The sequence below is a fragment of the Streptomyces capitiformicae genome (assembly GCF_002214185.1).
GTDB classification, from domain to species: Bacteria; Actinomycetota; Actinomycetes; order Streptomycetales; family Streptomycetaceae; genus Streptomyces; species Streptomyces capitiformicae.
In genome coordinates this window covers 4721386-4836728 of record NZ_CP022161.1, presented here as the reverse complement: position 1 = coordinate 4836728, position 115343 = coordinate 4721386, and the positions used below count along the sequence as shown (strand labels likewise).

The 115343-nt window shown below is 69.1% G+C and carries 92 protein-coding genes and 9 pseudogenes (2 of these 101 only partly in view); 50 read left to right on the top strand and 51 right to left on the bottom strand.

Translation table 11 applies throughout. The features are described 5' to 3' along the window. Both CES90_RS21545 and CES90_RS21540 read left to right on the top strand, forming a co-directional pair. Positions 1-942, top strand: partial view of a TIGR01777 family oxidoreductase gene (locus tag CES90_RS21545; RefSeq protein ID WP_189781607.1) — the 3' portion only. 24 nt of this gene lie to the left of the window's left edge; only the last 942 of its 966 coding nucleotides appear in the window; the start codon falls outside the window, past its left edge; it ends in the stop codon at positions 940-942. A gap of 287 nt (positions 943-1229) precedes the next feature. Further along, positions 1230-2591, top strand: a complete 1362-nt coding sequence (locus CES90_RS21540; protein ID WP_189781606.1) for an NAD(P)/FAD-dependent oxidoreductase — start codon at positions 1230-1232, stop codon at positions 2589-2591. Positions 2592-2644: 53 nt separating this feature from the next. Here CES90_RS21540 and CES90_RS21535 read toward each other — a convergent pair whose 3' ends face one another. Beyond that, on the bottom strand, positions 2645-4084 hold the full coding sequence (locus CES90_RS21535; RefSeq protein WP_189781605.1) for a regulator: 1440 nt from the start codon (positions 4082-4084) through the stop codon (positions 2645-2647). Positions 4085-4448: 364 nt separating this feature from the next. Between CES90_RS21535 and lipB the strand changes: the two genes are divergently transcribed. From lipB to CES90_RS21515, 4 genes are all read left to right on the top strand, one after another. Then, positions 4449-5240 (top strand): lipoyl(octanoyl) transferase LipB, encoded by a 792-nt coding sequence (gene lipB, locus CES90_RS21530; RefSeq protein WP_189781604.1) that lies wholly within the window; start codon positions 4449-4451, stop codon positions 5238-5240. Between the two features lie 292 nt (positions 5241-5532). Continuing rightward, on the top strand, positions 5533-6498 hold the full coding sequence (gene lipA, locus CES90_RS21525; RefSeq protein WP_189781603.1) for a lipoyl synthase: 966 nt from the start codon (positions 5533-5535) through the stop codon (positions 6496-6498). Between the two features lie 269 nt (positions 6499-6767). Next, positions 6768-6971: an SCO2195 family GlnR-regulated protein gene (locus CES90_RS21520; protein ID WP_189781602.1), complete on the top strand. Its 204-nt coding sequence runs from the start codon at positions 6768-6770 to the stop codon at positions 6969-6971. 159 nt (positions 6972-7130) lie between these two features. Then, on the top strand, positions 7131-7832 hold the full coding sequence (locus tag CES90_RS21515; protein ID WP_189781601.1) for a DUF4191 domain-containing protein: 702 nt from the start codon (positions 7131-7133) through the stop codon (positions 7830-7832). A 73-nt stretch (positions 7833-7905) separates the two neighbouring features. Here CES90_RS21515 and CES90_RS21510 read toward each other — a convergent pair whose 3' ends face one another. Further along, a complete protein-coding gene (locus tag CES90_RS21510) occupies positions 7906-8373 on the bottom strand; it encodes an RDD family protein (protein ID WP_189781600.1) in 468 nt (155 codons plus the stop codon). A gap of 197 nt (positions 8374-8570) precedes the next feature. On the opposite strand from CES90_RS21510, the gene glnA reads away from it, so the two are divergent. From glnA to CES90_RS21480, 6 genes and pseudogenes are all read left to right on the top strand, one after another. Then, entirely contained in the window at positions 8571-9980 is a 1410-nt protein-coding gene (gene glnA / locus CES90_RS21505; protein ID WP_189781599.1) for a type I glutamate--ammonia ligase, read from the top strand. A 135-nt stretch (positions 9981-10115) separates the two neighbouring features. Next, complete coding sequence (locus tag CES90_RS21500; RefSeq protein ID WP_189781598.1) at positions 10116-10373, top strand: SCO2583/SCO2584 N-terminal domain-containing protein; 258 nt, start codon at positions 10116-10118, stop codon at positions 10371-10373. 8 nt (positions 10374-10381) lie between these two features. Beyond that, a complete protein-coding gene (locus CES90_RS21495) occupies positions 10382-11815 on the top strand; it encodes a hypothetical protein (protein ID WP_189781597.1) in 1434 nt (477 codons plus the stop codon). A gap of 84 nt (positions 11816-11899) precedes the next feature. Then, positions 11900-12823: a zinc metalloprotease HtpX gene (gene htpX, locus CES90_RS21490; RefSeq protein WP_189781596.1), complete on the top strand. Its 924-nt coding sequence runs from the start codon at positions 11900-11902 to the stop codon at positions 12821-12823. A 6-nt stretch (positions 12824-12829) separates the two neighbouring features. Then, a pseudogene (gene pspAB / locus CES90_RS21485) lies at positions 12830-13006 on the top strand (PspA-associated protein PspAB); the annotation flags it as partial. Between the two features lie 137 nt (positions 13007-13143). Further along, entirely contained in the window at positions 13144-13386 is a 243-nt protein-coding gene (locus tag CES90_RS21480; protein WP_189781595.1) for a hypothetical protein, read from the top strand. Between the two features lie 766 nt (positions 13387-14152). Here CES90_RS21480 and CES90_RS21475 read toward each other — a convergent pair. Continuing rightward, the gene (locus CES90_RS21475) at positions 14153-14449 is read right to left on the bottom strand and encodes a hypothetical protein (RefSeq protein WP_189781594.1); all 297 of its coding nucleotides are present in this window, start codon (positions 14447-14449) and stop codon (positions 14153-14155) included. 189 nt (positions 14450-14638) lie between these two features. Here CES90_RS21475 and CES90_RS21470 point away from each other — a divergent pair, with 189 nt between their 5' ends. Continuing rightward, entirely contained in the window at positions 14639-15424 is a 786-nt protein-coding gene (locus CES90_RS21470; RefSeq protein ID WP_229913674.1) for a class I SAM-dependent methyltransferase, read from the top strand. A gap of 6 nt (positions 15425-15430) precedes the next feature. Here the strand turns inward: CES90_RS21470 and CES90_RS21465 are convergent. Beyond that, a pseudogene (locus CES90_RS21465) lies at positions 15431-16181 on the bottom strand (transposase family protein). 139 nt (positions 16182-16320) lie between these two features. Then, on the bottom strand, positions 16321-16815 hold the full coding sequence (locus tag CES90_RS21460; protein WP_189781593.1) for a TrmH family RNA methyltransferase: 495 nt from the start codon (positions 16813-16815) through the stop codon (positions 16321-16323). A 67-nt stretch (positions 16816-16882) separates the two neighbouring features. On the opposite strand from CES90_RS21460, the gene CES90_RS21455 reads away from it, so the two are divergent. Continuing rightward, positions 16883-18067, top strand: a complete 1185-nt coding sequence (locus CES90_RS21455; RefSeq protein WP_308437839.1) for a DUF371 domain-containing protein — start codon at positions 16883-16885, stop codon at positions 18065-18067. A 23-nt stretch (positions 18068-18090) separates the two neighbouring features. On the opposite strand, the gene CES90_RS21450 is transcribed toward CES90_RS21455, so the two are convergent. The 6 genes from CES90_RS21450 to CES90_RS21425 all read right to left on the bottom strand — a co-directional run bounded on the left by CES90_RS21450 (position 18091) and on the right by CES90_RS21425 (position 26873). Beyond that, positions 18091-19602: a GMC oxidoreductase gene (locus tag CES90_RS21450; RefSeq protein WP_189781591.1), complete on the bottom strand. Its 1512-nt coding sequence runs from the start codon at positions 19600-19602 to the stop codon at positions 18091-18093. Between the two features lie 15 nt (positions 19603-19617). Then, positions 19618-20430, bottom strand: a complete 813-nt coding sequence (locus CES90_RS21445) for a PIG-L deacetylase family protein (protein WP_189781590.1) — start codon at positions 20428-20430, stop codon at positions 19618-19620. Then, positions 20427-21857, bottom strand: a complete 1431-nt coding sequence (locus CES90_RS21440; protein WP_189781589.1) for a glycosyltransferase family 4 protein — start codon at positions 21855-21857, stop codon at positions 20427-20429. Before CES90_RS21440 ends, CES90_RS21445 begins: the two co-directional genes overlap by 4 nt. Then, positions 21850-23139, bottom strand: coding sequence for a DegT/DnrJ/EryC1/StrS family aminotransferase (locus tag CES90_RS21435; RefSeq protein ID WP_189781588.1), 1290 nt, complete (start codon positions 23137-23139; stop codon positions 21850-21852). The genes CES90_RS21440 and CES90_RS21435 overlap by 8 nt, the downstream gene beginning before the upstream one ends. A gap of 105 nt (positions 23140-23244) precedes the next feature. After that, positions 23245-25047, bottom strand: coding sequence for an ABC transporter ATP-binding protein (locus CES90_RS21430; protein ID WP_189781587.1), 1803 nt, complete (start codon positions 25045-25047; stop codon positions 23245-23247). Next, complete coding sequence (locus CES90_RS21425; protein WP_189781586.1) at positions 25044-26873, bottom strand: ABC transporter ATP-binding protein; 1830 nt, start codon at positions 26871-26873, stop codon at positions 25044-25046. Before CES90_RS21425 ends, CES90_RS21430 begins: the two co-directional genes overlap by 4 nt. Positions 26874-27666: 793 nt before the next feature. Here CES90_RS21425 and CES90_RS21420 point away from each other — a divergent pair. The 6 genes from CES90_RS21420 to CES90_RS21395 all read left to right on the top strand — a co-directional run bounded on the left by CES90_RS21420 (position 27667) and on the right by CES90_RS21395 (position 38178). Beyond that, positions 27667-28653, top strand: a complete 987-nt coding sequence (locus tag CES90_RS21420; RefSeq protein ID WP_189781585.1) for a phosphotransferase enzyme family protein — start codon at positions 27667-27669, stop codon at positions 28651-28653. Between the two features lie 15 nt (positions 28654-28668). Beyond that, complete coding sequence (locus tag CES90_RS21415; RefSeq protein ID WP_189781584.1) at positions 28669-30000, top strand: aminotransferase class III-fold pyridoxal phosphate-dependent enzyme; 1332 nt, start codon at positions 28669-28671, stop codon at positions 29998-30000. A gap of 83 nt (positions 30001-30083) precedes the next feature. Next, positions 30084-32969: a glycoside hydrolase family 3 protein gene (locus tag CES90_RS21410; protein ID WP_208921433.1), complete on the top strand. Its 2886-nt coding sequence runs from the start codon at positions 30084-30086 to the stop codon at positions 32967-32969. 190 nt (positions 32970-33159) lie between these two features. Continuing rightward, positions 33160-34218, top strand: a complete 1059-nt coding sequence (locus CES90_RS21405; protein WP_189781582.1) for an aminotransferase class III-fold pyridoxal phosphate-dependent enzyme — start codon at positions 33160-33162, stop codon at positions 34216-34218. A 247-nt stretch (positions 34219-34465) separates the two neighbouring features. After that, positions 34466-35176, top strand: a complete 711-nt coding sequence (locus CES90_RS21400; protein WP_229913672.1) for a methyltransferase domain-containing protein — start codon at positions 34466-34468, stop codon at positions 35174-35176. Between the two features lie 119 nt (positions 35177-35295). Continuing rightward, positions 35296-38178 (top strand): glycoside hydrolase family 3 protein, encoded by a 2883-nt coding sequence (locus CES90_RS21395; RefSeq protein ID WP_189781580.1) that lies wholly within the window; start codon positions 35296-35298, stop codon positions 38176-38178. A gap of 462 nt (positions 38179-38640) precedes the next feature. Here the strand turns inward: CES90_RS21395 and rsgA are convergent, their stop codons facing one another. Together rsgA and aroA are read right to left on the bottom strand one after the other, a co-directional pair. Further along, complete coding sequence (rsgA, locus tag CES90_RS21390) at positions 38641-39645, bottom strand: ribosome small subunit-dependent GTPase A (protein ID WP_189781579.1); 1005 nt, start codon at positions 39643-39645, stop codon at positions 38641-38643. A 12-nt stretch (positions 39646-39657) separates the two neighbouring features. Continuing rightward, a complete protein-coding gene (aroA, locus tag CES90_RS21385; RefSeq protein ID WP_189781578.1) occupies positions 39658-40947 on the bottom strand; it encodes a 3-phosphoshikimate 1-carboxyvinyltransferase in 1290 nt (429 codons plus the stop codon). A 206-nt stretch (positions 40948-41153) separates the two neighbouring features. Here aroA and CES90_RS21380 point away from each other — a divergent pair, with 206 nt between their 5' ends. After that, positions 41154-41879, top strand: coding sequence for an NAD-dependent epimerase/dehydratase family protein (locus CES90_RS21380; RefSeq protein WP_229913671.1), 726 nt, complete (start codon positions 41154-41156; stop codon positions 41877-41879). Between the two features lie 23 nt (positions 41880-41902). Then, positions 41903-42643 carry a DDE-type integrase/transposase/recombinase gene (locus tag CES90_RS21375; protein WP_189781577.1) on the top strand — a complete coding sequence of 247 codons (741 nt, stop codon included), beginning with the start codon at positions 41903-41905 and terminating at the stop codon, positions 42641-42643. Here the strand turns inward: CES90_RS21375 and CES90_RS21370 are convergent. Both CES90_RS21370 and CES90_RS21365 read right to left on the bottom strand, forming a co-directional pair. Beyond that, positions 42591-42782: pseudogene (locus tag CES90_RS21370) on the bottom strand (transposase); the annotation flags it as partial. The gene CES90_RS21375 and the pseudogene CES90_RS21370 overlap by 53 nt on opposite strands. Positions 42783-43156: 374 nt before the next feature. Beyond that, entirely contained in the window at positions 43157-43435 is a 279-nt protein-coding gene (locus CES90_RS21365; RefSeq protein WP_189781576.1) for a DUF5372 family protein, read from the bottom strand. 71 nt (positions 43436-43506) lie between these two features. On the opposite strand from CES90_RS21365, the gene CES90_RS21360 reads away from it, so the two are divergent. Continuing rightward, complete coding sequence (locus tag CES90_RS21360; protein WP_189781575.1) at positions 43507-43728, top strand: IS3 family transposase; 222 nt, start codon at positions 43507-43509, stop codon at positions 43726-43728. Positions 43729-43981: 253 nt separating this feature from the next. Here CES90_RS21360 and CES90_RS52005 read toward each other — a convergent pair whose 3' ends face one another. Continuing rightward, positions 43982-44218 carry an alpha/beta fold hydrolase gene (locus tag CES90_RS52005; RefSeq protein ID WP_373313298.1) on the bottom strand — a complete coding sequence of 79 codons (237 nt, stop codon included), beginning with the start codon at positions 44216-44218 and terminating at the stop codon, positions 43982-43984. A 313-nt stretch (positions 44219-44531) separates the two neighbouring features. On the opposite strand from CES90_RS52005, the gene CES90_RS21350 reads away from it, so the two are divergent. Further along, complete coding sequence (locus tag CES90_RS21350) at positions 44532-44738, top strand: TetR family transcriptional regulator C-terminal domain-containing protein (RefSeq protein ID WP_189781877.1); 207 nt, start codon at positions 44532-44534, stop codon at positions 44736-44738. Positions 44739-44830: 92 nt separating this feature from the next. On the opposite strand, the gene CES90_RS21345 is transcribed toward CES90_RS21350, so the two are convergent. After that, positions 44831-45532, bottom strand: a complete 702-nt coding sequence (locus CES90_RS21345) for a hypothetical protein (protein ID WP_189781574.1) — start codon at positions 45530-45532, stop codon at positions 44831-44833. Positions 45533-45609: 77 nt separating this feature from the next. Between CES90_RS21345 and CES90_RS21340 the strand changes: the two genes are divergently transcribed. Both CES90_RS21340 and CES90_RS21335 read left to right on the top strand, forming a co-directional pair. Then, positions 45610-47247: an alpha/beta fold hydrolase gene (locus CES90_RS21340; RefSeq protein ID WP_189781573.1), complete on the top strand. Its 1638-nt coding sequence runs from the start codon at positions 45610-45612 to the stop codon at positions 47245-47247. Between the two features lie 278 nt (positions 47248-47525). Next, complete coding sequence (locus tag CES90_RS21335) at positions 47526-48707, top strand: winged helix DNA-binding domain-containing protein (protein ID WP_189781572.1); 1182 nt, start codon at positions 47526-47528, stop codon at positions 48705-48707. A gap of 134 nt (positions 48708-48841) precedes the next feature. Here CES90_RS21335 and CES90_RS21330 read toward each other — a convergent pair whose 3' ends face one another. Then, complete coding sequence (locus CES90_RS21330) at positions 48842-49498, bottom strand: DUF4360 domain-containing protein (RefSeq protein WP_189781571.1); 657 nt, start codon at positions 49496-49498, stop codon at positions 48842-48844. Between the two features lie 229 nt (positions 49499-49727). Beyond that, complete coding sequence (locus tag CES90_RS21325; RefSeq protein ID WP_189781570.1) at positions 49728-50042, bottom strand: hypothetical protein; 315 nt, start codon at positions 50040-50042, stop codon at positions 49728-49730. Positions 50043-50226: 184 nt separating this feature from the next. On the opposite strand from CES90_RS21325, the gene CES90_RS21320 reads away from it, so the two are divergent. Beyond that, positions 50227-50586, top strand: coding sequence for an arsenate reductase family protein (locus CES90_RS21320; RefSeq protein WP_189781569.1), 360 nt, complete (start codon positions 50227-50229; stop codon positions 50584-50586). Between the two features lie 134 nt (positions 50587-50720). After that, positions 50721-51398: an RlpA-like double-psi beta-barrel domain-containing protein gene (locus tag CES90_RS21315; protein WP_189781568.1), complete on the top strand. Its 678-nt coding sequence runs from the start codon at positions 50721-50723 to the stop codon at positions 51396-51398. Between the two features lie 2 nt (positions 51399-51400). Here CES90_RS21315 and CES90_RS21310 read toward each other — a convergent pair whose 3' ends face one another. Then, complete coding sequence (locus tag CES90_RS21310) at positions 51401-52255, bottom strand: alpha/beta fold hydrolase (RefSeq protein WP_373313283.1); 855 nt, start codon at positions 52253-52255, stop codon at positions 51401-51403. A gap of 195 nt (positions 52256-52450) precedes the next feature. On the opposite strand from CES90_RS21310, the gene CES90_RS21305 reads away from it, so the two are divergent. The 6 genes and pseudogenes from CES90_RS21305 to CES90_RS21280 all read left to right on the top strand — a co-directional run bounded on the left by CES90_RS21305 (position 52451) and on the right by CES90_RS21280 (position 59217). After that, positions 52451-52900, top strand: a complete 450-nt coding sequence (locus tag CES90_RS21305) for a MarR family transcriptional regulator (RefSeq protein WP_373313297.1) — start codon at positions 52451-52453, stop codon at positions 52898-52900. Between the two features lie 296 nt (positions 52901-53196). Continuing rightward, positions 53197-54228, top strand: a complete 1032-nt coding sequence (gene glnII, locus CES90_RS21300; RefSeq protein ID WP_189781567.1) for a glutamine synthetase — start codon at positions 53197-53199, stop codon at positions 54226-54228. 84 nt (positions 54229-54312) lie between these two features. Further along, on the top strand, positions 54313-55281 hold the full coding sequence (locus tag CES90_RS21295; protein ID WP_189781566.1) for a DUF6891 domain-containing protein: 969 nt from the start codon (positions 54313-54315) through the stop codon (positions 55279-55281). A gap of 353 nt (positions 55282-55634) precedes the next feature. Next, positions 55635-56211: pseudogene (locus tag CES90_RS21290) on the top strand (winged helix-turn-helix domain-containing protein). Positions 56212-56316: 105 nt separating this feature from the next. Next, the gene (locus CES90_RS21285; protein WP_189781565.1) at positions 56317-57321 is read left to right on the top strand and encodes an NAD-dependent epimerase/dehydratase family protein; all 1005 of its coding nucleotides are present in this window, start codon (positions 56317-56319) and stop codon (positions 57319-57321) included. 315 nt (positions 57322-57636) lie between these two features. After that, positions 57637-59217 carry a DUF1996 domain-containing protein gene (locus CES90_RS21280; RefSeq protein ID WP_189781564.1) on the top strand — a complete coding sequence of 527 codons (1581 nt, stop codon included), beginning with the start codon at positions 57637-57639 and terminating at the stop codon, positions 59215-59217. A 76-nt stretch (positions 59218-59293) separates the two neighbouring features. Here the strand turns inward: CES90_RS21280 and CES90_RS21275 are convergent, their stop codons facing one another. After that, the gene (locus CES90_RS21275) at positions 59294-59758 is read right to left on the bottom strand and encodes a hypothetical protein (protein WP_189781563.1); all 465 of its coding nucleotides are present in this window, start codon (positions 59756-59758) and stop codon (positions 59294-59296) included. A gap of 117 nt (positions 59759-59875) precedes the next feature. On the opposite strand from CES90_RS21275, the gene CES90_RS21270 reads away from it, so the two are divergent. The 3 genes from CES90_RS21270 to CES90_RS21260 all read left to right on the top strand — a co-directional run bounded on the left by CES90_RS21270 (position 59876) and on the right by CES90_RS21260 (position 65941). Next, a complete protein-coding gene (locus tag CES90_RS21270; RefSeq protein ID WP_189781562.1) occupies positions 59876-63007 on the top strand; it encodes an alpha-N-acetylglucosaminidase in 3132 nt (1043 codons plus the stop codon). Positions 63008-63241: 234 nt separating this feature from the next. After that, a complete protein-coding gene (locus tag CES90_RS21265) occupies positions 63242-65164 on the top strand; it encodes a hypothetical protein (protein WP_189781561.1) in 1923 nt (640 codons plus the stop codon). Between the two features lie 102 nt (positions 65165-65266). After that, a complete protein-coding gene (locus tag CES90_RS21260) occupies positions 65267-65941 on the top strand; it encodes a TetR/AcrR family transcriptional regulator (protein WP_189781560.1) in 675 nt (224 codons plus the stop codon). Here the strand turns inward: CES90_RS21260 and CES90_RS21255 are convergent. Beyond that, positions 65920-66276 carry a 5-carboxymethyl-2-hydroxymuconate Delta-isomerase gene (locus CES90_RS21255; protein WP_189781559.1) on the bottom strand — a complete coding sequence of 119 codons (357 nt, stop codon included), beginning with the start codon at positions 66274-66276 and terminating at the stop codon, positions 65920-65922. The genes CES90_RS21260 and CES90_RS21255 overlap by 22 nt on opposite strands. A gap of 586 nt (positions 66277-66862) precedes the next feature. On the opposite strand from CES90_RS21255, the pseudogene CES90_RS21250 reads away from it, so the two are divergent. Together CES90_RS21250 and CES90_RS49740 are read left to right on the top strand one after the other, a co-directional pair. Next, positions 66863-67063: pseudogene (locus CES90_RS21250) on the top strand (IS110 family transposase); the annotation flags it as partial. A 691-nt stretch (positions 67064-67754) separates the two neighbouring features. Beyond that, positions 67755-68003: pseudogene (locus tag CES90_RS49740) on the top strand (SAM-dependent methyltransferase); the annotation flags it as partial. 28 nt (positions 68004-68031) lie between these two features. On the opposite strand, the gene CES90_RS21245 reads toward CES90_RS49740, so the two are convergent. The 7 genes and pseudogenes from CES90_RS21245 to CES90_RS21215 form a co-directional block, all read right to left on the bottom strand. Then, positions 68032-69651: a fused response regulator/phosphatase gene (locus tag CES90_RS21245; RefSeq protein ID WP_189781558.1), complete on the bottom strand. Its 1620-nt coding sequence runs from the start codon at positions 69649-69651 to the stop codon at positions 68032-68034. 150 nt (positions 69652-69801) lie between these two features. After that, a pseudogene (locus CES90_RS21240) lies at positions 69802-73050 on the bottom strand (alpha-amylase family glycosyl hydrolase); the annotation flags it as partial. A gap of 121 nt (positions 73051-73171) precedes the next feature. Next, positions 73172-74554, bottom strand: coding sequence for an alpha-amylase (locus CES90_RS21235; RefSeq protein WP_189781557.1), 1383 nt, complete (start codon positions 74552-74554; stop codon positions 73172-73174). A 291-nt stretch (positions 74555-74845) separates the two neighbouring features. Then, complete coding sequence (tgmC, locus tag CES90_RS21230) at positions 74846-75970, bottom strand: ATP-grasp peptide maturase system methyltransferase (protein ID WP_189781556.1); 1125 nt, start codon at positions 75968-75970, stop codon at positions 74846-74848. After that, entirely contained in the window at positions 75967-76908 is a 942-nt protein-coding gene (gene tgmB, locus CES90_RS21225) for an ATP-grasp ribosomal peptide maturase (RefSeq protein ID WP_373313296.1), read from the bottom strand. The genes tgmC and tgmB overlap by 4 nt, the downstream gene beginning before the upstream one ends. A gap of 5 nt (positions 76909-76913) precedes the next feature. Continuing rightward, entirely contained in the window at positions 76914-77225 is a 312-nt protein-coding gene (gene tgmA / locus CES90_RS21220; protein ID WP_189781554.1) for a putative ATP-grasp-modified RiPP, read from the bottom strand. A 22-nt stretch (positions 77226-77247) separates the two neighbouring features. After that, positions 77248-77748 carry an ATP-binding protein gene (locus tag CES90_RS21215; RefSeq protein ID WP_189781553.1) on the bottom strand — a complete coding sequence of 167 codons (501 nt, stop codon included), beginning with the start codon at positions 77746-77748 and terminating at the stop codon, positions 77248-77250. 346 nt (positions 77749-78094) lie between these two features. On the opposite strand from CES90_RS21215, the gene CES90_RS21210 reads away from it, so the two are divergent. Together CES90_RS21210 and CES90_RS21205 are read left to right on the top strand one after the other, a co-directional pair. After that, positions 78095-79246 carry a helix-turn-helix domain-containing protein gene (locus CES90_RS21210; RefSeq protein ID WP_229913669.1) on the top strand — a complete coding sequence of 384 codons (1152 nt, stop codon included), beginning with the start codon at positions 78095-78097 and terminating at the stop codon, positions 79244-79246. A gap of 12 nt (positions 79247-79258) precedes the next feature. Further along, positions 79259-79735 (top strand): hypothetical protein, encoded by a 477-nt coding sequence (locus tag CES90_RS21205; RefSeq protein ID WP_189781551.1) that lies wholly within the window; start codon positions 79259-79261, stop codon positions 79733-79735. 625 nt (positions 79736-80360) lie between these two features. On the opposite strand, the gene CES90_RS21200 is transcribed toward CES90_RS21205, so the two are convergent. The 6 genes from CES90_RS21200 to CES90_RS21175 all read right to left on the bottom strand — a co-directional run bounded on the left by CES90_RS21200 (position 80361) and on the right by CES90_RS21175 (position 88170). After that, positions 80361-80507, bottom strand: a complete 147-nt coding sequence (locus CES90_RS21200; RefSeq protein ID WP_189781550.1) for a transposase — start codon at positions 80505-80507, stop codon at positions 80361-80363. A 164-nt stretch (positions 80508-80671) separates the two neighbouring features. Beyond that, the gene (locus tag CES90_RS21195; RefSeq protein WP_189781549.1) at positions 80672-82723 is read right to left on the bottom strand and encodes a restriction endonuclease; all 2052 of its coding nucleotides are present in this window, start codon (positions 82721-82723) and stop codon (positions 80672-80674) included. A 228-nt stretch (positions 82724-82951) separates the two neighbouring features. Beyond that, positions 82952-84670 carry a glycoside hydrolase family 13 protein gene (locus CES90_RS21190; protein ID WP_189781548.1) on the bottom strand — a complete coding sequence of 573 codons (1719 nt, stop codon included), beginning with the start codon at positions 84668-84670 and terminating at the stop codon, positions 82952-82954. 165 nt (positions 84671-84835) lie between these two features. Next, positions 84836-85765: a sugar ABC transporter permease gene (locus tag CES90_RS21185; protein WP_189781547.1), complete on the bottom strand. Its 930-nt coding sequence runs from the start codon at positions 85763-85765 to the stop codon at positions 84836-84838. Positions 85766-85778: 13 nt separating this feature from the next. Then, on the bottom strand, positions 85779-86783 hold the full coding sequence (locus CES90_RS21180; protein ID WP_189781546.1) for a carbohydrate ABC transporter permease: 1005 nt from the start codon (positions 86781-86783) through the stop codon (positions 85779-85781). A gap of 115 nt (positions 86784-86898) precedes the next feature. Then, positions 86899-88170 carry an extracellular solute-binding protein gene (locus tag CES90_RS21175; RefSeq protein ID WP_189781545.1) on the bottom strand — a complete coding sequence of 424 codons (1272 nt, stop codon included), beginning with the start codon at positions 88168-88170 and terminating at the stop codon, positions 86899-86901. A gap of 590 nt (positions 88171-88760) precedes the next feature. Between CES90_RS21175 and CES90_RS21170 the strand changes: the two genes are divergently transcribed. Beyond that, entirely contained in the window at positions 88761-89813 is a 1053-nt protein-coding gene (locus CES90_RS21170) for a LacI family DNA-binding transcriptional regulator (protein WP_268257011.1), read from the top strand. A 144-nt stretch (positions 89814-89957) separates the two neighbouring features. Further along, complete coding sequence (locus CES90_RS21165; RefSeq protein WP_189781543.1) at positions 89958-90866, top strand: phosphatase PAP2 family protein; 909 nt, start codon at positions 89958-89960, stop codon at positions 90864-90866. A 12-nt stretch (positions 90867-90878) separates the two neighbouring features. Here CES90_RS21165 and CES90_RS21160 read toward each other — a convergent pair. From CES90_RS21160 to CES90_RS21140, 5 genes and pseudogenes are all read right to left on the bottom strand, one after another. Continuing rightward, a pseudogene (locus CES90_RS21160) lies at positions 90879-91079 on the bottom strand (MBL fold metallo-hydrolase); the annotation flags it as partial. Positions 91080-91145: 66 nt separating this feature from the next. Beyond that, positions 91146-94193 carry a bifunctional [glutamine synthetase] adenylyltransferase/[glutamine synthetase]-adenylyl-L-tyrosine phosphorylase gene (locus CES90_RS21155; RefSeq protein ID WP_189781542.1) on the bottom strand — a complete coding sequence of 1016 codons (3048 nt, stop codon included), beginning with the start codon at positions 94191-94193 and terminating at the stop codon, positions 91146-91148. A gap of 110 nt (positions 94194-94303) precedes the next feature. Next, positions 94304-95029 (bottom strand): HAD family hydrolase, encoded by a 726-nt coding sequence (locus tag CES90_RS21150; RefSeq protein WP_189781541.1) that lies wholly within the window; start codon positions 95027-95029, stop codon positions 94304-94306. After that, positions 94971-95681, bottom strand: a complete 711-nt coding sequence (locus tag CES90_RS21145) for a DUF305 domain-containing protein (protein WP_229913668.1) — start codon at positions 95679-95681, stop codon at positions 94971-94973. Before CES90_RS21145 ends, CES90_RS21150 begins: the two co-directional genes overlap by 59 nt. Before the next feature lie 149 nt (positions 95682-95830). Further along, positions 95831-96493 carry a DUF3105 domain-containing protein gene (locus CES90_RS21140; protein WP_189781540.1) on the bottom strand — a complete coding sequence of 221 codons (663 nt, stop codon included), beginning with the start codon at positions 96491-96493 and terminating at the stop codon, positions 95831-95833. Positions 96494-96886: 393 nt separating this feature from the next. Here CES90_RS21140 and CES90_RS21135 point away from each other — a divergent pair, with 393 nt between their 5' ends. Both CES90_RS21135 and CES90_RS21130 read left to right on the top strand, forming a co-directional pair. Next, on the top strand, positions 96887-98248 hold the full coding sequence (locus CES90_RS21135; RefSeq protein WP_189781539.1) for a glutamine synthetase family protein: 1362 nt from the start codon (positions 96887-96889) through the stop codon (positions 98246-98248). A gap of 139 nt (positions 98249-98387) precedes the next feature. Continuing rightward, positions 98388-98888, top strand: a complete 501-nt coding sequence (locus CES90_RS21130; protein WP_189781538.1) for a hypothetical protein — start codon at positions 98388-98390, stop codon at positions 98886-98888. A 12-nt stretch (positions 98889-98900) separates the two neighbouring features. Here CES90_RS21130 and CES90_RS21125 read toward each other — a convergent pair whose 3' ends face one another. Together CES90_RS21125 and CES90_RS21120 are read right to left on the bottom strand one after the other, a co-directional pair. Further along, positions 98901-99347, bottom strand: a complete 447-nt coding sequence (locus CES90_RS21125; protein ID WP_189781537.1) for a VOC family protein — start codon at positions 99345-99347, stop codon at positions 98901-98903. Between the two features lie 39 nt (positions 99348-99386). Next, positions 99387-99896: a pyridoxamine 5'-phosphate oxidase family protein gene (locus CES90_RS21120; protein ID WP_189781536.1), complete on the bottom strand. Its 510-nt coding sequence runs from the start codon at positions 99894-99896 to the stop codon at positions 99387-99389. A gap of 71 nt (positions 99897-99967) precedes the next feature. On the opposite strand from CES90_RS21120, the gene CES90_RS21115 reads away from it, so the two are divergent. Together CES90_RS21115 and CES90_RS21110 are read left to right on the top strand one after the other, a co-directional pair. Further along, positions 99968-100837: a maleylpyruvate isomerase family mycothiol-dependent enzyme gene (locus CES90_RS21115; protein WP_189781535.1), complete on the top strand. Its 870-nt coding sequence runs from the start codon at positions 99968-99970 to the stop codon at positions 100835-100837. A gap of 103 nt (positions 100838-100940) precedes the next feature. Continuing rightward, complete coding sequence (locus CES90_RS21110) at positions 100941-101495, top strand: HAD domain-containing protein (protein WP_189781534.1); 555 nt, start codon at positions 100941-100943, stop codon at positions 101493-101495. Positions 101496-101729: 234 nt separating this feature from the next. Here the strand turns inward: CES90_RS21110 and CES90_RS21105 are convergent, their stop codons facing one another. From CES90_RS21105 to CES90_RS21095, 3 genes are all read right to left on the bottom strand, one after another. Then, a complete protein-coding gene (locus CES90_RS21105; protein WP_189781533.1) occupies positions 101730-102791 on the bottom strand; it encodes an endonuclease/exonuclease/phosphatase family protein in 1062 nt (353 codons plus the stop codon). 372 nt (positions 102792-103163) lie between these two features. Further along, positions 103164-103802, bottom strand: a complete 639-nt coding sequence (locus tag CES90_RS21100) for a TetR/AcrR family transcriptional regulator (RefSeq protein WP_189781532.1) — start codon at positions 103800-103802, stop codon at positions 103164-103166. A 149-nt stretch (positions 103803-103951) separates the two neighbouring features. Then, on the bottom strand, positions 103952-105529 hold the full coding sequence (locus tag CES90_RS21095; RefSeq protein WP_189781531.1) for an MFS transporter: 1578 nt from the start codon (positions 105527-105529) through the stop codon (positions 103952-103954). A gap of 208 nt (positions 105530-105737) precedes the next feature. Here CES90_RS21095 and panB point away from each other — a divergent pair, with 208 nt between their 5' ends. Further along, the gene (panB, locus tag CES90_RS21090) at positions 105738-106604 is read left to right on the top strand and encodes a 3-methyl-2-oxobutanoate hydroxymethyltransferase (protein ID WP_189781530.1); all 867 of its coding nucleotides are present in this window, start codon (positions 105738-105740) and stop codon (positions 106602-106604) included. A 396-nt stretch (positions 106605-107000) separates the two neighbouring features. On the opposite strand, the gene CES90_RS21085 is transcribed toward panB, so the two are convergent. Continuing rightward, complete coding sequence (locus tag CES90_RS21085; protein ID WP_232791327.1) at positions 107001-107507, bottom strand: ISAs1 family transposase; 507 nt, start codon at positions 107505-107507, stop codon at positions 107001-107003. A gap of 686 nt (positions 107508-108193) precedes the next feature. Between CES90_RS21085 and trpS the strand changes: the two genes are divergently transcribed. Next, positions 108194-109189 carry a tryptophan--tRNA ligase gene (gene trpS / locus CES90_RS21080; RefSeq protein WP_189785618.1) on the top strand — a complete coding sequence of 332 codons (996 nt, stop codon included), beginning with the start codon at positions 108194-108196 and terminating at the stop codon, positions 109187-109189. A 39-nt stretch (positions 109190-109228) separates the two neighbouring features. On the opposite strand, the gene proC is transcribed toward trpS, so the two are convergent. The 3 genes from proC to CES90_RS21065 form a co-directional block, all read right to left on the bottom strand. Beyond that, positions 109229-110041, bottom strand: coding sequence for a pyrroline-5-carboxylate reductase (gene proC / locus CES90_RS21075; protein WP_189785617.1), 813 nt, complete (start codon positions 110039-110041; stop codon positions 109229-109231). Positions 110042-110255: 214 nt separating this feature from the next. Then, positions 110256-111053 carry an ABC transporter permease gene (locus CES90_RS21070; RefSeq protein ID WP_189785616.1) on the bottom strand — a complete coding sequence of 266 codons (798 nt, stop codon included), beginning with the start codon at positions 111051-111053 and terminating at the stop codon, positions 110256-110258. Then, on the bottom strand, positions 111050-111850 hold the full coding sequence (locus tag CES90_RS21065; protein WP_408646659.1) for an ABC transporter ATP-binding protein: 801 nt from the start codon (positions 111848-111850) through the stop codon (positions 111050-111052). The genes CES90_RS21070 and CES90_RS21065 overlap by 4 nt, the downstream gene beginning before the upstream one ends. A gap of 392 nt (positions 111851-112242) precedes the next feature. Here CES90_RS21065 and CES90_RS21060 point away from each other — a divergent pair, with 392 nt between their 5' ends. After that, a complete protein-coding gene (locus tag CES90_RS21060; RefSeq protein ID WP_189785614.1) occupies positions 112243-113847 on the top strand; it encodes a SulP family inorganic anion transporter in 1605 nt (534 codons plus the stop codon). Here CES90_RS21060 and CES90_RS49735 read toward each other — a convergent pair. Together CES90_RS49735 and CES90_RS21055 are read right to left on the bottom strand one after the other, a co-directional pair. Next, positions 113811-114154 (bottom strand): annotated as a pseudogene (locus CES90_RS49735) (hypothetical protein); the annotation flags it as partial. The gene CES90_RS21060 and the pseudogene CES90_RS49735 sit on opposite strands and share 37 nt — an antisense overlap. A gap of 495 nt (positions 114155-114649) precedes the next feature. Further along, on the bottom strand, positions 114650-115343 hold the 3' portion of the coding sequence (locus CES90_RS21055; protein WP_189785613.1) for an erythromycin esterase family protein. Its footprint extends 506 nt past the window's final position; the window shows 694 of its 1200 coding nt (coding positions 507-1200); the start codon falls outside the window, past its right edge; its stop codon occupies positions 114650-114652.

The following is a 115343-nucleotide window of genomic DNA, read 5'->3' as shown; positions in this document are numbered from 1 at the left end:
CCCGTGCCGCCCGTGCCGCCCGTGCCCTCCGTGCCGCCCGGTTCCCGTGTCGTGATCACCGGGGCGTCCGGTCTGATCGGTTCGGCGCTGACCCGTTCCCTCATGGCGGACGGGTACGAGGTGGTGCGGCTCGTACGGCGGGAGCCGCGGGCGCGGGACGAGGCGCGCTGGGATCCGGAGGCCGGGCGGGTCGACGCGGCGGCGCTGGAGGGGTGCGCGGCCGTGGTGAACCTCGCCGGCGCGGGGGTCGCGTCCCGTCGCTGGACGAAGGCGTACAAGGCGACGATCCGCCGCAGCCGGGTGCTCGGCACCTCGACGCTCGCCAAGGCCGTGGCGTCCCTGGACGCGCCGCCCGGAGTGTTCGTCAACGGCAGCGCGATCGGGTTCTACGGCTCCACGGGCGACCGGGTGGTGGACGAGTCGGCGCCGGCCGGGGAGGGGTTCCTGCCGTCGCTGTGTGTGGAGTGGGAGGGGGCGACGGAGGCCGCGTCGGCTGCCGGGATCCGGACGGTGTTCGCCCGTACGGGGCTGGTGGTGGCCCGGGATGGGGGCGCGTGGGGGCCGTTGTTCCCGCTGTTCAAGGCCGGGCTCGGGGGGCGGATGGGGGACGGGCGGCAGTACTGGAGCTTCATCGCGCTGCGGGACGAGGTCGCGGCGTTGCGTCATCTCATCGACTCGCCGTCGCTGTCCGGGCCGTTCAACCTGACGGCGCCGGAGCCGCTGACCAACCGTGAGATCACCGCGGCCATGGGCCGGGTCCTACGCCGGCCCACCCTCTTCACCGTGCCGGCGCCCGTGCTGCGCCTCGTCCTCGGCGAGGTGTCCGGGGATGTGCTCGGCAGTACGCGCGCGGTGCCTGCGCGGCTGCTGGAGTCGGGGTTCGAGTTCGCGCATCCGGGGATCGAGGAAGCGATTCGCTCCGCGGAGAGCCGGTCCGCCTAAGAACTCGGGGGCGCGGTTTCGTTGGCGGGTGCGGGTTGTTCGTGGCTTGTCGCGCAGTTCCCCGCGCCCCTTCAGGGGCGCGGGGCTGTGTCGATGTGCACGGCGGGGGCGAAACCCTCCGGGCCGGACGCCGGGCGCACGGCCGACGCGCCCATGCCCCCGTGCGAGGTCACACGCTACTTCCCCGGCCCGCCCCCGCCCCTTCATCCTCGTCGCGAACTCAGGTATTCCAGAAGGGCGTGGGGGGCATGACCTCCCCAGCAGCCGCGCGACCTCGGGAGGGGCACGTGCTTGAGCCGGTGTACCAATCGACGTACTCAGCCGACACGGAACCCGTGGACGTCATCGTCGTGGGAGCCGGCGTGGCCGGCCTCGCGGCGGCCGGCCATCTGACCAGGGCCGGTCTGACGACCACCGTCCTGGAGGCCACGCCGGCCATCGGCGGCCGGATGACCACGGAGAAAATCGACGGCTTCCGCCTCGACCGCACCGCCCCCCTGCTCTCCACGTCCTACCCCGAACTGCGTCGAACACCGGGCCTGGACACCCTGCCGCTGCGCCCGTTCGCCCCCGGCGTCCTGCTGCACGCCGACGGCCATCATCACCGCGCCGGCGCCACCCCGACCCTCCGAAGCGCAAGGGGCGCACTTACAGCCGCGCGCGCCCTCGCAAGCGCCCCCCGGCTGCCCCGCAACCAGGGCCGTCTGGGCTCCCCCGCCGACCAGTCCCGACTGGCCATGGCCCTGGGCCGGCTCGCCGCGACCGCGCCGGAGCGGCTCGCCAACCGGGCGGAGGTACCGATCGCCGAAGCGCTGGCGACCCGGGGGTTCCCGCCCCGGACGATCGACGGTTTCGTACGGCCGCTGCTGGCCGCCCTCCTCGCGGACCCGGCGCTCCAGACCTCCAGCCGCTGCGCCGACCTGGCCCTGCACGCCTTCGCGACGGGCCGGCTGTGCATACCCGAGGGCGGCGCCGACACCCTGCCGGAGCTCCTCGCGGCCGCCCTTCCGCCGGGCACCGTCCGCACGGGGGTCCGGGCCACCGCGGTCAGCACGACCTCGGTGACGACGGCGGACCACGGCGAACTCCCCTGCCGGTCCGTGGTGCTGGCCACGGACGCCCGGTCCGCAGCGGAACTGCTCCCCGGGCTGCGTGTACCGGAGTTCCACCCGGTGACGGTCCTGCACCATGCGACGGACGAGGCCCCGCTCGGCGAACCGGCGCTGCTCCTCGACGCGGACCGCGGCGGGCCCGTCTCGCACACGGCGGTCATCAGCCAGGTCGACCCGGCCCGGGCTCCGGCGGGCCGTGCGCTGATCACGTCCACTGTGCTGGGAACTCCCCCGGACCCCGCGCACCTCGACGCCACGGTCCGCGTCCAACTGGCCCGTCTCTACCGGACGTCCACGACCCGCTGGGAGCTCCTCGCGGTCCACCACACCCCCGAGGCCGTTCCCGCGATGCCCGCACCGCACGACCCGCGCCGCCCGGTACGCCTCCTCGCCGGCCTCTACGTCTGCGGCGACCACCGCGACACCAGCACCGTCCAGGGCGCCCTCCACTCGGCCCGCCGAGCCGCCCACGCCATCCTCACCGACCTCGACGCCCACCCGACGCCACAGGAAGAGCCCCTGGAAACGGCCGCCTGAACGAGGGAAGGGGCGCCCGACCTGCCGTCGGGCGCCCCTTCCGCATCGTCCCGCTACCCCAACGCCGCCACCTTGTCCCGATACCCCCGGACCGGCGCCGCGTCCCGGTACGGCTCCAACCTGCGCTCGAAGTCCCGTACGTACTCCACCGCCCGTACCGACCGCATCTCGGCGGCCTGCCCGGCGGCCTCCGCGCCCAGCTGACAGGCCTGGTCGAGCTCACCGAGGCCCAGGCGGGCGGAGGCGAGGACGACGCGGCAGAAGAGGCGGCTACGGGCGTAGGCGGGCGCCCTCAGTTGCAGGGAGCGCTCGGCGTGCTGGGCGGCCGCGCGGTACTGCTGGAGGTCGCGGTGGCAGTGCCCGAACTCGTCGGCGAGCTGGGCCTCGTCGAAGAACCGCGCCCAGTAGGGGACTTCGTCCCCGGGCCGGGCCGTCTCCAGGGCCCGCTCGGCCCGGACCAGCGCGGCCGTGGAGGCCCGCACCTCCCCGAGCACCGCGTGCCCGCGCGCCTCGACGGCGTGCAGCAGCGACTGCACGACCGGCGGTACGGCCGACCCGACGCCCTGCTGGGCGACGCGCGCGAGCTGCACGGCCTCCCGTCCGTGCCCCAGATAGACCGCCTGACGGCTCATCGTGACCAGCACGTACGCCCCGTACGCCCGGTCCCCCGCCGCCTGCGCCAGCCGCAGCGCCTGCACGAAGTACCGCTGGGCGAGCCCGTGGGCACCGATGTCGTACGAGGTCCAGCCGGCCAGCCGGGTGAGGTCGGCGGCGGCGGCGAACAGCCGCCGGCCGGTCTGTTCGCCGTACGCGCCGCGCAGCATCGGCTCGGCCTCGTGCTCCAGGTAGCGCACCAGGGCCTGGCGGGCGTGGCCGCCGCCGTAGGCGTCGTCGAGGGCGCGGAAGAGTTCACCGACCGAGCGGAGAGCGGCGATGTCCCCGCCGGTGACCTTCTGGCCGGGGCCGCGCTCGCTCTGGCCGCGCTGCCGGGGCAGGGCCGGGCGGCCCTGCGGGGGGACGCGGGTGGCGCCCGGATCACCCCGGCCCACCCGGTCGTCGGCGCGGCCGATCAGCCAGTCCCGGCTCGGCACGACGAGCCCGGCGGGGGTGAAGGCGATCTTCCGCAGCTCGGCATGGCTGCCGGAGTCCTTGCGCCACAGCCCGCTGACGATGTCGATGGCCTCCTCGGGGGTCGCGGCGAACTCCAGCCCCGCGTACACGGGGGCGCAGGCGTCCAGGCCGAGGTCCTGGGCGGTGAGCCTGCGGCCGAGGCGGCGGGTGAACACCTCGGCGATGAGCGCGGGGGTCGTACCCCTGGGCTGCTGACCGCGCAGCCATCGGGTGACCGACGTCTTGTCATATCTGAGATCGAGGCCGTGTTCGAGACCGAGCTGGTCCACACGGCGCGCTAGTCCCGCGTTCGAGAACCCCGCTTCTGCGATGAGGGCGGCGAGCTGGCGGTTGGGGGTGCGCTGCGCGGGTCGTTCCGTCATCTGCGGTGCGGTCTCCTGCCTTCCGGGTGTCGGCGGGGTTTCCCGGATTGCCTGGTGAGAAGCCTTTTGCGGCCTTGTGAACGGCGCGAATGTAGCGGAGAGTAAGCGTCCGATCGCACACTTCCGCGTCCATTCATCCGATCGTGTGAGGATTCGCTGCACGGCTGACGAGAAGGGCCTCCGTCACGCGCCGGTGCTTCCCGTCGTACGCCGGGCGGTCACGGACTACGCCGGGCGGGCACGGGTACGACACCCGGTCGTACGGTCGTACAGTGGCGTGGGCGCGTATGTGCCTGACGCAGCTTGGCTGACACAGTTATCGCGGTACCGCCGCACGGCCGTACCGCCGAGGGAGGCGCTTGCCGTGAGTGGGTTGCGGTTCGTCCGCATGGGGTTCGGCACGGAGGCCGTCGAGTACCGGGAGGCGTGGGACGAGCAGCGCCGGGTGCACGCGGCGCGCTTCGCCGACGACATCGACGACACCGTGCTGCTCCTGGAGCACCCCCCGGTCTACACGGCGGGCCGGCGCACGGCCGACAACGAGCGCCCCCTCGACGGTACGCCCGTCGTGGACGTCGACCGCGGCGGCAAGATCACCTGGCACGGGCCGGGGCAGCTGGTGGGCTATCCGATCCAGAAGCTGCCCCGCCCGGTGGACGTCGTCGCCCACGTACGGCGCCTCGAAGAGGCTCTGATCCGTACGTGCGCGGAGTTCGGCCTGGAAACCACCCGGGTCGAGGGCCGCAGCGGGGTGTGGGTGCTCGGCGACCCGGTCGAGCAGCGGTTGGGCGGGCTCTCTCTGGACCTGGACCCCCGGATGACCGACGAGGAGTTCGACCCCCGGATGAACGGGCCGGAGTACGCGCCCTCCAACGCCGGGCAGCGGCGCGAGGACCGCAAGGTCGCGGCGATCGGTATCCGCGTCGCCAAGGGCGTCACGATGCATGGCTTCGCACTGAACGTGAACCCGGACAACGTGTGGTTCGACCGCATCATCCCCTGCGGCATCCGTGACGCCGGCGTCACGTCCTTGGCGAACGAACTCGGGCGCGACATCACGATCGCCGAGGTCCTCCCGGTGGCCGAGAAGCACTTGCGGGACGTACTGGAGAACGCGGACCTGAAGCCGCGCGAGGTGGAACGGGCGTCGGCGTAGCGGCGGACCTGGTACTGCCCGCGCCCCTGAAAGCAGGGGACGCGCCCGGGTTTTCAGGGGCGCGGGGAACTGCGCGATCAACCACGTACAACCCGCACCCGCCAACCAACCCCCATCCAGCCGAGCTCTGATGCGGGGGCCGAAGGGGCGGCAGCCCCTGGGACGGGACGGGTAGGGGCGGCGGGGGCGAAGGGAATGCCACCCCGATGGTGAAGGTTGCCCACCCAGGGGACCGAGAACCGTACGGGCGTACCCTGGTGTACGCCGAAGAATCGAAGCACAGGGAGCCGATGTGTCCGCAGTCTCACCCGACGGACGCAAGATGCTGCGCCTGGAGGTCCGCAACAGCCAGACCCCCATCGAGCGCAAGCCCGAGTGGATCAAGACCCGGGCGAAAATGGGCCCCGAGTACACGAAGATGCAGAGCCTCGTGAAGAGCGAGGGCCTGCACACGGTCTGCCAGGAGGCGGGCTGTCCGAACATCTACGAGTGCTGGGAAGACCGCGAGGCGACGTTCCTCATCGGCGGCGACCAGTGCACCCGCCGCTGCGACTTCTGCCAGATCGACACCGGCAAGCCCGAGGCGCTGGACCGCGACGAGCCCCGCCGCGTCGGCGAGTCCGTGGTCACCATGGACCTGAACTACGCCACCATCACCGGCGTCGCCCGCGACGACCTCCCCGACGGCGGCGCCTGGCTGTACGCCGAGACCGTACGGCAGATCCACGAGCAGACCGCCGACCGCGAGGCCGGCCAGACCAAGGTCGAGCTCCTCGCCCCCGACTTCAACGCCGTCCCGGAGCTGCTGGAGGAGGTCTTCGCCTCCCGCCCCGAGGTCTTCGCGCACAACGTCGAGACGGTTCCCCGCATCTTCAAGCGCATCCGTCCCGGCTTCCGCTACGAGCGCTCCCTGAAGGTCATCACCGAAGCCCGTGACTACGGCCTGGTCACCAAGTCGAACCTGATCCTCGGCATGGGCGAGACCCGCGAGGAGGTCAGCGAGACACTCCGGCAGCTGCACGACGCCGGCTGCGAGCTGGTCACCATCACCCAGTACCTGCGCCCGAGCGTCCGCCACCACCCAGTGGAGCGCTGGGTCAAGCCGCAGGAGTTCGTCGAACTGAAGCAGGAGGCCGACGAGATCGGCTTCTCCGGCGTGATGTCCGGCCCGCTCGTCCGCTCCTCTTACCGCGCCGGCCGCCTGTACCAGATGGCCGTCGAGAAGCGTGGCACGTACATCGCTTCGCAGGCCGTCTGACCCCTACGCCAAATGGCACGCAGTGCCAGCCAATCGTGTGAACCTGCACACAAGTGGCTACCCGCCAGTAATGGCCGATTGACCGCGGTCCCGACCGTCCTCGCAGATGAGGGCCCTGTCGGGGCCGCGTCGGGGTTTAAGGGGCGCCCATCAAGGTTTCATTGGTGTTTGACCGGTCGGTCACGCCCTGGTAACACCAATCAGTGACCCTGGTTTTACACCCGGTACAGCTCTCACCAGAGCACCACTCCCGAGGGGGGACCTACATCATGCAGGCCGCGCCCGTACGCGCCACCGCCATCCCGTCGTTCACCGATGCACTCCGTGCCGTCGAGTCGCTGCTCATGAGCGGCGGCCAGCGCACCGCCCGTCGCAACGCCTGGACCTCCGTCCTGGAGGACCGCCGCCGCGCCAAGGACCGTGTCGAGGCCGAGCGCGTCCTCGAAGAGGCCGTCTCCGCACGCCTGTCGTAACCCACCGCCTCACCGCTCCACCGCTCCACCGCTCGCGTCACCGCCCGCTCCACCCCGGTACCGCCGCCGCCCGGCGCCGCTCCCCAGCGTTTCGCCGGTCACCGGTCCCCACCGGCACCGCCGTCGTCCTCGCTTTGCCTGGCACGTAGACTTCGTGCCATGGCGAGGAAGGAAACCGCAGCGGACGCTGCGAACCCCGGGCGACTCAAGCAGATCGCCCTCACGTACAAGATGACCCGCAGGGCCGACAAGAAGATCGGTCTTGTACTCGCGGCTATCGGAATCATCACCTTCGGTGTCTTCCTCGCGATCGGTTTCTTGATCGGTCACCCCATCTATCTCGGTATCTTCGGCCTCCTGATCGCGTTCCTCGCGACGGCGATCGTCTTCGGACGCCGGGCCGAGCGTGCCGCGTTCGGGCAGATGGAGGGCCAGCCGGGTGCCGCCGCGGCGGTACTGGACAACGTGGGCCGCGGCTGGACCACCACTCCGGCGGTGGCGATGAACCGCAGCCAGGACGTGGTGCACCGGGCCGTCGGCAAGGCCGGCATCGTCCTGGTCGCCGAGGGCAACCCGAACCGGGTCAAGGGCCTGCTGGCCGCCGAGAAGAAGAAGATGGCCCGGATCGTGGCGGACGTGCCGGTGCACGACCTCGTCGTGGGCACCGGCGAGGGCCAGGTCGAGCTGAAGAAGCTCCGCACGACCATGCTGAAGCTGCCCCGCGTCCTCTCCGGCCCCCAGGTGACCGCCACCAACGACCGGCTGCGTGCCATGGGGGATCTCATGAGCAACATGCCATTGCCAAAGGGTCCTATGCCTAAGGGCATGCGCATGCCGAAGGGCGGCCCGAAGGCCCGCTGATTCCTCCCCTGCTACGACGAAGGGGCGCCCGGAGTGATCCGGGCGCCCCTTCGTCGCACTCCCGAAATCCGCCTCAGATCCTGACCTCGACCGTCCGCGCCAGCCGGTCGTGCAGCCCCCGCCCGTCGCGGTCCCAGACCAGGGCGGGGATCGCGAGGCAGAGGAGGACCGTACGGATGAGGGCGCGCAGGGGGTTCACGGCGCCGGTGTCCTGGGCGACCACGCGGAGGCCGAAGAGGCGCTTACCCGGAGTGAAGCCGACCGTGCCCAGCGTCAGGGCGTGGAGCAGGAAGAAGATGAGCAGGGCCCAGTTACTGGTCGCCTGATCGTAGCCGTCGGTGATCAAACCGTATGCGATCAAGAGGCACAGCCCCCAGTCGACGGCCAGTGCGCCGAGGCGCCGGCCGGGGCGGGCGATGGAGCCCGGCCCCTCCTCCGGCAGACCGAGCTGTTCACCCCGGTATCCGAAGTCGACACCCGCCTCTTCCGCGGCCGCGCGGGGGCCGGAGAGCCACGAACCGATTGCTTGCCTCTTGTCCACCCGACCACGGTACTGCGACCGTTTTGACATATGGACAGGTGGGGGGCGGGGCAGGATGTCCGATTAACTTGAGCGAAACAAATGGGTCACGTACGAGAAACCACGCGTCCCTAGTGTCGAAGGCAGCGTGTGCCACCGCACTGGCCGCACGAACGAACTACCACCCCGGCGGGACGGTCGGGAGTAGGAGGAGCTGGATGTTCCAGAACGCCGACGAGGCCAAGAAGTTCATCGCGGACAAGGACGTCAAGTTCATCGACGTCCGCTTCTGCGACCTGCCGGGTGTGATGCAGCACTTCACAGTGCCGGCTGAGGCCTTCGACCCGGCCGAGGAGCTGGCCTTCGACGGCTCCTCGATCCGCGGCTTCCAGGCCATCCACGAGTCCGACATGGCGCTGCGCGCCGACCTGTCCACCGCGCGTGTCGACCCGTTCCGCAAGGACAAGACGGTCAACATCAACTTCTTCATCCACGACCCGATCACGGGCGAGCAGTACTCCCGTGACCCGCGGAACGTGGCGAAGAAGGCCGAGGCGTACCTGGCCTCCACCGGTATCGCCGACACCGCGTACTTCGGTCCCGAGGCCGAGTTCTACGTCTTCGACAGCGTGCGCTTCGCCACCTCGTCGAACGAGTCCTTCTACCACATCGACTCCGAGGCGGGCGCCTGGAACACCGGTGCGCTGGAGGACAACCGCGGTTACAAGGTCCGCTACAAGGGCGGTTACTTCCCGGTCCCGCCGGTCGACCACTTCGCCGACCTGCGTGCCGAGATCTCCCTGGAGCTGGAGAAGTCCGGCCTGAAGGTCGAGCGTCAGCACCACGAGGTGGGCACCGCCGGCCAGGCCGAGATCAACTACAAGTTCAACACGCTGCTCGCCGCCGCCGACGACCTCCAGCTCTTCAAGTACATCGTGAAGAACGTGGCCTGGCGCAACGGCAAGACCGCGACCTTCATGCCGAAGCCGATCTTCGGTGACAACGGCTCGGGCATGCACGTCCACCAGTCGCTGTGGAGCAACGGCGACCCGCTGTTCTACGACGAGGCCGGTTACGCGGGCCTGTCGGACACCGCCCGCTACTACATCGGCGGCATCCTCAAGCACGCCCCGTCGCTGCTGGCGTTCACCAACCCGACGGTGAACTCGTACCACCGTCTGGTGCCGGGCTTCGAGGCCCCGGTCAACCTGGTGTACTCGCAGCGCAACCGCTCTGCGGCCATGCGTATCCCGATCACGGGTTCGAACCCGAAGGCCAAGCGCGTCGAGTTCCGCGCACCCGACTCCTCCGGCAACCCGTACCTCGCCTTCTCGGCTCTGCTCCTCGCGGGCCTGGACGGCATCAAGAACAAGATCGAGCCGGCCGAGCCGATCGACAAGGACCTCTACGAGCTCGCCCCCGAGGAGCACGCGGGCGTTCCGCAGGTCCCGACCTCCCTCCCGGCCGTCCTCGACTCCCTCGAGCGCGACCACGAGTTCCTGCTCGCCGGTGACGTCTTCACGTCCGACCTGATCGAGACGTGGATCGAGTACAAGCGCGCCAACGAGATCGCTCCGCTCCAGCTGCGTCCGCACCCGCACGAGTTCGAGCTGTACTTCGACGTGTGATCGACGCCTAGGCCGGTAAGCGGTCGCTCTTCCGTCGGCGCCCCCGTTCCTGTTTCTCAGGGCGGGGGCGCCGTCGTATGGTTCCGTGGACTGCTGTTCGAGCAGTGCCATGAATCGCTACGGGGAGATACGGAGATGTCCGAACAGGACGACAGCGAGCGGGAGTTCGACCTCAGGTGGGCCGACAACGCCGAGCACAAGGAGCCCTCCGCGCGGGCCCGGATGCTGGCCGCGCGCTGGAAGGAGAACCCGCCCGCGCCGCAGCCGTTCCGGGCCGATCCCGATCCGGTGGGGCCGCGGCGGTCGTCGTGGGTGTCGACGGTGATCGTGTTCGGGTGCGTGGCGGGCCTGATCGCGCTGATCGGGTACATCAACTATCGGTCGTCGTACTGAGGCCGGACGTGCGGGAAGACGTTCGGAGCGGGGGCGAAGCGGCGCGGAAACTCGCGCAGGGCGTGCCGCTGCGGGACGCGGTCGAGGTCACCGCGCCCGGCGCCTGGCTCGACCTGGACGCGGGTGTCCGTTGCCGGCTCGGTCGGGAGCTGCTGCCCACGCGGGACGAGGTCGAGGGGCGACGCGGGCGGCTCGGCGTCCTTTCGCGTCGTAAGGAGCTCGGCGAGGGTCGGCTCGCGCTCGCCCTGTGCCATCGCGACGGACGGGTCCGCGAGGCGGCGCTGCGGCCGGCCATGGCGTACCCGGATTTGTTGCCGCTGGTGGTCGTCCGTGCCGCCGACTGGGCCGAGCCGGTGCGTGAGCGTGCCCGCACCCTGTTGCGCGAGGCGCTCGACGTGGGCGCCGTCCTCGCCCTGGCGCCGCTGATCCTGCTCGTCGGCCGCCGCGGGCGGGGGGCTTTCGCCGTCGCGCTGCTCGACGAGCTCCTGCGCCGGGCCCCACTGGACCGGCTCGCACCCCTCCTCGCCGACCCCGACCGTGCCGTACGCCGCTTCGGGTACCGGCTCGTCGTCGAGGAGCGGCTCCTCTCCCCCGCCGAGCTGGCCCGCGCCGCCGCCCGCGACGAGGACGCCGTCGTCCAGAACCTGTGCGCGGACGCCGCGCTGGCCGCCGGCGTACCGGAGGGGCCGTACGACGGCGTGCTCGAACCGCTGCTCAGCGCCCGCAATCCCCGCGCCCGCTCCGCCGGGGTCACCGCGCTGCGGCGGGCGCGGCGGCCCGAGCGGGCGGTGGAGTTCCTGGCCGATCGGTCGGCGCTGGTGCGGGCCTGTGCGCGGTATGTCGTACGGCAGTACGGGACCGATCCGCTGCCCGTGCATCGGGCCTGGTGCTCGGCGCCGGACGATCCGGCGCTGCGGCCCGGGGCCGTCGTCGGGCTCGCCGAGTGCGGGGAGCGGGCGGACGCCGAGCTGCTGTGGCCGCTGCTCGCCCACCCGGCGCCCGCGGTGCGCGCCCGGGCGGTGGCGGCCCTGCGGCTGCTGGACGTGTCCGACGTACGGCGGCTGCGACCCCTGCTCGACGATCCCGCGCCCGGGGTCGTACGCGAGGCGACCACCGCCCTGCTGCCGTCGGCGGGCCGGCTGCCCGCCGAGTGGCTGATGGAGCGGCTCGGGGCCGGGCGGGCCCGGCACACGCGCGTGGCCGCCTTCCGGCTGCTGGACGCCTGTGGCGGGGTGGTGCGGCTGCGGGCGGCCGTGGCCGTACTGGACGACCCGGACGACAAGCTGCGGGCGTGGGCCGGGCAGTCCGTGCAGGGCTGGTTCCCGTCGGCGGACGTACGCCACGGGGACCCGGAGGTGGGTGAGCTGCTCGATCGCGGCCGGCATCTGTTCAGCGACTACGTGCTGCGGCAGCGGAAGCGGCTGGCGGGACTCGGCGGCTGATCGGGAGAGGCGCCTGAGCAGGGCGAAGGCAGGCGCACAATGGAAGTCGGGGACCAGCGGCTGCCTGAGTGCGGGGTGGTGCGGATGTCCAACCGGTTCCGCAGTGATCCGCGGCTGACCGTTCGGATGACGGTCACGATGTTTCTGCTCGGGTTGCTGTACGTGCTGTTCGTGGCCGCGCTGGTGGCGCTGCTGAAGTCGTGGGTGCTGGTCGTGGTGATCGCGGCGGGGTTCCTGGCCGCGCAGTTCTGGTTCTCCGATCGGATCGCGCTGTACGCGATGCGCGGGCGGATCGTGGAGCGGGAGGAGTATCCACGGCTGCACGGGGTGGTGGACCGGCTGTGTGCGGTGGCGGATGTGCCGAAGCCTCAGGTCGCGGTGGCGGACATGGAGATGCCGAACGCGTTCGCGACCGGGCGGAACGCCGATCACGCGGTGCTGTGCGTGACGACCGGGCTGCTCGCGCGGCTGGAGCCGGACGAGTTGGAGGGCGTGCTCGCGCACGAGCTGTCGCATGTGGCGCACCGGGATGTCGCCGTGATGACGATCGCCTCGTTCCTCGGGGTGATCGCCGGGCTCGTCGTACGGTTCGCGTTCTACTCGCACATGTTCGGCGGCCGGCGGGACCAGAACACCGCCGTCGTGTTCAGCGCGGTCCTGGGGATCTCGGCGGCCGTGTACGCGCTGAGCTTCCTGCTCATCCGGGTGCTGTCCCGCTACCGCGAGCTGGCCGCCGACCGGGCGGGCGCCCTGCTCACCGGGCGGCCCTCGGCACTCGCCTCCGCGCTGACCAAGGTCACCGGGGACATCGCGCGCATCCCGACCCGGGACCTGCGGACGCAGCAGGCCTTCAACGCGTTCTACTTCACCCCCGCGCTGGGCAGCCGTCCACAGCTGTCGCGGTTCTTCGCCACCCATCCGCCACTGGAGCAGCGGCTGGCACAACTGGGCCGGATCTCCGTGGAGTTGGGCCAGTCGGCCCCGCCCGGATCCGGGAAGGCGGGCTGAGCGGGCATGGGACTCCTGGACGTCATCCTCGGCCGTACGAAGCCCGTCCCGCCCGACCTCGACCGGCTCTTCGCCCTGCCGTCGGCCGCGGTCACCCTGGCGGCGGCCTCCCTCACCCCGACCGGAACGGGCGCCGTGTGCTTCGCCTCTGTCGAGGGCGCAGCCTTCGAGGACGTACGACGGTTCCCGCGCACCGCCACCTCAAATCCCAGCTCCTCGCCCACCGCCCTGACCTGACCGGGCCGTCCGCGGCCCGTACGATCGCCAGGGATCTGGCGGTAATCGCCGGGCAGTGCGCCCTCGTCGGCCGCGTCGCTGCGGTGCGGAATGAGCAGGACCGCCCGCCCGGCCACCTGCGCCTTTGCCGGAACGACAGACTCGGCGTCGGCTTGGACCTGCTCGGCCAGGCAGTTCAACACCCGCTCCGCGATCGCCAGTTCGTCCCGCTCGACCTGGACTTCCTGAAGCTGCTTGGTCAACTGCTCGGCGAGAGCGTCCAGCTCGCTCCGGCGAGCGGTGATCCACTGCCGCTCCTGCATCCCGCAGCCCCCGCGATCTCATAGCGTGCCGACCTGCTGACGGATCGTAGGCGGGGGTCGGTCGCGGGCGCAGCCAAACCCGGCATCCCACCGGAACCAGAACCGCCCGATGATCTACACCATGGTCATCGGCCACCGACCAGCGCGAGTACCCGAGCCGTCACTCACACCAGATCCGTGACCTGCGAATTCACGATGCACACCACTCATAGGGGCATCAACGGCTTCTAATCCTGCTCTCCGAGGGTGCGCTCACAGCTGACGCCCTTGGCCGACCCAGTGAGCTTGGTGAAGCCCCAGGTGAAGACCTGGGACGGCGCGGTGGTGACCAGTTCGGGCACGGTCTTGGCGGGGTGGGTGGCCTCGCCCGACTGCCCGGCCTCGATACATGGTGCGGATCGAGCAGTGGTAGCGGCCCTCGTCCAGCTCGCGGGCTCAGATCTGCGCGGGCGCCGGCTTCGCGTAGCGCGGGCCGTTCACCAGCGTGAGCAGGCTGTACCACTCATCGTCCGACAGCGCGGAGGCGAGCGGCCCGCGGCGTCTTCGGTTTCAGCCAGCGGTGGTGGGTTGCGCGCGATCGGCCGGTGGGCCGACAGCCTGTCACGATACCGACCAGCTCATTCAACTCCTTGAGTAGATCGACGAGGTGGGATTCCAGGAGGTACGACAGTCCGCGCCCTCGGAGAACGGTTCCAAGAGCTTTACCCCATTTCCCAGCACATCCAGCGCGGCGTCCCGCTTCTCCACCTCCTTCTGCAGACGCTCGATCCGCCGCCGCAGCTTCTCGTTTTCAGCCTCGGCCGCCGACCGCTTCGGCCGAGGCCGTCGGCCGCCGGCCGAGGCCGAGGCCGTCGGCCGGCGGTCGGCCGCCGGCCGAGGCCGTCGGCCGCTTCGGCCGGACGCCCGCAGTGCAGCGGTCGGCCAGGGCGCCCAGTCCGCCAGCATCCTGGGCGACCCGCCACTCCTTGACATGGGAGTCGTACAGGCGCTCACGGCGCCCTTCTCGCCCTTGAGCGCAGCGTCGTACTCGGCAAACGACGCCGCGGCTTTGCGGCGGGTCTATACCGGCGGTGTTCTTGCTGGTCATGCGGAACGGCTCTCCTGTCGTGCCACCCTCTCAGGCCAACAAGAAAAAAACCGGGGCACTTAACACTACAATGCCACACCAGGAGAGCAGCGAACCATCGCTCGGATTGACGTCGCTGAGCACGTGCTACGGGCGGCGTCGGTGCCCCGGCCCCGGCGGCGGGAGGCCGGTTGGCCAAGCTCCTCAGAGATGAGGGAGCATGCTCAGCGGACACCGCATGGGCTGGCCACGGGGCATGGAATCCGCACCGAACAGACGCCGACGCCCAAGGGAGCCGTCCACGGAGCCACCAAAAAGAAAGTACTGGCCGTTATGCAGATCGTACAGGGTAAGAAGCTCGGCACCATGTCCGAAGATGAATTCCGGCAGCTGGTACTGGACAGTTCGCGAGTCATCATTGACGTCGGGACGGGCGACGCCCGGACTGCTTACCGAACTGCCAGAGAGAACCCTGGATGGCTCGTCGTGGGCCTGGACCCCGCCTGGCAACGAATGTCGCAGACGAGTGTCCGCAGCCGGCGGAAGGCGGTGAAAGGGGGTGCGTCAAACCTGATCCTTGTGAACGCCTCGATCGAAATGCCTCCCCAGGAACTGATCTCGGTCGCCGACGAACTGCTGGTACTGATGCCCTGGGGGAAACTGCTCCACGGTCTGGTGAGGGGGGACCACGACATCTGGAGCGGACTGCGGGCCGTTGCCAAATCGAACGCGACCCTGACAGCGACGGTCGGCACCAGTATCTGGCGCGAACCAGTGCCCCGCGACATCCAGGGACTTCCGGAGCTGACCCGGCCGTACGTCGAAGAGGTACTCGCCGGCAGAACCTCGCAGTGCGGATGGAAGATCACCCGATTCCAGCTCGTCAAGGGCGAGGAAGGGGCGGCTGTCTCGTCCTCGTGGGCCCGCAGGCTGGAGTCGTCCAGTTCCGAGGTCCTCGCGCACCTCGCGGCCGTCGTGACCGAGCCGGAACAGTGAGCTTCTTCAGCGTTGCCGCTCCAGGGTGAGGGTGGCCTTGGCGATTGACGTCACGCGGTTTGGACTGCATCGGGATCTGTGGAAGATCCGCCAGGACTTCAGGCGCGCGACGCCGCGCTCGACCGGCGCCCGTGCCGCGGCCAGAGCCCGGTTGACGGTCTTCTCGGTGAGGGTGAGTTCCGGCAGGTGCCTGCGTTGATGCCGGTACTCACCCAGGGGCCGCCGCTCTGGTAGGCGAGATCGGCCAGGATGGGGACGCCCTGGCGCTCCCAGATGCGGATGATCCGGTGGGTGCGGGCAGCGGTCAGGTCGTGAGCACGGCCCGGCAGCGCGGGTGAGAGCCGCAGCAACCGGCCGCCCGAATCAGTGACCACCTGCACGTTCGCCCCGTGCCGACGGTGCTTGAGTGGGAGTAGTCGGCCCCGACCGTCGCCGACCCGGTCGCACTCGGCGAGAGTGCCGTCCAGCAGGACGAAGTCCACATCGCCATCGCGCAGGACCTTCAGCAGACCCGGCGCACGTTCGGCGAGCAGGTGGATGACCGCGCTGGTGCAGGCGGGGCGGTGGACTCTCTGATCCCGAACCCGGCAGCGATCTTCGCCAGAGTCGTGTATTCGCGCAGGTACACCAGTGCCACCATCCCGCGCTGAGACGGGCGGAGCTTGCAGCGCCGGTCGCCCTCACGGGTGACGACGAGCATGGTGACCCACTCCACGAGCGCATGGGGCAGGTCGAGTGCGGCAGGGTAGATGACCAACGAAGCTCCCGAGCAGCGTGGTTGAGACGTCAGACATCTCGATCAACAGCCCGGGGGCCTCGTCCGTTGCGCTTCGTGGACCGTCACCTGATCGGTGGCCGGCTCGAAGAAGCTCAGCGATCCGGCGGATGGCCCGGAATCATCCTGTCGGGTACTGTCGGCAGTACTCGTACATCGCCATCGCGCCGGCCGTCGCGACGTTGTAGCTGTGCGGAAATCCCCACACGGGAATCTCAACGCACTCATCCACGCATTCGAGCTCTTCTTCCTTCAGCCCGGTCCGCTCATTTCCCAGGACAATGACTGACTTGCGCGGGAAGCTGAATTCATGCAGGCTTTTCGAATTAGTGGCCTGCTCCAGCGCGACCACCATGTATCCTTCTTCCCGAAATTTCCTCAGCACCGGAGGAAGGGTTCTGCGCAGCTCGATGTCGACGCGCTCGCCACCATCTCGTGCGATCTTCTGATCGACTTTCGCACTGCCGCACGCGATGATCTTCTCCACTCCGCAACACCCGGCTGTACGCACAATGCTCGACAGATTGACGCGACTACGGAACGGTGCGCATGCAATCACGAGCTCACGCTTGCGGAGCAATGAGGACCCCGGTTTGTGGCGAAGGTGTTCGAACATGTCGGACAGTCTACTCGGAGCACCCTTACCCCAACGCCGACTACTGGCCCGCTTGTTAGCATGACCTGTGGAAACAACCTACCCAGCCACGAGCAGGCAAGTGAAGATCCACGCCAGGGGTCACGGGAACGTGCGGGCGATTCACGCCAAGACGCTGGAGATCACCAGCGAGCCGGACATCACGCCACGGGCGACATGTGTCATCGGCGTCGGCGCCGCCTTCGACGACGGGGAGCTGACACTCCTGCGTGGTCCGGTCGCCGTCAGACTGTCGGCTGGCGGGCACACGGTGACCGGATCCGCGGTGGTCAACCCTCAGCACTCGGTGACCGACCGGCTGGTCCTGCGGCGCAGCGACCACGCCACCTCGGACACCTTCGCGGTGCGAAGCACTGTGGTGGCAAGCACGCTCGACCGGGACCTCGTCGCCGCCATGAGTGACCCGGCGAGCCGGCTGACCTTGACGCTCACCGAGACGGGGCCACGTCAGCCGCTCATCCTGGTGGGCTACCGCGACCAGCCCGAACCGTCAGGCCGGCTGGGGCATCTGTGGCGGAACGCGGACGCTTCGGTGGCTCTCGACACCGGTCGCATACCGGACGAGGCGGGAGCGGCCCTGGACCAGGGCGGGATGGTCAAGGTCGTCACCTCCGCCTCGCTGGAACGGATCCCATCAGCGGCCAGCGCCTGGCTGGCCGCGGCGGCCGGGCGCGGAGCCCGGTTCGAGGTGGTCAACGACGCGACCGGGACCACAGCGGTCCTGCTGGCGGCGGGCCTGCCGGCCGCGCCGGTGATCCAGCTCGGCCAGGTCGACCGGCGCATGCTCTCCTCCTCACCGTTCGCCGCGCTGTTGCGGTCGGCGCCGGTCCCCGCCGTGTTCAGGGCCCCCGCCGCCGACCTCGACGTGCTCGCTGGGCTCCTGGGCTCCTCCTCCGACGAGCGTCGGATCGCCGTTCCGTCCGGTCCACCGGACGTCGGCCATGGGGTCACATGGATATCGCTCTCCCAGGCGGTCCGGTCCAGCGGGCGCGACAGCTTGGCCGAGGAGGTGTTCGTGCTGGCGCCCCAACGACTGGCTGCCTGGCACGTCGACCTCCGGCCCCTGCTTCCCCTGCTGGTCGAACAGGGTGTCACCGCCCGGACCCTGAGCACGGTGCTTCGTCCGTTCGGGATCAGCCGGCGTGACGTCTACGACGCCCTCAGCGAATCTCCCGGCAGAGGGGACGCGGAGGCGGGCTCCGCGACCACCTGACCACCAGGACGGGGAGGACTGGCTCAGAGCGAGAGCAGCCGCCCGGCCAGGCGGTGGGCCAGCGCCTGGATGGTCAGGGTCGGATTGATCCCACTCGGGAACGGCATCACGGCGCCGTCGCCGATGTAGACGTTCTCGGCTCCGCGCAGAGCTCCATCGGGGGTACAAACGGAGACCGCCGGGTCCGTCCCCATGCGACAGGTGCCGTGCAGATGAGCGCTGCCGAGGGTGAAATCGAGCGGCTCGTTGTGGATTTCGGTGGCGCCGGCTGCCTTGAGGATCTCCGTCGCTCTTGTCCGCACGTACCGCAGCCGATCGAGATCCACCGGATGAGGGCGGTAGTCCATGACGAGCCGGGGCAGGCCGTGGCGATCGAGCGCGGCCCAGTTCAGGGTCACCCTGTTCGACCATATGGGTTGGTCCGCCAGCAGACACTCGAGTCGCAGCACCCGGCTGTCCGCGGCTCGCACCGGATCGCTGTGGTTGGCCTCGAGAACGAGTCCCCCGAGGCCGGTCGGGCACTCCGGGTCCAGGTAGAAATCGGTGAGCACGACACTGGAGTAGCGCTCTACTCGTCCGTCCGGGTTCCCGGGTGGAGCGGCGTCCAGGTGGCCGGTCACGTTCTGGCTGACCTTGAAACAGAGGCCTCGCCCGACCATGTCCCCACTGTTGCCCAGGCCGTCGGGGGAGTACCGAGAGCGGGAACGTAGCAGCAGAGCCGCAGTCTGCACGGCGTTCCCCGCGACGACGAAGGTCCGGGCGTGGAAGGTGCGCCGAGTGCCGTTGCCGAGGTCCAGGCACTCGACCGCTGTCACCTTGCCCGGTGACGACTCGACGAGCCTGACAGCTTTGCAGCCGACGTGCAGGCGCAGGTTCGGTCGCGTCAGGTTCGGAGCGAGGATGCGCTGGTAGACGTCCCCTTTGGCGCCGATCGGGCAGGAGAAGTCCGTACAGGGTGTGAGGCTCTCGCAAGCCGGCGCTCCGGCGTACGGAACACTGTGGGCGGTGACCGGTGTGGGGAAGGGACACAGGCCGAGGCTACTGGCCGCTGCCTCGAGCAGACGGCCTCGTGGCCCCGGTTGATGCGGCGGCAACGGCCCCGGCGACAGCGGCGGCAGGGCGGGGTCGTCACAGGACCGGGAGACGCCGATCCACCGCTCGACCTGCTCATAGTGCGGCATCAGCTCGGAGTACTCGAAAGGCCACCGGGCCGGCAGGGCGTCCGGCACCAGATGAGGATCGGCGCGGAAGTCGACCGGCCGGAAGCGCATGGAGATCCCCGCGTAGAACCTGGTTCCACCGCCCACCACGCAAGCCGTCCACGGGTAGCCGTGCTCGACCCACGCGCCCTCAACGGTCCTCGCCCGTGCGGTCTCGAAGCCCGGGATCAACTCGTGCAGGTATGTCCCCGGCGCGACGTGGCCGCCTTGTTCGATGACAACGACGTCGGAGCCGGCCGCCGCGAGCCGGCCGGCTACCACCGCGCCCGAGGCGCCACTGCCGATGACGCACACATCGTGGATCCGAGGTGCCACTGACCGGCCTCGCTTTCATTGAACTGACGGATCATCGGGAACGGGCGCCGAACCGCAGGCACCGGCCTCTGCCGACCAGTACCTCTCGACCTTCTGGTCTGCCGGGCTCAGGCTCCGGGCGTACCGGCCGAGCTCTTCCGCCCAGTCCTCCTCCGGCCGGAACAGCATCCGCAGCTGGGAGGCGTAGGCCTCCGTGGCGGCAATTCTCCGGGACCACGCGGTCTCGCCGATGGCCACGTCGACTCCCCCGGGCGCAAGGATCCTGTGCTGACGCAATGCGTAGGGCTGGTCCTCCCACTGCAGGACCGGAATTCCCTGCTCGTGGCCGACCGACACAGCGGCTTCGCGTACCAGGACGTGGTCGACGTGATCGCCGATGGCGCGCGGAGCCAGAATGAGGTCCGGCGACGTCTCGCGCACCGTCTTGGCGACCAGCGCGCGCACATCGGACATCACGTCGTCCTCCGCGGCACGGGGCGCGAACGTCTTGCCCTCGCCGTCGTACAGCCAGTTGCCCCTCGCTTCGCGCCGGTAGATCGCGTCGAGAATGTCACCGTGCACCAGCCGCGCTCGGAGCACCGTGGCCGCGGCCCGGTCCTCGGTCACGCGTACCTGGACTTCGTCGTCTCCAAGGCCGCACGCACGATGGAAAGAACGCGCGAACTCCGAGAACGGCGGCTCCGGGACCTTGGCGAACACCGTGAGCAAGGTGTTGGCGAGGTCTGCGTCGGCTCGGCCGGCGAGCAGCCCGCCCGCAGAGAGCACCGCGTCGTCCCAGTGCGGCGAGACGAACAGGGCCGAGCGCGCCAGCAGCGGAGAGATCATCATGCGGACTCCTGGGAACCGCGTCGGGGGTCCGCGGAACCGGCCGGTTCCACCCGCGCCGGAGCAGGCTCGCCGATCTCCGCGTAAAGCGCACCGAGCTGCCGCGCGACCGCGGTTGCGTCGAACCTGCTGAGAACGTAGTCACGGCCAGCCTTCCCGAATCGTGCCCGGGATTGCGGATCACGTGCCAGCCGGAGTACGGCATCGGCGATGAGCTCGGGCTCCCGTGGCGAGACCAGAAGGCCCGTCTCGCCGTCCCGGATGACCTCCGGCAGTCCGCCCACCCTGGTCGCCACAACGGCCCGGCTCGCGGCGAGCGCTTCCAGGACCGTGCCGCCGAGTTCCTCGTGGCGCGAGGGTATGACGACCACCTGGACCGTCTGCATCAGCGCCGCGACCTCCGGGCGGTCCAGATGGCCCAGGAGCCGGACGCGGTCGCTCAGCCCGCGCCGGGTCAGCTCGGTGCGACAGTGCGGAAGTTCGTTGCCGTCCCCGCACATCACGAACAAGCCCGTGAACGCGCGCCGATTCGACAGCTCGTCGGCGGCGGCGACGAAGTCGTACCATCCTTTCTCGGGAGCGAACCGTCCGCAGTAGAGAACGATCGGGGTATCCGCTTCCCCTGGGGCGCCGGGCGGCTCGTCCGCCTCGGCCGGGGCGGACGGCGGCACGAATTGGCCCAGCCGCACACCGTCCGGCACGACCCGTACCCGAGAGGGGCTGACCAGGCCGCGAGCCACGTACTCCCGGCGGATCCGGTCGGTGAGAACGACCACCACGGTGGCCTTGGCCAGAGCGTACCGCTCCGCGATGCGGGCTGGCCCGATGAGCAGGTGCCCCGCGAACGTCTCCGGATGGAAGGTGACGATCGCGCTGCAGTGGACGGTCAGCATCACGGGCCGTCGGAGAATCCAGCCGGCTGCGAGGGCGACCAGGAACGTCCACGGCAGCTCACTGCAGTGCACGTGGATCAGACTCCACGCCCGGTCCCGCCGTCGCACTCGCTGCACCAGGCACCATGCGACGACCGCCAGGCCCCAGGAGATGAGCAGCCCCATATATCCCTTCGACCTCGTGCGGATCGGTGCGATGGGCAGCCGCAGGAGTCTGGCCTCCGAGTGTCGGCCGAGCCGCAGCCGGCGCGGCTGGCCGGGTCGGCGGGGCAGCAGCACGGTCTGCGGTACTCCCAGGGAGTCCACATCCTCGGTCGTCTGGGTGATCTGGACCTGCATTCCGCCGATCGGCTCGTACTGCAGCTCGCGACGAGTGAGCTCCCGATCGGTGAAGTAGTAGTAGGGCGAGAGCCGCAGGACTCCGGCGGCGGGCCGGAGCTCGTCGCCTGACGCCGGGGCAGCGGCCGCGCCGACGGCGTCCTCGGGCCACGGTACGGGCTCCGGCTCGGGCCGGTCCTGGAAGTTCTGCTCAGCCACTGACTGTTTCCAGTTGGTCGGTGAGCCGCTGGACCTTGGCGAAGGCCTCGGCGATGTCGTCCATGGCACCCTGATCGGCGAGCAGCGCGGAGTGGTGGAACAGCAGGGTCGTCGCGTGGTAAGTCTCGGCCCCGGGGTACGGCCGCTCGACGGCTTGCCGACGCCCGCTCTCGGTCCAGATGCCGGAGAAGCGGGCCTTAGTCTCCGGCCGGAAGAGCACATTGCGGTAGAGCGGATCGTCCGCCGGATAGACAGCTCTGTCGAGCTCCGCCGAGAGCGCCTGCGCGACCTCGGCGACGGAAGCCGACCCGAAGGTCCCCGGCCGGAACCGGACGCCGAACTTGTAGACGGACCGCCGGTCGCACTCGGGGGGTACGGGTATACCGGTGAAGTCACCCAGCTTCGCGAGGCTCGCGAGGAGTCGTTCGGCCATCGCCGCCCGGTGCTCGTGTTGTGCGTCGAGCCGCGGCAGCTGGTCGATGAGGATCGCGGAGTGCAGGTCGGACAAGCAGTAGTTCGCACCGATGACAGTGCCGGACTGGACGATCTCCATCTCTCCCGGTGCCACGTGCACAGGCGCGTAGGTGCGTGAATCGGCGCGCAGTTCCTGAGCCCGGCGGTAGAGCTTCTCGTCCGAGGTGATCACAGCGCCCCCCTCCCCGCCGCTGAGCACCTTGCCCTGCTGGAAGCTGAACGTGCCCAGCGCTCCGAAGGTCCCGACGGGGCGGCCGCGCCACAGAGCGCCGTGTGCCTGCGCGCAGTCCTCGATCAGCCCGATTCCCCGCGCCTCAGTCAGCTGCAGCAGTCCGTCGATGTCGGCGACGGTGCAGGCTAGATGCACGGCGATCACCGCCCTGGTTCGGGGGGAGAGCGCGGCCCGCACGGTGTCCGGCGACAGGCATCCGGTCTCGGGGTCCACGTCGGCGATGACCGGGAGAGCTCCGACTCGCAGTACGGCACTGGCGGTCGCAACCCAGGTGACCGCGGGGACGACGACCTCGTCACCCGGGCCGATGTCCAGCGCCTCCAGAGCGACGACCAGGGCGCTGGACCCGTGATCCACCGCCACGCAGTGGGGCACGCCGTGATAGCGCGCGAACTGCTCGGCGAACGTGCGTTCCAGGGCCGGTCTACCGAGGCGGCTCGGCCAGCTCACCGTCCACCGCGACGACTCGACGGCGTCCAACAGCGCTGCCCTTGTCCCCTCGTCGAACTGTGGCCAGACCGGCCATGCGCCCTGGGCCCGGACGGGCTGGCCGCCCCTTATTGCCAGACGTTCCATCGCATTCCTCTCTCATCGGCTGATGCCACTCAGGGACAGGGGACTGACACGCCCCGTTGTCCTCGCGACACACGGGTGCGCAGCAGAACCGCTCGGCCGGCCCGGTCAGCTCTGCGGCAGCGAATACGCCTTTTCCTGGATCGAATACAGCTCCGCGTAGCTGCCGCCGAGCGCCATCAATTCTTCGTGCGAGCCGTGCTCTACCAGTCGGCCGCGGCGCATCACGAGGATCAGGTCGGCGCCGGCCACGGTGGAGAACCTGTGGGACACGACCACGGTGACCGCACCCGTTTTCTGCGCCAGGTCACGGGCGTTCCGCATGTAGGTCTCGAAGACGGTCTGCTCACTGGGCGCGTCGAGTGATGCGGTCGGCTCGTCGAGCACCACCATGACGGGTGCTTCCCGCATGGAGGCGCGGGCGAGCGCGGTCTTCTGCCATTGCCCCTCGGACAGGTCGGTGCCGCCGAATTCCTTGCCGAGCTGGGTCCGCAGGCCGTTCACGAGCCGCGACGGCAGGTGCTCGGCATCGGCGGCCCGCAAGGCGGCGAGGATCCGGTCAGAGTCGTCCTTGTTCGGCAGGTCGCCCAGGCCCACGGCTTCGCCGAAGGTCGTGCGGTACCGTCCGAAGTCCTGGAAGGCGACGCTGAGCCGTTCCCACCAGTCGGCCGCGTTCAGGCTCGTCAGGTCATTGCCGTCGACCGTTATCTTTCCTTCGTCCGGCCGGTAATACTTGCACAGCAGCTTGACCAGGGTCGTCTTCCCGGAGCCATACTCACCGACCACCGCCACGACCGACCCGGCCGGCAGGTCGATGGTGACTTCATCGACCGCCGGGTGCTTCGTACCGGGGTACATATAGCTCACCCGGTCGAATGCGATGCCCTTCTCTATCCGCCGGGGAACGGGTACGCCGGTGACGGGCCGGGCTGCCTTCTCGCGCGCCACGTAATCGCGCAGCCACAGGAAGGGATCGAGCAGCCGCTTGTACGAGGCCACCTCGGCGGACCTGGACACGGTCTGCTGGACGGCCGACCGGAGGGTCGTCGCGACGGTGACGGTCAAAACGATGTCGCCCGCGGAGCCTCCGGCGGTCAGGGCCTGTCGCACGACGAACGCGAGTGCCGCCGCGTACCCGAGCATGAAGATCACCCAACCGCAGAGCTTCCAGCCCGCGGAGGCGAGCTGGGCCCGAAACCGCGCCTCGACAGCCTCGTCCCAGGCCGCTGTCTGACGCCGCGCCAGCTCTCCCCCGGCGCTTGTGATGCGCAGCTCCTTGCCCGGGCCGGCGGTCGTCAGCAATGTGAAGAGGTGCTTCTGCAAGCGCATCGCTTCCGCCGTGGCGACTTCGGCCTTCGCCACCGCGCCCTGGCCCCGCTTGTCCAACCACAGGGGCACCGCGGCGAAGGGCAGCAGCGTGAGCAGCCATGGATCGACGGTGTTGAGCAGGAGCAGCAGGACCGCCAGCCTGACGGTGGAGAGAACGGCCTCGACCACACCCCAGGTGGAGTCCATGACCCCCCACCCGGCTCCCCGCAGCACCGTGATCCGATCGAGGAACTGTGGGCGCTCCAGATGTTCGATTCCCTCGACGCCGACGATGTACCGCATGATCAGGGTGTCGAGCTCGGCGACGCCGATCCGCTCGATGGCCTGCAGACGTAGCGTCTGGGCCACCCCTCGCAGCACACTTGTGGCGGCGTAGCAGACGGCGGCGGTGGTCGCGGCGATGATGCTCGACGCGAGAACGCCCCGTTGCGCCGCGTCGATCGCGTCACGGAGCGCCAGCCCCGTGAAGGCGAGGGCAGCGATGTCAAGCACCTGACAAAACAGGAACAGCGTCAGAAAACCAGGCCGTTGCTTCCAGCTGAGTTTCAGCAGGCTCGCCCAGAGAACCAGGTAGCGGTTCACACCAGCTCACCTGCCTCGGCACGGTCGTCGAATCCGCGGACGAAGCGCTCAGCCTGAATGGTGTACATCTCGGCGTAGGTGCCGCCCAGGGCCATGAGTTCGTCGTGTGAACCGGACTCGGTGACCCTCCCCCCGTCGAGCACGACGATCCGGTCGGCCCGGCGGACTGTCGCGAGACGATGGCTGATCAGCACCACCGTGACATGCCGCGCGGCGTCCATCAGCCGGTTGAACAGGCCCTGTTCGGTGCGCACGTCGAGGTGCGCCGTCGGTTCGTCGAGTACGAGGATTTTCGCGCCGACCCCTACCGAGTAGAGCGCACGGGCGAGGGCGACCTGCTGCCATTGCCCCCCGGAGAGGTCGACACCGTCACTCCTCGACCGGGACAGCGGAGTCTGCCAGCCCGCGGGCAGACGCTCCACGACATCTCCGAGACCGGCTTCGGCAGCCGCCGCGTCGATCGCGGCGTCGTCCCGGCGCACCGCACCGTCTCCCAGCGCCACGTTCTCCCGCGCGGTCAGCTGGTACCTGACAAAATCCTGGAACACCACGGAGATCTGCCTGCGGAACGCCTCGATGCCGTCGTGGTCGATCGGCCCCCCATCGGCGGTGATACGTCCGCTCGTCGGTTCGTACAGGCCCGCCAGCAGCTTTGCCAGCGTCGATTTGCCCGCCCCGTTCACGCCCACGATCGCGAGTGTTTCTCCCGGCCGTATCCGCAGGTCGAAACCTTCCAGGACGAACCGCTCGCTGCCCGGGTACCGGAAGGACACCCCGTCGAACTCGATGAGCGGCGCCTGACCGCCCGGGCGGTCGGACCCAGGAGAAGCACCGCTCTCGTCGCCGCTGCTCACAGGACCGTCCTCGGATGTCCCGGCATCGGTCGAAGCCGCACGACCCACGATCGCCCGCAGCTCCCTGTACGCCCTCAGAACGGGGATCGATCCTTCGATGTCGGACGCCTCGTACACGCTGCCGATGCTCAGGATGACGGCGTATCCCGCGGACATCACCGCAGCGGCTGTTCCCACTGTCTGGTCCCCGCCGACGGTTCCGGCGATAACGGCCACGTACACCACGATGAGCGGGGCGGCATGGAGGAGGAAACTGATCCACTGGGCCCTCGCGGCCGCCAGTTGAAGACGCCAGGCGGGTGCGAGCATGGCCGTCAGGTGCCCGAGCCTTCGCTCAAGGGCCCACTCGCCGTAGCCGAACACCCGGACTTCCTTGCTGTCGGCCGCATTGGTGAGGACGTCCTGCCAGTAGCCCGCGCGACGCCCCTCCCCCAGACCGGCGGCCCACACCTTATTGATGCGGACGAGCTGCCGCCGACGTACCGCGCGGCCGGCCAGGACCGGCAGGACCATCACGGGAACCGTCCACCACGCGTAGGTCGCGAGCACCGCGGCGGAGGCCGCGACGCCGAGGTACCGGGCGATCAGGGTCAGCTGGGCGACAGCCCCACCGCCCGGGGTCTCCTCCGTCCAGTTGCTCGGCTCAGCGGCTGACAGCCGTACCAGGTCCTGGACGTGGGGGTCCTCCAGAGCGGCGATGGTCGGGGTGGAAACCATCAGCCGGCTGACCCTCGCCCTGTGCGCACCGTCGATCCTGGACTTGGCCAGAAAGGTCAACGGGGGCAGGAACGCGTCGAGCGCGTGACCGATCAGCACCGTTAGCACGAAGAAGGCCAGCGGAGCCACCAGCCAGGTCTGCGGTCCCGAGGCGTCGGAGACGCCTTGCGAGGCGCTGATGAGTTCGGCAGTCGCCACGGCCGTCACCGCAGGCACGGCATTCTGGACGAGCAGAATGCCGGCGATCGCCAGCATCAGAGGCGTACCCGCGCCAGGGAGAGCGCCGAGCAGGGCCACGCGGTCAGCGACGCTCTCTCTCCAATGTAAAAGCACTCAGTCCCCCGTTCCGCGGCAAGAACTCGCCGCACCGTTGGTCGAACGGCGGCAATCGATGTCAACTCATCGAGCCGATTGAATACCGTACCTATACCCCGAATAGCCTGGCAAGCCATCGGAATACATAATCATCGACTGCTCGATTTCCACGGGAACATCCGGGGCTCGTCCTTCCGCAGCCACTGCGGGACGCTCGCCTCCGACCTCCGCGCATCAAGACGACTCAGGCATCGAAGCGCTTCGACGTCGCAGGATGCTAGGTCACAGTCAGGACCGAGTCAAGGACTTTGAAAGGGCGGGCATGATTTCACCGGATCAGTGGCGGCGCACCGATCCGTGAACAGGGGCCTTCCTGCACAGACCAGCTCTTTACACACCGATTCTTTACACTTCGAGTCGGCACCCTTTTTGCCCCGACACACAAGCTTGCGCTCACTATGCCCGCAGGTGCGGGCGGCCCTTCGATGCCAGACGACACGAGATTCGGACGGCGCCCGGCCACACAAGAGTAAAGGGGTTGACATGAAACTGACCCCGAGTTACGCTTTCGAAGCGCTTCGATTAATGTTTCATTATATTTGCGAAGCGCTTCCACCAAGTCATCCTTTTTCTTTGTGCGTGAGACGCAGTGGAACAACGAAACGGGGACGAGAAATTGAGCGACGTGGTGAGTACGGGGCGCCGGTCGGCGCTCTCACCCGCAGATCACCGAATGGCCGCGTCCGTTGCCGAGCAGTACGAATTATCCGGGGCCGAGGTTATCGACGATCTCGGCCTCTGGGGACAGACGTTGCGTCTGCACTGCCGCACAGCCACCGGTTACCACTTCCTCATCAAGGAGAAGGCTCATTACCTTTCTTCGGAGGACTGGCCGGTACATCTCGCGGTCCATCGCTGGTCGCAGCGGGCGGGCGGTCCCGTCTCCCCACTGCTCAGCACCCAGGCGGGGGACGACGGGGTCATCCACCAGGGAAGGTATTTCGAGGTACAGGGGTGGGTCGAGGGCCGCCTGCCGACCGACGGTGACGCCGAGGAGTTCGGCCGTACCCTGGCGCTCTTCCACCTGAGCGTCGCCGGGATGCCCCCAGGCTCCCGGGACCGCCCTCGGTGCCGGTACCGGTGGACCCCCGACGACCCGGCGGGCCTGGGGGACTACATCGACCGGTACTGCCGGCCCCGGGCCGCCCACGGGTCACCGGCCGCCGCCCGGCTCGCCGAGTTGCGCCGGAAAGTGCGCGACCTTCCGCAGGACGGCCCGGCCGGGGGGCTCGTGGGGTCCTACCTGCACGGCGACACCGCACTGGCGAACACCGTCCGCACCGGCGAGGGCTTCCTCAGGCTCATCGACTTCGATGACGCCCGGTGGGGACACCGCATCTTCGACCTCGTCCACGCGATGGCGATCACCGCCGGGTTCGATCCGGACCTCACGGGTCAGCATGCCATCCGGACCGAGTGGGCACTTCAGCGGGCACAGGCGCTTTTCGACGGATACCGCTCGCTCATCGAGCTGACTCCAGCGGAGCGCGAGGATTTCCCCCGCCAGATGACCGTCGCGGTGATCGCGACCGGTCTTTCCTGTCTCGACATCGACGACCCCGAATTCGAGTTGCCTTCCGACCTCGCGGACCAGCTGGGTCACCTGTCGGCACTCGTCGAGGACGTCCCCTCTCTGTCATCAGCCGTGACCCGACCATGAGAAAGGCAGGCCCTCGTGTTCTCCAGCTGGCCGAAGTCCGAGAGCTTGATGGAGCGCTCCCGCAAGGTCGTCTCGTCCACTCGCCCAGACCTTGACGGAACGTTTCCCTTCGTCGTCGCGAGCGGTCTCGGCGGCTACGTCACCGACCTCGAGGGCAACCGCTACCTGGATCTGACGGCTTCCACCGGCGCCGTGCTGCTGGGGCACCGCCACCCGGAGGTGTCTGCGGCGACCATTGCGGCGATAAACGACGTGGGCTCCATGTTCCCCACCACCACCTCTCCGCTCCTCTTCGAGGTGGCGGAACGGCTGACGAACATGTTCCCGTCGGCCGAGAGGGCACTGTTCTTCCGCACCGGGTCGGAGGCGACAACAGCGGCCATACGGCTCGCACGCATGGCCACCGGTCGGCGGACCGTCCTCACCAGCGGATACCACGGCTGGCACGACTGGCACCTGCAGATGTTCCCCCAGTTCCGCATGGAAGACCCGACGCACATCGACTTCGCCTACAACCTCAATCTCCTCGAACTGCTTCTGGACCGGTACGCCGGCGACGTCGCCTGTGTCATCGTCACCCCCGACCTCAACTTCTTCCCCCACGAGTACTTCGCCGAGCTGCGGGAACTGACCAGCCGAAAAGGCGTGATTCTCATCTTCGACGAGGTCGTGACCGGGTTCCGGTACGGCATGGGAGGATTCCAGTCCTCGTCCGGCATAACCCCGGAGATGACCACGCTCAGCAAGGGACTCGCGAACGGCCACGCGATCAGCGCTGTCGTGGGCCGGGCCGAGCTGATCGAGCAGCGCGACAAGACCCATATGTGGGGCACCTTCAACAGTGAGGTCACCCCCCTGGCGGCGGCCGTGGCGACACTCGACGTCTTCGTCCGGGACAACGTGCCCGCGGTGCTGGACCACGTCGGTACGGCTCTGATGGAAGGGCTCGGGGCTCTGTTCAGGTCCGCGGGTGTCCGGGCTGACGCCTTCCGCGTCGGCAGCGACTTCCACATCGTCTTCGAGGACGAAGATCTCGGACAGGCCTTCTACTGGTCGTGCCTGTGCCGCGGCGTGCTGTTCCATCGCTTCGACCGGCAGATCGTGACGGCCGCCCACACCCTGGAGGACGTGCAGTTCGCTCTTGACGTGGCCGGGGAGGCGCTGGCGGAACTGGAAGCCTCCACACCAGCGGCGTTCCAGGGCTGGTCCGAGCCGAGCCCCGAGGCACGTGACCTCCGGTGCCTGAACGAGACGGGCGGCCTGATGGATTACCGCCGCGCGGTGGATGAGATCCCGGACATGTGGACGCTGGTGAACCAGATCAAGGAGCTTCCGCCCTCGCCATGACGGCACCGGGAAGCCCGGAAGGGGTCCCGGAGGATCGCGGTCCATCCATCGTGGCGGGTGCGTCCCGGAAACGGAGTCGAACTGTGAGCAGTCATTCGGACAAGGCGTTCAGAGATCCCTCGCGGCCGCTGAACGAACGGGTGGCGGACCTGTTGGCGCAACTCACGCTCGAAGAGAAACTCGGGCTGCTGCACCAGTATCAGGCGCCGGTTCCCCGGCTCGGGATGGGGCGGTTCGTCACCGGCACTGAGGTGCTCCACGGCCTGGCATGGCTCGGAGAAGCCACGGTGTTCCCTCAGGCCATCGGTTTGGCGAGCAGTTGGAACACCGACCTCGTCCGCTCTGTCGGGGCGGCAGTCGGTGACGAGGTCCGAGGACTGCACAACCGGGAGCCGGACAGGGTGGGGCTGAACGTGTGGGGCCCCGTGGTGAACCCACTGCGCGATCCGCGCTGGGGCCGTAACGAGGAGGGGTACTCCGAAGATCCGTATCTGACCGCCGAGATGGGCGCCGCGTACGCGTGGGGGCTGCGCGGTGACCACCCCACGCATCTGCGCACGGCGCCGGTCCTCAAGCACTTCCTCGCGTACAACAACGAGACCGACTGCGAGTCGACGTCGAGCAACCTGCCGCCCCGGGTGCTCCATGAGTACGAGCTGCCGGCCTACCGAACGGCCATCGCGCAGGGCGCGGCCGAGGGCATCATGTGCTCGTACAATGCGGTCAACGGGCGCCCGACGCATCTGTCGCCCCTCATCAACGAGGTGGTCCGGAAGTGGACGGACGACGAACTGTTCATCGTGAGCGATGCGACGGCTCCATCCCATGTCGTGACCCAGCAGCACTACTACCCGGACCACGTGACGGGCCACGCGGCGCTGCTCAAGGCGGGCATCGACAGTTTCACCGACAACCGTGACCTGGCGGACCCTACGATCGAGCGGCTTGCCGAAGCGCTCCGCCTCGGCCTCATCGACGTGGCCGACGTGGACAACGCGGTCCGGCGGGCCCTGAGGGTCCGGTTCCGGCTCGGCGAGTTCGATCCGCCCGGCTGGTGCCCGTACGAGGACACCCCGACCGACGTGATCAACAGCCCGGAGCACCAGGCCCTGGCCCGGGAAGCGGCCAGGCAGGCCACGGTGCTGTTGCGGAACGACGACGGGGTACTGCCGCTCGATCCCGGTCGCATCCGCCGTATCGCTGTGATCGGCCCGACGGCGGATCAGGTCCACACGGACTGGTACAGCGGAACACTGCCCTACTCCGTTTCGATCGTGCGGGGCATCGCGGAGCATCTTCCGGACGCTGAGGTGACGTTCGCAGAGGGCATCGACCGGGTCGTCATCCGCTGCGCGCCCACAGGTGACTGCCTGACCACCGCCGGCGGTCCGGACGGCACAGGGTTGACAGTCGGGCGGGACAGCGGCGAGGCCGCCGCCCGGTTCGATCTCGCGGACTGGGGCAACGGCATCGTCACCCTGCGTTCGGTGGCCCACGGCCGGTACCTGGCCCCCAACGAGTCCGGGGCGCTCGTCAGCGCGTCCGCGCAGCCCGGAGGGTGGCGCGTCCAGGAGACCTTCGTCCCGGAGGCACGAGGCGACGTCACCGTGCTCCGCCACTGCGCGACAGGTCGCTATGTCCGTGTCGACGACGACGGGGTCGCGCGCCTGGGCGCGGACAGCGCCCGGCACGCCACCGGATTCGTCATCGACAGGGTCAGCAGCGGAGTCGAGGCGGCTGTGGCGGCCGCCCGTGAGGCGGACATGACCGTGGTGGTCATGGGCAACCACCCGCTCATCAACGGACGGGAGGACGACGACCGGTCCGACTTGCGGCTGTCCCCCGCGCAGGAAGCGCTGCTGCGTGCGGTTCACGCCGTCGACCCCCGTACGGTGCTGATCCTCGTCACCGGATATCCATGCGCTGTCAACTGGGCCGACGCGCACGTCCCGGCGATCCTCTGGTCCTGCCATGGCGGCCAGGAAGCGGGAAGGGCCATGGCCGACGTGCTCTTCGGCGACGCCGCTCCTGCGGGTCGGCTCACCCAGACCTGGTACGCCGACGTCGCCGATCTGCCGGACCTGCTGGAGTACGACGTCATCACCGCGGAGAGCACCTACCAGTACTTCCGCGGCACCCCGCTCTACCCGTTCGGGCACGGGCTGACGTACTCTTCTTTCACCTATGCGGACCTGCGGATGTCAGCCGACCAGATCCCCTCGGACGGCACCGTCACCATCAGCTTCGAGATAGCCAACACCGGCGGCCTGGACAGCGACGAGGTCGTGCAGGTCTACACGCGGCAGTCCCGGTCGCGGGTCAAGCAGCCACTGCGCCGTCTGCGGGCCTTCCGGCGCGTGCCCGTACCGGCCGGGGAACGCCGCCGTGTGAGCTTCGACATCCCGGCGACGGACCTCGCCTTCTGGGACGCCACACGGGGTCGTCCGGTCGTCGAGGCGGCCTGTCACGATGTCCTCGTCGGGCGCTCCAGCTCGGACATCAGACTGACCGCCCGGCTGGAGGTCGAGGGGGAGCACATACCGCCGTGGGACGCGTCGCAGCCGATGCCCGCCTTCTCAGCGGACGATCGCGGCGCCGTACGGCCGGTGGACGCGACCAAGGAGACGGGCGACGCGGTGTTGGCGACCGTCGAGAGCGACTGGGTCGCCTTCCGCGGTGTCGATTTCGGTACCGGTGTGCACGGTTGCGTCATGCGGCTGTCCAGCACGCACGACCAGGAAGCGGACGTGTCGCTGGTGCTTGACGACCGGTTGAGCGGTGAGGTCCTCGCGACGGTCACCGTCAAGGGTGCGGCTGACCGGTACGCCTGGAACGAGGTGACGGTGCGGACCGTTCCGGTCGCCGGAGTGCACGACCTGTATGTGGTGTTCGGCGCTTCCGGTCTGTGCCTGCGGGACCTGAGGTTCCTGCGCGACGACTCCCCACAGGCGCCCCGGCTCGACATGTGAGCACCGATCCATCCACTTGGCACGCTGGACACAAGGTGTGGGAGTAACCACTGTGACGACCCATGTTGACGGCATCGGCTTCACCGATGATGACGCTGCCCGTTGGCCGCGCTCGATCCGGCACATCGAAGAGGCGCACACCATCACGACGTCGCACCGGACCGATCTCGAGGGCCGGTACCCGTGTGTAATGACACATGGCAGCGGGGCCGTGATCACGGACCTGGACGACCACGACTACCTTGATCTGACGAGCGCCTTCGGTGCTGTGCTCGTCGGGCACGCGGAGCCCGCGGTCGTGGAAGCCGTCACGGCCGCCGCTGCGTCCGGCAACCTCTTCTACACCAGCGCCAGTCCTCGCCGCCTCGAACTGGCACAGGCCCTGCTGCACTGGTTCCCCTGGGGAAGTCGGGTCCTGTGCTTCAAGACGGGTTCCTGCGCCGTAACCGCAGCCGTGCGCCTCGCCCAGCACGCCACCGGCAGGCAGGGCGTCCTCACTTACGGGTACCACGGATGGCACGACTGGCACCTGGAGGCAGTGCCGGAGTACCGCTTGTTCCCGTCGTACGCCACCGGGCTGGACGGCGGCCCGGAAGAACTGCGGGAGGTCCTGCGGCGCAGGGCCGACCAGATCGGTGCAGTCGTGGTCACACCGCTCCCGCACCGGTACCCGCCCGAGCATTACCAAGACCTGAACCGCATCGCGCACGAGCACGGCTGCGCTTTCGTACTCGACGAGGTCAAGACGGGGATCCGGGCCGGCGCCGGCGGTTACACCGCCCGCGCCGGCCTCAACCCCGACGCTGTCACCGTCTCCAAGGGACTGGGCAACGGTTTTCCGATCTCCGCGGTGGTCTGCCGGGGCGAGATGGCCCTGGCCCACCACCGTTCGCACGTCTGGAACACCTACCAGCACGAGCAGACCGCTCTCGCCGCCGCCCTCACGACACTCGATCTCACCCAGCGCTGGGACGTGCCCGGAACAGTGGCCGCGGCGGGCGAGTGGGTGGTCGACCAGCTGCGCGGCCTCTTCACGGAACACGGCATTCCGCTGGAGCTGGTCGGCTGGGGGCCAAGCTTCGAGCTGGACGAAACCGACGACAGCGGGGTCCGGGAGCGGTTGCAGCAGACACTCCTGCGTCACGGCGTCTTCTGTGACGTGGAAGACGACTTCAACATCAGCTACCGGCTGGCCGAACAGACCGAGGTGCTGATGGAGCGTTTCACGGCCGCGGTACGGAAGCTGTAGTCGCCCTTCGGCCTCGGCCGCGCCATCCCGCCGCCCACCACCGGTCACGAGTCATTTGGAGCAGAACGTGGCGAACACCCTTCCGCAGGAGAGTACGACGGACTCCTTGAGACAGTGGTGGGACGGGCCGCTACCGGAGCGGCTGCGAGAGCGGACCGTCGTGGCCGAATCGCAGAACACCGTCCTTCGAGACTTCATGAGTCAGTTCGACGTTCGAGGGGCGAACGTCCTTGAGGTCGGCGGGAGCATGGCCTCGACCGTTGCCGGGCTTCCGGACCACCGACGCTGGGTTTCGGTCGATCCGCTCGCCCAGGACTCCAGCGAGGACCGGCACGAAGTGATCGGGAAGCCGGTCGAGAAGGCCGGACTCGAGCGGGGCGCCTTCGACCTGGTCTTCTCATGCAACGCTTTCGAGCACATGACCGATCTGACGGAGTCCATGCTCGCCATCCGGGACGCCCTGGCACCCGGCGGCTACGTGTACGCGCACTACGGCCCCATCTGGTCCGGGCCGGACGGACACCATCTGGAGAACGTCTCCTGGGAGGGCCGCGACCTGATCTTCTGGGCAGACAATCCGATACCGCACTGGACGCACCTCATGCTGGAGCCCGAGCAAATGGGCGAGATGCTGGAGGAGTACTTCGCCCCCGGCCTGGTGCAGAAGATCGTCCACAGCGTCTACCACGACGACTGGATCAACCGCCGCTTCTTCGAGGACTACCTCGAGGCCTTCCGCGAGGCGGGCCTGACGCTGGTGTCACTCGAGGGCCAGCACGTGGTGGACTACGAGTCGAAGTACCCCGACGGACCGTACCGCCACCCGGCGTTCACCAGGCTGCTCAGCCAGGATCCCGAACTGGGACTGAACCGCCGGTTCGGACCGAAGTACCGCAACTTCCGGTGCCGGGACATGCGAGTGGTCCTTCGGCGGCCGAAGACATCCGCCGCGTCCTGAGGTCCCATGGCACCGGCATCCACCACACCCAGGCGGCCCCGGGCCCGTCCCACCGCCCCGGGCACCCGCCCGTCGCCTTTCGCGTCACCGGCTTCGGCCACCCCATGAGGAGCGAATCAGTGAACAACCTGTCCCCATCGACGGCAGACGACGCACCGGAGGTCCAGCCCTTCCGCGACCGCGCTCTCCCCCTGGACGCACGGGTGGACTCGCTGCTCGCGCAGCTGACGCTGGACGAGAAGATCTCGATGCTGCACCAGTGGGCGCCTGCGGTTCCCCGGCTGGGTCTCGCCGCGTTCCACACCGGCACAGAGGTACTGCACGGTGCCGTCGTCGAGACCAGCCCACTGCCGACCACCGTCTTCCCCCAGGGCGTCGGGCTCGGCGCGACATGGAACGCAGAGCTGCTCGAACAGGTCGGAAGGGCCGTGGCCACCGAGGTGCGCGCCCACCACGAGCGCGATCCGCAGTGCAGCCTCAACGTCTGGGGGCCGGTTGTCAACCTGCTGCGGGACCCCCGGTGGGGCCGCAACGAAGAGGGGTACTCCGAAGACCCGCGGCACACCGTGGCCATGGCCACGGCCTACTGCCGCGGTCTGCGCGGAGGCGACACCGGGGAGGCGACGCTGCCTCTGGCGACCGCCCCGACACTCAAGCACTTCATGGCCTACAACAAGGAGTCCGGCAACGTCACCACCTCCTCGCAGGTGCGGCCACGGGTGCTGCGGGAATACGACATCCTTCCATTCCAGCGCACGGTCGAATCCGGTGTGGTCAGCGGTGTCATGCCGTCCTACAGTGCCCTCAACGGCCGTCCCAACTCGCTCAGCCCGTACCTCGCCGAGCTGCGTCGACAGCAGCCCGACCTGGTGGTCGTCACGGACGCCTACGCACCCAGCAACCTCGTGCACGAACACAGGTACTACGAGGACCGGCCGCACGCGTACGCCGCGGCCCTCCTGGCGGGTGTCGACAACTTCACTGACCACGACGACGATTCGAGTGTCACCCTCGACGCCCTCCGCACGGCCCTGTCCGACGGCCTGCTGGACGTGGCGGACATCGACCGCGCGGCCCGCAGACTCCTGCGCATGCGTATGTCCTTGGGCGAGTTCGACCGGCCGGCCCGCCCGGCAGAACGGTCCGCGGAGCCGGCGCCCCCGGAGCACCTGGCACTGGCCCGTGAGGCGGCCCGCCAGGCGATGGTGCTGCTGAAGAACTCCCCCGAAGTTCTGCCGCTACGCCCGGGCAGCCGGGTGGCCGTCATCGGCCCCCTCGCCGACCAGGTCTTTCTCGACTGGTACGCCGGGAAGGCAGGGTACGAGGTCAGTCCGCTCTCGGGCCTGCGTGAAGCGCTCGGAGCCGATCTCGTCGGCTACTCGGAGGGAGTGGACCGCATCGCGCTGCGCCCGGTGGAAGGCGGTCGGCTGGCGTGCGGCGAGGACGCACCGGCCAGGATCGACACCGGCCCCCTGGGGCCCGAGCACTCCTTCGATCTGTTCGATTGGGGCGAGGGCCAGTACAGTCTCCGCTCGGCAGCCACCCGCATGTTCCTGCGGCTGCGCCGGGACGACGGCGCACTCGTCGGTGACCAGGAGAAGCCAGGTCTCGGCTGGGACGTCTATGAGACGTTCCACTTCGTCCCCGTTGACGACGGCGTGGTGTTGCGCAACGTCTACACCGAGCGATACGCGGCGGTGGGTGAGGACGGGAGCGTCGGGTTCTCCGCCACCACCCCCGAGGAAGCCGTCCGCTTCCGGCAGGAGACGCTCGTCGACGGGGTGGCCGAGGCGGCACGCACGGCGGCGGAGGCCGACGTCGCGGTCGTGGTGGTCGGATCGCATCCCCGCATTCCTGGGCGCGAGTGCCACGACCGGGCCGACATCGGCCTGGCGCGACGGCAGGAGGAACTGCTGCAGGCGGTCCACGAGGTGACACCACGGACCGCGGCCGTGCTGATCAGCGGGTTTCCCCTTGCGGTGAACTGGGCGGCCGAACACGTGCCGACGCTTCTGTGGTCCTCGCACGCTGGTCCGGAGCTCGGCAACGGGCTCGCCGATACGCTGACCGGCCGGAGCGCCCCGGCCGGCCGCCTGCCGCAGACCTGGTACCGGTCACTGGAACAAGTAGGGGACATCTCCGACTACGACATCGTGAAGAGCGCCAAGACGTACCTGTACCTGCGCACCGAGCCGCTCTTCCCGTTCGGGCACGGGGTGGGGTACACCACGTTCCACTACAGCCCGCTCCGCCTGAGTGCCACATCATGCGAGAGCGGCGACACCGTGTCGGTGAGCGTCGACATCACCAATCTGGGCGATGTCGACAGCGATGAGATTCCCCAGCTCTACGTCAGGGCGCCTGGACGCGTCGTCCCACGGCCTCTCCGTGAACTGCACGGTTTCGAGCGCGTCCGTATCTCGGCCGGCACCACCAGAACCGTGGAGTTCGCCCTGCCGGTCGCCGAGCTCGCGTTCTGGGACGTCGAGAGCGGTACGTACCGGGTGGAACCCGGAGAGCACCAGATCATGGTCGGCCCATCCGCCGGGGACGTGCGGCAGTCCTCAGCCCTCACCGTGAGGGCCGAGGAGCTGCCGCCCCGCGACCTCAGCGGGCGGATCGTCCGCGCGATCGACTTCGACGACTGCCATGGCGTTCGCCTGGTCGACGAGACGCGTCGGAGCGGGGAGGCGGTCGAGGCCGTCGGCGCCGGATCCTGGCTGTTGTTCCGTGATGTCGCCTTGCGTGACGTGACAGGCGTCGTCGCCCAGGCGTACCGAACGCAGGCGGGCCCGGTCGGCATCGAGGTGTGTCTCGACGCTCCGTCCAGCGGTACCTCCATCACGACGCTCGAGGTCCCGGAGCGCGAAGGCCGTTGGCCGTGGACCACCGTGGCCGCGGCCGCGAAGGCGGAGGACGGACGCCACGATGTGTATCTGCTGTTCACCGGCCCGGCCTTGCTGGCTTCCTTCTCCCTGACCCGTGACCCGGAAACGGCCTGACGAGGCAGGCTGGGATTCCCGCGGCGCCCCCTTCACCGGCCAACGCGGCGGTCCACGTCCGGGCGCCGCGTTGCTGTGGCTCGGGTACGTGGGCGTCGGCGAGCCCGTTTTCCTCGTGTTCACTCCCCGTCGATCATGCCCGGGAGCTTCTCCGTCTCCTGTGCGGAGACCGTGTCGTCGAGCGGAGACCAGCAGTCGTCCTCCGGGAAGAGCCTCCACATGTATGTGGGCACCACCGGCCTACGATGCATCGAACGCGAGTCGCAGCGAGTGCAGCGCGGTACGGCCTCCGGTCGCGCCCGCCTGCATTCGAACAGCGGGTCGCCCACGATCTGGTGTCCGATCCATCCCAGACAGACTCGGATCTGGTGGCGCCTCCCCGTGAATCGTCGCCACGGACAGGTCTGGTTCGTCGACGCCCTCTACCGCGATCACGCCGGAGTCTCACCACCTGAGCACGCATCACGCCTGGCGCTCCCGCGTGGCCAGCAGGCGGCGCAGCGAGTACAGCCGGGCCGGGTCCGCGTGGCCCCCCTCCACCCAGGCGTCCAGGGCGCAGTCCGGCTCGTCGTGGCTGCACGCGCGCGGGCAGTCGACCGTGCCGGGCTCCAGGTCCGGGAAAGCGTGGATGACGCGCGACGGGTCGACATGGTGCAGGCCGAACGAGCGTACGCCCGGGGTGTCGATCACCCAGCCCGCGTCGTCCGAGAGCGGCAGCGCCAGCGCCGACGTCGTCGTGTGGCGGCCGCGCCCCGTGACCGCGTTGACGTGTCCTGTCGTACGCCGCCTGTCCGCCGGGACCAGTGCGTTCACCAAGGTCGTCTTGCCGACGCCCGAGTGCCCGACGAACGCCGTGACCTTTCCGTCGAGCTGCTCGCGTACGCGCTGGACGGCCGTGCCGTCCTCCAGTTCCTCGCGGCTGGTCACAACGTAGGGGATGTCGAGGTCCCCGTACAGGTCGAGGATCTTACTCGGCGCGGCCAGGTCCGACTTGGTCAGCACCAGCAGCGGGTCGAGGCCGCCGTCGTACGCCGCCACAAGGCAGCGGTCGATCATGCGCGGGCGCGGCTCGGGGTCGGCGAGGGCGGTGACGATGGCGAGCTGGTCGGCGTTGGCGACGACGACCCGCTCGTACGGGTCGTCGTCGTCCGCTGTGCGGCGCAGGACCGAGGTGCGCTCCTCGATGCGGACGATGCGCGCGAGGGTGCCCTTCTTGCCGGACAGATCACCGACGACGGCGACGCGGTCGCCGACCACCGCCGCCTTGCGGCCCAGTTCGCGGGCCTTCATCGCGGTGACCGCGGTGTCGTCGATCAGGACGGTCAGCCGCCCCCGGTCGACGGTGAGGACCATGCCCTCCGCCGCGTCCTCGTGCTTGGGCCGGATGTTGCTCCGCGGCCGGTTCCCCTTGCGGTTGGGGCGCTGGCGGATGTCGTCCTCGTCGGTGTGCTTGCCGTAGCGGCGCATCGCGTTACGTCCCTACGCCCCGAGCCTTTCGGCCCACAGCTCGGGGAAGTCCGGCAGCGTCTTGGCGGTGGTCGCCACGTTTTCGATCTGTACGCCCTCCACGGCCAGGCCGATGATCGCGTCCACGGCCGCCATGCGGTGGTCATCGTACGTGTGGAAGATCCCGCCGTGCAGACGGCGCGGGCGGATGTGGAGGCCGTCGGCGGTCTCGGTCACGTCACCGCCCAGCTCGTTGATCTCCTTGGTGAGCACGGCAAGGCGGTCCGTCTCGTGCAGACGCAGGTGCGCGACGCCGCGCAGGGTGGACGGGGAGTCCGCGAAGGCGGCCACGGCGGCGATGCCGGGGGTCAGCTCGTCGACCTCGCCCAGGTCGACGTCGATGCCGTGGATCGAGCCGGAACCGGTGAACTCAAGCCTCTTCTCGGTGAGTTCATAGCTGCCGCCCATCTGCGTGAAGATGTCCCGCAGTGCGTCGCCGGGCTGCGTGGTGTGCGCCAGCCAGTCCGGGATGACGACCTTGCCGCCGGTGACCAGGGCCGCGGCCAGGAACAGCTGGGCGTTGGAGAGGTCCGGCTCGATGGTGATGTCGCGGCCGAGCAGGGCGCCCGGCGTGACCCGCCACACGTTCGGCTCGCCGCCCGACTCCGGGGTGTCCACCTGGGCGCCGACCGCGCGCAGCATGTCGACCGTCATGCGGATGTGCGGCATGGAGGGCGGCAACGAGCCCGTGTGTTGGACCTCGAGGCCCTGGTTGAAGCGCGGGCCGGAGATCAGGAGCACGCTCACGAACTGGGAGGACGACGAGGCGTCGATCTCGACCGGGCCGCCGTCCAGGGCGCCGCCGCCGTGAAGCGTCAGCGGCAGCGCGTCGATGACACCGTGCAGCGGACGCTCGTACGAACGGGGGTTGCCGTCGAACCGGATCGGCCCATCGGCGAGCGTGGCGACCGGCGGCAGGAAGCGCATCACCGTGCCGGCGTTGCCGACGTCGACCGTGGCCGGGCCCTGCAGGCCCGACGAGATGACGCGCCAGGCCTCACCGGAACCGTCCGGGCCCACGCCCTCCTCGATGCCCACGCCCATCGCGCGCAGCGCGCCCGTCATCAGCAGACTGTCGCGGGAGCGCAGCGGGCGGCGCAGCCAGCCCGGCTCCGAGGCGAGGGCGGCCAGGACGAGGGCACGGTTGGTGACGGATTTGGACCCCGACACTTGGACCGTCGCGTCGACGGCTCCCGTCGGACCGGCGCCTCCCCCCGCGAGAGGCGCGGGCCAGAGGGCGGTGTGCGTGGGGTTCGCGGTCATGTCTTTACTTTATTCGGTTCGCTTCACGAGGTCGGCCCCAGCCGAGGGCGGCGCCGTGCCCGGCCGGGGGTACGGGGGAGGGTGTCCCCCGTAATGGTCTTCGTGGTCCTGCAAGAGGGCCGCTGGCCTCCGGGCCCGGCATGACTGGTACCCCCTGTCGAACCCATGGCAATGCCGTTGCCGTTGCTTTTGGGGCTCCTGGCCGGTTGAGCGGCAATGTGCTGGGCAGCATCAACCTGATCAACGCCTCGCTGGCCGCCAAGGTCAGGTTCTTCGGCTTCGCCTCGTCGGTCGCCGTGTACGGCCACGGACACGTCCCCATGCGCGAGGACGAGCGGCCCGTCCCCGCCGACAGCTACGGCAACGCGAAACTCGCCGTGGAGCGCGAACTCGCCGTCACCATGCAGCTGCAGGGCCTTCCGTACTTCGCCCTGCGCATGCACAACGTCTACGGCGAGCGGCAGAACATGGGCGACCCGTACCGCAACGCCGTCGCCATCTTCCTCAACCAGATCATGCGCGGCGAGCCGATCAGCGTGTACGGAGACGGCAGCCAGATCCACGCCTTCACCTACGCCCCGGACATCGTCGGCACGTTCCTTACCGCGTCCGACCAGCCGGCCGCCTGGGGCCAGGTCTTCAACGTCGGTTCCTCGCAGACCACCACTGTGCTGGACATGGCGCACACCGTGCGCACCGCCATGGGCGTACCCGACCACCCGATCATGCACCTGGCCACCCGCGACGAGGTCCACGCCGCGTACACCGACAACAGCCTCGCCCGTAAAACGCTCGGCGACTGGGTCGACACCCCGCTCGCCGAAGGTCTGCAACGCACCGCGACCTGGGCCCGTGAACACGGCCCCGTGGAGCCCGCGACCTCCCTCAGCATCGAGAACGACACCGCGGACAAGCCCGAGTGGTTCACCTGAGCCGCCGGACGGGCGGTCACATCATGACGGGCCGCACCCTGGCCGTCGACGTCGGCGGCGTCCTCTACTACGAACCCTTCGACCTCGCCTGGCTCCAAGGCATCTGGGAACTCACGCGCGCGGACGATGCCACCCTCACCATGGACGCCTTCCTCCAGGCCATGCGCGACTTCTACCAGCGCCGCGCACCCGGATCGCCTCCGCCCAGCCTCTTCCCGCCCAACGGCACGAAGAGCTGGCAGAGCGTCCGCGAACGCTGGACCTCGTTAGTCCAGCCCATTCCTGGAGCCGTCGACGCGCTCAGCTACCTCGCCGAGGAGTACGAGGTGTGCATCGTCGCCAACCAGCCCCCGGAATGCCTCGCCGCCCTGCGTGAGGCCGGCCTGGCCGGGATCAGCCTCCGCAGGAGCAAGGGCTTCACCCGCCGCGACCCGGACGCCGACCTCGCCCCTGACCTGGTGCAACGCGACTTCACGGCACCCGCGCCGAACCGGCTGTGGGTCACCGACCTGACCATGATCCCCACCCTGGAGGGGCCACTGTGGCTGTCGGCGATCCGTGATGCCTTCTCCCGCAGAGTCGTGGCCTGGGAGACCTCCGCCCGCGCGGACGCCGACCTGGTCCTCACCTCCCTCGAGTACGCGCTGGCCAGCCGCGAGGTCGCCCCCGGCGAACTCGTCCACCACGCCGACCACGACACGCAGCCCGGACTCAACGGGTCGACGCAACACCGGCTTCCTGGACCGATAGGAGATGTTCGTTGAGGGCTTCGGCAGGTGTCTTCCAACCGAGGGTCTTGCGGGGCCTGTTGTTGAGTGCGGGTGCGACGGCTTCGAGCTCACCGGCTTCCCATCGCGACAGGTCTGTGCCCTTTGGAAAGTACTGGCGCAGGAGTCCGTTGGTGACCCGAAGGCCGCCGCCGCACGGGCCACGGGCACCTTGTCCACCCTCACCCGGCGCACCATCTCGTACTTGACCTGCACCACATCGGCCGGATCCAGGAACGGACAAGCAGCGAAGCCCTCGTCGGTCACCGCCTCGGGCCGCGGGTTGAGCGCCGGGAACTCCTCCAGCGCCGCCTTCTTGCCCGTCTGCCAGCTCATCGCGCCTCCCCGTCGATCCTGATGTCACCAGGATCAGACCGGCCACCGCACAGGCCAAGAGCGCAAAAACCGGCCAGAGAAGCAGAAGGCGCAGGTCACAGAGACTCCCGAGCCCTCGCACGCCCCCAGCAGCGCCCGCGAGCGCCCCCGGCAGCGGCCTCAATCCCACGACGATCACGGCGCCATCCCCCCGACACCGCCCCGGCCACCGGGCACCCGGGCGGCAACCAGATCCGCCAACTCGACCAGATCCCCGGTCCGATACGGACAGCCCCCGCCGGCCGCCGCGACGAACGCGTCCACGGGCGCCATATCGGTCCACTCCAGCGGGAACGAACACCTGTGGCCCTGCCCGTCGAGGACCAGTACCACATCCCCGCGCCACGAGTTGAGCCGCTCCAGGAACTCGAAATCCTCACCGCACCGGGGATGGAACGGACGGATCAACTGCACACGTCCATCGTCATCGCGGGAAACGAGCGCATTCGACGGCGAATGCCAATGCCCTGGCGGAGAACCTGTGGATGCTGATCAACACCGAGTGCATCCGCGGCCGCGTCTTCACGACCAGGGCCGAGGCGAATCTCGCGCTCTTCGAGTACATCGACGGCTTCTATAACCCCCGCCGTATCCAGAAGCGGCTCGGCTACCTCAGCCCCATCGAGTACGAAGAGAAGCACTACGCCGACCAGGCAGCGACCGAACCAGTGAACCTGAAACCACGTCAACCCGCCCTGACCAGCTAGTCAGCCACTCCCGCGCAGCGGGGGAACCTCAGGTTGTCGGCCTCCCACAGACCCTCCTGTCGGCGTCGCCGAGACAGCATCATCGTCGCGCGAGGGCAGCGATAGCCGCAAGGAAAACCCCCGCTTCAAGCAGGGCGCCGGTGTCATCCGGTCTCCTCACTCCATTCCAGGAACCTGTCTCCCTCCCCCACGCACATCATGGGGTCGAGTTCGAACGGTTCGCGTGCGCGGCTGATCCCCGGTCCGGAGATGTTCACGGTGATACCTCCGAACTCGGAAGGGAAGGAACGGGCTGCCGCGTGCGCCCCAGTGGCTGGGACGACAGCCTCGTCAGTGTCAGCACCCGCTCGGGATCGGTGACGGCGATCCGCTGCGCGATGATCCCGCCCAGCGAGACCCCGACCAGATGCGCCCGTTCCGCCCCGAACGAGTCCAGCACGGCGAGCGCGTCCGAGGCCAGGTCGGCGACTGTACAGCCGGGCGGCGAAATCGACGACGGAGGAGCGCCTGGTGTCGCGGTGGTCGTAGCGGATCACCCGCACGCCCCCGTCCACCAGCCGCCGCACGATCCCGTCTTTCCACTGGATGCCCTGCGCTTGGGCGCCCATGACAGCAGCACGACTGAATGCCCGGGGCTACCGAACTCCTCAGCCCACAGCTCGACGCCGCCGAGGGGGACGAACCGCTCGCGGCGCACACGGCAGCCACCGAACGCGAACTGACGGCCTTCCACACCCCTTGACGGCCGAGAACCTGACCCCGGCACAGCCCTCCACACCTGGTTCCGCCACCGAGGCCGAGCCATCCGCACCCACCTGACGTCCCTCTTCACCCGCGCGGCGACCGACGGCTCGGCCCGCCCGGACGTGGACCCGGCGACGCTGGCCACAGAGGTGGCAGCCTTCCTCGAAGGAGCCCACCTGCTCAGGCCCCTGGACCCCGACCAGGTGGACCTGCCCGCCGTACACCGCGGCTGCTTCGAGGGGCTGACCGCCCACCTCCGCCCCTGACCGGATTCCCACGGCCGAGACCCAAGGGTCACTCGTCCTCCTCGACACGACGATGGGCCCCTGCCGTTCGCAAGGGGCCCACCGTCTTTGACTCAGTGGAAGGGAGACTCCTCAGGAGCTGCGACCGAGCCGTTTTGGGGCCTCACCAGGAGATCAGCCCCTGCCTTCGCCGCCTCTTCGAGCGCTCGCTTCACGCGTCGATCGGCTTCCGAACCGGACGTCAGTACGTGAACCCGAGAGGAGCCTTCCGGGAGGTAGGTGAGATGCGGCTCGACATGGACCGCGATGTCGTCGCCCCGCCACCAGGCCGTCTCACGCGACGAACCGCACTCCTCCGGATGCAGACCCCGCAGCACAGCCAGGGCATCGTCAGGCTTCCCGTCGCACAGGGCTGACGTTCGCCATCCGACGAGACCGGCCCACATGGCACTCGATTCGATCAGGCGGCGCGCATCAGCGTGCCACGGCAGGAACTCCTCCGACCACGACACACCGAAGTATCCGTCCACCCTGCAGACCAGCCCGCACTGGACGAACTGCGGCTCGGCGAAGTTGAAGATCAGTTCACCGGCGCTGGAGGTCCGGATCCTGCTTGTCCTGGTGCCGAGTCGGATCCATCCGGACAACTCGCCGCCCAGCACGGGAAACAAGAGTCCGCCGAATTCCTCTTCATGGGCGAGGACCACCTGCCTCGCCCACTCCGGCGAGCCGGAGGCGACGACGGGGGCGATGCGTGGTGACCTCCTCCCCCAGGTATCCAGGAACGCGCGGGCCCTGGGTGTCAGTCCGCTCACCACTTGCCCCACTCACCTCTTCCCGTCCAGAAAGTCGCGGCACAGCGGGGAGTGCGTCACGTGAGTGAATGGGGCGCATGAGCGGAGTCACTGTCTTCACACACGAGTGCGACGGCGAGCTGCTGAGGGGGGTGTACGGGGACGGGGATGATCCGGCCGCGGCCACCGTGGTGCTGCTGCACGGCGCGGGCAAGGGCAGCAAGGAGCGGCTGGTCCCGCTGCTCGGGGAGTTCGTGGCGCGGGGCTGCCGGGCGGTCGCCTTCGACTTCTCGGGGCATGGTGAGAGCACGGGCACGCTGGCGGAGTTGAGTCTGCGTCGGCGTTTCGAACAGGCGGTCGCCGTGATCGGGGCGCGTGTTCCAGCGGGCGCGCCCCTGATCGTCGTCGGGTTCAGCATGAGCGGCCAGACGGTGGCCGATCTCGCCGCGCACTACGGCGAGCGCGTGGCGGCGATCGGGCTGTGTGCGCCCGCGGTGTACGGGGCGGAGGCGTGGCTGGTGCCGTTCGGGGAGGGGAACGGCCGGTTCAGCGACATCATTCGTACGCCGGGCAGTTGGCGCCGGTCGCCGGCGCTGGAGGCGTTCCGGGCGTACACCGGGCGGGCCGTTCTCGTCGTACCGGGCACGGATCATGTCATCCCGACCGACGTGACCGACGCCGTCACGGACGCGCTGGCCGCCCGGGCCCAGTTCACCCGGGTCGGCATCCCCGCCGCCGACCACTACGTGGGCCTGTGGTTCCGGGACCACGACGACGACCGCCGACGGTTCGTCGACGCCGTACTGGCGGGGCTGGGCGACCGGGGCTGGACGGCGACCCGCGCCTGGGTGGACAAGCGGCTCCCGGAGGGGCGGAGCGTGCGCGAGTGGGAGTCGCTGCGCGGTGGCTGGAGTTCGCAGATGCGGCGGCTGACGCTGGACGACGGGTCGGCCGCTGTACTGCGGTCGTTCGTGAAGCCGTTCTTCCGGCGGCACGCTCCCGGACTGCTGACCCGTGAGGCGGCGGTGCTCACCCTCCTCGCGTCGTACGACGACATCCCGACGCCCCGACTGTACGCCGCCGACCCGACCGCCGAACTCGCCGATCACCCCTCGCTGTTGATGTCCCTGCTGCCGGGGTCGGTACGGGTGGAGGACGACGGGGACCTGGACGGGCGGCTGGACCTGCTGGCCGGCCAACTCGCCCGTATCCACGCGGTCGTACCGGCGGAACGGCCGCGTACGTATCAGGCGTGGACGTCGCCCGAGCGGGTCCGCACGCCCGGCGGCCCGCTGTGGGAGCGGGCCGCGGACGTGATCCGCCGCGAGGCACCCGCGTACGAGGGGTGTTTTCTGCACCGGGACTTCCATCCGGGGAACGTGCTGTTCACCGGCGAGGGCGAGGAGTTGCGGATCAGCGGGGTCGTGGACTGGGTGGAGACCTCGTGGGGGCCGGCGGACCTCGATGTCGCCCACTGCTCGACCGCGCTGGCGCTGCTGCACGGGGCGGAGTACGGGCTCGGCTTCCGTGAGCGGTACGAGGCGCGTGGTGGGCGTCAACTGGCAGGGGGCCAGGACCACTTGTACTGGCGGCTGCTGGACGCGCTCGCCTACGCGCCCGACGCGGAGAAGCTGGCGGTGCCGTGGCGGGAGCTGGGGCGGTCGGATCTGACGCCGGAGGTGTTGGGGGCGCGGTTGGAGGCCTATGTGGGCGGGCTGTTGGAGCGGTACGTGTAGTCGGGCGGGTGTGGTCGTGGGCGCGGTTATCGGGCATTCGGTCGATGACGTTCGCCCAGCCGCCGCGTCGACTGCCACGTGCGGGCGGCGGCGCATGCCGTACGGCTCCATCCCGCCTCCCTGGTTCTCGTTCGATCTCCCGGTTCTTCCGTCTCCTGATCTCGGGTGCCGGGGCCGGACGCCGACGGGAGCCGGGGTGGGAGCCGATTGTCAGTGGTGTCCGGGAGGATGTCCTCTGCGACGGGTGTGACGGACGTACGGGCGGAGGGGCGGAGGGTATGGGGGACTTGCGGCGGTACATCGGCACGGCCGAGCGGCGGGACCGGCTCGCGGCGCGGCAGCGGTTGGCCGGATCCAGGCGGGCGGCGGGCCCGGAGGAGGTCGCGGACTCGCTGGTCGCGTTGCACGGCACGGATCCCGCGACGGTGTACTTGGCGGTGGGCGCGCGGCTCGCCGATCCGGGGCGGACGGTGGCCGAAACCGAACGGTCGCTGTACGCGGACCGGACGCTGGTGCGGATGCACGGCATGCGGCACACCGTCTTCGTGTTCCCCACCGGCCTGACCGCCGTGGTGCACGCGTCGACCGGCATCGCGGTCGCCGCGAAGGAAAGAGCCTCGCTGCTGAAGCAGATGGCGGCGGCCGGGGCGCCCGACGCGGCCTGGCTGAAGGAGGTCGAGGAGTCGACGCTGGCCGCGCTGGCCCGACGCGGCCAGGCGACGGCGGCCGAACTCGCCGAGGACGAACCGCGGTTGCGGCAGCAGTTCGTGTACGCCGCCGGCAAGAGCTACGAGGGCATGCACACCGTCTCGACCCGGCTGCTCAAGGTACTGGGCGTGGAGGGCAGAGTCGTACGGGGCCGCCCGCTCGGCTCCTGGACATCCAGCCAGTTCCGCTGGGCCGTCGCGCCCCCACACGCCGAGTTGGACGTGGCCGAGGCCCAGGCGTCGCTGCTCGGCCGCTGGCTGGCCGCGTGCGGTCCGGCGACCGAGGCCGACCTGAAGTGGTGGACGGGGTGGCGGGTGACGGAGGTCCGCCGGGCGCTCACGGCGATAGGCGCGCGGGCCGTGACGCTGGACGAGGGCACGGGGTACGTGGTGGCCGGGGACGAGGAGCCGCCCGCGGGCCCCGCCGAACCCTGGGCCGCCCTGCTGCCCGCCCTCGACCCCACTGCGATGGGCTGGCAGCAGCGCGACTGGTTCCTCTCCCCCGGCCTTCGCCCCGCGTTGTTCGACCGCAGCGGCAACATCGGCCCGACCGTGTGGTGGAACGGCCGCGTGGTGGGCGGCTGGGCGCAGCGGCCGGACGGGGAGATCGTCTGGCGGTTGCTGGAGGCGGAGGGGGTGGGCGGGGAGGCCGAGGCCGCGATCGCGTTGGAGGCCGAGCGGTTGCGGGGATGGCTGGACGGGACCCGGGTCACACCGCGCATCCGGACGCCTCTGGAACGGGAGTTGGGGTAGTTCCCCGCGCCCTTGAAAGCCTGGGGGCGCCCCCGTGAGCAACCCCCCACTCACCCGCAGACATACAACCGGCCCTCAAAGAACCGCCGGGGTGCCGGGCGCCCAGGAAACAGAGGGCGCCCGGCACCATCGGCTCACTTGGGGGGACACTCCTTCCACGCCAAGTGGTACACCGTGCTGATGTCACCGTCCGTCGAGTCCATGGTCATGAAGCTCGTGCTGTTGGCCGGTGACGAACCCCGGTTGACGCGCAGTTCCGTGTTGATGTTGAAGTTGCGCTCGACACCGCAGGGCGCCCAGACCAGCTGGGCCCAGTCGGTCTCGTCGGTGGCCTGCCAGTTGTCCTCGTAGGGGCCGTTGAACGTGTGCGTTCTCGCGGCCGTGTCCGGGGAGCCCTGGAAGTAGTACGAGGCCTTCTCGACACCGCTGGCACCGCGCTGGAGCGAGGCGAAGCCGCGGTAGTCGACGCTGGCGATGGCGTAGGTGAAGCCGCCCGGCACGTGGACGATCAGGTTGAGCTGGCAGTTCTTGCGGAACGCGTTGGACGGGGCGCCGCCTCCGACCTGGGCGAGGTAGTCGCTGTAGGTCACGGTGAACGCAGTGTTGTCCGGTGAGACGGCGACCGCGGCCGTGCCCCGGGGACAGCCGGAGCCGTTCACCGTGGCGACCTTGATGACGATCTTGTCCGGGGGCGGGTTGTCGAAGGGCGAGTCCGCCGACGCCGTCTGCGCGGGAAGCGCGGTGGCGAACAGAGCGGCTGCGGCGCCGCCCAGCAGGAGACCACGAGCCATGGGGGGTTCTCCAATCAGAGTCATGCGCATGTCAAGGGACATGCGCGATACCCCCCTCGGCCCGCGAATGACCGCCCCAGGAAAGGGCGGCCTGTGAAAGAGCTGTGAAGACCGAGGGGCGACCGCATCGTATGGACCCCGGGCGGGCAGGGCTAGGGCGATCTCCGGCCAACCCTGGCGGCCGGAGATCGCCCTTTTTCTCAGCGGAGCGTCGGCGTCGACGTCAGCGTCAGCGGCTGTACCGCATCAGCGCCCGCACCATGTGGCACGTGGTGTCCGACGGCGGGTGCACGCCGATCACCTCGGCGGTGCTCCGAATCGTCTCGTTGCGCGCCTGGTTCGGCATGTAGACGCCGGAGTCGAGCAGGGCGATCGCGAGGCGCATGGCCTTCAGTCGCCGGTTGTGCGTGATGTACCACTCCCGCGGACGGCCCGGCGGCAGGGTGTGCTTCACCACGGGCGCGTACGGCAGGTCGAGCAGGACGGGATGTTGGGCGGTGGACTGGGTGGGCAGCGGCTTCGACTTCAGTGCGGCAGCGGGCACGGACATCCTCCTGTCGCGGTCTGGGCGCCGCCGGAAATCCCCCGTCGGCAACCCTCGAACACTGCTTCTATTTTACTACCCCCCACTGACAATCGCCCCTGGCCAGAAGGGCTTTGGGGGTCCTGTGACAGAGGTGGAACACGGGTTTTCCTGGACCGCCCGACCGCCCGCTACCGTGGGCGCCATGGAGATCTGGATCAATCCGGCCTGCTCGAAGTGCCGCAGCGCGATCAACCTGCTCGACGCCGAGGGCGCCGACTACACCGTCCGCCGCTATCTCGAGGACGTGCCGAGCGAGGACGAGATCCGCGAGGTACTGGAGCGGCTCGGGCTCGAACCGTGGGAGATCACCCGCACCCAGGAGGCCGCCGCCAAGGAGCTCGGGCTCAAGGAGTGGGCGCGGGACGCCGGTTCGCGCGAGCAGTGGATCAAGGCGCTCGCCGAGCATCCGAAGCTGATCCAGCGGCCGATCATCACCGCGGACGACGGTACGGCGGTGGTGGGGCGCACGGACGAGGCCGTACGGGACGCTCTGTCGCGGTAGCGAGCCACGGGGGTTCGGAGTCGAAGTTCCGGAGTCGAAGTTCCGGAGTCGAAGTTTTCGTATGACCGTTGAGTAACTTCGTTCGGCATCTCGTACATAGCGGCGTACGCTCCCCTACCTCTCAGGAGGCGCGAATGTCGCGTAGGAGAACTCTCGGCACGAAGAAGAAGGTCGCCCTGTTCGTCAGTGCCGCGGCGGTGGCGGGAGGCGGGGCCTTCGCCATGGCGGCCACATCGAACGCGGCCCAGACCGCCGCGGACTCGAACGTCTGCCAGGGGCTCGCCACCGCGCTCGGCAACAACCAGCGGTTCATCGACGGTCAACGAGCCAACCCGGACGCGCAGTCCGAGGCCCGCATCGCCAACCGCGAGGCGGTCATCGCGCAGATCAAGGTCCAGCAGGAGGCGTCGGATTGCGTCGTCGGGGAGTCGGCTCAGGGCTCCCAGGCAGCACAGCCCGCGCAGCCGGAACAGCCCGCGCAACCCGCACAGCCGTCGTCACCTGCCACGGAGAACGCCGGTGACACCGGGGACACCGGGGACACCGGGGACACCGGGGCGGCGGGTGAGCAGGTCTGCAACGGCTCCACCGTCACCCTTTCCGGTGAGGCCGGCGCTCCGGCCGCGTCCAGCAACCAGTTCCCGGCCGGTACGAAGCTGAAGGTGACCAACCTGGACAACAACAAGTCCACGACCGTGGAGGTCACCTCGACCTCCGGCAGCTGTGTCCTGCTGAACAACGCGGCCTTCGAACAGGTGCGGGAACCGGGCAAGTTCCTGATCCGCCGGGCCCTGATCGAGAAGGTCGGCTGAGGTCAGCCGTCGAAGAAGGCCGTCAGACGGCTGTTGAGCTCCGCCGGGTTCGTGTGCGGCAGGGCGTGGTGGGAGACGTCCGCGAGGACGGCGACCTCGACGCGCGGCAGTGACCCGGCGGCGCGGGCCGCCACCTGACGGACGTCGTGCGCCCTGCTGTTCTCCGCGAGAAGCAGCAGGGTCGGCACGTCGAACGCGGCCATCGCCGCACGGTCGGGCTTCGGCCCCGTGACCGGCCGGGTGAAAGGGAACCGGGCGGCCGCCTCCTGGAGCAGGAGCCAGTCCGGGTCCACCCGCGCCCCACCCGTCTCCCACTCCAGGAACGCCCTGGTGCGCCGGGCGGAGCGGCCCAGCATCATCCGGGCGGCCCGCAGGATGTACGCCGTCCCGAACCCCGCGAAGCACTGCGTCGGGTCCAGCAGGGCCAGGCGACGGACCCGGTGGGGCGCGTACAGGGCGTAGTGGAGAGCGATCCAGGCACCGTACGAGTGACCGCACAGCGCGGTCGCGTCGATCTCGAGGCCGTGCAGGATCCCGTCGAGCCAGGCCGCGAGGTCGGCCGCCTTACGGAGGGGGTGGCCGGCCTCGCGTCTGCTGTGCCCCGGCTCGCCGATCAGGTCGACGGCGTACACGCGGTGTGTGAGCGCGAGCTCGCCGGCGTTGGCGAACCACGAGGCGGAGGTCGCGCCGCCACCGCCCGGCAGGAGGAGGAGCGGCGGTGCGCCGACAGGGCCGCACACACTCCCCCGGGTCGTGCCGAACTCGCCGGAGACGGCGAACGTCTCGCGGTCCGCGGGCCACTTGGCCATGACCTTGTCGTACGCCTCGTCGAACGCGTGGATGTCGAAGGAGCCCACGAGCCGTCACCCCCCACTAGTATCTCGCTGAGCGAGATACTAGTTCAGCAAGAGAAAAGGCGGGGCGGCATGGCGGACGACGCGCATGAGATGGAGGGCGACGCGCGTGAGATGGAGGGCGACGCGCGTGAGATGGAGGGCGACGCGCGTGAGATGGAGGGCGACGCGCGTGAGATGGAGGGCGACGCGCGTGAGATGGAGGGCGACGCGCGTGAGATGGAGATCGTGCACCTCCTGCGCGAGGTCGCCGTCGAACTCGGCCTGCACAGCGCCCGGTTCGCGAACCGGAACGGGATGCACCCCACCGACGTGCGCGCCCTGATCGCCCTGATGGAGGCCAGGAGGGCCGGTACGGAGATGACGTCCGGGCGGCTCGGCACCCTGCTCGGGCTGAACTCGGCCGGGGCCACCGCGCTCACCGACCGGCTGGAGCGGCTCGGGCTCGTACGACGGGTGCGGGACACACGGGACCGGCGCAGGGTGCTCGTCGAGGTCGACGAGCGGGCGGTCGAGCTGGGGTGGGATGCCTTCGGGCCGTTGATCGGGCGGGCGGTGGAGCTGTTGCGGGGTTACGACGAGCGGGAACTGGCGGCGGTGCGCGGCTTCCTGAACGGGGTGCGGGACGCGGCGACCGAGGCCCACTAGGTCGACCGAGGCCGTCACTCCCGGCCAACCCCATCGCATACGAGCCGCGCCGCCCGGACGTCCTCCCACCCGTTCACAGCCAGGACATAGCGGGTGCGAACGCCCTCCGGCCGTCCTCACGGAGTGAGTCGCGCCACAGCGACACCCGGTAACACGGGGTTCACATTCGAGCAATGATCGGGAAATCGCACGTTGGCAGGCTGCCGGGCATCAGCGCGGCGTTTCAGTGCCGCAGCGCCGCAGCACCCGTAGCACCCGCAATTGCGCCTAGTGACCCACCCCGAAGGATGTGTCCCGTGACCTTCAAGGCTGAGTACATCTGGATCGACGGCACCGAGCCGACGGCCAAGCTCCGTTCCAAGACCAAGATCATCGCGGGAGAGCCGGCCGGTCTGGACGCGCTGCCGATCTGGGGCTTCGACGGGTCCTCCACGAACCAGGCCGAGGGCCACTCCTCGGACCGCGTGCTCAAGCCGGTCTTCACCTGCCCCGACCCGATCCGCGGCGGCGACGACGTCCTCGTGCTCTGCGAGGTCCTCAACATCGACTTCACCCCGCACGAGTCCAACACCCGTGCCGCGCTGCGTGAGGTCGCCGAGAAGTTCGCCGCCCAGGAGCCGATCTTCGGCATCGAGCAGGAGTACACCTTCTTCCAGGACGGCACCCCGCTCGGCTTCCCCAAGGGCGGCTTCCCGGCCCCCCAGGGCGGCTACTACTGCGGTGTCGGCGCCGACGAGATCTTCGGCCGTGACATCGTCGAGGCCCACCTGGAGAACTGCCTCGCCGCCGGCCTCGGCATCTCCGGCATCAACGCCGAGGTCATGCCCGGTCAGTGGGAGTTCCAGGTCGGCCCGCTGGCCCCGCTGGATGTCTCGGACCAGCTGTGGGTGGCCCGCTGGCTGCTCTACCGCACCGCCGAGGACTTCGACGTCGCCGCCACCCTCGACCCCAAGCCGGCCAAGGGTGACTGGAACGGCGCCGGTGCGCACACCAACTTCTCCACGAAGGCGATGCGCGAGGGCTACGACGCGATCATCACCGCGTGCGAGTCGCTGGGCGAGGGCTCGAAGCCGCTCGACCACGTCAAGAACTACGGCGCCGGCATCGACGACCGTCTGACCGGTCTGCACGAGACCGCCCCGTGGAACGAGTACAGCTACGGCGTCTCCAACCGCGGTGCCTCGGTCCGTATCCCGTGGCAGGTCGAGAAGGACGGCAAGGGCTACATCGAGGACCGCCGTCCCAACGCCAACGTCGACCCGTACGTCGTGACGCGTCTGATCGTCGACACCTGCTGCTCCGCGCTGGAGAAGGCCGGCCAGGTCTGATCCACCCAGCTTTTCAGGAGGGCGTCCGCCGATTCAGGTGGGCGCCCTCCGGCGTTGTCAGTGGGGCATGTCATGGTGGGGGGCATGAAGATCTACGGGGGCGACCCGACCGGTACATCTGATACATCCGATGCGTCCGAGCTGGCCGTCAAGATCGAGACGGAGAACTGGCAGAAGCACGCCCGGGTTTCGGCGGAGCGGCTGCGGGAGCTGGTGTGCCGGATCGGCGGTGACGGCGACCGGTTCCTGGTCGCGCAGCGGATACCGGACGTGCCGGATGTCTTCATCCAGGTCTGGCACGAGGAGGGCAGCGGGGAGTACCAGCTGGAGCACCGGGAGGGACGCGACCGGTTCTTCGGAGCGGTCCTCTCCGACCGGGAGCGGGTCGCCGAGGCCATGACCGGCTGGGCACGACGGACGGAGGACTGGGACAGCGGCATCGAGTGGACCCCCGTCGAGCACGACGCCCCCGAGGACGTACCGGAACTCCCAAAGGACGTGCGGGAAGAGGTCGAGGAGCGGGTACGGGAGCTGCTGGCCTGCGGGTACGGCGACCGCACCCAGCTGAGCGAGGCCGCCGAGGAGTATCTGGTCGACGGTGACCACCGGCCCGTCTCCCGCGCGCAGGCCCGGGAGCTCGTCGACCGGCTGTGGGTCGAGCGGCTCACCGAGCAGGAGACCTGGGAGGGGATCACCGACCCCGAGCGGATCACCCGCGCCTTCGAGACGCTCCAGACCGAACACGGCATCACCGCCCGGGAGAACTTCACCTGCTGCCGCAACTGCGGTACGAGCGAGATAGGCGCCGAAAGCGCCGACGGTGCGCGGGGGTTCGTGTTCTTCCACTCGCAGTGCACCGAGGGCGCCGCCGCCGGACACGGACTGATGCTGCTGTACGGCGGATTCGACGGGTCCGCCGACACCACGACGACCGTCGGACACGAGGTCGTGGCGGCCCTCGCCGCGGAAGGACTGTCCACGGAGTGGGACGGCGACCCCACGAGGGCCATCACCGTCACCCCGCTGGACTGGCGCAAGCGCCTGGTCGGCTGAGGACACGACACATCCGCACATCTGCGTCCCGGGCCGGCGGCGTCCAAGTGGTGGGAGGAGGGCTCCTGTCGGGCATCCGGGTCTCTTCAATGGGGCCATGGCCGGAACCCGGGAGTACCGCGCGACGGGTCGCCATGACCTCGAACCGTTCTGGCCTTCCCGTCAGCACCACGACTTCGACCGGGTGTGTTGTCGCGCGATGAACGCGCCGGCCCTCTAAAGCCGTACAGCCGCACACCCCGGCCCGGCCTTCGGTCGGCGCGAACGACGTACGTCCCCTCGGTGGGTCCGACCACGAACTCGGCCGCCGAGGCCTCCCAGACGGACCTCTCGCGCGAAAGAGCTGACCTCTCATGGCGACCTCTCGTTTCCTCTCGACCACCGCCCAGCTGACCGCTGCCCAGGGCTCCGCGTCGGCCGCCGCCCTCTCGTCCACGGACTCCCCCCGGCATCGACTCCGTGCCGTGGGGCGGGAGGAGGTGGTCGACATGGCGGACTTCCTGCCCCCGGGTGCCACCTGGCTGCCCGCTCCCCAGCACACCCTGCCCACGCTGCCGGGCCGGCCGCCGATGATCGGCTACCTGGTCCTCGTACCGGCCGACGGGTCTGTCGGCGTCAGGGACAGCGACGCCGGGGACGAGCTGGTCCGCGTCGACACCGTGCGGAGCACCGCCGAGGTCGACGGGCGACCGCTCGATCTCACCTACCTGGAGTTCGAGTTGCTCGCGCATCTCGTCACCCACCCCCACCGGGTGCACACCCGCGACCAGTTGGTCACCACCGTGTGGGGCTACGGGCATGTGGGCGAACGGGCGGACGGTCGACGTCCACGTCGCGCGGCTGCGCCGCAAGCTGGGGGCCGAGTTCCGGCAGGCGATCCAGACGGTGCGGCGGGTGGGGTACAAGTACGCGCCGCCGGTGGGCCGTTGATCCTCTGCTGATTCGTGCTCTGCTGATTCGTCCTCTGCTGATTCGTCCTCTGCTGACGGCAGAGCGCCGTTTCGTTCCCTGGTCCGGCCGTGCACAGTCACCGGTATGAGGCTTCTGGTGCTGGGTGGTACGGAGTTCGTGGGACGAGCCGTCGTCGAGGCGGCGGTGGGGCGCGGCTGGGAGGTGACGGTCCTCAACCGGGGCCGGCACTCCGCGCCCTCCGGGGCGCGGTCGGTGCGCGGCGATCGCACCGCGCCCGGCGGGCTCGCCGCCCTGGACGGCGACGACGTGTGCGACGCGTGGGACGCCGTGGTCGACACCTGGTCCGCGGCGCCCCGAGCGGTGCACGAGGCGGCGCGGCTGCTGCGGGGGCGCGCCAAGCGGTATGTGTACGTGTCGAGTTGCTCCGTGTACGCCTGGCCGCCGGCCGCCGGGTACGACGAGGGGGCGCCGCTGGTGGAGGGCGCGTCGGCGGACGTGGGGCAGACGGACTACGCCCGTGACAAGCGGGGCGCGGAGCTCGCCGTGCTCGGGGCGTTCGGCGCCGAGCGTTCGCTCCTTGTACGGGCGGGGCTGATCCTCGGGCCGTACGAGAACGTGGGGCGGTTGCCGTGGTGGCTCGGCCGGGTCGCCCGGGGCGGGCCGGTGTTGGCGCCGGGGCCGCGGGAGCTTCCGCTTCAGTACGTGGATGTCCGGGACCTCGCGTCCTGGGTGCTCGGAGCGGTCGAGCGGGAGTTGAGCGGGGCATACAACGTCGTCGGGCCTGCGGGGCTCACGACCATGGGGGCGCTGCTGGAGGCATGTGTCCGGGTGACGGGTGGGGCGGCGGAACTGCGGTGGGTCGAGCCCGAGTCGGTGCTCGAAGCGGGGATCGAGCCGTGGACGCAGTTGCCGGTGTGGGTGCCGCCGGGGAGCGAACTGCACGACGCGCTGCACTCGGCGAATGTGTCCCGGGCCGTGCGGGACGGGCTTCGGTGTCGGACGGTTGAGGAGACCGTGCGGGATACGTGGGAGTGGTTGAAGGGGTTGGGCGGGGTTGCCCCACAGCGGGCGGATCGGCCTGCGGTGGGGGTGGATCCGGTGCTGGAGGCGAAGGTGTTGGGACGGTAACCGGCGCCGGGGCTGAGCACGGGCGGGGTTTCGCTCACCGGCGCCGGCCTGGTGCCGCTGCGCCCGCCCGTGCCGCCCCCAGCGGCACGACTGCCCGCAGCCACGCACGCCACGCATGCGCCCCCGAAACGCGCACACGCGGTAGGGGATCACCAACTCGCCGTGTTTTGTGGTGCGTTGAAACCGGTTTGTTCCGCGAATCTCTCACCAATTTCTGAGTCGTCTGAACACTCCTGGGACTCCCTGCGTATGGAATGGCGCCGCTTCACTCCTGTCGGGCGCCTCGATGCCCCGCAAGGAAGTCAGAGGAGTTCCATGGGACGCAACACACGCAAACGACGTTCGCCGCTGGCCGTTCGGGCCATTGCCGCATCCGCGGCGCTCGCGGTCGCGGGCGGCGGGCTGGTCTGGGCGAACTTCTACGCCTCAGCGGGCGAGTCGAAGTCCAACCAGAACAGCACGCTGGCCTCCTCGCAGGTGGCCACCATCGACTGCCCGGACGTCGGCCAGAAGCTGACGAGCGTGCCCGAGGGCGCGCGCCAGGGCGTCGCCAAGGAGCTGGCACTGCTGGACCAGCAGATCACCGAGGCCTACATGCGCCTCGCGGACACCCGCCAGGCCCAGGCCGGCGACGCCGGCTTCGTCAACAACGCCATCCTCGGCCCCCTGAAGTCCAAGCGGACGGCCACCATCGACCGGATCGGCATCAACATCCGGCGCGCGGGCGGCCAGGCTCCGCAGGGCATGGACCAGCTTGCCGCCTGCCAGGGCGTCGCCGACCAGAACCAGATCAACAACGGTGGCGGCCAGGGCGGCGACGGCCAGGGCCAGGACAACGGCCAGGACCAGGGCCAGGACCAGGGCCAGGACAACGGCCAGGACCAGGGCCAGGACAACGGCCAGGACCAGGGCCAGGACAACGGCAACGGCAACGGCAACGGCAACGGCAACGGCCAGGTCGTCAACGGGCCGGTGGCGGACGACTTCGTCGACATCACCACCGTCCAGCCCAACGGCGGCCCGAAGGGTGTGAACGGAAACGGGCTCGCCGCGAACGGGAACTCCGGTTCGACGGGCACCTTCACCACGAGCTGCGGCACCAACGGGAACGACAACCACAACTCGGACAACATCATCGTCGCTCCGGGTGTCGACAACGGCGCGCAGCACACGCACGACTACGTCGGCAACCAGAACAACAACGCCTTCACCAGCGACCAGCAGTTCCTCCAGGCCAACACCAGCTGCCAGAACCAGGGCGACAAGTCGTCGTACTACTGGCCGGTGCTGCGTCTGCAGGACGGTACGCAGGAGTTCGACGCGAACGACCTCGGTGGCGGTGCGGAAGGCAACATCGGCAGGATCCTCGAAGCCAGCCAGGCCGAGCTGAAGTTCGTCGGCAACAAGAAGAGCGATGTCGTCGCGATGCCGCAGGCCCTGCGCATCATCACCGGTGACGCCAAGGCCTTCAACAACGGCCTCGCCAACGCCAACACCAACTGGAGTTGCACCGGCTTCGAGGACCGGCAGCTGACGGACAAGTACCCGATCTGCCCCGAGGGCAGCTCCGTGGTACGGACGTCCTTCTTCCAGAGCTGCTGGGACGGCCAGAACATCGACAGCGCCAACCACCGCACCCACGTGGACTTCGTCGAGGCGGACGGCAGCTGTGCCAACGGTTTCCAGGCCATCCCCCAGCTCCAGGCCCGTCTGGTCTACGACGTTCCGGCCCCGCAGATCCAGAACGGACAGGTCGTGAACCCGTTCGCGGTGGACGGCTTCCCGACCGAGCTGCACAAGCCGATCACCGACCACAACGACTTCATCAACTTCTTCGACGAGAACACGATGAACCAGATGGTCGACTGCATCAACAGCGGCCAGGACTGCCAGTAGTCCTGAAGCAGTAACCAGGAAGCCGGCGGTGGGAGATCTCCCACCGCCGGCTTCCGCTTGTTCCCGAACCGCCCGGTCAACCCTTGTGGCTGTTGTGGCTGCCACCGGGGTTCATGTGCTCGGACCCCTCCTGCATTTCCCCGCCGAGCGTGCCCTGCAGCCCGGCGACCGTCTTCTCCTTGCCGATGGCGACCCATTTGCGGCCGACGAGGTAGTAGCCGCCGTAGTCCTTGGCACTGGCGAGCCACTCCGCCTGACCGCGGTCGGTGGCGAAGGTCGCGAGGACGAACTTGCCGTCGAAGTCGCCGTCGGTGTTCGTGCAGAGGGCCTGACGGATCGTGTCCTCGTCCGTCTGCACCTCCGGCTTGCAGCCGACCTCGCCCGCGATGGACTCCAGGGTGCCGGTGGCCGTCTTGGGGATCGCCTCCCCCTCGTCGGCCGAGCCCGACCCGCAGCCCGTCAGCACCAGCAGGGCGGCGGCCGCACCGGCCGCGCTCAGGGCGAGCCGGCGCACCGCAGGCCTCTCGTGGGTCATCTTCATCTGTCGTACCTCCGGTCCATTCCGGCGACATGAACTCGCCAGCTCCGTACGCACCGTTGAGCACAGGCGTCGGTCCGGTTAGCGTGCCGCATCTGTCGACACAGGGAGCACACAGTCATGAACTCTCCGTCGCGACGCTCGGTGCTGGGCTCGGCCGGTGCCATCGGCCTCGGGACCACGCTGGGACTGACGGTCCCGGTCCACGCCGCTGAGAGCCCCGGCCAGGGCCCTGCCTTCGATACGGCTCCCGCGCGCGCAGCGCTCAATCGGCTGCTGCCCGCCCACGCCGACCAGTTCCGGCTCACTCTCGTCAAGAGGCAGGGTACGACCGACCGTTTCCGGGTCACCGGCGGCACCGGGCGCATCGAGGTGCGGGCCACGACACCGGCCACGCTGCTCATGGGCGTGCACTGGTACCTGAAGTACGTCTGCGGCGCCCATCTCGCCTGGAACGGCAGCCAACTGGACCTCCCGCGCCGGCTCCCCGCGCCCGCCCGGCCCCTGGAGAGATCGACGGCCCTCCCCCACCGCTTCGCCCTCAACGACACCAACGACGGCTACACCGCCCCGTACGCGGACTGGCCGTACTGGGAACACCAGATCGACCTCCTGGCCGCGCACGGCTGCAACGAGGTCCTCGTCATCGCGGGCATGGAGGCCGTGTACCACCGGCTGCTGAAGGACTTCGGCTACTCCGACGAGGAGTCCCGCGCCTGGCTCCCCGCCCCCTCGCACCAGCCGTGGTGGCTGCTGCAGAACCTCTCCGGCTACGGCGGCCCGCTCTCCCCCGAGCTGATCGCACGCCGGGCCGCGCTGGGCCGCCGTATCGCCGACCGGCTGCGCGAGCTGGGCATGTCCCCCGTCCTGCCCGGCTACTACGGCCACGTCCCCAAGGAGTTCGTGGAGCGCAACGGCGGTGACGCGCACGTCGTCCCGCAGGGCATCTGGCACGGATTCGAACGCCCCGACTGGCTGGATCCGCGCTCCGACTCCTTCGCGAAGGTCGCCACCTCGTTCTACGCCCACACGGAGGACGTGTTCGGGGAGGCGGCCCACTTCAAGATGGACCTGCTCCACGAGGGCGGCACGGCGGGTGACGTACCCGTCCCGGAGGCGGCGCGGGGCGTGGAACGGGCCTTGCAGAAGGCTCACCCCGGCGCCACCTGGGTGATCCTCGGCTGGCAGGAGAACCCGCTGCCCGAACTCCTCGACGCCATCGACAAGTCCAGGATGCTGATCGTCGACGGCGTCTCCGACCGCTACACGAGCGTCACCGACCGCGAACGCGACTGGGGCGGCACCCCGTACTGCTTCGGCACGATCCCCAACTTCGGCGGCCGGACGACGATCGGGGCCCGTGCGCACCTCTGGAACGAGAAGTTCTTCGCCTGGCGGGACAAGGCGGACAGCGCGCTGGCCGGTACGGCGTTCATGCCGGAGGCCACGGACCGGGACCCGGCCGCCTTCGAGCTCTTCTCCGAACTGGCGTGGAGCCCGGCGAAGCTCGACCGGGCGGCCTGGTTCTCGTCGTACGCGGACTTCCGTTACGGCGGCCGCGACGACTCGGCGCGCAAGGCGTGGCGGGCGCTGCACGACACCGCGTACCAGCAGCAGGCCGTCGAACGCAGCGACCCCCACGACTCCCTCTTCTGCGCCCGCCCCCACCTCGCCGCCAACCGCGCCGCCGAGTACGCGCCGCGCACGCTGACGTACGACCCCGGGCGCTTCGACGCGGCCCTCGCCGGGCTGCTGGGGGTGGCCGGCGGGCTGCGGGGCAACGCGGCCTACCGGTACGACGTGGTGGATGTGGCGCGGCAGGCGCTCGCGCATCGCAGCCGCCAGTACCTGCCGCAGCTGCGGGCGGCGTACCAGCGGGGGGACCTGGAGACCTTCCGCGCCCTGTCCACCCTCTGGCTGCGGCTGATGCGGCTGTCGGACGAGGTCACGGGCGCGAACGCCGCGTTCCTGCTGGGCCCGTGGCTGAACGACGCGCGGCTGCTCGCCACGAACGACGCCGAGCGGGCGGAGTTCGAACGCACGGCGAAGGTCCTGATCACGGTGTGGGGCGGGCGGGCCACGTCCGACACCGGCGACCTCCACGAGTACGGCAACCGGGAGTGGAACGGCCTCATGGCCGACTTCTACGTCCCGCGCTGGCAGAAGTGGCTCGACAGCCTGGAGGACGCGCTCGCCACCGGGACCGCTCCGGCGGCCGTGGACTGGTTCGCGTTCGAGGAGCCGTGGACCCGGGAGCGGAAGGACTATCCGCTGCGGCCGGTGGGGGACGCGTACGGGTCGGCGGTGCGAGTGCGGGATGTGCTGGCGCGGGCGCCGTACCAGGGGAACCTGACCGTCACGGCCGAACCGCCGGTGATGCCGCCCGGCGGAAGCGCGCGGGTGTCGGCGGAGTTCCGGAATGTGAACGGGCTGCGGGCGACAGGGCGGGTGGATTTCGCCCTCACCGGTTTCGACGGTACGGCCGAACCGGACGGCCCGACGTCGATCGCGACCGTCCCGGCCGCCGGCTCGGGCACGGTCCGCTGGCGCGCCGATGCCCCCGGGGCCCCGCTGGACCGCCCTCTGCGCCCGCTCCCCTACACGATCACCGTCCAGTACGGGCCGCGCGGCGAGGACCGGGTGAACGGCCGCTTCGACGGGACGCTGTTCGAGGCGGGGCCGTTGGACGCAAAGTGGCGTACGTACACGAACAACGGTGCCGTCTTCGGTCAGTTGGGCGATCGTCTCGCGATCGACGGGGCAGGGGCGGACCTCTGGCGGGGCACGACGGAGTTCGGCACCGCGTACCGGGCGGGGGCCCTGGCCGACGGGGTCTCGGCGACCCTCCGCGTCGACGCGCAGGCCGCGACGGGGAACTGGGCGCGGGCCGGGATCATCGTGCGCAACAGGCTCGGCACGGCCGGTTCGCCGGGCTTCCTGAATCTCGCCGTCACTCCGGCGAACGGGGTGGTCCTGTCCTACGACAGCACGGGGGACGGGACGCTGGACACGTACCGCCGGATCACGGGGATCAAGGCGCCGGTGATGCTGCGGCTGACGCGGACGGGGGCCGGGGCGTACACGGGTGAGTGCTCCACGGACGAGGGCGCGAGCTGGCGGGTGGTGGCGTCCGTGAGCGTGCCGGGGGCGGCTGCCGGGGCGCAGGACGTGGGGCTGTTCATGAGTGCGACGAATGGGGGCAGCGGGGCGCGGGGGACGGTCGAGTTCAGTAGGTGGATGGTCGCCCAGTAGCTCGGGGGTGCCTGAACGTCGGCGGGTGCACCGCGCCCCTTCAGGGGCGCGGGGAACTGCGCGACAAGCCCCCACCCACCCACCCGCACCCGCACCCGCACCCGCACCCGCACCCGCACCCGCACCCGCACCCGCACCCGCCATACAAACCGCACCCCCGAGCTACTGGGCGCCCCGCCCCACCCGAGCGGAGCGGCAAGGTGACCATCGGACCATTCGCTCGTTCTGCTGAACGTGCAGTCACAGGATGTCGCCCCGCGCCCCGCACCTTCCCGCGTCCAGGAGTCGGCGGTGGACGTCGAGCAGGCCGAGGCCGCGCTCGTCGAGCACTACCCTCGCCTGGTCCGCCTCGCGTACCTCACGCTGCCCCCGACGCTGGGCCGCAACCGCCGCGTGCTGACGGCTCACTCGCTCACGCAGCGCGCACTGCCGAGGGGCCGCACGACGACGTCCCTGATCCCGGCGCAGGCGACGGGCCGGGAGCGCAACCCGGGTTACGCCTACATCCGCCTCCAGGTCGTGCGCACCGCGCTGGAGGCGGGCCTCCCCCCGCGCCGCAAGTCCTGGCCGAAGCGGTCGCAGTTGCCGCCCCTGCTGCCGCAGGTGTGGGGGCTGCGCCTGTTCCCCCGCTCGGGCGGCGCCGACGAACTCGCCCTGGACCAGCGCCTGTCGGCCCTCTCCTCCCCTGCCCGCGCCGCCTACGTACTGCGCGGCCTGGAGAAGCTCCCCGACCCGGCGACCAGGACCCTGCTGGAGGAGGCCGGCGTCGAGGACCCGGCGGCCGCGCTGACGGAGGCGAACTCCGTGCCGTCGCAGCTGTACGCCCTGCTGGCCTCCCCCGAGTTCGACCCGTGTTCGCTGCACGCCCGCCCGACCGATCTGATGCGCCGCCGCCAGCATGTGCGGGCCGCGCTGGCCGGCACGGCCGCACTGGTCGTGTGCGGGGCGGTCCTCGGGCTGCCCGGGGACGCGTGGGGCCCCGACGACGCGGCGGCACCCCCATACGCCCGCAACCCGGCAGCCCAAGCCGCCCTGGACCCGGGCAGGTTGACGACGGCGGCGGCCACCGCCTGGCAGGCGACCGGCCGCACCGACTTCTCGACCTGGCCCGCGCGCGGCGACCTCACCGCCGACAAGGCACTGCTCCGGCGCGCCCTCGCCGTATGGGCCCGCCCCGGCGAGTCCGTCCAGGTCTCCGTGACCCTCGGCACCCCCGCCGGCCCTCCGCCCGGCCCGCCCCAACTGCTCTACGCCGGCAAGGTCGACAACGTCCGCGTGGTCATGGCGTACGACGGTTTCCGCGTCGCCCGCTACGCCGAACCCCTCGATGGCACCACCGTCGCCGCCCTCGACCTGACCCGGGCCGACGGCGCGACCGGCGCCGGCGCGAGCGCCCTCGTGGTGGGCCGGACCGACGGCAACGTCCGCTATCTGACGGCCCCTTGGGTGCGCGAGGCGGCCGTACGGGATCTGACGCGGCCCACGGGCGAGGTGTCGGCGCTCGCGCTGTCGAAGGACGGGGTGACGGAGCCGTTCGCGAGTCCGGCGGTGCGTACCGGCGCGTGCACGTCGTGGGAGGTGCTCCAGCTGACCGACGCCGCGGGACGCACGCGGCTGCTGACCGACCTGTCCGAGGTGACCCCGGCGCATCTCACCGCCGGACGCCCGTCCTCCTCCCCTGGCCGGGAGGCCACCGGCGCGCCGGCCACCTGGGCGCCCTTCGCCTGCTCGCTGGCCGCCGTGCGGTCGCAGGGCGTACGCACGGTGAACGCCTGGCAGTTCGCCCGGCAACCGCTGCCCGACGCGAGCGGCAACGCCGACTGGGTGTGCACCCGGGCCGAGACCTGGCGGGGCGCGGGGACACGGGTACTGGCCCAGTTCCGCACCGCCCGCGGCGCCTACGTGACCGCGACCGCCGACGACGTTCCGACCTGCGGTCCCACCGCACCCCACGTCCTGGCCGCCGCCCCGTGGAAGTCCGCGACGGGCGACTCCTACCTGCTCGCCGCCGGCAGCAAGGACACCGTTTCCCTCGAACTGACCGGCGGCGTGAACGGCTCGTCCCCGGGCAACCTGCTGGCCGTACCCGCCGAGGACGGCGTACGGGCGGAGTTGAAGGGCACCTTGGCGAACGGCCGGGAGATCAACGGCCTCTGAACACCACGGCCTCTGAACACCACGGCCTCTGCACACCACGGCCTCTGCACGCCCCTGCTCGATCGGCCATGAGAGGCCGGAATCAATCGGTAAAGTGTTCGCATGGCTACCGGTGTGCGCCGCAGGATGGGTGTGGAGGAGCGGCGGCAGCAGTTGATCGGCGTCGCCCTCGAACTCTTCAGCAGCCGCTCGCCCGATGAGGTCTCGATCGACGAGATAGCGACGGCGGCCGGTATCTCACGGCCGCTCGTCTACCACTACTTCCCGGGCAAACTCAGCCTGTACGAGGCCGCGTTGAAGCGCGCCGCCGAGGATCTCGCGGACCGTTTCGTCGAGCCCCGCGAGGGTCCGCTGGGCGCGCGCCTGCTGCGCGTCATGCGCCGCTACTTCGACTTCGTCGACGACCACGGCCCGGGTTTCTCCGCCCTGCTGCGCGGCGGCCCGGGGGTCGGCTCCTCCCGTACGAACACCCTCATCGACGGCGTACGCCAGGCCGCGTATGTCCAGATCCTTACGCACCTCGACGTCACGAACCCACCGGCCCGCCTGGAACTCGTCGTCCGCTCCTGGATCTCCCTCGTCGAGTCGGCGGCCCTGATCTGGCTGGAGGGCCGCCGCATCCCGAGGGAGGAGCTGGAGACCAAGCTGGTCCACGACTTCGCGTCCCTGATGACCGTGAGCGCCGCGTACGACAAGGAGATGGCGGCGATACTTCGCAGAATGGTGTCTGACGAGACGATCGCTGACGATCAGGGCTACGCGTCGAACTTCCGGTAGGAGGGATCAAGGTCCCGCACCTCCGCCGACGCATGCAGCGCCAGCCCCTCCCCCACCTTCACGTACTCCCGAAGCAGCCCGAGCACGTTCTCGGTCAGCGTCACCTTGGTCTCATCGGTCCGCCCCGCGAGCAGCCCGAGCGAGACGTGCACGATCGCGTGCCCTGTCACGTCGGGACCGACCGTGGTGCCCTCGGTCGCCCGGAACTGCGTCTTGCACGCTTCCGGCTTCGCGGCAGCCGTCCGTACGACTTCCTCGTGCAGGGCCCGAGCGAAGCCGGCCCGGTCGAAGCCATCAGTAAGGACAGAGGAGTAATCAACAGTGATCTGCGGCATGAGGTCACCCTAATCCAGGGTGTAAGCGGCTCGGACCGGCGCCCGCAAGGCCCGGCGAGCGGCTTACGACGGACAGCGGTACGCCTTGGCCCTCTCCGGTCCTTGAGACCCGCTCTGAGACTGGTGCCGCTGTCCACCCAGGTGGGTTCCGTGCGGTGACGTGGGTGTCGGGCAACGCCTGAAGTCAACCTGGCCCGCGAGGCCTCCGGTTAGAGCGGCGAGGCCCGGCGCCTTCGCCACCGTCACGGAGTCCGCCACTGTCCGTGCTTCGCGGTGATGACGCGAGCGCCGGGCTGATGCCTTCGTTTCCCCGGGCCCTTCGAGGCCTCTGTCAAGAGCGGCACAGCCCGGCGTCTCCGTGATCACCGCGAAACTCGCGGTGGCCGGCCGGACGTTGATCGTCACGGCGCGAGCCCGCCCCAGGGTCGACCTCTTGTTCCATCCGCGAGCCGTGAGCTCTGCAGACAGATCGAGCCCCTGGGGTGCGCTGGTGTCGCGAACGGCTACTGAGATGGCGGACCGAAGAGTCCTGGGATCAGGGCGCCGCGTGACCCGCATGTACTCGTGACTTGCACAAATGGGCTGGATCTGGGAGGACAGCTTGACCGTGTTCTGTGGCATCGACTGGGCGGAGCGTCACCACGACGTCGCCCTCGTCGACGACACCGGCACCCTGCTCGCCAAGGCCCGCATTAGCGATGACGCGGCCGGCTACAGCAAGCTCCTGGCCCTCCTGGCCCTCCTGGCCGAACACGGCGACAGCCCGCATCGGGCAGCGCCGACGTCCTGAGTACTCACAACTAGGACGCAGTGCGCCCCGCCAGCTGCACCCGAATCCGGCTCGCCGTGACGAGCGCCCGCTCGATCGCGCCGTCGATGTATCCGAGCCAGGCGGTGGCGTAGTCGCTGAGCAAGTTGTCCTTTGCGGTCGGTGACGGACAGCTCGTGCGATCTTGTGGCTGCGGCTCCTACCGTGTGGTGAGGCTCTGGCAGGTGCAGGAGACGCTGGAGTCCCTACCTGCAGACATCGGGACGCCAGGCGCCCCTGAAGCCCCCGACGTCCCGCAAGCGGGCGAAGCGGCAGATCCACCCACGCCGGGGTCTGAAGAGGCTGGCGCCCAGCAGTCTCCGAAACGCCGCCGGGGCCGGTGGGGCCGCTTGGTTGGGAAGAGGGGCGGCGGCGGATGCTGTCGTTGCTGGCCACCGCTGGGCAGGCGATAAAAGGCGAAGAAGAACGCTGCCGCGATCGGGGAGGACGTCTCGACTCCGGCGCGGGTGGAGACCACTCGTGGTCACCTACCCCGGCACCCCGGGGCTGGCCGGGATGCGCTCAACGCGACGGGCCAGGACAGCAACACGACGAAACCTACCGACCGCCGCCATCCACCACCCCGAACAGGCTCGAACGGACCCCGAAAAACGACAAAGATCCCGACCGATCGCGATGATCGGTCGGGATCTCGTCAACCGCCCCTGAGATAACTCAAGAACGGCCGTACCTCGCTGCGGTCCGGGAGTCATACGACACCGTGGCCCACGACTACGTCGCCCTCGTCAAGACGCCGTCTGAGCTGGACTACCTCTCTCGCTCGATGCTGATCGCCTTCGCCGAGCTGGTGCAGGCATCTGACCGAGGACCGGTCGCGGACCTGGGCTGCGGACCCGGAAGAGTGACGGCGCACATGGCCGGACCCGGGGTTTCTGCATTCGGCATCGATGTGTCCCCAAACACGGATATGGTGACCACCCCGTGTCCTAGCACCCTGAGATGTCTAACCGCAGCCGCAACGCCAACATCGCGATGTCGTCCTCCCGGTCCCGCCCGAAGCAGTGCAGCAGTGTGTCGCACAGCGAGTCCATCCCCAGCGGGGCGTCCGTCGCGGCGGCCCGCAGCTGCTCCAGGGAGAACGACAGGTCGATCCCCCGGGTCTCGATGAGCCCGTCGGTGACCATGAGGAGCCGGTCGGTCGGCCCGAGCACCCTCTCCGTCGGCTCGGGCCGTTCGAGGCCGAGCCCGAGGAGCGGCCCGGCGGCCTGCACATACTCGGCGCCACCGGCCTCATGGACGATGAGCGGCGGTATGTGGCCCGCGTTGGCGATCCGGACGCGCCCGCTGTCCGGCTCCACCAGGGCGAGACAGACCGTGGCGGTGACGTCGGGGTGGTAGTGCTGGAGCATCCGGTCGAGCCGCCGCGCGACCTCCGCCGGGTCGGCGTCCTCCACCGCGTACGCGCGCAGGGCGTGCCGGATCTCGACCATCACGGTGGCCGCCTCCAGCGAGTGTCCGACGACGTCGCCGACGGCGGTGAGGATGCCGTCGGGGGTGGAGACGGCCGCGTAGAAGTCTCCGCCGATCTCGGTCTGCCGGGAGGCCGGCACATAGCGGACGACGACTTCGAGGCCGGGGAACTCCGGCACCCGCTTGGGCAGGAAGCTGTGCTGGAGGGTGAGCGCGACATGGCGCTCGACCTGGTACATGAGCAGCGGCTGCGCGGCCAGCGCGGTGGCCTGGGCGAGCCGGGCGACGAGCCCGGCGGTGTCGGCCGACGCGGTGCGTATACCGCCCACGGGCGTGGCGACGCACACGGGGGCGCCGCCCTCGGTGCGGGCCAGCACCAGACGGGCGTCCTCGGTGACGCCGGGCCGGAAGAAGCCCGGCGGCCACAGGGGCGCGGGGACGACGGTGTCGTGCGGCCCAAGGTTGCCGTCGGTGAGGCGCCGGATGAGCCGGGCCACGGCCTCGTGCGCGCCGGCGTCGGGGAGGGTGGTGCGGGCCCTGGCCCGGGAGGTGCCGCTGTACAGGTCGCCGTCCTCGCCGAGCACGAACACGGCGGCGGGCGACCGGGTGAGCCGGGCGGCCCCCTCGGCGGCGGCGCCGGCCAGCTCCTCCAGGGTGCGGGCGGCCTGGACGTCGACGATGGTCTCGGACAGGAGCGTGAGCCGCTGTACGAGGGCCTCGGCGTCGTTGCGCATCCGGGCGCCGCGCACGGCGGCCCGTACGACCGCCTGGATCTCCTCGGGTTCGGCGGGCACCGTCAGATAGGCCTCGCCGCCCGCGTCCAGTCCCCGGCAGCGGTCGCTGGGGGCGACGGCCGCCGCGGAGAAGTGGACCACGGGCAGGGCGGCCATCGGGGGCTGGGCCTTGAGGAGGCGGCAGAGTTCGAAGCCGCTCATGTCGGGCAGGCCGACGTCGACGAGGGCCACGTCGGGCAGGGCTCCCGAGCGCAGCCGCAGGTCGAGTTCGGTGAGCGCCTCGCGGGCGCTGGCGACGGGGACGACGTTGTGCCCGGCCCGGCGCAGCACCGCGCCCATCGCGTAACGGCTGGCGGCCGCGTCGTCGACCACCAGGACCGTGGTGCTTGCTTCGTCGGCCATGAGACTCATGAGGCTCTCGCGGGATGCCCGGGAACGGGGAACGGGGACACTACGGCTTGTCCCTGGCCTGGCGGCTCGGGTGGCGCAGGGTGGCGCAGGCCCTCTCCCACCTGCACCACCCAACAAGTTAGCGCCCTACCGGTCGGATCGTGCGAATACCGCCACGGTCCGCCCCGGAACGGCGAACGTGGCCGATTCCGCTTCGTACGACGCGTTCCTGACGGTAGAGTCCACGCCCGTCGCCGCGAGGACCGCCCCGTTGGCGGCGCGCTGGGAGGCGACGAGTTGGCCGCGCAGGGCCTCGCGGACCCGGTCGCGGTCGCGTGGGTCGACGGTCCAGGCGGTGTACGACGCCAGGTGCGGGTACTTGGCCTTCTGGGCGTCGGTGAGGGTCGACCTGGTGAGGCGAAGCCAGCGCTCGTCGGTGCTGGTGAGGGTGCCGTTCGTGACCTTGATCGAGCCGGTGCGGGACGAGAGGAGTTGAGTGGAGGCGGCGGTGTCGTTGCCGTTCCAGGCGAGGGTGTCGCGGTCGATCCAGATCGCCTGGGAGGTGGTCAGATCGAGGGCGGCGGAACCGGTCGGCTGCGGGAGCAGGTACTTCTCCTGGCCGCCGAGCAGCCACACCTCGTGGCCATTGGCCTTGAGGTCGAGTGACTGATCGCTGGAGAGGTCCTTCTCGTCGCCCTTGTGGATGATGTAGCTGAGGCTGGTGGCACCGTCCCTGAGCGGCACTTCGAAGACCGCGCCATAGGCATCGGTCCGCACCGGCTCCAGGGGCTTCGACCAGTCGGTCGGGTTGGCGGCGCCGGTCCAGACGTGCAGGCCCCAGCCGTCGTGGTTCCCGTCGGCGCGATGGTAGTGGAGGACGGCCTTGGACGTGTCCTGGGCGGGGTAGTCGGGCTTCTCCGTCAGTACGGCTTCCTTGCCCTGCTCGACCCAGATCTCGCCCGTCTTCGTCACGTCGATCGAACGGTCGGCGGAGACGTCCTTGTTGCCGTCCTTGTCGATGACGAGGTAACCGACGTTCGAGGCGCCGGGCTTGAGCTTGACGTAGGCGAAGGCGCCGTACGCGTCACGGCCGATGAAGTCGTGCCCTTCTGGCCAGGTCGTCCCCTCGCCGTCGGCGATGTCGCCCCACGCGTACAGCCGCCAGTCGGTGTAGTCGCCGTCCGCGCGCTTGTAGTGGACGATCGCGTAGTCGCGCGAGGAGGCGGTCGGGAGCTCGGGGGCGGGCGGGGTGCCGGTGGTGGAGGTGGCCGTGGCGCTCGCCGTACGTCCGGCCGAGTCGATCACAACTGCCTTGTACCGCAGGGCGGTTCCGGCCGGTACGTGCTCGCCGATGGTCTGGGTGACCTGGTACGGAGCGTGGTCGGCGGAGCCGAGGGTCCGCCACTTGCCGTTGCCGATCTGGGCGGCGAAGACGACGCGGTTGAGCTGTCCGCCGTCGAGATCGGCGGTGATGTCGACGGTGCCGGTGGCGCCGGCGGCCGGGGCCTTGAGGGTGACGGACGGTTTGGTGGCGGGCCGGGCGAGCTTGCCGGTGGCCTTGAGGACGATCGCCGAGCCGGCCGGGACGGTGACGGTCACCCTCCGATCCGAGTCACTCTTCACCTTCGTGGTCGTGCCGTAGACCCCCTTGAAGGTCATCCCTGCCGAACCGGTCGCGAACGTCGCCGCCTTGGCGTCGTCCGCGTTGTTGAAGGCGACGACGTACTCGGTGCCGGTCTTGGCGTCGGTGCGGGAGAAGGCGTAGATGCCCGCGCCGTCTTCCGCGTAACGCTCGGTCTGGACGCCGTCGGCGAGGGCGGGGTTGGCCTTGCGGAGCTTGGCGAGAGCACTGATCTGCTTGTAGAGCGGCGCACTCGTGTCGTACGCGTCCGTGGCGTGGGTGCGGTCGGTGCCGAGCTGGTCGTCGTCGAGATAGTCGGCGACCTTGGAGGCGAACAGCGTCTGGCGGGCGTCCTTGTCGCCGCCCGCGCCGGTGAAGCCCTGCTCGTCGCCGTAGTAGACGACGGGGTTGCCCCGGCTGATGAACATCAGTTCGTTGGCGAGCTTGTCCTTGGCGAGCAGTTCGGCATCGGTGGCCTTCGGGTCGTCCTGCTTGAGGAAGGTCCCGATCCGGCCCATGTCGTGGTTGCCGAGGAAGGTGACCTGCTCGTACGCGTTGGCCTTGTCGGTCGTGTACTTGTAGTCGTCCCCGAAGACGGCGGCCAGCTTCCGCGCACTGCCGCCCTGGGAGGCGTACGAGCGTGCCGCGTCCTGGAAGGGGAAGTCCAGCGTGGAGTCGAGTCGGCCCTGGGTGACGTACGGGGAGGTGACGGACGTGTCCGCCGAGTAGACCTCGCCGAACATGAAGAAGTCGTCGCGGCCCTTCTTCGCCGCGTACGCGTCGAGGGCGGTGGCCCACTGGTTCCAGAACTCGGTGTTGACGTGCTTCACGGTGTCGATCCGGAAGCCGTCGATGTCGAAGTCCCTGACCCACCTCTTGTAGATCTTCTCCATGCCCTCGACGACCTCGGGACGCTCGGTCCACAGGTCGTCGAGCCCGACGAAGTCGCCGTACGTGGCGGACTCACCGGCCCAGGTGGAGTCGCCCCGGTTGTGGTACATCGTGGGGTCGTTGAGCCAGGAGGGGACCTTGAGGTCCTTCTTCGCGGCCGGGACGACGGGTGTACGCGGGAAGGAGTCCCGGTCGACCTTCGGGAAGGTCTTGGTCCCGTCGGCGTAGTCGGCGTCGTCGAAGGGCTCACCGTCCTGCGTCAGGTAAGGGAAGGCCCCCTTCGACAGATAGTCATAGGACTTCTCCTCGTAGTCGACGACATCGGCGGTGTGGTTGGTGATGACGTCGAAGAAGACTTTCATGCCCTTGGCGTGCGCCTTGGAGATAAGGGTCTCCAGGTCCTTGTTCGTCCCGAAGTGCGGATCGACCTGGGTGAAGTCGGTGATCCAGTACCCGTGGTAGCCGGCGGAGGCGTTCTCGCCGGTGCCCTGGACGGGCTGGTTCTTGAAGAGGGGCGCGAGCCAGAGGGCCGTGGTGCCCAGGCCCTTGATGTAGTCGAGCCGGTTGGTCAGGCCCTTGAGGTCGCCGCCCTGGTAGAAGCCCTTGTCGGTGGGGTCGTACCCGGTGGCGAGGCGCGAGCCGGTCAGTCCGCCCTTGTCGTTGGCCTTGTCACCGTTGGCGAAACGGTCCGGCAGGACGAAGTAGAACTGCTCCCGGGTGAGGTCGTGACGGGCGGGCTCGGCGGCCAGCTCCGCGTCGGACGGGGGTGCGGGCGGGGTCGCGGCTCCGGCGGCCAGGGGCTGGACGAGCGCCGCGGTCAGCGCGGTCACGGTGACTGCGGCCACTCGTCCAGCGTGGGCGGTACGGCGGCTCGACGGCACCGGCCATCTCGGTATCAAGACGTGGACTCCTTGCGGTGTACGGCTCTTCGGGTCCGACCCCGCGCGACCGTATCGCCGCCGAAAGCTTTTCAGCAAGAGGCTTGAAAGTAACGGAAAGTACTTTCAGCTGGTGTCGGGCTCAGCAGCTGGACTTCCCCGCATAGATCGCCAGGGCCGTGTTGGCGCCGAGGGTTGCGGTGAACTGACCCGAACTGTTCACGGTCACCGTCGTGTTGTTCTGCACGTTGCAGTACGCGCCGGCCGGAAGGGACGTCTGGTACGTACGGCTGAGGCTGCTCGACTCGTGGTTGATGGCGACGTAGCCCTTGCTGCCACGTCCAAAGGCGATGGCGTCGGCGCCGTTGTCCCACCAGTTGGTGACGGCTTCGCCCCGGGTGGCGTTGCGGAAGGCGACCATGCGCATGATCTCCGGCCAGGCGTGCTGGCACTTCCAGCCGTCCTGCCAACAGGCGCTGACGGTACCGCCGTTGGGTGGGCCGGCGTCGATGGAGGAGAACTCGTAGCCGGAGTTGATGTCGGGGGCGCCGTACGGGTAGGCGAGCATGAAGACGTTGGCGAGCGTGTAGTTGGCGCCGTCCATGTAGTTCAAGGTGCTGCCATTGCGCTCGGTGTCGTGGTTGTCGACGAAGACCCCGGAGACGCCACTGCTCATGTAGCCCCAGCCCTCGCCGTAGTTCTTCAGATAGGCAAGGTTCTCGTTGTTGAAGACCCGCTTGAGGTCGAAGGCGTAACGGAACTCCTGCACGTCGCCGTTCCCCGTGTACTCACTCGGCTGCACGGCCTCACCACTGCCGTAGATGGCCTCCTGCTTCCAGTAGACCGAGGTGTTGCTGAGGCGGGACTTGATGTTGGCCAGGTCGGCGGCCAGGATGTGCTTGGCCGCGTCGATACGGAAGCCGTCGACGCCGTAGCCGAGGAGGCTGTTCATGTACCCGGCGATGGCCGAGCGGACGTAGTCCTCGCCGGTGTCCAGATCGGCGAGCCCCACGAGCTCGCAGTTCTGGACGTTCGTGCGGTTGGTGTAGTCGCTGATGGTGGCCGTGCAGTCGTCGAAGTCGAACGACGAGTACAGGCCGGGGTAGTTGTACTTCGTGTACGACGAGCCGCCGGTGCCGGTCCCACTGCCTGCGGACATGTGATTGATGACCGTGTCGACGACGACCTTGACGCCGGTCGCGTGACACGTGTCGACCATGCTCTTGAAAGCGGTGGCGTCACCGAGGCGTCCGGCGATCTTGTAGCTGACGGGCTGGTACGAGGTCCACCATTGCGAGCCCTGTATGTGCTCGGCCGGCGGGGAGACCTGGACGTACCCGTAGCCGTTCGGCCCGAGGGTGTTGGTGCACTCCTTGGCGACCGAGGCGAAGTTCCACTCGAACAGGACGGCGGTGACGTCCTTGGCGCCGGGCGGGGAGGCGTACGCGCTGCCGGCGGGGACGACGAGCGCGATCGACGCGGCCGCGGCGAGCGCGAGCGCACCGGAGAGGGTTCTGCTGGCCATGTGGGGTCCTTCTCCATTGAAGGGGTTCCAGTGAGGGTTCAGGCAAGATCGGTTGCCGATTCTTGCTGCAAGATGGCTGAAAATTTTCAACCGACAGGAAGGTACGAGCCCACTTGTTGACCGGTCAACCCTTTGGACACACCTTCTTCATGCACGCGAAATCTCTTCAGGAGAAGGGGAGTTGAGGCGGTGTTACCTGCTACGACGAGACGCAGTGATGACGAAGGGCCTGCAACCGGCATGGGTTGCAGGCCATCTAAAAACAGGAGAAAGGTCTTACGACGGGAGCCTTCAGCCGCCGGGCCAGGTGATCGACGGGCGATCGGCGTTGACCACGATCTGGAACCGCTCCACCGGCGGTGCCCCGGCAGCGCGCCACCGGCTGACGCGCGCCTCGATGGCGTCCCAGATGCGGGACGGTCCGCCCTGCCGGGCCGTCCACTGGCCCCCTTTCCCCCAAAGTACGGCCCATGCGCCGCTGTCGACGTCGAGGAAGAGGTGCTCTGTGCGGTCGTCGCGGTTCAGGCTGACGTGCTGGGCGCCCGGGGCGGCGAGTTGCGCGACGAACCGGGTGTTCCAGTCGTTGATCACATCGGCACCGATCAATGCGGGATGTTCGTCGCCCTCGTCGAGATCGGGGAGCAATCCGAGCGGAGGCGGCAGTTGCGGCCGGGCAAGCATGAAGGAGATCTGTCCGCCGAGGAACCGACCGGATGCGGTGCCGTCTTCGTGGACGGTGAGGCGGGCCAGTTCGGATGCGTACAGCCATCCGCAGAGCGTGACGAGGATGGTCCCGCCGGGGCGAGTCTGCTCGATCAACTCGCCTGGGACGGTGAGGAGTCCACAGGTGGCGATCACCCGGTCATAAGGCGCCCCGTCCTTGTACCCGGCAAGGCCATCGCCGACGATCAGGTTCGGTGTGAACCCGCACTGCCCCAACGCGATACGGGCACGGGTCGACACGCTCTCGTCGACCTCGACGGACGTCACCATGTCGTCGCCGAGTCGGTGGCACATGAGGGCTGTGGAGTATCCAGTACCCGTGCCGATTTCCAGGACCCGGTGGCCGTCATCGACTTCGAGGTCTTCGAGCATGCGCACGACGAGGCCGGGCATGGTGCTCGACGAGGTGGGAGCGCGCATGATCTCCCCACGAATATCCCCGGGCACGATCGTCCCGGCGATCTGCGTCACCAAGGAGGCGTCCTCATAACACCCCTCCAGCCACCGCGGATCGTCCGGCATGACCGGCGCCCATGCCGTAGGCGTCGAGCCGTCAACCTGCTGGAAGAAACCCCCGCGCAGGAACTCGTGACGCGGCACGGCAGACACGGCCTCCCGCCATGGCATCGTGCGCAGATGTCCACTGTCGGCCAGTCGCTCGACGAGCCGTACCCTCAGCTCCTTGTCATTCATCCCGTCTTCCTCTCCAGGAGGTCTGCCATCGCCGCCACCATCGGCAGCCCGGTCTCCGGTTCCAGCCACGTCCACTGCCCGGAGGGGTTGCACTCCAGGAACCACCATTGCCCCTGGCGGTCCACCGCGAAGTCGAAAGCACCGAAGACAAGCCTGAAGTGATCGAGATAGGCGCGTAGGGCTTCGGAGATGCCTGACGGTGGTTCCACCACGCTGTACCGGAGCCGCGAGTAGTCGGTACGCCAGTCCAGGAGATCCGAGTCGATGCGGATGCAGAACACCTGATCGCCGATGACGGTCACACGCACGTCACCGGTCTTGTCGATCCGCTGCTGAAAGAGATGAGCGGTACCGGCCACCGCGTCGTCGATCTCGTCCGCAGTGACCTCTCGTGCCTCCACCGTGCAGGAGACGCCGTCGATCCGGTACAGCGGAGTGGACAGCGGTTTGTAGATCACGGACCCGTGGGCCTTGATGAAAGCGCGAGCGGCATCAGGGTCAGAAGTGACCAGGGTGGGCGGAAGCCGGAATCCGCAGGCGGCTGCGGCGGCAAGCCCGGACGGCTTGAACTCGGCGTCGCCGATGCGATGCGGGTGGTTGACGTACAGGCAACCGGGCAGCGCAGCCATGACGCCCCCGAGGCCGTAACGGGCCTGTGTAACAGCGAAGCGGGCCGTCTGATGGTCCAGATGGGGGAACGTGAGCCCGGAGGGCCTGCGGTAGTACAGAGATCGAACTCGCGACAGGTCCGCCGTACGCGTTGGCGTGGTCAGCGCCCCCTCCATCCCGTACGACGTGATAGTGGCCGCGAACGACAGGGTGCTCGGGAAGTCCCCGGAGTCGAACCGCACGACCGGGACACCCCGGCCGTGCAGTTCTTCAATCACCAGGTCGGTCGTGGGGTCGTCCAGATTGGTGACGACCAGCACCGAACCCATGTCACTCACTGGTCGCTATCGTTCCCCGTGTCCTGGTCCCCGCCACCGCCACCACCGGGACCAGCACCGTCGGAGGGATTGCCGGTGTTGGTCGCGGGGTTGGTGCCCGTACTGGTCCCGTGTCCGGGCATCTCCATGACCTGCCCGGCAGCGTCGAAGTAGCGCCCGGTCTGTGTCACCGGCTCCAGTTCGACACGGGCGTACGAAGGCGCAAAGGCCGGGTACGGCGCCATGCGCCGCAGACCCCACGGTGTGGGGGTACTGATGCCATTCGGCAGTGGCGTCCCGCTGGGGAGCCGATCCGAGTGGGCGAACATGGGTGCCTCCTTGGTAGGTGGTTCACAAGCCGGGCACTCGTGCACAGCGCTCCGGAATGACGTACTCGAAGGCGTACGGGATCGCGGCACGCATACGAGCGCGGAGAGCCCCAACGTGTACGCGTGCGGTTGGCGTGGGCACTGGTACGTCGAACTCCGCCCAGACCTTCTTGCCGTTTTTCGTCGCTTCCCAGCCATGCCGTGCGGCGAGAAGCTCGACGAGGACCAGGCCGCGGCCGCCTTCGTCGTCCTCCGTGGTGACCCGAGGCCTCGGCGGAGCGGGGTTGCAGTCGTGGACGACCAAGAGCAGCCGTTCCCAATTGAGGTAGAGCCCCACGGTGACGAGGCCCGAAGCATGGACGACAGCGTTTGTGATCAGCTCGGAAGCGACAAGCTTGATCGCTTCCTGTCCCTCTTCGCCAAGCCGCACACCCCACGCCCGAATCTGCGTTATGACACGGTCTCTTGCGAAGGCGACAGCGGACGGGGCACCAGTTACGGCAATCCGGGCTCGGCGGATCATGAGGACTGCTCCTCTGCGGTCGGAATTGCGACTCCAGCCCCGACGGAGATCAGGGAAAGGGCCTCGGAACTGACAACCGCCAGACGTGCAGCGGCTGTTGCTGCCGCCCCTTGCGCACGGCGGCTGACAGACAGTCAACGCCCCGAATCCACATGGGAACATCAGCTGACGCGGTACTTGCATGCGGATATGCACCGTGCGGGTACGAGTACGGATTCGTGGCATTGTGGGTCGAGGCTCGTAGCGTGGGGAGAAGCCGATGAACTGGCAGTCGCCGGCGATCAGCGACGCGTCTCGCAGAGGCGACTACGGAAGGGTCATCGAGCTGGTTCGGAAGGAAGCTCGCATGACTCAGAAGCAGTTGGGCGAGGCATGCGGGCTCTCGCAATCAGCGATCTCCCGACTGGAGAAGCGCGGGACTGGTTCATACAGCAGGGACACCCTGGCTGCGGTAGCAGCCCATCTCGGCATCCCCCTCCGGATGGTCGGACTGGCCGAACAACGCACGGTGCGAAATGGATTTGAGCAAGTGGAGCGACGTGCATTTCTAGGTGGTGTGGCCGCGACGGCGACCAGCCCAATACTGAGCATTGCCGCGAACGGGGACGCTACGGGAAACCAGGCAGCAGCCCTCCGGCTGAACACCGCAACATATCGCAGACTCGACAGCTCGACGCCGTCACGTGATCTCGCCGAGGCTGTCCATGCACACATCCGGCTGATCCAAAACGTGACGCGGGACGTCGCCGATGACGGACAACGTCCCCGGTTGGCTGCCGTAGGTAGTGAGGCAGCGAGTCTGGCGGCGTGGCTGGCCTGGGACATGGGCGACTACGGGTCGGCACGCTCTTGGTACGGCTCGGCGATCCGGGCGGCGCGCGCCGCACAGGATCAGCTGCTCGCGGCATATCAAGCAGGCAGCCTGGCGCAGTTCGAAGCGCACGCAGGGAACGGTGCACAGGCACTCAACCTCGCGCGCAGTGCACGGCGATATCTGGGCGAGCAACGGCCGGCAGTGGCTGATGCATGGCTGTGCTCCGTCGAAGCGCTGGCCCATGCGGCGAGTCGCGACGAGCGTGCCACTGACCGAGCACTGACGCGGAGCAGGGCCGTGGCGGAGAAGATCAGGCACGAAGATCCGCCACCATGGCCATGGGTCTTCCAGTTCGACGCGAACAAGGTGGCCTCATGCCGTGTCACCTGCGGCGCCCGCTTGGGCCTCGCGGACTGGGTCCTCAACGATGACATCGCAGCGCTGACCTCCGGCCACGCGAAACAACGGGCCTTGCTTGTCCTGGACTTGGCCGCCGGCCACCTCGCGGCCGGAAGAATCGAGGCCGCCTTCGCCCTGGCGTCCAGAGCGCTGGATACAGGTCTCCAGTACCGCTCCGGCCGAATCGTAGAACGCTCACGCGCGGTACGCCGATCCCTGTCCCTGACATCACCACCCAAGGTGGTCCGTGACTTCGATGAACGCCTTCACGGCGTCTACCTGTAGGAGGAGCAGTCCATGCGAGTAGGGATCACCGGCCATCGCGGGCTAAGCCGAGAAGTCGAGCGGCAGGTCCGTCAACTCCTCGAAGAAGCCATTCGCGACTTGAACCCAACCGAGTTGATCGGCATCTCCTGCATCGCCGACGGTCCGGATTCATGGTTTGCGGAGGCGGTACTCAAGCACGGGGGAAGCCTGGAAGTCGTAGTACCCGCCGAGCAATACCGCAAGAACCTGCCCGAAGCTCACTGGCCGGTCTATGACGACCTGCTGCGCCACGCGACAGAGGTACACCACACCGACATGACAGCCTCAGATTCTCAGGCTCACATGGCAGGCAGCGAGATCCTCGTCGGCCTGTCCGACGAACTACTCGCCGTATGGGACGGCAAACCGGCATGGGGCTACGGCGGCACCGCCGACGTGGTGTCCTATGCCCAGCAGAACGGGGTCCCGGTGCACGTGTTGTGGCCGGAGGGGGCGACGCGCGAGTAGAAGACCGCCCCCGTATATGGGAGCGGTCCATTTTCCAATGCCTGGGCTGCCCTGTCATGTGCAACCCTCGACCCGAGATCGGTGAGCAGCATACGGTCCCAGACCCCCTATTCCCGCTCGATCTGGTGCGCTCGTGAACCATCCGGCGGCGCGGCCCCCGGCCGACCGCGCCGCCCTCCAGACCGGGTCCGCGGTGACAATGCGCACTCCAGCGGACGTCTGCCAGGCCAGCGGGGGCCCGAGCATCGGACAGCATGTGGACCTCGCTGGTCAGTCCACCCCGTGAGCGCCTCAGCCCCTCCCGGCCCTCGGCCTCCACACACGCACCAGCTCCCTTTCGCGGGAAGTCGCGCGAGGGCTGGCGACGGGCCCCCTCCGCATGCTGGTGAGCCCGGTAGGAATAGGAAGTGGAGTCGATGTTCACCGCCCCTTCTGTATGCGCTGTCCGCTCTCCTGCGCGACAGCCTTGGCCAACGCCAACGCCAACGCCAACGCCAACGCCAGGGTCGGCGGTGTCAGCCTCAATCTGTAACTCGTCAGGATCCACCACCAGTACCGTCCGCCGACCGGCGGCGATGCCGCTCGTAAGTGGTCCGCCGGGGGCCCGTACCTCGGGCAGATCCGGCTAGGGCGCACCCGTACGGGCCGGGAACAACACCCCGTTGATCACCCTGCGGTGATCGGCCCACTGCCCGCCGAGCTTGCCGTTGGCGGGCAATAACGGCTCGATCTTCTGCCACTGCGCGTCCGTGAGCCCATGTGGCCGCACCATGAGACGCCTTTGTCGAGTGCAAGCGCTGATCCAACCACCCCAGCACGAGCCATCAGAAGCGCCATAACTGCAGTAGCCCAGTGACGGCCTCCTGAGCTTGGAGGGCAGTGATCTGCCTGTGCCGGCGTCCCGCCGCCGAGGCGGCGACCCGGGCGACCGTTCCCTCAATTAATGGCGATGGTGCCACCCAGACAGGCCAGGCGTAGCGCCATGTTCCGGGGCGAGTCGATCAACTTGTGGCGGCCCTTGGTGGATTCCAGCGCGGCCACGACAGGGCTCGACAGGAACGCGATCAGCTCGTCCACCTCCTGCCGAGACGGGCGTGGGGTGACCTCCTTCCGCAAGGCATAGATGATGTTCTCGACGCTGATGTACCCATCGTCGACCGGGTCCTCGTCCACAGCTTCCTGGAAGGCCAGATCGATGATTCTGCGCATCAGCAGCGAGCGCCGCTCCAGCCCCTGATACCGCTCGGTCAGGTCGTCGCTGAACGTGTCGATGCGGGAGAAGGCGTCCCGTAGCTCGGTGAGGGGCATCGGGTTTCGCGAGTGGTGGTCGAGCAGGGTGGCGAGGTCCTCGATGCGTAGCAGGATGACCTCGTTCTCCGCCGCCCAGTTCTTGAGCCGTGGAGCGAATTCCGGTCCCACGACGACCACGTGATCGGCCTTGTGCTTGCGCTTGTGGTCGCGCAGTGCGTCGAACTTGACGCTGGCCTCGGCAACTTGCCCGTTCCCTGAGCTTTTCGCGTCCACGATGATCCGATATCGGTCCTTCGCGGCCAGTTGCGCGATACACAGGACGTCCGTGCGGCCCGCGCCCCCGAGGTGCTCGGCCTTGAATCCGAGGAAGGAGAAGGCGCGGCTGACAGCCTCCTCGAACTCCCGGCTGTCCGTCCCGACATTGCCGTACTCCCGCAGCTGGGCGATGACCGTCTCGGGCATCGGAGAAGGGGGCGCATCTTGAGGTCCTGAGGAATCGGTTGTCTCTGGCTCTGCTTCGACTGGCAGCTGAAGAGTCAGGCTCTTCGCGAAACTCCGTCCAGCCGCAGTAACACGGAACCGCTGCCAGTCCACTCGCTCTACGAGACCCGCGTCCTGTAGGAAGGCAAGTCTGAGACGAACCTCTCCGTTCGAGGCCTGCATGTAGCCATATGTCTCCTTCGCTACGGCCACCAACGTCGAGGTGGTCGCGGGCTTGTCCAAATGGCGCAGGATCTCGCCAAAGAACAGATACCTCATATGCAGATTCGCGGCGAGCAGCCTCTCGTTCCCCTCATCAACGACTCGGTGCGCGTGCTCACTCGGTGCGAAGCGGTTGAACGACGTTTGCTCGACGAGTCCCGTGTGCCGCAGGGCGTGCATCATCGTGATAAAGGACTTCTTGCTGATGCCGAACTCGCTGCCGCACAGCTCGCCGAACTCCTCAAGGCCCGTGCCGTCGCCCAACAGGGCGACCAGCTTGCGCAGGGCGGCGGTCGCGGTCAGGGTCGAGTCCCCGTCGCGGCTGTCGGAAGCATTTCCCCGAGGGATGTAGCCGATCAGAGCGCGGCGGTTCCTCAGGTCGACCTGCTCCAACTGCAGGGAATCGCCAAAGAATGCCAGCTCCTCGTCCCCGCCGCCGTCCGGCTCGTCGGCCTCTTCCCCTTCTCCGCGGGCGCTCTCGGGTGGGCAAAGCTGGAGGACTTCCAACAGAGCGTCCCCCAGTTCGGTCCTGACGACCCGCTGGCCCCACAGCTCGATCATCCCCAGGCTCCTGAGCCACCCCGTACGGTCTCGCACGGGTGACAGGCTTGTCCAGTTCAGCCCGTATGCCTCCGTCGCCACCTTCAACAAGTCCGCGTGCTTTGTCTGGTCCCCAATCGCCAGAAGGAGTTCGCCGAAGAACTTCACATGGGCATGCAGGTGAGCGGCCAGGAAGGAGTTGTCCTTGTTCTCCAGCCATTGCGTGGCGTAGGCGCTCGGCTGCCACTGAGATTCGTCCGACCTCTCGGCGAGGCCTGGAGCAGAGAGCACCCGCCGGCACAAGTCCTCGCAGCGGGCACTGACGCACTTCCCCTCTGGTGTCCGCCACTCCAGCGATTCCTCGCCGTCGCACGGTAGTTGAACGAGCACCTGTCGCAGCAGATCCGCCTGAGCCTCCGTGCCACCTTGGATGTAGCCGAGCGAGTTACTCCGGTCGCGCCACGACTTGGCGGGTACGGGCTGGCGGCTGTGCATCTGCTCCCCCTTCACAGCGGTAAAGCTGTCTCCGCCTGAGGGTAGAGGGAGCCACCGACAACGACGGGCCGGATTCGACAGTGGCCTCATCAGCGTCCGGCATACATCGTGGCCGAGCACCGGGCGGCACCGAATGGGACCGGCCCCGACCATTCACTGGTCGGGGCTTCCCGTCTGCCCTGCCTCGAACGCCGCAGGCACCCGCGGCAACCGCTCCCTACGACATCCTCAGGCCGTCGCCCACCACACCGTCGTGTCCCCCGGCAGCTTCGCCTCATCGTCCACCACAGTCACCTCGCCGCTGGCGATCAGGACGTCGCCATACGCCGGAATCCGGACCGCCTCCCCCGTCGTGTTGGCGACGCATACGAAGTCGCCCCGGCGGAAGGCGAGGACGCCCTCCGGAGCCTTCAGCCATTCGACCGAGTCGCCCGCGCCGAGGTTCGGCTGTTCCCGCCGTACGGCAAGTGCGGTGCGGTAGAGCTCCAGGGTCGAGTCCGGCTCGCCCGTCTGGGCCTCGACGCTCAGGTCGGCCCATTCCGGGGGCTGCGGGAGCCAGGAGCCGCCCTCGCCGAAGCCGTACGACGAACCGCTCCGCGTCCACGGGATCGGGACCCGGCAGCCGTCGCGGAAGCCGTCCTGGCCGGCGCCGCGGAAGAACGCGGGGTCCTGGCGGACCTCGTCCGGGAGGTCGACGACGTCGGGGAGGCCCAGCTCCTCGCCCTGGTAGACGTACGCCGAACCCGGTAGTGCCAGCATGAGGAGCGAGGCGGCGCGGGCGCGGCGCAGGCCCAGTTCGCGGTCGCCGGCCAGGCGGATCTGTGTGCCCAGGCCCGGTTCGTTGGCGAAGCGGGTCGCGTGGCGGGTTACGTCGTGGTTCGACAACACCCAGGTCGCGGGGGCGTTCACCGGGCGCATGGCGTCCAGGGTGCGGTCGATGACGACTCGAAGTTCCGCCGCGTCCCACTCCGTGCTCAGGTACTGGAAGTTGAAGGCCTGGTGGAGTTCGTCGGGGCGGACGTAGTTCGCCGTGCGTTCGACCGTCGGGGTCCAGGCCTCCGCCACGAAAATGCGCCCTCCCGTCTCCCACCACCGCCCTTCTGCGGAAGGCCCTTCGGGCCCCTTCTTGTTCGCGTACTCGTCCAGGACCTCCCGCCATTCGCGGTAGATCTCGTGCACGCCGTCCTGGTCGAAGAACGGCATGACATCGTTGCCCAGCAGCTTCAGCTGGTCGTGGGCGCCCAGGTCGGGGAGGCCGTCCGCCTTCACCAGGCCGTGGGCCACGTCGATGCGGAAGCCGTCCACGCCCATGTCCAGCCAGAAGCGGAGGATGGAGCGGAACTCATCGCCCACCGCCGGGTGTTCCCAGTTGAAGTCGGGCTGTTCGGGGGCGAAGAGGTGGAGGTACCACTCGCCATCCTCCACCTGGGTCCAGGCCGGGCCGCCGAAGATGGACTCCCAGTCGTTCGGGGGGAGTTCGCCGTCGACCCCCTTCCCCGGGCGGAAGTGGTAGCGGTCGCGGAGCGGCGAGCCCGGGCCCTCCGCCACCGCCCGCCTGAACCACTCGTGCTGGTCCGAGGAGTGGTTGGGCACCAGGTCGACGATGATCCTGAGGCCCAGCTCGTGGGCGTCGCGGATCAGGGCGTCGGCGTCCAGCAGGTTGCCGAACATGGGATCGACGGCGCGGTAGTCGGCCACGTCGTAGCCGGCGTCCGCCTGCGGGGAGGCGTAGAAGGGCGACAGCCAGACCGCGTCGACGCCCAGATCACGCAGATACGGGAGTCGGGAACGTACGCCCTCCAGGTCGCCCATGCCGTCGCCGTTGCTGTCGGCGAAGCTGCGCGGATAGACCTGGTAGATCACCGCGTCGCGCCACCAGTCGCGGCGGGAGGCGACGGTGGCGAGAGCGGAGTTGTCGGCCGGGTCGGCGGCAGAGTGCTGGCTCATGACGTCCTTGGTACGTAAGGGAGTTCGTAACGGAGTTGGGGGCATTCTCGGACTTCGGTGTCTCGGGTCGTCGGTTGACGAGGCGGCCGCGGTGACAGCGGGGTCGGATGGACACCGCGGCCGCCACCCGTACGGCAAGGCGTACGGGAGTCACAGGGGTGGGCGTCAGCCCTTGGTGCCACCCGCCGTGAGGCCGGCCACCAGGTTCTTCTGCACCACGTAGAAGAACGCGGAGACGGGGATCGCGACCAGTACCGCGGTGGCGGCCATGAGGTTGCGCTGGGCGTCGTGCTCGCTGACGAAGCTCTGCAGGCCGACCGCGAAGGTGTACTTCGTGTCCGACAGCATGAACGTCGAGGCGAAGGCGACCTCCCCGAACGCGGTGATGAAGCTGTAGAACGCGGCGACCGCCAGCCCCGGCTTGGCGAGCGGCAGGATCAGCCGCGCGAACGTGCCGAAGGGGGTCAGCCCGTCGACGCGTCCCGCCTCGTCGATCTCGAACGGGATCGTGTCGAAGTAACCCTTGAGCAGCCAGGCGCAGTACGGCACGGCCGTCGAGCAGTAGACGAGGATGAGACCAAGGTAGCTGTCGATGAGCTGGAGTTCGGAGAGAATCTCGTACATCGGCACCATCAGTACGGCTACCGGGAACATCTGTGTGACCAGGAGTACCCACATGAACTTCCGGTAGCCCGGGAAGCGCATGCGCGAGACCGCGTAGCCGGTGGTGGCGGCGATCAGGACGCCGATGATCGTGGTGCCGAGCGAGACGACGAGCGTGCTGATCAGCCAGTCGAAGAACGAGGTCTTCTGGAGCACGAACGTGTAGTTGTCGAACGTCATCTTCCCGAAGATGCGCTCGGGGTGGAGGTAGTCGTCCTTGTCCGGGCCGAGGGACAGGTAGACCAGCCAGGCGATCGGGAAGAGCGCGGCCAGGCTCGCCCCGGTGAGGATCGCGTGGGAGACGAAGGCGCCCGCGAAGCCGACCTCGCCCCGCCGCCGCTGCCTGCGGGGCGCGGCCGGGCCCGGGTCCGCGGTCGTACGGCGGCCCGCCGGAGCCGTGGTCTCAACAGTGCTCGTACTGGTCGTGCTCATGGTGGCTCCTGCCTCAGATCGCGAGCTGCTGCTCATCGCGGTTCAGCCAGCGGCGGTAGACGGAGGTGAAGACGATCAGGATGGCCAGCAGCAGGATGCCGTAGGCCGCCGACTGCGCGAAGTCACGCGGCTGCTGCCCGAAGCCCAGGTAGTACGCCCAGGTCACAAGGATCTGCGCCTCGGGCGCGGTGTCGCCGAACAGCAGGAAGATGACGGCGAACTGGTTGAACGTCCAGATCACGCCGAGGAGTACGACGGTGGAGCTGACGGTTCGCAGGCCCGGCAGGGTGACGTACCGGAAGCGCTGCCAGGCGCTCGCGCCGTCCATCTCGGCGGCCTCGTACAGCGAGGTGTCGATGGACTGGAGGCCGCCGAGCAGCGAGACCATCATGAACGGCACCCCGCACCACGTGTTGACCATGACCGCGGCGAACCGCTGCCAGAAGGTGTCCTCCAGCCACAGCGGTGTCGGCAGGTGCAGCGTTTCGAGGCCGGCATTGATGATGCCGCCGTCGGCGAGCATGAACCGCCAGCCGAACACGGTGACGAAGGTGGGTACCGCCCAGGGCAGGACCAGGATCAGCCGGTAGAGGGTGCGGCCGTGCAGCTTCTGGTTGAGCAGCAGCGCGAGGCCGAGGCCGATGACGTAGTGCAGGGTGACGCAGAGCGCGGTCCAGACGATCGTCCAGATGAAGTGCGACCAGAAGCGGTCGTACGAGGTCGGGCCCCAGAGGATGTCGGCGTAGTTGTCCAGGCCGATGAACTCGTAGGTGGCCTCGATCTCGTTGACGCCGATCCTGCGCGCCGAGTTGAGGCTGTTGGCGTTGGTGAGGGTGAGGTAGAAGCCGCGTACCAGGGGGTACACCACGAGGACGCCGAGCACGACGACCACGGGGGCGATCATCGCGTACGCGTACCAGTAGCGCTGGTACCCGTTCTTCAGACGCGTCAGCGGGCCGGGGCGCCCGCTCGGCTCACCGCGGCGCTTGCCGGTCGCGCGGTCGATGGCGACTGTCATCGTTCGACACCTTCTGGAAGATCACTGGGAGATCGAGGGCTGGGCCTGGGTGGAGGCCGGTGGCCGCCCCACCCGTCCCCCGAAGACACAAGGCGGGTGCGGCGGCCACTCGGGGTCACTTGCTGAAGTCCGGGACCAGCTTGGCGATCGCGGTCTCCGCGTTGCTCAGGCCCTTGTCCAGGGGCTCCTTGCCGCCCGCGACGGCCAGCAGCTCGGTGTCGAGCGGGGTCCACAGGGAGCTGTACTCGGGCAGCTCCGGGCGCGGCTGGGCGACGGCGAGGACGGTCTGGTAGCCGGCGATGCCCGGGTCGGCCTTGACCTCGGCGGTGTAGGCGTCGTCGCGCGTGGGCAGCGTGGAGTTCTTCAGGGCGATGGTCTCCTGGGACTTCGCCGAGGTCATGAAGTTGACCAACTTCAGCGACGCCTCCTGGTGCGCCTTGTCCGAGCCGGCGTAGACGGAGAGGTTGTGGCCGCCAGTCGGGGCGCCCGCCTTGCCGGTGGAGCCGGCCGGGACGGTAGCGATGCCCAGGTTGGCCTTGTCCTTGAAGGCGCTGCCCTTGTAGAAGTTCGTGATCTCCCAGGGGCCCTGGATGATCGCGGCGACCTTGCCGTTGACGAAGGCGTCCTGGATGTGGGCGTAGGCGTCGGCGGTGGTGTCGGCCTTGTGCAGGCCCTTGCCGTCGAAGAGGCTCAGCCAGGTGCCGTACGCCTTCTTGGCCTCGGCGGAGTTGACGGTGATCTTCTTGCCGGCGGCGTCGACGGTGTCGGTGCCCTCGCCGTGGAGGAAGGACTGGGCGTAGTAGGCCTGGGTGGATCCCCAGTAGCCGTCGACGCCGGTCTTGTCCTTGATGGTGGCGGCGGCCTTCTTCAGGTCGTCCCAGGTCTTCGGGGCCTCGGTGATGCCGGCCTTCTCGAAGAGCTCCTTGTTGTAGACCAGCGCGAGGGTGTCGGTGACGAACGGGACACCGTACGTCTTGCCCTCGTACTGGGCCTGCTTGATCAGGTTGTCCTGGAACTTGTCCTGGTCCGCGAGAGCCTCGGTGCCGTCCAGCGGCGCGAAGAAGCCCTTCTTGGCGAAGGCGGGGGTCCAGCCGACCTCGGAGCGCAGCACGTCCGGGGCGCCGGAGGCTCCGGCGGCGGTGTCGAACTTGTTCTGTGCCTGGTCGAAGGGCACATTGACGTACTTGACCTTGATGTCCTTGTTGGCGGCCTCGAACTCCTTGACCAAGGCCTTGTACGTGGGTGCCTCATTGGTGGCGTTGGAGGTGTCCCACCAGGTGATGGTGACCGGACCGTCGGCCGAGTCGCCGCTGTCGCTTCCGCCGCAGGCCGTCGCCGTGAGGGCGATCGACGCCACCAGCGCGGTGGCCGCTATGCCACGCCGCATGAGATCTCCTTGAGGGTGAAAGCCCGTGTGCTGGGCAGAGGGCCCCGTCCGCCGCTGCTGCCGAGTGCCGGCCGCGCCGATGGGGCCCCTCCCGCTCGAGTCGGTTCGAGAGTGGGGGACGCCGCCGGGCGTGGCCGAACGTAACAGCGATGTAAGCGGCGCGAAAGGTCTTGCAGCAAAAAAGTGCAAGAAACGCGGATGGTTACCCCGTCGTGACCTGTGCGAGATCACCCGGACGCCCCTATTCCCAGGTGATCAGCGCATACGGGAGAGGTAATCAACGCATACGGGAGCGGTAATCAACGCATACGGGAGCGGTAATCAACGCATACGGGAGCGGTAATCAACGCATACGGGAGCGGTGATCAACGCATACGGGAACGGTGTGCAAGACTCTGCAAGCTCTTGCCATCCCTTGCGGCGGCGGGAATCATCACCCCGTCAGCGCCTTGCGGACGCGGGGCACCGGACACCGACCAGAATCACGAGGGACCGCGATGACGCAGCAGCCCGCAGCGGGCCGCACCCCCGCCCGCACCCGGCGCCGGGCCGGTGGGCAAGCGGAGACCTGGCCGGTACAGTCCGGTGCTGTGACCACACGGCTTGCCGACATCGCAGCCCAGGCGGGGGTCAGCGAGGCGACTGTCAGCCGCGTCCTGAACGGGAAGCCGGGCGTCGCCGCGACCACCCGCCAGTCAGTCCTCGCCGCCCTCGACGTCCTGGGCTACGAGCGGCCGGTACGGCTGCGGCAGCGCAGCGCGGGCCTGGTGGGCCTGATAACCCCGGAGCTGGAGAACCCGATATTCCCGGCCCTGGCCCAGGTCATCGGCCAGGCGCTGACCCGGCAGGGCTACACCCCGGTCCTCGCCACCCAGACCCCTGGTGGGTCCACGGAGGACGAGCTGACGGAGATGCTCGTCGACCGCGGGGTCGCCGGCATCATCTTCGTCTCCGGTCTGCACGCGGACACCTCCGCGGACATGCAGCGCTATGAGCAACTGCGGGCGCAGGGCGTGCCGTTCGTGCTGGTGGACGGCTTCTCCCCCAAGGTGCAGGCGCCCTTCATCTCGCCGGACGACCGCGCGGCGATGAACCTGGCGGTGACGCATCTGGTGTCGCTCGGTCACACCCGGATAGGGCTGGCCCTCGGCCCGAAGCGCTTCGTTCCCGTGCAACGCAAGATCGAGGGCTTCGTCCGTACGATGCAGGACCAGCTGCGACTGAACGCCGCGGACGTCGAGTCCGAGCTCGTCCAGCACTCCCTCTACACCCTGGAGGGCGGCCAGGCGGCGGCCATGGCGCTCATCGACCGGGACTGTACGGCGGTGGTGTGCGCGAGCGACATGATGGCGCTCGGTGCGATCCGGGCGGCACGTCAGCGGGGTCTGCAGGTCCCGCAGGACATCTCGGTGGTCGGCTTCGACGACTCCCCCTTGATCGCCTTCACGGACCCACCGCTGACGACGATCCGCAAGCCGGTCCCGGCCATGGGGCAGGCGGCGGTGCGTACGTTGCTGGAGGAGATCGGCGGGACGCCCGCCCCGCACAGCGAGTTCGTGTTCATGCCGGAACTGGTGGTGCGCGGGTCGACCGCTTCGGCCCCTGGTTCTCTCGGTTCTCTGGTGGAACGCACTCGTTCCTGAACTCGTCCTCAAGAGGGAGAGAACGGGGGACGGTGCAATACGTGCGAAGTAGGGAACCCTGTGGCGTACCCCGACGAGCGTGCGGATTGAACCCGACCAGAGGATGATCGGTGGGGTATGGCTTTTCTGGCAAACTCTGTGCCCATGGGTGACTCGACCGTGACGACACTGCAGGAAGGCCGGGAGCAGGCCGCTCCCCGGTCGGTCACGGATGCGCCGGAGCAGGCGGAGCAGGCGGAGCAGGCGGAGCAGGCGGAGCAGGCGGAGAAGGGCTGTCTTCAGCGGCTGCGGACTCCGCGTCGCCCTCGTTTCTGGTTCGAGATCCTGCTGATCGCGGTGAGTTACTGGACGTACTCGCTGATCCGTAACGCGGTGCCGGAGCAGAAGGCCCAGGCGTTCCGCAACGCCGACTGGATCTGGAAGGTGGAGCACCATCTCGGGATCGCCGTCGAGGACACGGTCAATCACGCAGTGAACTCGGTCACATGGCTCATCGTCGGCATGAACTACTACTACGCGACACTGCACTTCGTCGTCACGCTCGGTGTCCTGGTGTGGCTCTACCGTAGTCATCCGGGTCGTTACGCGGCGACGCGTCTGGTGCTGTTCTCGACGACCGCGGTGGCCCTGGTCGGCTACTACTTCTATCCGCTGGCCCCGCCCCGCCTGATGACCAGCGAGAACTTCATCGACACGGTCCTCGTCCACCAGACCTGGGGTTCCATGGCCTCCGGGGACCTGAAGAACATGTCGAACCAGTACGCGGCCATGCCCTCCATGCACATCGGCTGGTCCCTGTGGTGCGGCCTGACGATCTTCGCGCTGGCCTCGGTGCCATGGGTGCGGGTACTGGGCCTGCTCTACCCGACGCTGACCCTGGTCGTCATCGTCGCCACCGCCAACCACTTCTGGCTCGACGCGGTGGGCGGCATGCTGTGCCTCGCCTTCGGTTACACGGTGGCCCGCACCTGGTACGGGGCGTTGCCGCACGCGCTGCCTCAGCAGGTGGCTGGGGGCGATGGGGCGCGGCGGTTGGAGCCGGTGAAGGTCTAGCCCTGGCTCAGCTCACTCCAGTCGGTCGGCCATGCCTGCGGCGGTGAAGGCGGCGGTCACGTCGTCCCGCCCCTCAGTGAAGTGGCCCCGGCTGGCGCAGTGAACGGGGATCACGCGGCGGGCTCCCAGGATCTCGGTGGCCTCGGCCGCCTGAGCGCTGTCGAGGACGAGCAGGGCGCCGTCGAAGATGCTGCCCCGGGGCGCTCCCGCGAACGCAGACCTGAGTCTCGCCCCCGCCGCCCCCATTCCCATCCTCAGGGGCTGCGGGGGCGGGGAAACTCAGTCGGCGTAGAACAGGTCGTCCACCACGGCCCTCGCCCGGCGCGTGGTGCGGCGGTAGTCGTCGAGCATGTCGCCCACGCGGCCGGGGCCGTAGCCCAGGTAGCGGCCCACCGCGGCCAGCTCCCGCCCCCCGGAGGGGAACGTGTCGCCCGCCCTCCCCCGCACCAGCATCACCGCGTTACGGACCCGCGTGGCCAGGACCCACGCCTCGTCCAGCACGGCCGTGTCCTCCGCGCTCACCAGGCCGGCCGCGCACGCCGCCGCCAGTGCCGCGCGGGTGCGGGTCGTCCTGAGCCCCGGCTCACGCCAGCCGTGCCGGAGCTGCAGGAGCTGCACGGTCCATTCCACGTCCGACAGACCGCCCCGCCCGAGCTTGGTGTGGAGCGTGGGGTCGGCGCCGCGCGGCAGGCGCTCGGACTCCATACGGGCCTTGAGGCGGCGGATCTCGCGTACCGCGTCGTCGCCGAGCCCGCCCTGCGGGTAGCGCAGAGGGCCGATCAGTTCGACGAAACGGCGGCCCAGATCCTCGTCCCCGGCGACCGGCTCGGCCCGCAGCAGGGCCTGCGACTCCCACACCAGCGACCACCGGCGGTAGTACGCCTCGTACGACTTCAGCGTCCGCACCAGCGGCCCGGACTTGCCCTCGGGGCGCAGGTCCGCGTCGATCAGCAGCGGCGGGTCGGCGCTGGGGATCTGGAGCAGACGGCGCATCTCGGCGACGACGGTGTTGGCGGCGCGGGCCGCCTCCTGTTCGTCGGCACCCTCCCGGGGTTCGTGGACGAAGAGGACGTCGGCGTCGGAGCCGTATCCCAGTTCGTGGCCGCCGAAGCGGCCCATGCCGATGACCGCGAAACGGGTGGGCAGGGTGTCCCCCCAGCCGTCGCGCACGACGGCCCGCAGGGTCCCCGCGATGGTCGCGGCCGTGAGGTCAGAGACCGCGCCGCCCACCAGGTCCACCAGCGCCCCCTGGTCGGCCGCGGCCGGGGACGACTCAGTGCCGTAGGAGCCGACGATGTCCCTCGCGGCCGTACGGAACAGCTCGCGTCGGCGTACGCCGCGCGCCACCGTGACCGCCTGTTCGGCGTCGTCGGCGCGGCGGACGGCGGCGAGGATCTCCTGTTCCAGGGGGGCGCGTTCGCGGGGTTCGAGCCCGCCGGCGCCACCGGCACCGCCTGCGCCACCGGCACCGCCGACACCACCCGTACCGCCGTCCCCGTCGCCGAGCAGGGAGACGGCCTCGGGGGCGCGCAGCAGTAGGTCGGGGGCGAGGCGTCCGGCGGAGAGCACGCGGGCGAGGTTCTCGGCGGCGGCTCCCTCGTCGCGCAGCAGGCGCAGGTACCAGGGGGTCCTGCCGAGCGCGTCCGACACCTTGCGGAAGTTGAGGAGTCCGGCGTCCGGGTCGGCCGAGTCCGCGAACCAGCCAAGGAGGACGGGCAGGAGCGTCCGCTGGATGGCCGCCTTGCGGGAGACGCCGGAGGCCAGCGCCTCCAGGTGGCGCAGGGCGGCGGCCGGGTCGGCGTAACCGAGGGCGACGAGGCGTTCACGGGCCGCGTCGGCGCTCAACCTGGTCTCGCCGGATGCGAGTTGGGCGACGGCGTCGAGGAGCGGGCGGTAGAAGAGCTTCTCGTGCAGCCGTCGTACGACGGCCGCGTGGCGCCGCCACTCGCGGTGCAGATAGGCGACCGGCTCGGTGCGCAGACCGAGCGAGCGTCCGATGCGCCGCAGGTCGGTCTCGTCGTCGGGGACGAGGTGGGTGCGGCGCAGGCGGTACAGCTGGATGCGGTGTTCCATGGAGCGCAGGAAACGGTAGGCGGCGTCGAGCTGGGCGGCGTCGGCGCGGCCCACGTATCCGCCGGCGGCGAGGGCGCCGAGCGCGTCGAGGGTGGTCCCGCTGCGCAGCGAGGTGTCCGCGCGGCCGTGCACGAGCTGGAGCAGCTGCACGGCGAACTCGACGTCCCGCAGCCCGCCCGGCCCCAGCTTCAGCTGGCGGTCGACCTCGGCGACCGGAATGTTCTCGACGACCCGGCGCCGCATGCGCTGCACGTCGGCGACGAAGTTCTCCCGCTCGGCCGCCTTCCAGACGAGGGGTTCGAGCGCGGCGACGTACTCCTCCCCCAGTTCGAGGTCCCCGGCGACCGGCCGGGCCTTGAGCAGCGCCTGGAACTCCCAGGTCTTCGCCCACCGCTGGTAGTACGCGAGATGGCTGCTGAGCGTCCGTACGAGCGGGCCGTTGCGCCCCTCGGGGCGCAGATTGGCGTCGACCGGCCAGATGGTCCCCTCGACCGTCGTCTCGGAGCAGATCCGCATCATGTGCGAGGCGAGGCGGGTGGCGGCGCGGATGGCCTTCTGTTCGTCGGCCCCGTCCGCGGTCTCCCCCACGAAGATGACATCGACGTCGGAGACGTAGTTGAGCTCATGGCCTCCGCACTTGCCCATCGCGATCACCGCGAGCCGACACTGGGCCGCGTCCTCGGGCGCGGCGGCACGGGCGATGGCGAGGGCGGCGCGGAGGGTGGCGGTGGCGAGGTCGGCGAGCTCGGCGGCCGCCTGGGCGACATCGGTGGTACCGCACACGTCCCGCGCGGCGATCGAGAGCAGACAGCGGCGGTACGCCACCCGCAGCGACACCGGGTCGGTGGCCTCGGCGAGGCCCCGCTCGAACTCCTCGATGCCCGGGTGCAGGTCCTCCGGCTCGTACATCACCAGCGCCCGCCAGTCATGCGGGTGGCGCGCGAGATGGTCCCCGAGCGCCGCCGAGGCGCCCAGCACACCCAGCAGCCGGTCACGCAGCGGCTTGGCCGCTATCAGCGTGTCCAGCACCTCCCGCCGCGCCGTATGGTCCGGCTGCGCCTCCAGCAACCGTACGAGGCCCAGCAGCGCCAGATCCGGATCGGCGGTGGCACCCAGCGCGTGCAACAGCACCGGATCGTTCCGTACGGCCGTCAGTTCGACGCTCTCGAGCAGCCGCTCGGCGGCCGAGGGGTCGGTGAAACCGTGCCGCAGCAGTCGCGTGAACGTGCTGCTCCTGCGCCCCGGCGCCATCATCCCTGGCCTCCCGTCGCATCAAGCGTTCGCATCAAGCGTTCGCATCAAGCCCGATCAAGCCGATCAGCCGATCAGCCGATCAATCCGATCAAGGTCGTACGGCCATGAGCCTAGCTGGAGTACCTGGCAGAAGCGCCGGTCCGCGAGCGGGCGAAGGCGAGGATCTCCGGAGCCGCTTCGCTGAGGGTCGGGAAGTGGCGGTGTACGCCGGGTGCCGGAGTCGGGGTGTTGACCGCCCATACCGTCATGCCGGCCCGCAGTCCCGCCTCGACTCCGGAGGGGGCGTCCTCGATGACCAGGCAGTCCTCGGGCCGGACGCCGAGCCGCTCGGCGGCGAGCAGATAGGGCACGGGCGACGGTTTGCCCTCGTCCACCGCGGCGGCGTCCACGAGGACGGGCGGGACCGGCAGCCCCGTACGCGCGAACCGTCCCCGCACCCGGTGCTCGTAGTTCGAGGTCACCAGCGCCCATGACCGCGGCGGCAGGGCCCTGAGCAGCTCCGCCGCGCCGGCGAAGGCCCCGTAGACGCCGGACCGGACATCCTCGTCCTCCAACTCGTGCAGCAGGGCCAGGCACTCCCCCGGGTCCTGGTCCGGAGCCACCTCCGCGAAGGTCTCCATCGGCCGCGTCCGCAGGGCCACCCCGTAGACGTCGGCCGCGTCCAGGCCGTATCGCCCCGCCCACGTGCCCCAGACCCGGCGCTGGTTGTCCACGGCGTCGATCAACGTGCCGTCGACGTCGAAGAGGACACACTTGCCGGGGCCGGGCAGCACGAGTTCAGTGCCCCTCGTGTTCCTCGGTCGTCGCTGACGTCGACGCGGACGGGCTCGGCTCATCCGTCGAGGCGTCTCCGGACTCCCCGGAGGACGACCTGGGCGCGGCCCCCCGCTCCCTGAGCATCCCCGTCATCAGCGCGATCTCGGACTCCTGGCCGTTGACCATGCCCTGCGCGAGCTTCTTCTCGACGCCGACCGTGCACTTGGAGACGCAGCCCTCCGCCATGTGGATGCCGCCCTTGTGGTGGTCGGTCATCAGCTGGAGGAAGAAGATCTCGGCCTGCTTGCCGTTGAGCGTGCCCAGCTTCTCCATCTCGGCGTTGGTCGCCATGCCGGCCATCAGGGCGCCGTCCTCGCCGGAGGCCATGTCGCCCATGCCCATCCAGGCCATCGGCTTGTCCGAGGACACCTTCGGCAGGCCCCAGAGGTCGAGCCAGCCGATCATCATGCCGCGCTGGTTGGCCTGCGTCTGCGCGATGTCGTACGCGAGCCGCCGGACCTCTTCGTCGTCCGTGCGATCCCGCACGATGTACGACATCTCGACGGCCTGCTGGTGATGGACGGCCATGTCCCGGGCGAACCCCGCGTCCGCGGAGTCGGCGGCGGGGGCGTCCAGCCCTGAGTCGTCGCCGTCGGCGACCGCGTAGGTGATCGCTCCGGCCGCGACGAGCACCGCCGCGGCACCGGAGGCGATCCAACCGATGTGCTTCATGTTCCCCACTGTGCCAGGCCGCAGTCGTCAGTCGTCACCGGGCCGCTGTCGTTAGCCGTCAGTTGTCAGTTGTCAGCTGTCAGCTGTCAGCTGTCAGCTGTCAGCTGTCAGTTGTCAGCCGTCAGCCGTCAGCCGTCAGCCGTCTGTCGTCAGGAGACGCCGTTGGTGCAGGCAGCACCCGGCTCGGGAGTCTGCTTGCCCTGGACGTACTTCTCGAAGAACTTGTCGAGGTTCGGGTCCGTGGCGCTCGTGATCGTGCGCTGCGCGCCCCACGCGCTGAGCGTGATCGGGTCCTTCTGGTCGTCGACCGGGCTCATCAGCGTGTACGGGGTCTTCTTGACCTTCTCCGCGAGCGCCTTGACGTCGGCGTCGGAGGCCTTGCTGTTGTACGTCACCCAGACCGCGCCGTGCTCCAGGGAGTGGACGGCGTTCTCGTTCTTTATGGCCTTGTCGTAGACGTCGCCGTTGCAGTTCTGCCAGGCCGGGTTGTGGTCGCCGCCGACCGGGGGCTCCATCGGGTAGTCCACGCTCTTCGTGACGTGGTTCTGGGAGAGCTTGGTGCTCCAGGTCTTCACGCCGTCCGAGCCGGTCTTCCACTTGCCCGCGGCCTTGGAGTCGCTCGCCGAGTTGCTGCCGCTGTCGTCGGTCTGGGACTGGATGAGGACCGTACCGCCCACCACGAGGCCGCCGACTATCAGCACGCTGGCACCGATCGTGAGGATCCGGTTCCGGCGCTCTCGGGAGCGCTCGGCACGGCGCATCTCCTCGATGCGCGCCTTGCGCGCCGCGCTGCTGTTGTTCTTGGCGGCCATGGCGTGAGTCCTTAGTGGGGGATGAGGCGGATGGGACGGTCGGACCAGCTGATCGTAATTTGATCCGCTCCCTCTCGTAAACGAGGGATCCCGCCTCCCATGCTCCCCCTACTGACCCGCCCCGTCGCCCGGACAATGCCCGGACAATGACACAGGCGTTACGGATGTCGGCGCGAGCAGGCAAGATGGGCGGCAGAGCGATAGGGCAGTGGTAGAGCAACAGAGCCAGCGGTACACCTGCCGTACGCCGGGCGTTCAGCCCGAGGTCGGTTTCCCGATCAAGGTGCGCAACGCGCACGAAATGGTGTTGTGGTGTGATGCTCAGGTGCCCGATCGTCTCCCGTCGCTCGGGAGCAGGCGGCCTGACCAGCAAGGAATAGGTGGAAGCGGAAGATGGACAAGCAGCAGGAGTTCGTGCTCCGTACGTTGGAGGAGCGCGACATCCGTTTCGTACGCCTGTGGTTCACGGACGTGCTGGGCTTCCTGAAGTCCGTGGCCGTGGCCCCTGCCGAGCTGGAACAGGCGTTTGACGAGGGCATCGGCTTCGACGGCTCGGCCATCGAGGGCTTCGCCCGGGTGTACGAGTCCGACATGATCGCCAAGCCGGACCCGTCGACGTTCCAGGTCCTGCCGTGGCGCGCGGAGGCCCCGGGCACCGCCCGTATGTTCTGCGACATCCTCATGCCGGACGGCTCCCCGTCCTTCGCCGACCCGCGCTATGTCCTGAAGCGGGCCCTGGCCAAGGCCTCCGACCTGGGGTTCACCTTCTACACCCACCCCGAGATCGAGTTCTTCCTGCTGAAGGACAAGCCGACGGACGGCTCCCGGCCGACCCCGGCCGACTACTCGGGCTACTTCGACCACACCCCGCACAACGTCGGCATGGACTTCCGCCGCCAGGCGATCACCATGCTGGAGTCGATGGGCATCTCGGTCGAGTTCTCCCACCACGAGGGCGCGCCGGGCCAGCAGGAGATCGACCTGCGCTACGCCGACGCCCTCTCGACGGCGGACAACATCATGACGTTCCGCCTGGTCATGAAGCAGGTGGCGCTGGAGCAGGGCGTCCAGGCGACGTTCATGCCGAAGCCGTTCAGTGAGCACCCGGGCTCGGGCATGCACACGCACCTCTCGCTCTTCGAGGGCGACCGGAACGCGTTCTACGAGTCCGGCGCCGAATACCAGCTCTCCAAGGTCGGCCGCTCCTTCATCGCGGGCCTGCTGAAGCACGCCGCCGAGATCGCCGCGGTCACCAACCAGTGGGTCAACTCCTACAAGCGCATCTGGGGCGGCTCCGAGCGCACGGCGGGCGCCGGTGGCGAGGCCCCCTCGTACATCTGCTGGGGCCACAACAACCGCTCCGCCCTGGTCCGCGTCCCGATGTACAAGCCCGGCAAGACGGGCTCGGCACGGGTCGAGGTCCGCTCCCTGGACTCCGGGGCGAACCCGTACCTCGCCTACGCGATGCTCCTGGCCGCCGGCCTCAAGGGCATCGAGGAGGGCTACGAGCTCCCGCCGGGCGCCGAGGACGACGTCTGGGCCCTCTCGGACGCCGAGCGCCGCGCGATGGGCATCGAGCCCCTCCCCCAGAACCTCGGCGAGGCCCTGACCCTCATGGAACGCAGCGACCTCGTCGCCGAGACCCTCGGCGAACACGTCTTCGATTTCTTCCTCCGCAACAAGCGGCAGGAGTGGGAGGAGTACCGCTCCGAGGTGACGGCGTTCGAGCTGCGGAAGAACCTGCCTGTGCTGTAAGGCTGCGGTAAGGCTGCTGTAAGGCCCTTGTTCCGCAGCGACGGATTGTGAAGGGGAGCCCCGTGTGCGGGCTCCCCTTCCGCCTGCCCCGCCGGTACCGGCATGATGATCTCCATGACCGCACACCGACGAAAGGCCGATGCCGCGTAAGCGGCCCGGCGCGCTGCGCGCCGCACAGCAGCCTCGACACCACCGTCCACAGCGCTGGGACAGCCCCGCCCCGGACCGCGTCCACGGCCTCTCGGCCCGTACCAGCCTCGCCATCCACCGGTACGAGGCGCTCTCCACCGACTACTACGTCTTCCCCGGCGTCACCGACCACGCGCTGCGGCGGTACCGGGCCTTCCTCCGGCCGCCGGGACGCCGGCCCCGCTATCCGTACGCGGACGGCTGCTCCTGCCGTGGCTGTGAACTCCGGGACGTCAGACACGCCCGTGCCATGCTCGACGCGGCCGTGCGGAACCTGCCCCCGCGGGCCCGCGCCGAGCTGGGACGACTGGTGGCGGCCCTGGACGCCGTCTACCTCGCGCGCACCCTGCCGGACCCGTTCGCCGACGCCCGGCGGGAGTGGCGCCCCCATCACGTGTGGTGGTACCGGCGCCTCGAGGGCTGTCAGTACACCGCGTCCGGGGCCGTCTGACGTGCGGGGTTCTTATTGCTGCCGTGCGGCCAGATCGGCCAGTACCTGGCGGAGCGGTTCGGTGGCGCGGCGGCGGTACTCCTGGATCGCCCAGCCGTTGCCGTCCGGGTCCTTGAAGTACATGAAGGTGGCGCCGTCGTCGGGGGCGTACTGGACGGGTTCGGAGACGTCGAGGCCGCGTTCGACGAGTTCGGCGTGGGCCGCCTTGATGTCGGCGACGCAGAGTTGCAGGCCATGGTAGGAGCCGGGGGCAGGCTTGGGGCCCTGGGCCATCTCCCAGATGGAGTCGCCCAGGGCGATCGAGCAGCCGGAGCCCGGGGGTGTCAGCTGCACGATGCGCATGCCGGGCATGACCTCCTGGTCGATGTCGACGTGGAAGCCGACCTTGTCCCGGTAGAAGTCCCGGGCGCGGTCGATGTCGCTCACGGGCAGCGGGATCACTTCGAGCGTGAAGTCCATGGATATGACTCCTCTATCCACGTCGGATGCCATCGGATGTCAGCCGAACCGCCACCGCGTCTGACTGAACGGCTCTCCCTTACCGAAGCCGAAAACCGTGCGGGGCGCCACCGCGAAGACGAGGGCGTGGCCCGGACCGTGGTGGAAATACCCTTCCCGTACCTCGAAGTGCCAGAAACTGCCGTACTTCGTCTCCCACGCGGCGGCCAGTTCGCGCAGCCTGTCGTCGTCGGCCACGCGTATGGCCTCGCCCTCCACCACGAGGTCGTAACCCTTGTCCCAGGTGTTCGTGCCGGTGGTGAGTACGACGTGCGGGTTCCCGGCCAGGTTCTTCGCCTTCCGCTCCTTTGGGCCGGTGCAGAAGTGCAGCGCGCCGTCCGACCACACCGCGGGCAGGGGCGTGACGTGGGGGCGGCCGTCGGGCCGTACTGTCGAGATCCAGAACAGTTCGGCCTCGGCGAGCAATGCCTCGGCCTCCGGCCAGGGGGGTGCGGTGGCGGCGGAGTCGCTGTAGCGGAGGTCGAGATGGGCTTGGGGGGTGTTCGGCATGGGGTGCCCCTTCCTGTCAGAAGGGCAGACTCCGCCGGATCCGGAAACTCATCTCCTGACAAGCTTTGGCCATGACTCCCGAGTCCAACGTCTCCAAAGGCGTGTCCAGCACCTCCTGGCTGGGCGCCCCCATCGACGCACGCGCCCTGTTCGGTCCCGAGCTGGAGGCCCTGCTCGACACCCTGCGGGAGCTGCGGCCCGCCGACTGGAGCAGGCCGGCGCTCCCCCGCTGGACGGTGCGTGACGTCGCCGCCCACGTCCTCGGCGACATCTACGGCCGCCTCGGTCACGCTCCGAGCGAATACGGCGGATACGAGCGGGTCTTCGCGCCAGGCGAGTCGGTGGAGGAGTTCATCCACCGCACCAACCAGGAATGGGTGGACCTCCGCGCCGACGACAGCCCCGCTTCGCTCATCGACGCCCTGGAGACGGCCGGGGCCGAGCTCGCCGCCCGCTTCGCCACGGCCGACCTGGAGGCTCCTGCCCTGGGGGTGTCATGGGCGGGAGTCGACCCGGCGCCGGCCTGGCTGGACATCGCCCGGGAGTTCACCGAGTACTGGACCCACCGCCAACAGATCCGCCATGCCCTCGGTCACGCCACCGACCCGGAACCGCACGCCCTGTCCACCGTCCTGGACACCTTCATGCGGGCCCTGCCCCACACCCTGCGGAACACGCCCACGTCTGCCGGGACCCAGGTCGAGGTGATCGTCGAGGGGCCGGCCGGCGGCAGTTGGACCGCCACGGCCACAGCGGACGGCTGGTCCCTGTCAGAACCGCCCGGCGCCGAGCCGACTGCTTCGGTACGCCTGGATTCGGAGACCGCCTGGCGTCTGTGCAGTCGGGGCATCGATCCTGCCGCCGCCCTGGGCCGCGCCCGCGTAGAGGGCGAGCGGCGCCTCGCCGAGGCCGTCTGCGAGATCGTATCCGTCATCTACTGACAGCCGTCTACGAACAACCGTCTACGAACAACCGTTTACGAACAACGCGCCGCGGCTACGCTGCCACCGGCGCAGCCGACAATGAGCCGAACCGGGGGACACCATGAGCCGACCGCTGCTGTTTCTCGACGTGGACGGACCCCTCAACCCGTACGCGGCCCAGCCGGAAAGGCGCCCCGACGGCTACACCACGCTCAGAGTCCCCCTGGAAGGCCGAAGCCCTGACGAGTACGGAGGACTCTCGCGCCGGCGGCGGCCTCTGCGGGTCTGGCTCAACCCCGAGCACGGCCGCGCCCTGCTCCGGCTCGACTACGAGTTGTGCTGGGCGACCACATGGATGGCGGAGGCCAACCGGTGGATCGCCCCGGTGCTCGGCCTTCCCGAACTCCCCTTCGTGGACTTCGGCGACGCCCTGTTCCAGGAGCGCCCTGACGGGGTCCACTGGAAGACCGCACTCCTGGTGGACCACGCCGACGGCCGTCCCTTCGCCTGGGTCGACGACGAACAGAGCGAGCGGGACCATGCGTACGTGACTGCCCGCCACCGCGCCCAGGCGCTTCTGCACCATGTCAACCCGAGGATCGGTATGCGCGAGGACGACTTCCGGAACCTCGCCGACTTCGCCCGATCCCTGAACCCGACACGCCCCACCGGCTGACCCGCCCCCGATCACCCGTCCCACTCCGGATCACCCTCGAAGTGCTCCCTGAGCCAAGCCCCGGTCTCTTCGCCCGGGATGCTTTCCCGTGGAGAGCAGTTCAAAGAGAACACGGGAGGACCGGCGGTCATCCGCTTGCGTGTTCACCGCCTGAACAAACTCTCCCGGCCGACCAGCTCGCAGACCATCCCGCCGACCATCCCGCCGACCATTCCCAAGGCCCCGACAGCCCCGTCAGCCCCCAGACGTGTCGATCGTCACCCGCGCCGCCACCGGCAGGTGATCGCTGCTCGTCTCGGGCAGGGTCCACGAGGCCATCGGTTCCATGCCCTTGACCAGAATCTGGTCGATACGGGCCATCGGGAACGACGCCGGCCAGCTGAAGCCGAAGCCGTCGCCGGCGGCGCCCTGGGTGGAGCGCATCTGGGCGGTGACGGCGTTGAGGGCGCGGTCGTTCATCGTGCCGTTGAGGTCGCCGAGGAGGACGACCTGCTGGATGGGTTCGTCGGCGATGGCCTCACCGAGGGCGTTGGCGCTCTTGTCGCGCTGGCGGGCGGTGAACCCGGCCTCCAGCTTCACCCGCACCGAGGGCAGATGGGCGACGTACACGGCGACCGGTCCCTCCGGCGTCGTCACCGCCGAGCGGATGGCGCGCGCCCAGCCCAGCTTGATGTCGACGGCCTTGGTGCCGCCCATCGGGTACTTGCTCCACATCCCGATGGTGCCGACGACCTTGTGATACTTGTACGTCGCCGCCAGCGCCTTCTCGTACACCGGCACCGCGGTCTCGGCCAGCTCCTGCAGGGCCACGATGTCCGCGCCGGAGGCGGCGACGTCGCGGGCCGTACCGGAGGGGTCGGTGTTCTCCGCGTTGACGTTGTGGGTGACGACGGTGAGGTCGCCGCCGCCGCCGGTCTTGCTGGTGACGAGTCCGCCGAACAGATTCAGCCAGACGATCGTCGGGACGAGGATCGCGATCAGCGCGGTCGCCGACTTGCGGACCAGCGCGAGGATCAGCAACAGCGGGATCGCCACGCCCAGCCAGGGCAGGAACGTCTCGGTCAGGCTGCCGAGGTTGCCGACCGCGTTGGGAACCTGGGCGTGCAGCACCATCACCAGCGCGATGAGGAGCGCGAGGACCGCGACGACGATCCCGCGCCGCCAGATCCGCCGGTCCCCTCTCCAACCGCCGAACAAGCGACCGAACCACCGAGCGAGCAGGCGCCGAAGCCGGGATCCTTCGCGGCCCTGCCCCATGCCGCCGCCGCCCGTCTCCGTCATGTACGCCTGCGCCATACCTCGCCTCACAACCTGCCGTGCACCATCGTCCCCCCGCGTCGAGGGGGTGTCGGAGAGTCCCGTGCGGTGCCCACGCCCGCCGCGGCAGCGGCTGGTGTCACAGCCGGTGCGTGCCCTCGGTGTGCCGGACGAAGGCCCTCGTAGCGGAGCTACTCGGGTCTTTGGCCGGTGCGGCGAGGTGTGTGCCGGGCGCCGCGGGCACCGCACGGGACTCTCCAACACCCCCTAGACCCTAGGGGATGATGGCCGTCGATCCTGCCGCCCACGGCGGCCGTACAGGCACGAGGACGAACAAGTCGCAGTTCGGAGTTCCGAACCGGCGCGAAGGGCGTTGAGGTCTGTAACGAAACGTGCACATTGGGATGTGACTCACCTCGCAGGCGGACGCAGCCCTTCGAGCGCCGTGTCGACGATCCGCTGGGCGAGATCCTCGGGGAGATCCGCGTCCGGGCGCATGATCGTGCGAACGAGCATGGGGCCGAAGATCAGGTCGCCGATGAGGTCGATGTCCACGTCGGCACGGATTTCGCCGTCGCGCTGTCCGCGGCGCAGCACGTCGGTCCCGGCCTGGCGGCGCGGGGCGACGACAGTGGCGTGATAGGCGTTCCAGATCTTGGGGCTGCTCTTCATCTGGGCGAAGACGTTGTGCAGGATCGCCGACGACCGGTTGAGGAGTCCGCGTTGGCGCGTCGCTTCGAGCAGCACCACGAGGTCGTCACGCATCGAGGTACCGGGCAGCACCGGGTCCGGGGGCTCGGCGGTGCGCACCACGTCGAGGAAGAGTTCCTCCTTGCCGCTCCAGCGGCGGTAGATGGTGGCCTTGCCGACGCCGGCGGTGCGGGCCACCCGCTCGATGGACAACTCCGCGAGCGGTACGCCCTCTTCGAGGAGCTTCATCGCGCCCTCGATGATGGAACGCTCCACGGCCTCGCTCCGGGGCCGCCCCCGTACCGGGCTGACGACCCGCTCATCCCCGGTGTCTCCGGCCCGGCTGTCGACGAGGCTCACGGTCCACTCCACTCTCTGTCGTCGTGCGGGGCGATTCTCCCTCGTGTACGGCGATCCCGCATACGGCGATCTCGTGTACAGCGATCTCGTGTACAGCGATCCCGCATACGGCGGTCAAGGGCGCCCGGTACGGCCTCGGTGGCCGAAGATCAACGGTCGGCGGCCACCAATTCCGCCTCCTTCTCCTCCCGTTGGCCGGTGTTCGTCCTCCCCGGCAGGAACAGCGCCATGACCACCGCCCCGACGGCGGCGATGCCCGCCCCGCACAGCGCGGTGACGTGCATGGCGTGCAGGAAGGCGTCGTGGGCCGGGCCGACCAGGGCCTCGCCCCGCTGACCGAGGCGGGCGGCGAAGCCGAGGGTGGCCTCGATGGACTCGGCGGCGGCGTGCGGGGCGCCGGCGGGCAGCTCGCCCTCGATACCGCCGCGGTAGGCGGTCGACAGCACGGAGCCCAGTACGGCGATACCGAGGGCTCCGCCGACCTGACGGAAGGTGTTGCTGAGCGCGGACGCGGAGCCCGCCTTCTCCCGGGGCAGGGCCTGCATGATGACGACGCTCAGCGGGGTCATGACGTGGGCCATGCCCGCGCCCATGACAAAGAAGATCACTTCGAGGACCCAGATCGGCGTGTCCGCGTCCAGCACGGCGAACGCGGCCAGCATCGCGGCGATCAGCAGCATGCCCGTCGTACACACCGCGCTGTTGCCGAAGCGGTCGACGACGAGGCGGGCACGCGGCGCGAACACGAGCTGCGCGACGGCCAGCGGCAGCATCAACAGGCCGGTCTGGAGCGGCGAGTAGCCGCGTACGGTCTGGGTGTAGAAGACGGAGAAGAACGTCACGCCCATCAGGGCGAAGAAGACCAGGCCGATGACGCCGATGGCGGCCGAGAAGACCTTGTTCTTGAAGAACGTGATGTCGATGGACGGATGGTCGCTGCGCTTCTCGAACACGACGAAGGCGGCAAGGACCGCGAGACCGGCCGCGATGGTCCCGAGGACCGTGACATCGGTGAAGTCGGCGAGCTGGCCGCCCCTGATGATGCCGTAGACGAGCAGGACGAGCCCGACGACGGACAGCAGCACACCGACGGGATCGATCCGCCCGGGATTCGGGTCGCGGGAATCAGGTACCAGCCACACCATCAGCCCCACCGCGAGGACGACGATCGGCACATTGATCAGAAAGACCGAACCCCACCAGAAGTGGTCGAGAAGCACACCACCGGTGATCGGCCCGATGGCGATGGCGAGGCCGACCCCGCCCGCCCAGATCCCGATGGCCTTCGGCTGTTCCTCGCGCTCGAAGACGTGCATCAGGACGGCGAGCGTGGCGGGCATCACGAAGGCGGCGCCGAGGCCCATCATCGCGCGGAACGCGATGAGTTCGGCCGGCGAGCCCGACTCGGCGGCCAGCGCCGAGCCGATGCCGAAGACGACGAGACCGCCGAGCAGCACCCGCTTGCGGCCGAGCCTGTCGCCGAGGAGGCCCGCGGTGAACAGCAGCCCCGCGAAGACGAGCGTGTAGGCGTTGATCGCCCACTCCAGTTCGCTCTGCGTGGCGCCGAGGCCGGTCGGTTCCGGGGTCGAGATCGTCTTGATGGCGACGTTGAGGATCGAGTTGTCGAGCACCACGATCACCAGGCTCAGCATCAGCACACCGAGAATCACCCAGCGACGCCGATGCACCGCCGCTGGTATCCGGGAGTCAGGGACTGCGGTAGTCATACGGTCGATCGTAAGGCCATTTCGATACGGCACCGTCTCGTATCGTAAATCTTTACCCGTGCCTTACGTGCAAGTGGCCTTCCGTGCCGGTGCCTGAACGGTCACAGCGCCTCCCTTCCCCTGGCCCTCTCTGGCACGAGGTGCCACCATGGAGCTGGTCCGGGGACGCCGTAAGGGCGCCTCGAGATGACATGAAGGAGCTGTAGCCATGACGCAGCTTTCGGCTGCCCAGACGAAGCCCTCCGACGGCAGCAAGGCGCTGTACGGGGGCAAGGGCACGCGCCGTATCACCGTCCGCGACATCGCCCTCGCCAAGGAGCGCGGCGAGAAGTGGCCCATGCTCACCGCGTACGACTCGATGACCGCGTCCGTCTTCGACGAGGCCGGCATCCCGGTCATGCTCGTCGGCGACTCGGCGGGCAACTGCCACCTCGGGTACGACACGACCGTGCCCGTCACCCTCGACGAGATGACCATGCTGTCGGCGGCCGTCGTACGGGGCACCAGCCGCGCCCTGATCGTCGGCGACCTGCCCTTCGGCTCGTACCAGGAGGGTCCGGTGCAGGCGCTGCGCTCGGCGACCCGGCTGGTGAAGGAAGCGGGCGTCGGCGCGGTCAAGCTGGAGGGCGGCGAGCGGTCGCACGAACAGATCCGGCTCCTCGTCGAGTCCGGCATCCCGGTCATGGCCCACATCGGCCTCACCCCGCAGTCCGTCAACGCGATGGGCTACCGCGTGCAGGGCCGGGGCGAGGAGGCAGCGGCACAGCTGCTGCGCGACGCGAAGGCCGTCCAGGACGCGGGCGCGTTCGCGGTGGTCCTGGAGCTGGTCCCGGCGGAGCTGGCAGCCGAGGTCACGCGGGTGCTGCACATCCCGACGGTCGGCATCGGGGCAGGCCCCGAGACGGACGCACAGGTCCTGGTCTGGACCGACATGCTCGGCCTGACCGGCGGCCGCGTACCGAAGTTCGTGAAGCAGTACGCCAATCTCCGCGAGGTCATGACCGGCGCGGCCAAGGCCTTCGCCGAGGACGTCGTCGGCGGTACGTTCCCCCTGGAGGAGCACTCCGTCCACTGAGGCCTCCGGGCCCACCGAGCCACTGCGGCACCACCACAGCAGCCCGCCGATCTTCCCCCGTCGGCGGGCTGCTTCTCTGCTTGCGCACTGTGGCTCGCGGCTGCCCTGAACTGCTTACAGCACCGGCAGGTTGTTCCGCAGCTCGAACCCGTCACCTCGCAGCGGTACTCCTCCCACTCCTGCCGATTGTTGCGGAGGTAGTGATGCGGCTGTGGAGCAACCTCGTGAGCTCAACGTCGGTGCAAGGCAGGACGATGAGCGAAAGGTCGTTGATGGCCATCGTTGGTCACTGTGGGGCCGCCCTTCGACGGCCCACAGACGACCCAGCCTGAGATGTGAAGTGCTGGTGGGCCCTCACCAGGGCTTCAGCGTAGTCGCGTGACGTCCGTTTCGTGATCATGTGAGTCCGAGGAGGGCGAGAGGTCGGCTGGCGTCGCGGGCGTTGCGCCGGAGGCCAGCGGCGATGCTGCTCTTCCCGGCGAGGCGAAGGGCGCCGATGGCGAGGTTGCGCCAGGTCGCCATGGCGCGGGGTGCGGAGCAGGTTCGCAGCTGGGAGGCGTCCTCGGCGAACGTCACGTCTCGGACGTGGTGCAGGGCTTCGATCTTCCAGTGGCTGCGGATCAGCCGAGCGAGCTCGGCGGGTGTGGCCTGTTCCGCAGTGAGGCTGGTGACCGCGTAGACGGTCTTGATGCTGACCTTGCCGGTCTTGCGGTCCATTCGGCGGCGTTTGAGCTGGATGGCCTGGCGGGCGCCGGGAAAGAGCAGGCTGTTCGCCGTGCACACCTTGATGCAGCGGATCTCACCGCGTCCGTGGCCGGTGTCGTGGGTGCGGCCCTGCAGCGGGATCTGCTTCCAGGGAAGGGATTTGAGCTGCTTGTGGAGCTTCTTCGTAGGGTCGGCCACGCGGCGAGGTACCAGCTGCGAGCTGATCCTTTTCCGCGTGGCCTCCCTCCGAACCGGACGTGCGAGCTTACTCTCGGGCTTTCCTCCGGGCGCTTCCCTTCGGTCTTGCGTTTCCGACTCTATCAGATCGTTTTCCGATCCGATTTCCTCGATGCTTTCCAGGTTTCCGCTTTCGCGTTTCCCTTTCCGGCGGTTCCGACTCTATCAGATCCTTTCGGTCCTGATTCCCAGTCAGCGGGGCTTGTCTTCACGGCTGTTGGGCCGTTCCGACGAGTGAGACTTTAGCGGATTCCGAGCTCCCGAGCTAATCGGGGGCTGCGTCCTTTCGAACGCGGATTCCTCATTCCGTAAATACGCATGCCAACAGCACGACGACGGGTCGTCGATTGTTGGTGGTTACCTGCGGAATGCTGTCCGGGGACCGACCGAGGGTCGGCGCTCACGTCGGACAACTCGGAGAACACTACGGATCGGCCCTGGGTGTGTCAACTCGCTGCCGGGCGGTACCTCCGAGGCGTAGCCTGGCCCCCATGACTACGCGTACGTGTCACCAGCAGTGGTGGGCCGCCTGACGGCGGCCGTGCTCACGTATGCACTCGACGGCCGCCGCCCCGGCGGCCGTTCTCGTATCTCCCTCCAGGGGGACGGCCGGCAGGTGGCGGCGGTCCTGACCAGGAGGATGAGAGATGACGCGGGTCTTCAGCGGGATCAAGCCGACAGGGCATCTGACGCTCGGGAACTACCTGGGAGCCGTACGGCGGTGGGCCGAGGTCGATCAGCACGGGACGGATGCGCTGTTCTGCATCGTGGATCTGCACGCGCTGACCGTGGACCACGATCCGGCGCGGGTGCGCAGGCTCAGTCGGCAGGCGGCGACGTTGTTGCTGGCCTCGGGGTTGGATCCGGAGCTGTGCACCGTCTTCGTACAGAGTCATGTGGATGAGCACGCGCGGTTGTCGTACCTGTTGGAGTGCGTGGCCAGCGACGGCGAGATGCGGCGGATGATCCAGTACAAGGAGAAGGCCGCGCGGGAACGGGAGCGGGGTGGGAGTGTCCGGCTGTCGTTGCTGACGTATCCCGTGCTGATGGCGGCGGACATCCTGGCGTACGGGACCGATGAGGTGCCGGTGGGTGACGACCAGACGCAGCATGTGGAGCTGACTCGGGATCTGGCGGTGCGGTTCAACCAGCGGTACGGGCACACGTTCGTCGTGCCGCGGGCGACGCATCCGAAGGTCGGGGCTCGGGTCATGAACCTGCAGGAGCCGACTTCGAAGATGGGGAAGACGGACGACGTGGGGCCGGGAATCGTCTATCTGCTGGACGAGCCGGACGTGGTGCGGAAGAAGATCATGCGGGCCGTGACCGACAGTGGGCGGGATGTCGTCTACGACCGGGAAGGGCGGCCCGGGCTCGCCAATCTGCTGGAGATCCTCGCGGCGTGCGAGGGCGGGAACCCCGAGGACCTGAGCGGTGTATATGAATCGTACGGAGCTTTGAAGAAGGACACCGCAGAGGCCGTGGTCGAGCTCCTCAGGCCCGTACAGGAGAGGCACAAGGACTTGTGCGCGGATCCTGCGTACGTGGAGGGGGTGTTGCGGTTGGGTGCGGAGAAGGCCAGAGAGATGGCTCGGCCGAGGGTGGATGCGGCGTATCGGGCGATCGGGTTGTTGGCTGCCTGAACAGCGCCGCCAGCTGAGCGAGCGGCGCTGCAAGCGAGGTCAGCTGTTGTTGCCGGAGGCCAGCTCGCGGCTGCGGTCGCGCGCGGCCTCCAGGGCGGCGATCAGCGCGGCGCGCACCCCGTGGTTCTCGAGTTCGCGGATGGCGCTGATCGTCGTACCTGCGGGGGAGGTGACGTTTTCGCGGAGTTTGACGGGGTGTTCGCCGCTGTCGCGGAGCATCGTGGCCGCGCCGATGGCGGACTGGACGATGAGGTCGTGGGCCTTGTCGCGGGGCAGGCCGAGGAGGATGCCCGCGTCGGTCATGGCTTCGACCAGGTAGAAGAAGTACGCCGGACCCGAGCCTGAGAGGGCGGTGCAGGCGTCCTGCTGGGACTCGGGGACGCGGAGCGTCTTGCCCACGGCGCCGAAGATCTCCTCGGCGTGCGCGAGATCGGCCTCGCTCGCGTGGCTGCCGGCGGAGATGACGGACATGGCCTCGTCGACGAGGGCGGGGGTGTTCGTCATGACACGGACGACTGGAGTGCCTGCGGCCAGGCGCTCTTCGAAGAAGGAGGTGGGGATGCCCGCCGCGCCGCTGATGACCAGGCGGTCGGCGGGGGTGTGCGGGGCGAGTTCGTCGAGGAGGGTGGCCATGTCCTGGGGCTTGACCGTCAGGATCAGGGTGTCGGCGGTCTTCGCGGCCTCGGGGTTGGTGACCGGGGTGACGCCGTAGCGGGTGCGTAGTTCTTCGGCGCGTTCGGGGCGGCGGGCGGTGACCAGGAGGTCCGCGGGGGCCCAGCCGGCTCGGATCATGCCGCTGAGCAGGGCCTCGCCGATCTTGCCGGTGCCGAGGACTGCGACTTTCTGGGTCATGGTGCGGGTGCCCTCCGGGGGTGCGTCGTCCTGGGGTCATCCTCGCATCAGGGGGCGGGGGGTGGCTTTGGTGTCCGGTGGGCGGGATGTGGCCTGGACAGGTGCCCGGCGGGTGAGGCCGGGCGGAGGGGCGCGCAACTCGGCGCTCCGAGGTGCCGCTGCGCCCACCCTCCCCCATCGCCCCAGCGGCACGACTGCCCGCAGCTAGGCGTAGCTACGTCGTTCGGCGCCTCAGGGTTGCTGCTCCCAAGGTGAGGACCAGGAGGGCGCAGCCGGCGACGATCGCGGCGTCTCGGATGAAGTTGGCGGTCATGTCGGTGTGGAGGAGGACCTCGTTCATGCCGTCAACCGCGTAGGACATGGGGAGGACGTTGGAGAGGGCTTCGAGGGCGGGGTGCATGTCGGGGCGGGGAGTGAAGAGGCCGCAGAGGAGGAGTTGGGGGAAGATCACGGCCGGCATGAACTGGACGGCCTGGAACTCGGAGGCGGCGAAGGCCGAGACGAAGAGGCCGAGGGCGGTGCCCAGCAGGGCGTCGAGGAGGGCGACGACGAGAAGGAGCCAGGGGGAGCCGGTGACGTCCAGGTCGAGGAACCAGACCGCCAGACCTGTGGCGAGTGTGGACTGGATGATCGCGAGCGTGCCGAAGGCGAGGGCGTAGCCCGCGATGAGGTCGCCCTTGCCGAGAGGCATGGCGAGGAGGCGTTCCAAGGTGCCGGAGGTGCGTTCGCGCAAGGTCGCGATCGAGGTGACCAGGAACATCGTGATCAGCGGGAAGATGCCGAGGAGTGAGGCGCCGATGGAGTCGAAGACGCGTGGGCTGCCGTCGAAGACGTAGCGGAGCAGGAACAGCATCACGCACGGGATGAGGAGGAGCAGGGCGATCGTGCGGGGGTCGTGGCCGAGTTGGCGGAGGACTCGGGCCGCCGTGGCCGTCGTACGAGAGTGGTTGAGGGCTCTCGGGCGGGACGTGGCCGGGGGTGCGGGTGCGTGCGCGTTCTTCGTGGGGGTCATCGTGCCGGCTCCTTGTGGGGTGCGTCGGTGGCGGTCGCCTCGTCCACCAGGTGCAGGAAGGCTGCCTCGACTGTTTCCGCGTGGGTGCGGGTGCGGAGGGCCTCGGGGGTGTCGTCGGCGAGGATCTCGCCTTCGCGCATCAGGAGGAGGCGGTGGCAGCGCTCGGCCTCGTCCATGACGTGGGAGGAGATCAGGAGCGTCGCCCGGCGCTGGGTGGCGATCGTGTGGAAGAGGTCCCAGAGGTCGCGGCGGAGGACCGGGTCCAGGCCGACGGTGGGTTCGTCGAGGACCAGGAGTTCGGGGGTGCAGAGGAGGGCCACGGCCAGGGAGACGCGGCTGCGTTGGCCGCCGGAGAGGTTGCCGGCGAGTGTGTCGGCGTGGGAGGTGAGGTCCACGTCGGCGATGGCTCGGGTGACGTTCTCGTGGCGGCGTTCGGTGGCGGTGCGGCCGGGGTCGAGGATCGCGGCATAGTAGGCGAGGTTCTGGCGGACCGTCAGGTCGTTGTAGACGGAGGGCGCCTGGGTGACGTAGCCGATGCGGGAGCGGAGGGCGGGGGCGCCCGCGGGGTGGCCGAGGACTTGCAGGGTTCCGGTGACCTTGGCCTGGGTGCCGACGATCGCTCGCATCAAGGTCGACTTGCCGCAGCCGGAGGGGCCCAGGAGGCCGGTGATCTGGCCGTGGGGTACCGCGAAGTCGAGGCTCCGGAGAACCGTGCGGGGGCCTCGGATGACGGTGAGGCTGTCGGCCTGGATGGCGGGCGTGGGGGGCGGTGGAGGCTTCTTCTGCGAGTAATTCATCATGTGATGAATAATGCGTCGGCTTCGGTGGAGCGTCAAGGACCACAGGCGGGCCGGGGCTGCAGGGGTGCGGGAGCGGGAGGGGCGTGGTGGGGGTGGCGAGGGGCGCGGGGCGCGCGACGGGGTGATCGGAAGGCGGGATTCCGGGGGTGTGCGCATCCGCCGCCGTCAACGAGGGCGAGAAAGGGGTGCCGCCACTGCTCGCTTTGAGTGACAATTGGTTGCAGAGCGTGGTCGTAGGGCCTCGTCTAATCGCCGCGGTGGTGTGTGGCGGTCTCCGTTGTGAGCTCTTGTGCTCGTTCGCCGGGCCCCTCCCCCGGCGCGGGACCGCGTCATCTCCTGTCGGGCACTCCTGTTGATTTGACCGTTGACTGCCGGAGGTGCGTCACCTCATGCGTAATGCCTCAAACCCATTTCGACTTCACTCTTTGTGGCGGGGGGAGTTGGCCGCCTCGCTCGTCGTCTTTCTTGTGGCGTTGCCCTTATGTGTCGGGGTCGCGGTGGCGTCGGGAGTACCCGCCGAGTTGGGGCTGGTCACCGGGATCGTGGGTGGGCTGGTCGTCGGGGGGTTGCCCGGGAGCAGTCTGCAGGTCAGCGGGCCGGCGGCCGGATTGACGGTGCTGGTGTACGAGGCCGTACGGACGTATGGGCTGTCGGCGCTGGGTGTGCTGGTGCTCGGGGCCGGAGTGGTGCAGCTCGGGTTGGGGGTGTTGCGGCTCGGGCGGTGGTTCCGGGCGGTGTCCGTGGCCGTGGTGCAGGGGATGCTCGCCGGGATCGGGCTGGTGCTGGTGGCGGGGCAGGTGTACGCCATGGGGGACGTTGCCGCGCCCGGGGGAGGTGCGGTCGAGAAGGTCACGGGACTCGGTTCGTTGCCGGGGGCTGTGGATCCCGTTGCCCTCGCGGTCGGGGGCGCGACCGTCGTCGTACTGGTGGTGTGGCCTCGATGGCGTCGGGGGGCGCGTTTCGTGCCGGCGCCGTTGGTGGCAGTCGGGGGTGCGGCCGTGGTGACCGGGGTGTTCGACCTGGGGGTCCGGCGGGTCGAGGTGCAGGGGTTGCTGGAGGCCGTGCGGGTGCCGTCGGTCGATGATCTGGCGTTGCTCTCGCAGATGGGGGTCGTAGGGACGGTGCTCGCGTTCGCGCTGATCGCGTCCGCCGAGTCGTTGTTCAGTGCGGCGGCCGTGGATCAGCTGCATGACGGGCCGCGGACCGACTACGACCGGGAACTGGTCGCGCAGGGGGCCGGGAACGTCGTGTGTGGGGTGCTCGGGGCCTTGCCGATGACCGCGGTGATCGTACGGAGTGCGGCGAACGTGCGGGCGGGGGCACGGACCAAGGCCTCGCGGGTGCTGCACGGGGTGTGGTTGCTGGTGTTCGCGGCCCTTTTGCCCGGGGTGCTCGAAGTGATTCCGGTGGCGGCGTTGGCCGGGCTGCTGGTGTATGCGGGGTGCAAGCTCGTGCCCGTACGGGAGCTGGTGGTGTTGTGGCGAGGGCGGCATCGCGGAGAGGTGGTCGTCCTCGGGGTCACGGCCCTGGCGATCGTGGCCTGGAATCTGTTCGAAGGCGTGTTGGTGGGGCTCGCGTTGGCCGTGGCGAAAACCGCGTGGGACATCAGCCATGTGCAGGTCGAGACCGAGGACCAGGGGAACGCGGGAGTGGTGGTGCGTGTGGTCGGGAACGCGACGTTCCTGCGGTTGCCGAAGTTGCTGGACGCGTTGGAGGGGGTGCCCCAAGACCGGGATGTGCGGCTGGAGTTGGGCGGGTTGCGGCATGTGGATCACGCGTGTGCGGCGGCTTTGGCGGCCTGGAGGGCTGGGCGCGTTCAGGAGAGCGGCACGGTGGGTGAGAAGGGCGAGCTTGAGGGGCCGGCAGGGCCGGATAAGGTCGGTCGCGGGGGCCTTGCGGGGACGGGCGGAGACAGTCGGGAGGGGTTGGAGGGGCAGAAGCTGGAGCGGCTGGGGGCTCAGGGGCGGATGGCCACCAGTAGGTCTACGTCGTAGGTCTCTTCGATGGTTTCGGTAGGGAAGAGCCATCGGAGGTGGGCTCGCTCCTCGGTGAGGAACTCGGCGGTGGCCTCTTCACCCAGGACGAGGAACGCCGAGTGGCTGGCGATGTTGGCCAGGTGGGTGTCCAGGGAGACCTCGCGGCGATGCCGGTGCCGGCGCCTATGTCGACCGTTCGTGAGCCGTGGAAGGGACGGGCGGCCAGGTCTTCGATGGTGTCCAGGAGGGCGGGTGGGTAGGAGGGGCGATTCGCCGCGTACTGGGCTGCGGCCGCGTTGAAGGAGTGGGCTCGGGCGGTGTGAGAGGGGTTGCCAGCTGCTCACGAGGAAGCGTGAACGAGGACGGTTCGACTCGATCGTGTGATGGTCGGCTTCTGTGCTTGCGGCGTCCTGGGCCGTTCGGGCTACGGGGATCGTGCGATCCGGGACGCCGGGTACGGCGCCAGTGTGCGGGGCCCCCGCTCCACCGGAGTGATGGTTCGGGGCCTCCCCGTCGCCTCTGGCCGTACCCACCTGGCCAGGTCGCGTAGGGCAGCGTTCATCAGCGGCCTCCGGCCGCGGGGGCCTCCCGGGCCCGGACCACGGACACGATCCGTGTCGCCGCCCCGGGGTCGAGTACGCCGGGGACCAGTACGCCCAAGACCGTTCGGGGCGCGCGGCAGAGTGGACTCGCTTCTGCTCAGTCCACAGGAACGGTAGGGGGTCGTCATGGGGACATGGTCGCCGGGTGGGGAGTGTGCGGGAGAGGGCGTGTCCCCAACCTCCGGGAGGAGCACGCCCCTTGGGGTCCCGCCGGCCTGTCAGGGCGTGGTGATGGTTGGGCCGTCGTTGATGTGCAGGATCGCGTCCGCCCCGGCGAGGGTCGCCTCGTCGAGAGGGAAGTAGCCCTGTTCCGGGGTGGGGTCGGTGCGGGTGCGGGCGGAAGAGGGGAACGTGGTCGTCGTAGTCAGGCCCCATGGCGTGATACGGCGCTGCAGGAAGCCCTCGTAGGTGTCCGGTTCGGGTTCTCGCAGGCCGAACGTCTCGTTCCGGCCGAGGCTGCCGGCGACGAAGGTGTGGTGCTCGTCCGACAGCGACTTCATGATGTCGCCGGCGCCGTACCAGTTGGTGACCATGTCCGCCATGGGCATGGTGATCAGGGTTGGCTGGAGGTGGACGTTGTGTGCGAAGAGCAGGGTCGGGCCCCGGTGGGCCTCGACGGCTCGGATGTCGAGGAGGTTCTGGGCCATCAGCGCGTCCCGGGTGGCGCCCAGGCTGGATATGCGTGCGGCTTCCTCGATGCGCTGTGATGCCTGCTTGTGGTAGCGGAGCAGGCCGAGGCCGGCCGTGAGGTGGGTCTTGGCTCGGCGCCACTCGGCCCGGGAGGTCGACGCGATCAGTTGTGGTGCGCGGGCGTAGAGCGAGGTGAGCATGTCGTCCGCGAGGGATCGGAGCTTCTCGGCCTCGGGCGTGGCGCCGACCGACATGGCCGCGTGCCAGACCGCCTCTTGGCGG

What these genes read in the sequence shown, in the direction of transcription:
- CES90_RS21535 (WP_189781605.1), bottom strand. Translation starts at nt 4,084, where the DNA reads ATGACGGAACGACCCGCGCAGCGCACCCCCAACCGCCAGCTCGCCGCC.
- CES90_RS21520 (WP_189781602.1), top strand. Translation starts at nt 6,768, where the DNA reads ATGCAGGCCGCGCCCGTACGCGCCACCGCCATCCCGTCGTTCACCGAT.
- CES90_RS21515 (WP_189781601.1), top strand. Translation starts at nt 7,131, where the DNA reads ATGGCGAGGAAGGAAACCGCAGCGGACGCTGCGAACCCCGGGCGACTC.
- glnA (WP_189781599.1), top strand. Translation starts at nt 8,571, where the DNA reads ATGTTCCAGAACGCCGACGAGGCCAAGAAGTTCATCGCGGACAAGGAC.
- CES90_RS21500 (WP_189781598.1), top strand. Translation starts at nt 10,116, where the DNA reads ATGTCCGAACAGGACGACAGCGAGCGGGAGTTCGACCTCAGGTGGGCC.
- htpX (WP_189781596.1), top strand. Translation starts at nt 11,900, where the DNA reads ATGTCCAACCGGTTCCGCAGTGATCCGCGGCTGACCGTTCGGATGACG.
- CES90_RS21475 (WP_189781594.1), bottom strand. Translation starts at nt 14,449, where the DNA reads ATGACCAGCAAGAACACCGCCGGTATAGACCCGCCGCAAAGCCGCGGC.
- CES90_RS21470 (WP_229913674.1), top strand. Translation starts at nt 14,639, where the DNA reads ATGAGGGAGCATGCTCAGCGGACACCGCATGGGCTGGCCACGGGGCAT.
- CES90_RS21460 (WP_189781593.1), bottom strand. Translation starts at nt 16,815, where the DNA reads ATGTTCGAACACCTTCGCCACAAACCGGGGTCCTCATTGCTCCGCAAG.
- CES90_RS21445 (WP_189781590.1), bottom strand. Translation starts at nt 20,430, where the DNA reads ATGATGATCTCTCCGCTGCTGGCGCGCTCGGCCCTGTTCGTCTCGCCG.
- CES90_RS21435 (WP_189781588.1), bottom strand. Translation starts at nt 23,139, where the DNA reads ATGGAACGTCTGGCAATAAGGGGCGGCCAGCCCGTCCGGGCCCAGGGC.
- CES90_RS21425 (WP_189781586.1), bottom strand. Translation starts at nt 26,873, where the DNA reads ATGCTGGCGATCGCCGGCATTCTGCTCGTCCAGAATGCCGTGCCTGCG.
- CES90_RS21420 (WP_189781585.1), top strand. Translation starts at nt 27,667, where the DNA reads ATGGCCGCGTCCGTTGCCGAGCAGTACGAATTATCCGGGGCCGAGGTT.
- CES90_RS21405 (WP_189781582.1), top strand. Translation starts at nt 33,160, where the DNA reads ATGACACATGGCAGCGGGGCCGTGATCACGGACCTGGACGACCACGAC.
- CES90_RS21400 (WP_229913672.1), top strand. Translation starts at nt 34,466, where the DNA reads ATGGCCTCGACCGTTGCCGGGCTTCCGGACCACCGACGCTGGGTTTCG.
- rsgA (WP_189781579.1), bottom strand. Translation starts at nt 39,645, where the DNA reads ATGCGCCGCTACGGCAAGCACACCGACGAGGACGACATCCGCCAGCGC.
- aroA (WP_189781578.1), bottom strand. Translation starts at nt 40,947, where the DNA reads ATGACCGCGAACCCCACGCACACCGCCCTCTGGCCCGCGCCTCTCGCG.
- CES90_RS21375 (WP_189781577.1), top strand. Translation starts at nt 41,903, where the DNA reads ATGACGGGCCGCACCCTGGCCGTCGACGTCGGCGGCGTCCTCTACTAC.
- CES90_RS21360 (WP_189781575.1), top strand. Translation starts at nt 43,507, where the DNA reads ATGCTGATCAACACCGAGTGCATCCGCGGCCGCGTCTTCACGACCAGG.
- CES90_RS21340 (WP_189781573.1), top strand. Translation starts at nt 45,610, where the DNA reads ATGAGCGGAGTCACTGTCTTCACACACGAGTGCGACGGCGAGCTGCTG.
- CES90_RS21335 (WP_189781572.1), top strand. Translation starts at nt 47,526, where the DNA reads ATGGGGGACTTGCGGCGGTACATCGGCACGGCCGAGCGGCGGGACCGG.
- CES90_RS21330 (WP_189781571.1), bottom strand. Translation starts at nt 49,498, where the DNA reads ATGGCTCGTGGTCTCCTGCTGGGCGGCGCCGCAGCCGCTCTGTTCGCC.
- CES90_RS21320 (WP_189781569.1), top strand. Translation starts at nt 50,227, where the DNA reads ATGGAGATCTGGATCAATCCGGCCTGCTCGAAGTGCCGCAGCGCGATC.
- CES90_RS21315 (WP_189781568.1), top strand. Translation starts at nt 50,721, where the DNA reads ATGTCGCGTAGGAGAACTCTCGGCACGAAGAAGAAGGTCGCCCTGTTC.
- CES90_RS21305 (WP_373313297.1), top strand. Translation starts at nt 52,451, where the DNA reads ATGGAGGGCGACGCGCGTGAGATGGAGATCGTGCACCTCCTGCGCGAG.
- CES90_RS21295 (WP_189781566.1), top strand. Translation starts at nt 54,313, where the DNA reads ATGAAGATCTACGGGGGCGACCCGACCGGTACATCTGATACATCCGAT.
- CES90_RS21285 (WP_189781565.1), top strand. Translation starts at nt 56,317, where the DNA reads ATGAGGCTTCTGGTGCTGGGTGGTACGGAGTTCGTGGGACGAGCCGTC.
- CES90_RS21280 (WP_189781564.1), top strand. Translation starts at nt 57,637, where the DNA reads ATGGGACGCAACACACGCAAACGACGTTCGCCGCTGGCCGTTCGGGCC.
- CES90_RS21275 (WP_189781563.1), bottom strand. Translation starts at nt 59,758, where the DNA reads ATGAAGATGACCCACGAGAGGCCTGCGGTGCGCCGGCTCGCCCTGAGC.
- CES90_RS21270 (WP_189781562.1), top strand. Translation starts at nt 59,876, where the DNA reads ATGAACTCTCCGTCGCGACGCTCGGTGCTGGGCTCGGCCGGTGCCATC.
- CES90_RS21260 (WP_189781560.1), top strand. Translation starts at nt 65,267, where the DNA reads ATGGCTACCGGTGTGCGCCGCAGGATGGGTGTGGAGGAGCGGCGGCAG.
- CES90_RS21255 (WP_189781559.1), bottom strand. Translation starts at nt 66,276, where the DNA reads ATGCCGCAGATCACTGTTGATTACTCCTCTGTCCTTACTGATGGCTTC.
- CES90_RS21245 (WP_189781558.1), bottom strand. Translation starts at nt 69,651, where the DNA reads ATGGCCGACGAAGCAAGCACCACGGTCCTGGTGGTCGACGACGCGGCC.
- CES90_RS21235 (WP_189781557.1), bottom strand. Translation starts at nt 74,554, where the DNA reads ATGGCCAGCAGAACCCTCTCCGGTGCGCTCGCGCTCGCCGCGGCCGCG.
- tgmC (WP_189781556.1), bottom strand. Translation starts at nt 75,970, where the DNA reads ATGAATGACAAGGAGCTGAGGGTACGGCTCGTCGAGCGACTGGCCGAC.
- tgmB (WP_373313296.1), bottom strand. Translation starts at nt 76,908, where the DNA reads ATGGGTTCGGTGCTGGTCGTCACCAATCTGGACGACCCCACGACCGAC.
- tgmA (WP_189781554.1), bottom strand. Translation starts at nt 77,225, where the DNA reads ATGTTCGCCCACTCGGATCGGCTCCCCAGCGGGACGCCACTGCCGAAT.
- CES90_RS21215 (WP_189781553.1), bottom strand. Translation starts at nt 77,748, where the DNA reads ATGATCCGCCGAGCCCGGATTGCCGTAACTGGTGCCCCGTCCGCTGTC.
- CES90_RS21210 (WP_229913669.1), top strand. Translation starts at nt 78,095, where the DNA reads ATGACTCAGAAGCAGTTGGGCGAGGCATGCGGGCTCTCGCAATCAGCG.
- CES90_RS21205 (WP_189781551.1), top strand. Translation starts at nt 79,259, where the DNA reads ATGCGAGTAGGGATCACCGGCCATCGCGGGCTAAGCCGAGAAGTCGAG.
- CES90_RS21200 (WP_189781550.1), bottom strand. Translation starts at nt 80,507, where the DNA reads ATGGTGCGGCCACATGGGCTCACGGACGCGCAGTGGCAGAAGATCGAG.
- CES90_RS21195 (WP_189781549.1), bottom strand. Translation starts at nt 82,723, where the DNA reads ATGCACAGCCGCCAGCCCGTACCCGCCAAGTCGTGGCGCGACCGGAGT.
- CES90_RS21190 (WP_189781548.1), bottom strand. Translation starts at nt 84,670, where the DNA reads ATGAGCCAGCACTCTGCCGCCGACCCGGCCGACAACTCCGCTCTCGCC.
- CES90_RS21185 (WP_189781547.1), bottom strand. Translation starts at nt 85,765, where the DNA reads ATGAGCACGACCAGTACGAGCACTGTTGAGACCACGGCTCCGGCGGGC.
- CES90_RS21180 (WP_189781546.1), bottom strand. Translation starts at nt 86,783, where the DNA reads ATGACAGTCGCCATCGACCGCGCGACCGGCAAGCGCCGCGGTGAGCCG.
- CES90_RS21175 (WP_189781545.1), bottom strand. Translation starts at nt 88,170, where the DNA reads ATGCGGCGTGGCATAGCGGCCACCGCGCTGGTGGCGTCGATCGCCCTC.
- CES90_RS21165 (WP_189781543.1), top strand. Translation starts at nt 89,958, where the DNA reads ATGGGTGACTCGACCGTGACGACACTGCAGGAAGGCCGGGAGCAGGCC.
- CES90_RS21155 (WP_189781542.1), bottom strand. Translation starts at nt 94,193, where the DNA reads ATGATGGCGCCGGGGCGCAGGAGCAGCACGTTCACGCGACTGCTGCGG.
- CES90_RS21150 (WP_189781541.1), bottom strand. Translation starts at nt 95,029, where the DNA reads ATGAGCCGAGCCCGTCCGCGTCGACGTCAGCGACGACCGAGGAACACG.
- CES90_RS21145 (WP_229913668.1), bottom strand. Translation starts at nt 95,681, where the DNA reads ATGAAGCACATCGGTTGGATCGCCTCCGGTGCCGCGGCGGTGCTCGTC.
- CES90_RS21140 (WP_189781540.1), bottom strand. Translation starts at nt 96,493, where the DNA reads ATGGCCGCCAAGAACAACAGCAGCGCGGCGCGCAAGGCGCGCATCGAG.
- CES90_RS21135 (WP_189781539.1), top strand. Translation starts at nt 96,887, where the DNA reads ATGGACAAGCAGCAGGAGTTCGTGCTCCGTACGTTGGAGGAGCGCGAC.
- CES90_RS21130 (WP_189781538.1), top strand. Translation starts at nt 98,388, where the DNA reads ATGCCGCGTAAGCGGCCCGGCGCGCTGCGCGCCGCACAGCAGCCTCGA.
- CES90_RS21125 (WP_189781537.1), bottom strand. Translation starts at nt 99,347, where the DNA reads ATGGACTTCACGCTCGAAGTGATCCCGCTGCCCGTGAGCGACATCGAC.
- CES90_RS21120 (WP_189781536.1), bottom strand. Translation starts at nt 99,896, where the DNA reads ATGCCGAACACCCCCCAAGCCCATCTCGACCTCCGCTACAGCGACTCC.
- CES90_RS21115 (WP_189781535.1), top strand. Translation starts at nt 99,968, where the DNA reads ATGACTCCCGAGTCCAACGTCTCCAAAGGCGTGTCCAGCACCTCCTGG.
- CES90_RS21110 (WP_189781534.1), top strand. Translation starts at nt 100,941, where the DNA reads ATGAGCCGACCGCTGCTGTTTCTCGACGTGGACGGACCCCTCAACCCG.
- CES90_RS21105 (WP_189781533.1), bottom strand. Translation starts at nt 102,791, where the DNA reads ATGGCGCAGGCGTACATGACGGAGACGGGCGGCGGCGGCATGGGGCAG.
- CES90_RS21095 (WP_189781531.1), bottom strand. Translation starts at nt 105,529, where the DNA reads ATGACTACCGCAGTCCCTGACTCCCGGATACCAGCGGCGGTGCATCGG.
- panB (WP_189781530.1), top strand. Translation starts at nt 105,738, where the DNA reads ATGACGCAGCTTTCGGCTGCCCAGACGAAGCCCTCCGACGGCAGCAAG.
- trpS (WP_189785618.1), top strand. Translation starts at nt 108,194, where the DNA reads ATGACGCGGGTCTTCAGCGGGATCAAGCCGACAGGGCATCTGACGCTC.
- proC (WP_189785617.1), bottom strand. Translation starts at nt 110,041, where the DNA reads ATGACCCAGAAAGTCGCAGTCCTCGGCACCGGCAAGATCGGCGAGGCC.
- CES90_RS21070 (WP_189785616.1), bottom strand. Translation starts at nt 111,053, where the DNA reads ATGACCCCCACGAAGAACGCGCACGCACCCGCACCCCCGGCCACGTCC.
- CES90_RS21065 (WP_408646659.1), bottom strand. Translation starts at nt 111,850, where the DNA reads ATGAATTACTCGCAGAAGAAGCCTCCACCGCCCCCCACGCCCGCCATC.
- CES90_RS21060 (WP_189785614.1), top strand. Translation starts at nt 112,243, where the DNA reads ATGCGTAATGCCTCAAACCCATTTCGACTTCACTCTTTGTGGCGGGGG.